At 74.6% G+C, this 87,258-nt stretch carries 45 protein-coding genes (1 of these 45 running past the window's edge); 22 read left to right on the plus strand and 23 right to left on the minus strand.

Annotation, left to right across the window (positions count from 1 at the left end):
- From ACFYNO_RS28705 to ACFYNO_RS28715, 3 genes are all read left to right on the plus strand, one after another.
- On the plus strand, positions 1–1,836 hold the 3' portion of the coding sequence (locus tag ACFYNO_RS28705; RefSeq protein ID WP_388018706.1) for a type 2 lanthipeptide synthetase LanM family protein. The gene continues 861 nt to the left of window position 1, outside the view; the window shows 1,836 of its 2,697 coding nt (coding positions 862–2,697); its start codon lies beyond the left edge, outside the window; it ends in the stop codon at positions 1,834–1,836.
- A gap of 64 nt (positions 1,837–1,900) precedes the next feature.
- Positions 1,901–2,107 (plus strand): hypothetical protein, encoded by a 207-nt coding sequence (locus ACFYNO_RS28710; RefSeq protein ID WP_388018709.1) that lies wholly within the window; start codon positions 1,901–1,903, stop codon positions 2,105–2,107.
- Between the two features lie 85 nt (positions 2,108–2,192).
- Positions 2,193–5,099: an AAA family ATPase gene (locus ACFYNO_RS28715; protein ID WP_388018712.1), complete on the plus strand. Its 2,907-nt coding sequence runs from the start codon at positions 2,193–2,195 to the stop codon at positions 5,097–5,099.
- 61 nt (positions 5,100–5,160) lie between these two features.
- On the opposite strand, the gene sbnB is transcribed toward ACFYNO_RS28715, so the two are convergent.
- Genes sbnB through ACFYNO_RS28730 form a run of 3 tightly spaced genes read right to left on the minus strand, consistent with a single transcriptional unit; the run spans position 5,161 to position 7,392 of the window.
- Entirely contained in the window at positions 5,161–6,156 is a 996-nt protein-coding gene (gene sbnB, locus ACFYNO_RS28720; protein ID WP_388018715.1) for a 2,3-diaminopropionate biosynthesis protein SbnB, read from the minus strand.
- Positions 6,150–7,169, minus strand: a complete 1,020-nt coding sequence (gene sbnA, locus ACFYNO_RS28725) for a 2,3-diaminopropionate biosynthesis protein SbnA (protein ID WP_388018718.1) — start codon at positions 7,167–7,169, stop codon at positions 6,150–6,152. Before sbnA ends, sbnB begins: the two co-directional genes overlap by 7 nt.
- On the minus strand, positions 7,156–7,392 hold the full coding sequence (locus ACFYNO_RS28730) for an MbtH family protein (RefSeq protein WP_388018721.1): 237 nt from the start codon (positions 7,390–7,392) through the stop codon (positions 7,156–7,158). Before ACFYNO_RS28730 ends, sbnA begins: the two co-directional genes overlap by 14 nt.
- A 198-nt stretch (positions 7,393–7,590) precedes the next feature.
- Between ACFYNO_RS28730 and ACFYNO_RS28735 the strand changes: the two genes are divergently transcribed.
- The gene (locus ACFYNO_RS28735; RefSeq protein ID WP_388018724.1) at positions 7,591–17,133 is read left to right on the plus strand and encodes an amino acid adenylation domain-containing protein; all 9,543 of its coding nucleotides are present in this window, start codon (positions 7,591–7,593) and stop codon (positions 17,131–17,133) included.
- 72 nt (positions 17,134–17,205) lie between these two features.
- Here ACFYNO_RS28735 and ACFYNO_RS28740 read toward each other — a convergent pair whose 3' ends face one another.
- Positions 17,206–18,489, minus strand: a complete 1,284-nt coding sequence (locus ACFYNO_RS28740) for an MFS transporter (RefSeq protein WP_388018727.1) — start codon at positions 18,487–18,489, stop codon at positions 17,206–17,208.
- Positions 18,490–18,671: 182 nt separating this feature from the next.
- On the opposite strand from ACFYNO_RS28740, the gene ACFYNO_RS28745 reads away from it, so the two are divergent.
- From ACFYNO_RS28745 to ACFYNO_RS28755, 3 genes are all read left to right on the plus strand, one after another.
- A complete protein-coding gene (locus ACFYNO_RS28745; protein WP_388018730.1) occupies positions 18,672–25,955 on the plus strand; it encodes an amino acid adenylation domain-containing protein in 7,284 nt (2,427 codons plus the stop codon).
- 76 nt (positions 25,956–26,031) lie between these two features.
- Complete coding sequence (locus ACFYNO_RS28750) at positions 26,032–27,018, plus strand: TauD/TfdA family dioxygenase (RefSeq protein WP_388018733.1); 987 nt, start codon at positions 26,032–26,034, stop codon at positions 27,016–27,018.
- Between the two features lie 4 nt (positions 27,019–27,022).
- Positions 27,023–27,517, plus strand: coding sequence for an ACT domain-containing protein (locus tag ACFYNO_RS28755; protein WP_388018736.1), 495 nt, complete (start codon positions 27,023–27,025; stop codon positions 27,515–27,517).
- 107 nt (positions 27,518–27,624) lie between these two features.
- On the opposite strand, the gene ACFYNO_RS28760 is transcribed toward ACFYNO_RS28755, so the two are convergent.
- From ACFYNO_RS28760 to ACFYNO_RS28800, 9 genes are all read right to left on the minus strand, one after another.
- The gene (locus ACFYNO_RS28760) at positions 27,625–29,913 is read right to left on the minus strand and encodes a lantibiotic dehydratase (RefSeq protein WP_388018739.1); all 2,289 of its coding nucleotides are present in this window, start codon (positions 29,911–29,913) and stop codon (positions 27,625–27,627) included.
- A gap of 10 nt (positions 29,914–29,923) precedes the next feature.
- Positions 29,924–30,187 carry an acyl carrier protein gene (locus tag ACFYNO_RS28765; protein ID WP_388018742.1) on the minus strand — a complete coding sequence of 88 codons (264 nt, stop codon included), beginning with the start codon at positions 30,185–30,187 and terminating at the stop codon, positions 29,924–29,926.
- 38 nt (positions 30,188–30,225) lie between these two features.
- The gene (locus ACFYNO_RS28770) at positions 30,226–31,161 is read right to left on the minus strand and encodes a threonine/serine dehydratase (RefSeq protein WP_388018745.1); all 936 of its coding nucleotides are present in this window, start codon (positions 31,159–31,161) and stop codon (positions 30,226–30,228) included.
- A complete protein-coding gene (locus ACFYNO_RS28775; RefSeq protein WP_388018748.1) occupies positions 31,158–32,678 on the minus strand; it encodes an amino acid adenylation domain-containing protein in 1,521 nt (506 codons plus the stop codon). The genes ACFYNO_RS28770 and ACFYNO_RS28775 overlap by 4 nt, the downstream gene beginning before the upstream one ends.
- On the minus strand, positions 32,675–35,011 hold the full coding sequence (locus ACFYNO_RS28780) for a lantibiotic dehydratase (RefSeq protein ID WP_388018751.1): 2,337 nt from the start codon (positions 35,009–35,011) through the stop codon (positions 32,675–32,677). Before ACFYNO_RS28780 ends, ACFYNO_RS28775 begins: the two co-directional genes overlap by 4 nt.
- The gene (locus ACFYNO_RS28785) at positions 35,004–35,957 is read right to left on the minus strand and encodes an ornithine carbamoyltransferase (RefSeq protein WP_388018754.1); all 954 of its coding nucleotides are present in this window, start codon (positions 35,955–35,957) and stop codon (positions 35,004–35,006) included. Before ACFYNO_RS28785 ends, ACFYNO_RS28780 begins: the two co-directional genes overlap by 8 nt.
- 46 nt (positions 35,958–36,003) lie before the next feature.
- Positions 36,004–37,305: an aspartate aminotransferase family protein gene (locus ACFYNO_RS28790; RefSeq protein ID WP_388018757.1), complete on the minus strand. Its 1,302-nt coding sequence runs from the start codon at positions 37,303–37,305 to the stop codon at positions 36,004–36,006.
- A gap of 169 nt (positions 37,306–37,474) precedes the next feature.
- A complete protein-coding gene (locus ACFYNO_RS28795) occupies positions 37,475–38,140 on the minus strand; it encodes a LuxR C-terminal-related transcriptional regulator (RefSeq protein ID WP_388018760.1) in 666 nt (221 codons plus the stop codon).
- Positions 38,137–38,754: a LuxR C-terminal-related transcriptional regulator gene (locus ACFYNO_RS28800; protein ID WP_388018763.1), complete on the minus strand. Its 618-nt coding sequence runs from the start codon at positions 38,752–38,754 to the stop codon at positions 38,137–38,139. The genes ACFYNO_RS28795 and ACFYNO_RS28800 overlap by 4 nt, the downstream gene beginning before the upstream one ends.
- A 777-nt stretch (positions 38,755–39,531) precedes the next feature.
- On the opposite strand from ACFYNO_RS28800, the gene ACFYNO_RS28805 reads away from it, so the two are divergent.
- From ACFYNO_RS28805 to ACFYNO_RS28830, 6 genes are all read left to right on the plus strand, one after another.
- Complete coding sequence (locus tag ACFYNO_RS28805; RefSeq protein WP_388018766.1) at positions 39,532–42,060, plus strand: collagenase; 2,529 nt, start codon at positions 39,532–39,534, stop codon at positions 42,058–42,060.
- A 226-nt stretch (positions 42,061–42,286) separates the two neighbouring features.
- Positions 42,287–43,252: a metal ABC transporter solute-binding protein, Zn/Mn family gene (locus tag ACFYNO_RS28810; protein ID WP_388018769.1), complete on the plus strand. Its 966-nt coding sequence runs from the start codon at positions 42,287–42,289 to the stop codon at positions 43,250–43,252.
- 8 nt (positions 43,253–43,260) lie between these two features.
- The gene (locus ACFYNO_RS28815; RefSeq protein WP_388018772.1) at positions 43,261–44,088 is read left to right on the plus strand and encodes a metal ABC transporter ATP-binding protein; all 828 of its coding nucleotides are present in this window, start codon (positions 43,261–43,263) and stop codon (positions 44,086–44,088) included.
- Entirely contained in the window at positions 44,081–44,977 is an 897-nt protein-coding gene (locus ACFYNO_RS28820) for a metal ABC transporter permease (RefSeq protein WP_388018775.1), read from the plus strand. Before ACFYNO_RS28815 ends, ACFYNO_RS28820 begins: the two co-directional genes overlap by 8 nt.
- Positions 44,974–45,804, plus strand: coding sequence for a metal ABC transporter permease (locus tag ACFYNO_RS28825; protein WP_388018778.1), 831 nt, complete (start codon positions 44,974–44,976; stop codon positions 45,802–45,804). Before ACFYNO_RS28820 ends, ACFYNO_RS28825 begins: the two co-directional genes overlap by 4 nt.
- 155 nt (positions 45,805–45,959) lie before the next feature.
- The gene (locus ACFYNO_RS28830; RefSeq protein WP_388018781.1) at positions 45,960–46,805 is read left to right on the plus strand and encodes an NmrA family NAD(P)-binding protein; all 846 of its coding nucleotides are present in this window, start codon (positions 45,960–45,962) and stop codon (positions 46,803–46,805) included.
- Between the two features lie 136 nt (positions 46,806–46,941).
- Here ACFYNO_RS28830 and ACFYNO_RS28835 read toward each other — a convergent pair whose 3' ends face one another.
- The gene (locus ACFYNO_RS28835) at positions 46,942–48,231 is read right to left on the minus strand and encodes a M20 family metallopeptidase (protein ID WP_388018784.1); all 1,290 of its coding nucleotides are present in this window, start codon (positions 48,229–48,231) and stop codon (positions 46,942–46,944) included.
- 219 nt (positions 48,232–48,450) lie between these two features.
- On the opposite strand from ACFYNO_RS28835, the gene ACFYNO_RS28840 reads away from it, so the two are divergent.
- Positions 48,451–50,076 (plus strand): alkaline phosphatase family protein, encoded by a 1,626-nt coding sequence (locus ACFYNO_RS28840; protein WP_388018787.1) that lies wholly within the window; start codon positions 48,451–48,453, stop codon positions 50,074–50,076.
- Between the two features lie 49 nt (positions 50,077–50,125).
- Here the strand turns inward: ACFYNO_RS28840 and ACFYNO_RS28845 are convergent, their stop codons facing one another.
- A complete protein-coding gene (locus ACFYNO_RS28845; RefSeq protein ID WP_388018790.1) occupies positions 50,126–53,029 on the minus strand; it encodes a BTAD domain-containing putative transcriptional regulator in 2,904 nt (967 codons plus the stop codon).
- A gap of 481 nt (positions 53,030–53,510) precedes the next feature.
- Here ACFYNO_RS28845 and ACFYNO_RS28850 point away from each other — a divergent pair, with 481 nt between their 5' ends.
- From ACFYNO_RS28850 to ACFYNO_RS28875, 6 genes are read left to right on the plus strand one after another with little or no spacing between them, the layout of a single operon-like run.
- Positions 53,511–55,451, plus strand: coding sequence for a RiPP maturation radical SAM C-methyltransferase (locus tag ACFYNO_RS28850; protein ID WP_388018793.1), 1,941 nt, complete (start codon positions 53,511–53,513; stop codon positions 55,449–55,451).
- Positions 55,448–56,434, plus strand: coding sequence for a TauD/TfdA family dioxygenase (locus tag ACFYNO_RS28855; RefSeq protein ID WP_388018796.1), 987 nt, complete (start codon positions 55,448–55,450; stop codon positions 56,432–56,434). Before ACFYNO_RS28850 ends, ACFYNO_RS28855 begins: the two co-directional genes overlap by 4 nt.
- Positions 56,435–56,454: 20 nt before the next feature.
- Positions 56,455–57,747 carry an MFS transporter gene (locus ACFYNO_RS28860; RefSeq protein ID WP_388018799.1) on the plus strand — a complete coding sequence of 431 codons (1,293 nt, stop codon included), beginning with the start codon at positions 56,455–56,457 and terminating at the stop codon, positions 57,745–57,747.
- A gap of 25 nt (positions 57,748–57,772) precedes the next feature.
- Complete coding sequence (locus tag ACFYNO_RS28865) at positions 57,773–60,952, plus strand: amino acid adenylation domain-containing protein (protein ID WP_388018802.1); 3,180 nt, start codon at positions 57,773–57,775, stop codon at positions 60,950–60,952.
- Between the two features lie 16 nt (positions 60,953–60,968).
- Entirely contained in the window at positions 60,969–67,850 is a 6,882-nt protein-coding gene (locus ACFYNO_RS28870) for an amino acid adenylation domain-containing protein (protein WP_388018805.1), read from the plus strand.
- A complete protein-coding gene (locus tag ACFYNO_RS28875; protein WP_388018808.1) occupies positions 67,847–71,596 on the plus strand; it encodes an amino acid adenylation domain-containing protein in 3,750 nt (1,249 codons plus the stop codon). The genes ACFYNO_RS28870 and ACFYNO_RS28875 overlap by 4 nt, the downstream gene beginning before the upstream one ends.
- Positions 71,597–72,174: 578 nt before the next feature.
- Here the strand turns inward: ACFYNO_RS28875 and ACFYNO_RS28880 are convergent.
- Positions 72,175–73,131 (minus strand): NADP-dependent oxidoreductase, encoded by a 957-nt coding sequence (locus ACFYNO_RS28880; RefSeq protein ID WP_388018811.1) that lies wholly within the window; start codon positions 73,129–73,131, stop codon positions 72,175–72,177.
- 94 nt (positions 73,132–73,225) lie between these two features.
- Between ACFYNO_RS28880 and ACFYNO_RS28885 the strand changes: the two genes are divergently transcribed.
- Together ACFYNO_RS28885 and ACFYNO_RS28890 are read left to right on the plus strand one after the other, a co-directional pair.
- On the plus strand, positions 73,226–73,792 hold the full coding sequence (locus ACFYNO_RS28885; RefSeq protein ID WP_388018814.1) for a TetR family transcriptional regulator: 567 nt from the start codon (positions 73,226–73,228) through the stop codon (positions 73,790–73,792).
- Between the two features lie 134 nt (positions 73,793–73,926).
- Entirely contained in the window at positions 73,927–75,099 is a 1,173-nt protein-coding gene (locus ACFYNO_RS28890) for a CopD family protein (RefSeq protein WP_388018817.1), read from the plus strand.
- 121 nt (positions 75,100–75,220) lie between these two features.
- Here the strand turns inward: ACFYNO_RS28890 and ACFYNO_RS28895 are convergent, their stop codons facing one another.
- The 7 genes from ACFYNO_RS28895 to ACFYNO_RS28925 all read right to left on the minus strand — a co-directional run bounded on the left by ACFYNO_RS28895 (position 75,221) and on the right by ACFYNO_RS28925 (position 86,912).
- A complete protein-coding gene (locus tag ACFYNO_RS28895; protein ID WP_388018820.1) occupies positions 75,221–76,177 on the minus strand; it encodes a TIGR03557 family F420-dependent LLM class oxidoreductase in 957 nt (318 codons plus the stop codon).
- A gap of 140 nt (positions 76,178–76,317) precedes the next feature.
- The gene (locus ACFYNO_RS28900; protein ID WP_388018823.1) at positions 76,318–78,072 is read right to left on the minus strand and encodes a glycoside hydrolase family 15 protein; all 1,755 of its coding nucleotides are present in this window, start codon (positions 78,070–78,072) and stop codon (positions 76,318–76,320) included.
- Positions 78,073–78,130: 58 nt separating this feature from the next.
- On the minus strand, positions 78,131–79,255 hold the full coding sequence (locus ACFYNO_RS28905; protein ID WP_388018826.1) for an enolase C-terminal domain-like protein: 1,125 nt from the start codon (positions 79,253–79,255) through the stop codon (positions 78,131–78,133).
- Positions 79,252–79,452 carry a hypothetical protein gene (locus ACFYNO_RS28910; protein WP_388018829.1) on the minus strand — a complete coding sequence of 67 codons (201 nt, stop codon included), beginning with the start codon at positions 79,450–79,452 and terminating at the stop codon, positions 79,252–79,254. Before ACFYNO_RS28910 ends, ACFYNO_RS28905 begins: the two co-directional genes overlap by 4 nt.
- A complete protein-coding gene (locus tag ACFYNO_RS28915; protein ID WP_388018847.1) occupies positions 79,449–82,526 on the minus strand; it encodes an FAD-binding and (Fe-S)-binding domain-containing protein in 3,078 nt (1,025 codons plus the stop codon). Before ACFYNO_RS28915 ends, ACFYNO_RS28910 begins: the two co-directional genes overlap by 4 nt.
- Positions 82,523–84,307, minus strand: coding sequence for a thiamine pyrophosphate-requiring protein (locus ACFYNO_RS28920; protein ID WP_388018832.1), 1,785 nt, complete (start codon positions 84,305–84,307; stop codon positions 82,523–82,525). Before ACFYNO_RS28920 ends, ACFYNO_RS28915 begins: the two co-directional genes overlap by 4 nt.
- 346 nt (positions 84,308–84,653) lie before the next feature.
- Positions 84,654–86,912 carry a catalase gene (locus ACFYNO_RS28925; RefSeq protein ID WP_388018835.1) on the minus strand — a complete coding sequence of 753 codons (2,259 nt, stop codon included), beginning with the start codon at positions 86,910–86,912 and terminating at the stop codon, positions 84,654–84,656.
- Between the last annotated feature and the right edge of the window lie 346 nt (positions 86,913–87,258).

Consider the following 87,258-nt stretch of genomic DNA (forward strand, 5'->3'; position numbering starts at 1 on the left):
GTGGACCTGGAGACGCTGTTCCACCCGCCCCGGCCCGCCGAGGCCGGCGCCGAGGACCCGGCCTGCCGGGCGCTGGGGGAGTCCGTCCAGCGGATCGGCCTGCTGCCCCAGCTGGTGCTCGGGGAGGACGGCGCGCTGGACCTCTCCGGGCTCGGCGGCGGCAGCGACCGCCGCTCGCCGATCGAGGCGGCCTGCTGGGAGGACGCCGGCACCGACACGATGCGGCTGGTCCGCCGGGCCGGCGAGCTCCAGGGCGGCGCCAACCGGCCCCGCCTCGGCAGCGCCGACGCCGAGCCCGCCGCCCACGCCGAGGCGCTGGCGACCGGATTCCGCGAGGGCTACCTCGCCCTGCTGGCCGGCCGGGCGGAGCTGGCCGGGCTGCTGCGCCGGTTCGCCGCCGACGAGGTGCGGGTGGTCACCCGGGCCACCCAGGTCTACGCCACGGTGCTCGCCGAATCGACCCACCCCGACGTGCTGCGCGAGCCGGGCGACCGCGAGGGACTGCTGCACCTGCTCGGCACCGACGCCGTGGACGACCAGGGCTGGCCCGGACTGCTCGAGCACGAGGTGGCCGAACTGCGGGACGGCGACGTGCCGGTCTTCACCACGCGGCCGGACTCCACCGACCTGTGGAGCGGCACCGGCGCCCGGATCCCCGGCGCCCTGGAGCAGCCCGGGCTGGCCCGGGCGGCACAGCGGCTGGCCGCGCTGGACGAGGCGGACCTGGCCGCGCAGCTGCGGATCATCCGCACCGCGCTGGCCTGCCGGATCGCGCGGCCGGCCCACCCGCCCACCGCGCCGGGCACCGACCCGGGCGAACCGGTCGGCGACCTGCTCGCCGCCGCCCGCGAGATCGGCGACCTGCTGACCGAGCGGGCCCACCGCGGCCGCGGCCGGGCGAACTGGCTGGGCGTCGACCTGATCGACGACCGCTACCGCCGACTGGCCGCCTGCGGTGCCGACCTCGGGCACGGCTACACCGGGATCGCGCTCTTCCTGGCCCAGCTGGCCGCGGTGACCGGCGAGCAGCGCTACGCCGAGACGGCGTGCGACGCGCTGCGGCCGCTGCCCGAGCTGCTGGAGCGGCTGGCGGCGCTGCCGGACGAAGACCTGGGCGCGGTCGGCTCCGGCGGCTTCGCCGGGCTCGGCGGCATCCTCTACGGCCTCAGCGCGGCGGCGGCCGCGCTGGACGACGCGGGGCTGCGCGCCCTGGTCGGGCCCGCGGCCGCGCTGACGGTGCGGGCCGCCGCGGCCGAGCAGCCGGCCGGAGTGCTGGACGGCACCGCGGGCGGGCTGGCCGCGCTGCTGGCCGCGCACCGGGCGCAGCCCGGCGACGGGCTCTGGCACGGCGCGCGGCAGTGCGCCGACCGGCTCGCCGCGCTGCCGGTGCCGGCCGCGCCCGGGTTCGCCACCGGCGCCGCCGGGATCGGCTGGGCGCTGCTCGGCTTCGCGGCCGAGGGCGGCGGCGAGCGGTACGCCTCGGCCGGGACGGCGGCGCTGCGCGCGGCCGTGGCCGCGCTGGGCCCGGGCGAGTCGGACCTCTCCTGGTGCTCGGGCGCGGCCGGCGTGGCGCTGGCCCTGGCGGACCGGGCGCCGGGGCTGGACGGCGGGGCGCTGGCGCGCACCGTCGCCGCCGCCGGGCCGGTCGCGGAGCAGGGCCTGTGCCACGGCGCCTGGGGACTGCGGGAGCTCACCCGGCCGGCCGTGGTGCGGCACGGCGGCCCCGAGCGGACCGAGGCGCCGGGACTGCTCACCGGGCTGGCCGGCCACGGCCACGGGCTGCTGCGGCTGGGATTCGCCGACCGGGTGCCCGCGGTGCTGCTGCTCGCCACATAGCCGCCGCACTCCACAAGACCTCTTCACCTCAGCACAGACCACCAGCAGTGAAAGGGACAGTCACATGAACACCACCGACCTCGTGCAGCTCTGGAAGCAGCCCACCACCCGCCCCGGCACCGCCGCCGCCGACCACCCGGCCGGCCAGATCCGGCTGCGCAGCGCGGGTGGGCTGGGCCGGCGCTCCCAGCTGCTCGGCGAGGCGTCCTCGTTCCGGAACACCAGCCCGTGGACCTCGGTCAGCTCCCCGATGACGATGGAGCTCGGCTGACCCGCCCGGCCGGCCGGGCAATCCGTTGATCATTTCTCAGCTGAGCTCACTATTCATGACAAGTGAGGCACAGTAGCCTGCGGAGGTGCGCACTACAGCTCCGACCACCATCGGCCGCGAGAGCGAACTCGGGCTCTTCCGACGTGTACTGACCGGGCTTCAGGCCAAGGCGGGCCACACGGTGCTGCTGGTGGGCGAGGCGGGGATCGGCAAGTCCCGGCTGGCCGCGGACTGTGCCGCGCAGGCCGAGGAGCTGGGGCTCCCGGTGCTGCGCGGACGGGGGAGTCCGACCAGCGCCGGGATGCCGTACCGCCCGCTGATCGAGGCGCTGAACTCCCGATTCCGGGTCACCGGCGTGCCCGCCGATCCGGAGCTGGAGCCGTACCGGCCCGCGCTCGGCCGGGTGATCCCGGAGTGGCGGCACACCGCCGTGCCCGGGTACCCGGAGAGCGCGGTGGAGCTGGCCGAGGCCGTGCTGCGGCTGCTCGCCGTGCTCGGCCGGGGCCGCGGCTGCCTGCTGGTGCTGGAGGACCTGCACGAGGCCGACTCGGAGACCATCGCCGTCGTCGACTACCTGGTCGACAACCTGGCCGGGCTCCCCGTGCTGCTGGTGGCCACCCTGCGCTCCGAGCCGGGCGCCGCGCTGGAGCTGGCCCGGGGCGCCGAGCGGCGCCGGGTCGCCTCGCTGGCCGCCCTGGAACCGCTCGGCGCGCCGCAGGTCGGGGCGCTCGCCGCCGGCTGCCTGGAGCTGACGGCCGACCAGGTGCCGGCCGCCGTCGTCGAACGGCTGAGCACGCTCAGCAACGGCAACCCGTACCTGGTCGAGGAGCTGCTGGCCGAGATGGTCGGCTCCGGACTGCTGCGGCAGGACGTCGACGGCTGGCGGGTCACCGGCGACCTGGCCACCGCCGTGCCGGTGAGCGTGGTCAGCGGCCTGCGGCTGCGGCTGGCCCCGCTCGACCCGCAGGTGCGCGAACTGCTGCTGCTCGCCGCCACCCTGGGCACCGTCTTCTCGCTCGGCACCCTGGAGCTGATCACCGGTCAGGGCACCCGGCTGCTGCTCGACCAGCTGGGCTCGGCGGCCGCCGCCGGCTTCGTGGTGCCCGACCCGACGGCCGTGGACCAGTACGCGTTCCGGCACGCGCTCACCGCCGAGGCGCTGCTCGCCGGGCTGCCGCCGGCCGAGCGGGCGGTGATCGCCCGCCGGGCCTCCGAGGAGATCCTGGCCGCCGACCCGGCCGTCCCCGACGACCGCTGCCAGCTGGTGGCGCGCCTGCGGGTGCTCGGCGGGGACGAGGCGGGCGCCGCGCTGCTCTATGCCGAGGCGGGCCGCCGGGCGCTGGCCGGGGGCGCCTCGGCCACCTCGGTGCGGCTGCTGGAGCAGGCGCTGGAGCTGGCCGCGCCGGGCGACCGCACCGCCGTCACCGAGGCGCTGGTGCACGCCGCGGCCGAGACCGGGCAGCTGGACCGGGCGTTCGCCCTGGCCGAGTCGCTGCCGGAGGCCGGCGCCGACGCGCTGGACATCGAACGCCGGGTCGCCCTGCACACCCGGCTCGCCTGGGCCGCCGTGATCTCCGAGCGGGCCGCCGACACGATCCGCCAGGTCACCGCGGCCCGGGCCGCGCTGGGGTGCCCGGCGGACCCCCGGCACAGTGCCGCGCTGGCCGTGGTCGAGGGCCACCTGGCGCTGCTGCCGGGCCACGGCGCGGACACCGCCGAGACCGAGCGGCTGGCCCGGGAGGCGGCCGAGGTCGCCGAGCGGGAGAAGCTGCCCGTGGTGGCCTGCCAGGCCTGGCAACTGCTCGCCCTGCTGGCCCGCGAACGCGGCTTCGACGACGCGGACGCCTGCCTGGAGCGGATGCTCGCCGTCGCGGAGGAGCACACCCTGCCGGTCTGGCGGGTCGAGGCGCTGCTGCGCCTGGGCAGCAACGCCTTCCTGCGCAGCGGTGACGCGCGTCGAATCCGGGAGGCCAGGGACAGCGCCCGCGACCTGGGCGCGCTGGCCCTGGCCCAGCACGCGGAGGGCCTGCTGGCGATGGACGCCGTGCAGCGGGCCGACTTCACGGCCGCCCGGGAGATCATCGACCGCTGCCTGGAGCCCAGCGCCCGGATGCGCAACGTGGGCAACCACCGCTACCTGCTGCTGGTGGCCGCCACCATGGCCGCCCACCAGGGCCGGCGGCGGCAGATGGAGCGGGAGCTGGTGCACTTCCAGCAGGCGGACGCCTCCGACTCCTTCCTGACGCCGGTGCTGCTGGGCCTGTGCCGGGCGTTCTGCGCGCTGCTGGAGGAGAACCGGGCGCAGGCGCTGGAGGAGCTGGCCGCCGCGGCCGCCTGGGAGGACCGGCACCCCAACATGTTCTACCTCAGCGGGCGGTACGGCCTGGGCCCGCTGCTCGCCGTGCTCGCGGGCACCGCCGACCGGGCGGAGTACGCCCGGGTGCTGGCCTCGCCGGCGGCGGCGCTGGCCTGGAACCGGCAGTTCCTGGTGCTGGCCGACGCCGTGCTGCTCGGCCGGGAGGGGCGCGGGCGCGAGGCGGCCGGGCTGGTGGCGCAGGTGCAGCGGGAGTTCCTGGTCTTCCCGACGGCCCGTCACCTCGGGCTGCGGCTGGCCGCGGAGGCCGCGCTGGCGGACGGCTGGGGCGAGCCGGTCGCCTGGCTGCGGACGGCCGAGGAGTACTTCCACGAGGCGCAGGTGCGCTCGGTGGCCGGTGCCTGTCGCTCGCTGATCCGGCAGGCCGGCGTGCCGGTCGCGCAGCGCCGCTCCGGGCGCGAGCTGATCCCCGAGGGGCTGCGGGCGGTCGGGGTGACGCCGCGCGAGTTCGACGTCTTCGCCCTGCTGGTGGACCGGCCGGGGAACCAGGACATCGCGCAGCGGCTCTCGATCTCGCCGCGCACGGTGGAGAAGCACATCGCCAGCCTGCTGCACAAGACCGGCAGCGCGGACCGCGCGGAGCTCTGCGCGCTGGCCCGGGCGCTCTGCGGGGGCTGACCGCCGCGTCGGTGATGGCTGGGGGCGCTGCCGCTGCTCCGCCGCGCCCCCAGCCGGTCCGCTACTCCCCGCCGCCGAGGAAGTCCGGCACGTCGGTGCCCAGGCCCTGCTCGCGGGCCCGGCGGTGCACCAGGTCGGCGACCGCCAGGTCCAGCACGCCCAGGCCGAAGGGGGAGAAGACCGTCAGGCGCTCGGGGTCGCGGTGCCGGCGCCCGCTGGTGAGGATCGCGCCGATCGAGTCGCTGATGAACTCGCGGTGGCCCACCTGCTGCTCGGCCAGGTGCAGCGAGGTGGCCTCGCGGCAGACGTGGTCGCCGTCGTCGACGATGTTGACACTGGACAGGATGGTCTCCGGGGCGAGGTCGCGCAGGGACAGGTGCAGCAGCAGCGTCCCGGGGCGGCAGGGGGACGGGTCCAGGTGCGGGGTCGCGGCCGTGGTGGCGATCGAGACCAGGCGGTGGGCCGCCAGGGCGTCCTCGATCCGGTCGGCGGTGCCGGCCTTGAGCCCCGGCAGCCGGTCCGCGCAGCGCTCGGCGAAGGCGGCCGCGCGGGCCGGGTCGAGGTCGAAGACGGTCACCTCGGCCAGCTCGGGCAGCAGCGCGTGCAGGAAGCGCAGCACCTCGAAGTTGATCACCCCGCAGCCGACCAGGGTGACGCCGGTCTGCGGCTCGGCCGGGGCGAGCGTCGCGGCGGCGAGCGCCGCACTGGCCGCGGTGCGCCGGGCGGAGATCACCGAGCCCTCCAGCAGCACCTCCGGGTGGCCGGTGCGCATCGAGTTGAGGATCACCGCCGCCGAGGCGCGCTCCAGGCCGGCGGCCAGGTTGCCGGGGAAGGAGGAGATCCACTTGATCCCCGCCACCGGCTCGTCGGCCCCCAGGTAGCCCGGCAGCGCGATGATCCGGTCGCGCGGCCGGTCGGGGAAGCGCAGGAAGAGCGAGTGCGGCAGCTCGGTGCGGCCCGCCGAGTGCAGCTGGTAGGCCCGGCCCACCGCCTCGACCACCTGCCGCTCGGCACCGTCCAGCACCTGCCGGACCTCACGGGCTGTCAGAATCAGCATGGTGCCACCTCGGCCACCGGACTGTTCTCCTTCCAGAGGTGGGCGACGTCGCCGAAGTGCGACGCGACCCAGTCGTCGTTGTAGATCGTGTCGAGGTAGCGCTCGCCGCGGTCGGCCAGCACCACCGCGCAGGTGGCGCCGTCCGGGATCCGGTCGGCCATCCGCCGGACCGCGGCGATCACCGCGCCCGCCGAACCGCCCGCCAGGATCGCCTCGCGGGCCGCCAGTCGGCGGCAGTTGACCACGCAGTCCAGGTCGCTGACGTGCACCACCGTGTCCGCCAGGCCGTCCTGGTGGAGCGCCGGGCGGACCGCCGCGCCGTGGCCGGGGATCAGCCGGGGCGCGGGCTCGCGCCCGAAGATCACGCTGCCCTCGGCGTCGACCGCCACGATGCTGACCGGGAGCTGCTGCTCCCGGGCGTACTCGGCGCAGCCGCGCAGCGTGCCGCAGGAACTGGTCGCGGCGAACAGGTAGTCCGGCCCGCCGGGGACCGCCTCGCAGATCTCCCGCATGGTGGCGTGGTGCGAGCGCGGGTTGAGCGGGTTGGAGTACTGGTCCGGGCAGTAGGCGTGCTCGGTCCGGGCCAGGATCTCGCGGACCCGCCGGATCCGCACCGGCAGGTACTCGCCGGTGGCCGGGTCGGTCCTGGTGACCACCTCCACCTCGGCGCCCAGGGCCCGCATGATGGCGATGTTCTGGCGGTTGGCGCGCGGGTCCACCACGCAGATGAAGCGGATGCCCAGGTACCCGCAGGCCTGGGCGAGCCCGATCCCCAGATTGCCGGAGCTGGACTCCACCACCACCGAGCGGCCCGGGATCACCAGGCCGTCCCGGATGGCTCCGCGGAGCAGCTCCAGGGCCGAGCGGTCCTTGATCGAGCCGCCCGGGTTGTGCCCCTCCAGCTTGGCGAACAGCCGGAACCTGGCGGCGGGTTCGAGCCTGGTGAGCTCGACCAGCGGGGTGCGGCCCACGGTCCGGAGCACCCCGCCGCAGACCGGGTCAGACGTGTGCATGGGCCCCGCCGGTGGCGGCGCTGTCCATCCGGCGGCGCAGGCTCAGCGGGCGCATGTCGGTCCACACCGATCCGATGTGCGCCAGGCATTCCTCCCGGGACCCCTCGGTGCCCTCGGACCGCCAGCCCAGCGGCAGTTCGCGGTCCGCGAGCCAGATCGAATACTGCTCCTCGTCGTTCAGCACGACCAGGTAGCTACGGGTATCGGCGGCTTCCTCGGCCATCACGGCCCTCCTACCGTAGGGGTTCGACAGTGCGACGGGCCGAGCCTGCCGGGCGGCGGGGAACACCGGCAAGAGACAAACGGGCAGCAGGAGCCGCACGGCGGCCTGCCGCTGTGTCCCTGGTGGCGGGCCCGCGACCGCCCGCAGGCTTCACTGGGGCGCAGTGCGCGTCCTTCGAGGACCCCGTGGAGGTGGCCGGTGGAGATTGACGACAGCCGTGGCAGCGCGGACAGCCCGGTCGGGGCGCCCCGAGGCGCCTCATTCGGACAGCAACGGCTCTGGTTCCTGGACCAGTTGAGGCCGGGCACGCCGGACTACCTGCTGCCGATGGCGCTGCGCATCCGGGGTGCGCTGGACACCGGTGCGCTGCGCGGCGCGCTCACCGCCGTCGTCGAGCGGCACGAGGTGCTGCGCACCCGCTACCGGCAGGACGGCGGCCGGCTGCTGCAGCAGATCGCACCCGAAGCCGAACTCCCATTCGAACAGCTGGACTTCACCGACCTCGCGGCGGACGAGCGGGAGCCGCGGCTGACCCGGCTGATCGAGGAGGAGCTGCGCCGGCCGCTGGACATCGCCGAACAGCCGCCGCTGCGCGCCGTACTGGCCAAGGTCGCGGAGCAGGACCGGCTGCTGCTGGTGGTCGTGCACCACATCGCCTTCGACGGCCTGTCCTGGAACCTGCTCGGCGCGGAGCTGGCCGCCGGCTACCGCGAGCGCACCGGCGGGGAGCCGGCCGGCCTGGCCCCGCTCGCCCTGCAGTACGCCGACTACGCCGACTGGCAGACCGGGCGGCTGACCGAGCGCAAGCTGACCACCGGACTGGACCACTGGCGCACCAGGCTGGCCGAGCTGAGCCCGCTGGAGCTGCCCACCGACCGGCCCCGTCCGGCGCTCTGGGACGGCGCCGGCGACGCCGTCCGGTTCGAACTCCCTGCCGAGCAGGTGGCCGCCGTCGACCGGCTCGCCCGCGGCAACCGGGCCACCCGGTTCATGGTGCTGCTCGCCGCCTTCCAGACCGTGCTGGCCCGGTTCGCCGGGACCACCGACATCGCCGTCGGCACCCCGGTCGCCGGCCGCGGCCGGCCCGAGGCGGAGCGGCTGATCGGCCTCTTCGTCAACACCGTGGTGCTGCGCGGCGACCTGAGCGGCGAGCCGAGCTTCCGCGAGCTGCTGCGCCGGACCGCCGCCGACACGCTGGCCGCGCTCAGCCACGCCGACGTGCCGTTCGAGCTGGTGGTGGACGAGCTGGCGCCGGAGCGCGACCTCGCCCGCAACCCGCTCTTCCAGACCTCCTTCTCGCTGCGCAACGCCCCGCCGCAGCCGATCGCGCTGCCCGGACTGGACTGCGAACTGGTCCGCACCCCGCTGGCCGGCTCGCCGTTCGACCTGGTGCTGGACGCCGACGTGCTGGCCGACGGGCGGCTCAACGCCCGCCTGCAGTACGCCACCGCGCTCTTCGACCGGGCCACCGCGGAGCGGCTGGCCGACGCCTTCCGGCTGCTGCTGGACGCCGTGCTGGCCGACCCGGACCGCCCGGTGCACCGGATCGGGCTGCTGACCGAGCAGGACCGGCACGCCGTGGTCGAGAAGTTCAACGAGACCGCCGTGCCGCTGCCCGAGCGCTGCCTGCACGAGCTCTTCGCCGAGCAGGCCGAGCGCACCCCCGGGGCCGTCGCACTGCGCTGGCCGGGCGGCAAGCTGACGTACCGTCAGCTGGACCGGCGGGCCAACCTGCTGGCGCGCCGGCTGCGCGCGCACGGCGCCGGACCCGAGAGCCTGGTCGGCGTCTGCCTGCGCCGCGGCCCGGAGCTGGTGGTGGCGCTGCTCGGCGTGCTCAAGGCCGGCGCCGGCTACCTGCCGCTGGCGCCCGACCACCCGCCGGTGCGGCGCGGCCGGCTGCTCGCCCAGGCCGGCGCCGAACTGCTGGTCTCCGACGAGGAACTGGGCGAGGGCTGGACTGGCACGGTGCTGGCCGTGGAGGAGGGCGAGGAGGCCGCCGCGCCCGAGACCGGCGCAAGCCCGGACAACCTGGCCTACCTGATCTACACCTCGGGCTCCACCGGCACGCCCAAGGGCGTCATGGTGACTCACCGCAACGTGGTCAACTACGTGCGCTGGGCCGCCCGCACCTACCTGCCCGAGGGCACCGGCACCCCGCTCTACTCCTCGGTCGCCTTCGACCTGCCGGTCACCTCGCTCTTCCCCGCCCTGCTCAGCGGCTCGCCGGTCACCCTCACCCCCGACGACGGCACGCCCGGACTCGACGGCCTGGTCCGGCTGCTCGCCACCGAGCCGTTCGGGCTGCTGAAGCTCACCCCGACCCACCTCGGCCCGCTCGGGCGGGAGTTGAGCCCCGAGGCGCTGCGCACCGGCACCGGCCACCTGGTGGTCGGCGGCGAGCAGCTGACCGGCGCGATGCTGGAGCCGTGGCGGCGGCACGCCCCGGACACCGTCGCCTTCAACGAGTACGGGCCCACCGAGACCACCGTCGGCTGCGCCACCTACGCGCTGCCGGTGAGCGAGCTGGGCCCCGGCCCGATGAGCATCGGCGTGCCGATCGACAACACCACCCTCTACGTGCTGGACGCCGGGATGGAACCGGTTCTGCCGGGCGCCGTCGGCGAGTTGTACATCGGCGGGGTGCAGGTGGCGCGCGGCTACCGGGGGCGCGGCGACCTCACCGCCGAGCGCTTCGTCCCCGACCCGTACGCCGGTGTGCCGGGTGCCCGGCTCTACCGCAGCGGCGACCTGGTGCGCCACCGCTCGGACGGCCTGCTGGAGTTCCTGAGCCGGGTGGACACCCAGATCAAGGTGGCCGGGTTCCGGGTCGAGCCCGCCGAGGTGGAGGCCGCCCTCGCCGAGCACCCCGAGGTGCTGGAGGCCGCCGTCGGCGCGCACGGCACCGGCGACGCGGCCCGGCTGGTCGCCTACCTGGTGCCGGCCGGCCGGCGCGAACCGCAGGTGGCCGAGCTCCGCGCCCACCTCGAACGGCTGCTCCCCGCCTACCTGGTGCCCGCGCTCTACGTGGCGCTGCCCGAACTGCCCTACACCCCCAGCGGCAAGGTGGACCGCAAGGCGCTGCCCGAGCCGGACGGCACCCGGCTGGTCCGGACCGCCGACCGGACCGCCCCGCGCACCCCGCTGGAGCAGGCGGTCGCCGCCGTCTGGTGCGAGCTGCTGCAGTTGGACGGGGTCGGCGTGCACGAGGACTTCTTCGCACTCGGCGGCAACTCGCTGCTGGCCACCCGGCTGGCGTTCCGGCTGCGCCAGGTCGTCTCCGCCGAGGTGCCGCTGGCGGAGGTGTTCGCCGCCCGCACCGTCGCCCGGCTCGCCGAGGTGCTGGCCGAGGCCACCACCGCCCGCCAGCAGCCGATCACCCCGGCCGCCGCCGACGGCCCGCTGCCGCTCTCCTTCGCCCAGCAGCGGCTCTGGTTCCTGGACCGGCTGGCCCCCGGCGCCACCGACTACCTGGTGCCGATCGCGCTGCGGCTGCGCGGCCCGCTGGACCGGCCCGCGCTGGCCGGCGCGCTGGACGCCCTGACCGAGCGGCACGCCGTGCTGCGCACCCGCTACCAGGAGGTCGACGGCGAGCCGGTGCAACTGGTCGACCCCGCCGGGCGGATCGAGCTGACCGAGCGGACCGCCACCGAGGAGGAGGCACAGGCGCTGATCCGCGCCGAGCTGGAGCGGCCCTTCGACCTGGCGGCCGGCGCCCCGGTACGCGCGATGCTGCTCCGACTCGGCGACGAGGACCACGTGCTCTCGCTGACGCTGCACCACATCGTCTCCGACGGCTGGTCGGTGGAGGTGCTGGCCGGTGAACTGGCCCGGCACTACGCGGGCGAGACCGTCGAGCCGCTGCCCGTGCAGTACGCCGACTTCGCCCGCTGGCAGCGCGAGCAGGCCGCCACCGAGGAGTTCGCCGCCCGGCTCGGACACTGGCGGGAGCGGCTGGCCGGCCTCACCCCGCTGGAGCTGCCCACCGACCGCCGCCGCCCGCGGCTGCGCGACCCGCACGGCGACCGGCTCGCCGTCGAGCTGCCCGCCGAACTCGGCGCGGCGGTCGACGCCCTGGCCCGCCAGCACGGCGCCACCCCGTTCATGGTGCTGCTGGCCGGCTTCTACGCCCTGCTCGGCCGGTGGAGCGGGCAGCGGGACCTCGCCGTCGGCACCGCCGTCTCCGGCCGCACCCGCTCCGAGACCGAGCCGCTGATCGGCTTCTTCGCCAACACCCTGGTGCTGCGCGGCAACCTGGACGGCCGCCCGAGCTTCACCGAACTGCTCGGCCGGGTCCGCGCACTGGCGCTGGACGCCTACGGGCACGCCGATGTGCCGTTCGAGCGGATCGTCGAGGAGCTGGCGCCCGAGCGCGACCTCTCCCGCAACCCGCTCTTCCAGGTGATGTTCGAGCTGCGCCCGCCCAGGGGCGGGACGTTCGGCCTGGCCGGGCTGGCGGTCGAGCAGCTGGCCGTCTCCTGGCCGGCCGCCAAGTTCGACCTGATGCTCTCGGTGCAGCCGCAGGAGGACGGCACGCTGCGCTGCGGATTCGAGTACGCCACCGCGCTGTTCGACCGCGGCACCGTGCAGCGGATGGCCGAGCACTACGGGCGGCTGCTGGCCGCACTGGTCCGCGAGCCGGGCCGGCCGATGGACCGGATCGAGGCGCTGGCCTACGCCGAGCGGGAGCTGCTGGTCCGCGGCTGGCAGGAGACCGCCGCCGAGCGCCCGGCCGGCTGCCTGCCCGAGCTGTTCGCCGAGCAGGCCGCCCGCACCCCCGGGGCGCCCGCCGTGGAGTTCGCCGGGCAGACCGTGAGCTACGCCGAACTCGACCAGCGGGTCGGCAGGCTGGCCCAGCACCTGCGCTCCCTCGGGGTGCGCGCCGAGACCCCGGTGGCGGTCTGCCTGCGCCGCGACGCCGACCTGGTCACCGCCCTGCTGGCCGTGCAGCGGGCCGGCGGCACCTATGTGCCGGTGGACCCCGCGCACCCCGCCCAGCGCCGGGCCTACGTGCTGGCCGACAGCGGCGCGCGGGTGCTGATCAGCCAGTCCTGGATCCGCGAGGAACCGCCCGCGGGCGGAGCCCAGTTGGTGCTGCTGGACGAGGATCGCGAGCTGATCGACCGTCAGCCGGTCGGCGAACTGCCGGCGCTGGACGCCGACGCGGCCGCCTACCTGGTCTACACCTCGGGCTCCACCGGCCGCCCCAAGGGCGTGCTGGTCAGCCACCGGGCGATCCGCAACCGCGTGCTCTGGACGGTGCGCGAGCACGGACTCGGCCCGGCCGACCGGGTGCTGCAGAAGACCACGGTCGGATTCGACGCCTCCGTCTGGGAGTTCCTGGCCCCGCTGGTCAGCGGCGGCACCGTGGTGGTCGCCGCGGACGGCGTGCCGCGCGACCCGGCCGCCATGGTGCGGGCGGTGGCCGAGCACCGGATCACCGTGCTGCAGCTGGTGCCCTCGGTGCTGCGGGTGCTGGTGCAGCAGCCCGGACTGCGCGACTGCGGCAGCCTGCGGCTGGTGTTCTGCGCCGGCGAGCCGCTGCCGGTGGAGCTCTGCGACCGGCTGCTCGCCCTGCAGCCCGTCACCCTGGTCAACACCTACGGCCCCACCGAGTGCGCCATCGACGTCACCTCCTGGCGCTACGACGGCCGCGAGGCCGGCGAGATCGTCGCCATCGGGCAGCCGATCGACAACACCAGGATCCTGGTGCTGGACCCGGACGGCGCCCTGGTGCCGGTCGGCGTCGCCGGCGAGCTCTGCGTGGCCGGCGAGGGCCTGGCCCGCGGCTACCTGGGCCGCGGCGACCTGACCGCCGACCGCTTCGTGCCCAACCCGCACCCGGCGCTGCCCGGCGAGCGGCTGTACCGCACCGGCGACCGGGTCAGGCGCCGCGCCGACGGCAGCCTGGAGTACCTGGGCCGGCTCGACCGGCAGGTCAAGCTGCGCGGCATCCGGATCGAGCCCAGCGAGATCGAGGCCGCGCTCTGCGAGCACCCCGCGGTGGCCGCCGCGGCCGTCGGCGTCTACGGCGAGGCGCGGCTGGTCGGCCACCTGGTCCCCGTCGCGGGCGCCACCCCCGACCCGGCCGAGCTGCGCGCCCACCTGGCGGCCCGGCTGCCGGACGCCATGGTGCCCGCCGTGCTGCGGGTGCTCGACGCGCTGCCGCTCACCGCGAGCGGCAAGGTGGACCGCGACGCGCTGCCGGGCCTGGACGGCCTGGACGAGCCGGGGGAGTACCTGGCCCCGCGCGACGCGACCGAGCAGGCCGTCGCCGGTGTCTTCGCCGAACTGCTCGGCCGCACCGGCGTCGGCGCGCTCGACGACTTCTTCGCCCTCGGCGGCCACTCGCTGCTCGCCACCCGGCTGGTCTTCCGGCTGCGGACGGCGCTGGGCGTGGAGATCCCGGTCGCCGAGGTGTTCGCCCGCCGCACCGTCGCCGCCCTGGCCGAGCTGGCCGCCGACCCGGCCGCCCGGCTCGCCGACCCGGCCGGCGCGGTGCTGCCCGTGCCGCGCGAGGGCGCGCTGCCGCTCTCCTCCGCCCAGCGCCGGATGTGGTTCCTCGACCAGCTGGAGCCCGGCAGCTCCGAGTACCTGGTGCCGCTGGTGCTGCGGCTGCACGGCCCGCTCGACACCGCCGCGCTGACCGGCGCGCTGGACGACCTGGCGCAGCGCCACGAGTCGCTGCGCACCCGCTACCTGGCGCCCGGCGGCGAACCCGTGCAGGTGATCGACCCGGTGGCCGCGCTCGGCGGCGCCCCCGTGGACCTCTCCGGCCTGTCGGCCGCCGAGGCCGCCGCGCGGGCCGCGGAGCTGGTGCGGGCCGAGACCGCCCGGCCGTTCCGCCTGGACCAGGAGCCGCCGCTGCGCGCCCTGCTGGTCAGGACCGGCCCGGCGGAGCACCTGCTCGCCCTGACGGCCCATCACATCGCCGTCGACGGCTGGTCCGTCGACCTGCTCACCCGGGACCTCGGCCTGCTCTACCGGGCCCGGACCACCGGCGCTACCCCGCCGCCCGCGCCGCCCGTGCAGTACGCCGACTTCGCGGCCTGGCAGGACCGCTGGTCGCAGGGCGAGCTGCCCGCTCGGCACCTGGCGCACTGGCGCGAGCGGCTGGCCGGCCTCACCCCGCTGGAGCTGCCCGCCGACCGGCCCCGCCCCGCCGTCCGCGATCCGCGCGGCGACCTGCTGCCGCTCACCGTCCCCGGCGAACTGGCCGAAGCCGTCTCCGCGTTGGCCCGCAGCCGGGAGGTCACCCCGTTCGTGGTGCTGCTGGCCGCCTTCGACGTGCTGCTGGCGCACTACACCCGGCAGAGCGACATCTCGGTCGGCACCCCGACGGCCGGCCGGACCAGGCCCGAAGTCGAGGAGGTGGTCGGCTCGTTCATCAACACCGTGGTGCTGCGCGCCGACCTCGCCGGCGACCCGAGCTTCGCCGAGCTGCTGCGCCGGGTGCACGAGGACGTGGTCGCCGCCTACAGCCACCAGGACCTGCCGTTCGAGCGGGTGGTGGACGAGCTGCAGCCCGAGCGCGACCTCGCCCGCAACCCGCTCTTCCAGGTGATGTTCGAGCTGCAGCACGCGCAGAGCAGCCCGCTGCGGCTGGACGGCCTGACCGTGGAGCGGGTCCCCTCGCCCTGGCGGACCGCCAAGTTCGACCTCACCCTGGCCCTCGGCCGCAGCGCCGACGGCGGGCTGCACGGGCTCTTCGAGTACGCCACCGCGCTCTTCGACCGTGCCACCGTCGAGCGGATGGCCGGGCACTATCTGACCCTGCTGCGCTCGGCCACCGCGCAGCCCGAGGCGCCGCTCAGCCGGCTGGTGCTGCTCACCGGGGCCGAGCGGGAGCAGCTGGTGCACGGCTGGAACCCGGCCGGCCAGGCCGGGGTGCCAAAGGACTGCGTGCCCGCGCTCTTCGAGCAGCGGGCGGCCCGGACGCCCGACGCGCCCGCCGTGGCCTTCGGGGAGACCAGCCTGAGCTTCGCCGAGCTCAACCGGCGGGCCAACCGGCTGGCCCGGCACCTGCTGGAGCTGGGGATCGGCGCGGAACGGCCGGTGGCGGTCTGCATGGAACGCGGCGTCGAGGTGGTGGTGGCGCTGCTGGCCGTGCTCAAGGCCGGCGGGGTCTACGTGCCGATCGACCCCGAACACCCGGCCGAGCGGCTGGCGTTCATGCTCGGCGAGCTGGACGCCGGGGCGGTGCTGAGCACCGCGCGGTTCGCCGAGCGGCTGGCCGCCGTCAGCACCGGCCCGCTGGTGCTGGTCGACGCCGAGGCCGAGCGGATCGCCGGACACCCGGACACGGACCTCGCGCCGCAGGCCGGACCGGACCAACTCGCCTACATGATCTACACCTCGGGCTCCACCGGGCAGCCCAAGGGCGTGCTGATCCAGCACGGCTCCTACGCCCACCACTGCCTGGTGATCGCCCGGGAGTACGACATCGAGCCGGGCGACCGGGTGGTGCTGCTCTCCGCGCTCACCTTCGACGTGGCGATGGACCAGATCGCCGCCACCCTGATCGCGGGCGCCACCGTGGTGGTCGCCGACCCGCTCTTCTGGAGCCCCGCCGAACTGCCCGAGCGGGTCGCCGAACACGGCATCACCACCATGGAGATCACCCCTGCCTACTACCGCGAGGTGATCCAGCAGGTCCGGCCCGGGGACGAGCGGCTGCGCGGACTGAAGCTGATGAACGTCGGCAGCGACGTGGTCACCGTGGACGACGCCCTCGCCTGGGCCGCCACCGGCCTGCCCGGCCGGTTCCTGTGCAACTACGGCCCCACCGAGGCGACCGTCACCTGTGTGCTGCACCCCGTGCCGGCCGCCCCGGCGGGCCGCGGCGAGGCGGCGCTGCCGATCGGTCGGCCCGTCCCCGGGACCCGGGCCTACGTGCTGGACGGCAGCGGCGACCCGGTGCCGGTCGGCGTGCCCGGCGAACTCCACCTGGCCGGCGTCCGGTTGGCCCGCGGCTACCACCGCAGGCCGGAGCTGACGGCGGAGAAGTTCATCCCCGACCCGTTCGGCGAGGTGCCCGGCGGCCGGCTCTACCGGACCGGCGACCTGGTGCGCTTCCTGGCCGACGGCACCATCGAGTTCCTGGGCCGGATCGACCAGCAGGTCAAGCTGCGCGGCTTCCGGATCGAACTCGGCGAGATCGAGGCGGTGCTGGCCCAGCACCCCGGCCTGCGCGCGGTCGCCGTGGTGGCCCGCGACGTGCGGCCCGGCGACCGCCGGCTGGTCGCCTACCTGGTGCCGCACGGCACCGGCGGCCCGGACATCGCCGAGCTGCGCGACTGGGCGGGCGAGCGGCTGCCCTCGTACATGGTGCCCTCGCTCTGGACGGTGCTGGACGAACTGCCGCTCACCTCCAGCAAGAAGGTCGACCGCAAGGCGCTGCCCGCGCCGGTCGCCGACCGGGAGCTGCTGGAACGGCCGTACACGGCGCCGCGCAACCCGACCGAGGAGATCGTCGCCGAGATCTGGGCGGAGGTGCTGGGCGTGGAGCGGATCGGCGTCGACGACGACGTCTTCGTGCTCGGTGCGCACTCGCTGCTCGCCACCCGGGTGCTGGCCCGGCTGGTCGCCGTCTTCGACGTGCCGCTGCCGCTGCGCTGCCTCTTCGAGGCGACCACGGTGGCCGGCCTGAGCCAGCTGCTGGTGGAGGCGCTGGAGGCGCAGATCGCCGAGCTGAGCGACGAGGAGGTGGCCGCGCTGCTGGCGGAGGAGGACGAGACCCGCTGAGCCCCGGACACGCCGCCGCCCGCCACCCCCGAGCAGGGGTGGCGGGCGGCGGCGTGTGGCTGGGGGAGCGGGTCAGGCGGCCGGCGCGGGCTCCGGCTCGGCGGCGGCCGGGGCGGCGCCGGAGAGTGCCGGAGCCGAGCGCACCGAGGGGCTGAGCGCGGCGGTCGCGGCCAGCAGCACCATCCAGGCCGTGAGCACCCAGACGGTGGCGGTCGGGCCGAAGGCGGCCAGCAGCTGGCCGCCGATCAGCGAGCCGAGCGGGATCGCGCCGAAGGCGACCAGGCCGACCGCGCCCAGCACCCGGCCCTGGATGGCGTCCGGGGTGACGGCCAGCTGGTAGGCGGAGGTCACCACGTTCCAGACCGGCCCGACGAAGCACATCAGCGCGTACACCGCGCCGATCAGGTACGGGTCGCGGACCAGCAGCAGCACCGGAACCAGCAGCGCCCAGGCCCAGTTGGCGCCGACCACCACCGCACGCATGGAGAACCGGCGCTCCACCGCCGGCGCGATCAGCGAGCCCAGCACCCCGCCGACCGCCGCCAGCCCGAACATCACGCCGATCGCCGCCGAGGAGCCGTGCTTGCCGCGGGCCATCACGATCACGGTCAGGAAGAGCGCCTGGAAGAGCAGGTTGCTGCCGGCGATCAGCGCGGTGGTCGTGCGCAGGAACGGCTGGTGCCACAACCAGCGCACACCTTCGGTGAGTTCGCGGTGCAGCGGGCCGCCGCGCGGGCGCCGCTCGGCCTGGAACCGACGGCGGATCAGCAGCAGGCTGACCAGCGACCAGAGGTAGCTGGCGGCGTCGAAGAGGAACGGCACCGCCCGGCCCAGGCCGAACAGCACCCCGCCCAGCGGCTGGCCCAGCATCGCGGCGCCGCGGGCCCGCGCCTCGTTGCGGGAGAGCGCGGCGGCCAGCTGCGAGGAGTGCACCACATTGGGCACGGCCGCCGAGGCGGCGATCCGGAAGGCCACCGTCAGGGTGCCCTCGGCGAAGCCGACGGCGAGCACGTGCGCCAGCGTCAGGTGGTGCAGCAGCAGGGCCGCCGCCACGCTGCCGATCGCCAGGCCGCGCAGCACGTCGCACCAGATCATCGTCCGCCGCCGGTTCCAGCGGTCCACCAGCACGCCGGCCGGGAGTTGGAAGAGCAGCTGCGGCAGCAGGGCGACGAACCCGGTGAGCCCGGCGTCGGCGGGCGAACCGGTCAGCGCCAGGATCAGCAGCGGGTAGGCCACGCTGGAGGCGTTGGAGCCCAGCCCGGAGACGGCCGCCGCCTGCCAGAGCAGCACGAAGTCCCGGTTGCGCAGCAGCGGCGTGGTATTCGCGCGGGCATCCGCGCGCACGGTGTCGGTCATGGCTCGATGCTGGGAGGCCGCGGGCGGCGGGCCCAGAGAAGGACCGGCAGTCACACGCGCAGACCCCGCCCGCAACTTCGCCGCGCTGACCCTGCCGAGCAGCCGATGGCCGTCGGCAGGCTGGTGCCCGGCCGGTGGACTCACCGGACCGCACCCCCGTCGCACGCAGAGGAAGGCGAAGGATGAGCACGAGCCCGAGCTCCCGCACGGAGCTGCTGCAGCGGCGCCTGCGCGGCTTGACGAAGAAGCGGCAGGACGGGATCGCCCCCGTGCCCCGGGACGGCGCTCTCCCGCTGTCGTTCGCGCAGCACCGGATGTGGGTGCTCGACCGGCTCCAGCCCGGCGGCACCGAGTACCTGATGCCGCTGCTGCTGCGCCTGCCCGGCCCGGTCGACCAGGCGGCGCTGCGGCGGGCGCTGGACGCGCTGGTGGCCCGGCACGAGGTGCTGCGCACCCGCTTCCCGGCGGTGGACGACGAGCCGGTGCTGGTGATCGACGAGCCCGGGCCGATCGCGCTGACCACGGCCGACCTGCGCGGCGCCGACGCCGAGGAGGCCGAGCGGCGGCTCGCCGAGCTGGTGGCCCGGGACGGCCGCCGCGCCTTCGACCTGGAGACCGAGCACCCGGTCCGGGCGCTGCTCGCCCGGCTCGGCGAGGACGCCCACGCCCTGCTGCTGACGGTCCACCACATCGCCTCCGACGGCTGGACCGAGGGTGTGTTGCTCGGCGAACTCGACCGGCTCTACCAGGCGTTCGCTGCCGGCCAGGAGTCCCCGCTGGAGCCGCTGGAGCTGCAGTACGCGGACTTCGCCGCCTGGCAGCGCGAGCAGCTCTCCGGCGAGCGCCTGGCCACCCAGCTCGACTACTGGCGCACCGCACTGGCCGGCCTGACCCCGCTGGCGCTGCCCACCGACCGCCCGCGCGGCCCGGTCCGGGACGCCTCCGGGGCCACCGCGAGCTTCCGCATCCCCGCCGAACTGGCCGATGTGCTGGTCGAGCTGGGCCGCACCCAGGGCGCCACCCCGTTCATGGTCTTCCTGGCCGCCTTCCAACTGCTGCTCGGCCGCAGCGGCGGACAGCAGGACGTGGTGGTCGGCACCCCGGTGGCCGGCCGCGACCGCAGCGAGACGCTGGGCATGGCGGGCCTGTTCGCCAACACCGTGGCGCTGCGCACCGACCTCTCCGGCAGCCCGACCTTCACCGAACTGCTGGCCCGGGTCCGGGAGACGGCGCTCGGCGCCTTCACCCACCAGGAGACGCCGTTCGAGCGGCTGGTGGACGAGCTGGCGCCCGAGCGCGACCCCTCCCGCAACCCGATCTTCCAGGTGGTCTTCCAACTCGCCGCGCACACCCCGGCCGCCCTCGGCGCGCTGCGCGCCGAGCAGCGCCCGGTGGACTGGCGCACCGCCAAGTTCGACCTCGGCCTCGCCCTCGCGACCACCGCCGACGGCTCGGTCAGCGGCCAACTGGAGTACGCCACTGCGCTGTTCGACGAGGCGACGATCCACCGGACGATCGAGCACTACCTGCGCCTGCTCGCCGGCATCGCCGCCGACCCGGACAAGCCGGTGAACCGGCTGGAGCTGCTGCCCGAGGCCGAACGCGCGCTGCTCGCCTCCTGGAGCGGCGCCGGCCGCAGCTACCCCGCCGAGGAGACGCTGCCCGAGGCCTTCCAGCGCTGGGCCGAGCGCACCCCCGAGGCGATCGCCGTGAGCTGCGAGGGCGCCTCGCTCAGCTACCGCGAGCTGAACACCCGGGCCAACCGCCTGGCCCACCGGCTGCGGGCGCTCGGCGCCGGCCCGGAGCGCCTGGTCGGGGTCCGGTTCGAGCGCGGACTCGACCTGGTGGTGGCGCTGCTCGGCGTGCTCAAGTCCGGCGCCGGCTACCTCCCGCTGGACCCCGGCCAGCCCGCCGACCGGCTCGCCTACATCCTCGCCGACGCCGGGGTGACCGCCCTGGTCGCCGACCGCCGCACCGGTGCGGAGACCGTCACCACCCTGCTGCTGGACGAGGACGGCGAGGGCGGGCAGGACGGCGACCCCGCCGTGCAGGCGGGCCCCGGCAACACCGCCTACGTCATCTACACCTCCGGCTCCACCGGCGCCCCCAAGGGCGTCCCGGTCACCCACGCCAACGTGCTGCGCCTGCTGGCCTCCTGCCAGGAGGACTTCGGCTTCGGTCCGCAGGACGTCTGGACGCTCTTCCACTCCTACGCCTTCGACTTCTCGGTCTGGGAGCTCTGGGGCGCGCTGCTCAACGGCGGCCGGGCCGTGGTGGTCCCGTACGCCGTCTCCCGCTCCCCGCAGGACTTCCTCGAACTGCTGGTGCGCGAGCGGGTCACCGTGCTCAACCAGACCCCCTCCGCCTTCCGCGGCCTCCAGGAGGCGGTGGCGCTGGCCGACCTGCGGCCGGAGGAACTCGCGCTGCGCACCGTGGTGTTCGGCGGCGAGGCGCTGGACGTGGCGGAACTCGCGCCCTGGTTCGCCCGGTTCGGCGACCAGCGGCCGGAGCTGGTCAACATGTACGGCATCACCGAGACCACCGTGCACGTCACCCGCCGCGTGGTGCGCGCCGAGGAGGCCGCCGGCGCCCGGCGCAGCCCGATCGGCCGCCCGCTCGGCGACCTGCGGCTGCACCTGCTGGACGCCGATCTCAACCCGGTGCCGATCGGCGTCCCCGGCCAGCTCTTCGTCTCCGGCCCCGGCCTGGCCCGCGGCTACCTGGGCCGCCCCGGCCTGACCGCCGACCGCTTCCAGCCCGACCCGTTCGCCGCGGTGCCGGGCGCCAGGATGTACCGCACCGGCGACCTGGCCCGCTACGGCGCCGACGGCGAACTGGAGTTCCTGGGCCGGGCCGACGAGCAGGTGAAGATCCGCGGCCACCGGATCGAGCCCGGCGAGATCGAGGCCGCCCTCGGCGGCCACCCCGCCGTGGAGAACAGCCTGGTGCTGGCGCACCGCCGCCCCGGCGAGACCGAGGCCCGGCTGGTCGCCTACGCCGCCCCCAGGGCCGGGCACACCCTGGACACCGCCGACCTGCGCGCCTGGCTCGGTCGCACGCTGCCCGCCTACATGGTCCCGGCGATCTTCGTCCCGCTGGACGCCTTCCCGATGACCGCCAACGGCAAGATCGACCGCCGCGCGCTGCCCGACCCCGAGGCCCACCGCGACCTCGGCACCCGCGCGCACGTCGCCCCCCGGACCGTCACCGAACGGGTGGTCGCCGAGACCTGGGCCGAGGTGCTGACGCTCCCCCAGGTCGGCGCGACGGACAACTTCTTCGAGCTCGGCGGCGACTCGATCCGGGCGATCAAGGTGGTCGGCGCGCTGCGCCGGCGCGGCATCGACCTGACGGTGCAGAACCTGTTGGTGCACCAGAGCGTGGAGGGCCTGGCCGGCTACGCCGAGACCGTCGCCCCCGGCCGCCCCGCCAGCGTGGAGGAGCAGCGGGTGGCGCCGTTCGCCCAGCTCACCGACGCCGACCGGTCCGCGCTGCCGGCCGGCCTGGTGGACGCCTACCCGCTGGCCATGGTGCAGGCCGCCATGGTCTACCAGATGCTCGCCGACCGGGACGAGAGCCCGTACCACAACATCACGCTCTTCCCGTTCATCGACGACGCCCCGTTCTCGCTCACCGCGATGCGCCAGGCCGCCGCCCAGCTCACCAGCCGGCACGAGATCCTGCGCACCTCCTTCGACCTCACCGGCTTCTCCGAGCCGATGCAGCTGGTGCACGCCGAGGCCACCGCCGAGGTCGGCTACGACGACCTGCGCGGGCTCGACGAGCAGCAGGTGCGGGCGGAGCTGGAGCGGTTCACCGCCGAGACCCGCCGCACGCCGTTCGACATCACCGAGGCGCCGATGCTGCGCTTCCACATCCACCAGACCGCCGAGGACCGCTGGACCTTCTCCTTCATCGAGTGCCACGCCATCCTGGACGGCTGGAGCCACCACTCGCTGATCGACGAGGTGATGCGCGACTACCGGGCGATCCGCGCCGGACAGGCCCCGGCCGCCCCCGGCACCCACACCGTCCGGTTCGCCGACCTGGTCGCGCTGGAGCGCCGCTCGCTCGCCTCCGCCGAGGAACGGGAGTTCTGGCAGCGGCAGGTCACCGACTACGAGCGGGTCGGCCTGCCCGCCGCCTGGGCCGCCGACCCGGCCGACGCGGAGCAGCCGTACCAGATCACCGTGCCGTTCCGCGACCTGGAGCCGGGCCTGCGCCGGCTGGCCGCCACCGCCGGCGTGCCGCTGAAGAGCGTGCTCTTCGCCGCCCACCTCAAGGCCGTCGCCACCATCGGCGGCAGCCACCGCTTCCACAGCGGCCTGGTCTGCAACGGCCGGCTGGAGACCGAGGGCGGCGACCTGGTCCGCGGCATGCACCTCAACACCCTGCCGCTCGGCGTCGAACTCACCGGCGCCACCTGGAGCGAGCTGGCCCGCGAGGTCTTCACCGCCGAGGTGGCCGCCTGGCCGCACCGCCGGTTCCCGCTGCCGGAGATGCAGCGCGCCTGGGGCGAGGGCACCCCGCTGGTCGACGTCGCCTTCACCTACCTGGACTTCCACGTCCTGGACAACCGCACCATCGACTCCGGCAACGTGGTCGACGTCAGCCCCAACGAGTTCGCGCTGGACGTCTGGACCTTCCCCGGCGTGGTCTACCTCTCCGGCCGCCCCGAGCGGATCAGCCGCGCCAACGGCCGCCGGCTGGCCGCGCTCTACCGGCGGATCCTGGAGGCGATGGCCGCCGACCCGGCCGGCGACGCCCGCGGCGCGGCCCTGGACGCCGAGGAGCGGGCCCGGATCGACGGATTCGCCACCGGTCCGCGGACCGCCTACCCCGACGCCTGCCTGCACCAGCTCTTCGAGGCCCAGGCCGCCCGCACCCCGCAGGCCGTCGCGCTGCGCTGCGCCGACGGCAGCACCCTGGACTACGCCGAACTCAACGCCCGCGCCAACCGGTTGGCGCGGCGGCTCGGCGAACTCGGGGTCGGGCAGGAGTCCCTGGTCGGGGTGCTGCTGCGCCGCGGCCCGGAACTGGTGGTCGCCCTGCTGGCGGTGCTCAAGGCCGGCGCCGGCTACCTGCCACTCGACCCGGCCCACCCGGCCGCCCGGCTGGCCGGGCTGCTCGCCGAGACCGGCGCCCAGGTGGCCGTCACCCAGAGCGAGTTGGCCCACCTGCTGGCCGACAGTCCGGCCCGGCCGCTGGCGGTCGACACCGACCCCGGCATCGCCGGGCAGGACCCGGGCAACCCCGGCCGCCCGGTGACCCCCGACTCGCTGGCCTACGTGATCTACACCTCCGGCTCGACCGGCACGCCCAAGGGCGTGATGATCGAGCACCGCAACCTGGTCAACTACGTCTGCTGGTGCCTGGACGGCTACCGGCCGCTGGGCGGCACCGGCGCGCCGCTCTACTCCTCGATGGCCTTCGACCTGCCCGTCACCTCGCTCTTCCCCGCGCTGCTCTCCGGCCAGCCCGTCACCCTCACCGCGGACGACGGCACCCCCGGGATCGACGCCCTGATCGCCGAGTTGGAGCGCGGCGGCTTCGGCCTGCTGAAGCTGACGCCCTCGCACCTGGCGCTGCTCAACCAGTCGCTCTCCCCGCAGGCCCTGCGTGGCGCGGCCGGGCGGCTGATCGCCGGCGGCGAGGAGCTGACCCGGGAGATGGTCTCCCGCTGGGCCGAGCACGCCCCGGACACCCTGGTGGACAACGAGTACGGCCCGACCGAGACCACCGTCGGCTGCTCCCACCTGGAGGGCCGGCCGGGCGACCTGCCGGCCGGCGTGCTGCCGATCGGCCGCCCGTTCGCCAACACCACGATGCGGGTGCTGGACCGCGACCTGCAGCAGGTGCCGGTCGGCGTGGTCGGCGAACTCTACATCGGCGGAGCCCAGTTGGCCCGCGGCTACGTGGAGCGCCCGGAGCTGACCGCCGAGCGCTTCGTGCCGGACCCGTACGCGGCGCGCCCCGGCGAGCGGCTCTACCGCTCGGGCGACCTGGCCCGCTACCGCGCCGACGGCGTCCTGGAGTTCGCCGGCCGGGTGGACCACCAGGTGAAGATCCGCGGCTACCGGATCGAGCCCGGCGAGGTGGAGGCCGCGCTGCGCCGCGAGGCCGACCTGCGCGAGGTCGCCGTGCACGTGGTCGCCGCCCCCGGCGGCGAGAAGGAGCTGGCCGCCTACCTGGTCCCGGCCGGCGAGCCCGCGCCCGACCCGGTGGCGCTGCGCGACCGCCTCGCCCAGGTGCTGCCCGCCCACCTGGTGCCCTCCCGCTACCTGGTGCTCGACGAACTGCCGATGACCGCAAGCGGAAAGATCGACCTGGCCCGGCTGCCCAAGGCCACCGGCCCGGTCTCCGCCCGTCCCTACCGGGCCCCGCGCACCGCCGTGGAGAACATCCTGGCCCGGGCCTGGGCGGCGGCGCTGGGCCTGGCGCAGGTCGGCATCGACGACAGCTTCGCCGAACTCGGCGGCCACTCGCTGACCGTGATGAAGGTCATCACCAAGCTCCGCGCCGAACACGGCTACAAGCTCACCTTCCAGGACTTCTACCGGCACCGCACGATCGCCGAACTGGCCGCCGTGGTCACCGACGCCGACGCCGCGCACACCCCCGAGGCCGGGGCCGCGGACACCATCGTCTGGCTGCGCCGCACCGGCACCCGCCCGCCGCTGTTCTGCGTGCACCCCGGCAGCGCCCACTGGTTCGCCGCACTGGCCGACCACCTGGACCCCGACCAGCCGGTGGCCGCCTTCGAGTGGCCGGGCCTGACCCGGCCCTGCCCCGCGCCGGAGAGCGTCGAGCAGGTCGCCGAGCTGAACCTGGCCGAGCTGCGCCGGATCGCCCCCAGCGGCCCCTACCACCTGCTCGGCTGGTGCGGCGGCAGCCAGATCACCACCGAGATGGTGCGCCGGCTGCACGCCGCGGGGGAGGAGGTCACCTTCCTGCTGCTGGACCCCGCGCTGGACACCTACGAGCGGGAGAACATGCACGAGTTCGTGCGCCGCTTCCAGGGCGCCGAGGCGGCCTTCGCCGCGCTCAACGAGGCCGCCGCGGCCGGCGCCGACCCGGCCAGGGTGGCCGAACTGCAGCAGGCGGCCGGCGAGCTGCTCAACAAGCTGCTGGACGACGGCGAGGTGGCCCCGCCGGAGCCCGGCGACGACTTCTGGCCCGCCCGGATCCGGGTCTGGCGGGAGCTGCTGCAGACCCGGCTGGACTACCGCCACACCCCCTACGACGGCCGGCTGCACCTGATCGCGGGCGACGAGGTCGCGGCGGGCGAGCACGAGGTCGCGGTCGGCGTCAGCTTCGAGGACTTCACCGCGCGCTGGCGGGAGCTGGCGCACGGCGGGCTGACGGTCCACCGGGTCCCCGGCAACCACCTCGGGGTGCTGAAGGCCCCCCACGTCGCCGAGGTGGCGAAGCTGCTGACCGGCCTGCTGGCCGGCGAGCAGCAGTAAGCGAGCACGGCCGGGGCGGACGGCGGCACCAGGCCGTCCGCCCCGGCCCGTTCCCATCCGACGAAGGAAGTGACCCATGACCCCCGTCCTCACAGCCGACTCGCATGACAGCGTGGTGACCGTGGACCCCCGGGTTGCCATGGCCGTCGAGAGCCTGGCCGCCGACCTGCTGCCCTGCGCGGACGGCCGGATCGACGACCCCGCCTGGATCCGCCGGGCCGACCGGCTCTCCCACGAGCTGCCCGCCGAACTGCGCAGATCACTCGCCGACTTCGCCCGTGACCCCGGACCGGCCGGCGCCCTGCTGGTCCGCGGCCTGCCGGTGGACGAGGAGCTGATCGGCCCCACCCCGATGGTCGGCGGCTCCGTCCAGCGCGAGGCCACCATCCCCGCCGCCGTGCTGATGCTGCTCACCCAGGCGCTCGGCCAGCCGATCTCGTTCCGGCCGGAGAAGTCCGGCGCGATGGTCCACGACGTGGTCCCGGTGCCCGGCAGCGAGGAGTTCCAGGGCAACGAGGGCTCCGCCCTGCTGACCTTCCACAACGAGAACGCCTTCCACCCCCACCGCCCCGACTACGTGCTGCTGCTCTGCGTGCGCGCCGACCACGAGCGGGTGGCCGGGCTGCGCACCGCCTCCATCCGGCAGGTCAACCACCTGCTCGACCCGGCCCACCGGGACATCCTGCTGCAGCCCGAGTTCGCCACCGCCCCGCCGCCCTCCTTCGCGCTGCCCGCCGAGCAGTCCCGGCCGCACGCGGTGCTCAGCGGCGCCCCCGAGGACCCGGACCTGCTGGTCGACTTCGCCGCCACCCGGCCGCTGACCGAGCGGGCCGCGCAGGCCATGGGCGCCCTGCAGCAGCTTTTCGCCGCGCACGCGCTGACCCACCGGCTGCTCCCCGGCGACCTGGCGATCGTCGACAACCGGGTCACCGTGCACGGCCGCACCGGCTTCACCCCGCGCTATGACGGGCGGGACCGCTGGCTGCACCGCACCTTCGCCGTCCAGAACCTGCGCCGCTCGCGCGTCCACCGGGTGGGCGACGGGCACGTGCTGACGGGCTGACCCCATGGAGCAGCCGATCGTGCGGGGCGTCGCCGCCTCGCTCAGCGAGGTCCTGATCACGGTCGCGGTCCCGGCCGGCGTTTCGCCGGCCGGGACCGCGCGGGTGCTGCGGGCGGCCGCCGGACTCGGCGTGCCGGTCGGCACCGTGAGCTCCCGCGGCGGCCCGGGCACCCTGGCGTTCACCGTGCCCGCGGCCCACGGGCCGGCGGTGGCCGCCGAGTTGGCGGTGGCGGACGTGGGGTCGGTCGAACTGGACGAGCAGGTCGGCGAGGTGGCGCTGCTCGGCGCCGGGCTGCGTTCGGCCCCCGCCGTGGTGGCCACCTTCTGCGAGGCGCTGGCCCGCGCCGGGGTCCCGCTGGCGGCCACCTCCTTCGAGTCCCGCCGGCTCGCCGCGCTCTGCCCGCGGGCGCAACTCGACCGCGCCGTCCGGGCGCTCTGCGAGGCCTTCGAGGTCGGCGCACCGACCGGGGCGGCCGAGCCGCTGCCGGTGGCCGGCTGACTCCGGCGCCGAAGGGCCGTCAGCTCCTCGCTGACGGCCCTTCGGCCATCGCCAAGCCAGATGGCCGCCTCCCCTTTCGAGGGGAGGCGGCCATCAGGGCGTCCGGGTCAGTCGCCGAGGGCGACGAACCGCAGCTCGCTGGTGTAGCGGTTGCCCTGGTCGTCGGTCAGCCAGGTCTGCTCCGGGGTGGGCAGCATCTCGGAGACGGTCAGCTTGGCCTGCGGATCCCGGGCGGCCAGCCGGCGGATCGCCTTGGCCAGGATGTTCACGTACACCGGGCTCTCGAAGTCCACGAAGAACGGCCGCGGCTCGGTCGGCGTGGTGACGAAGACGAACCTCGGCAGCCCGCTCGCCAGCTGCCAGCGGCGGATCCGGACGAAGCGGCGCGCCTCGTTCTTCTCCTGCGCGCAGTCCAGCCCGGCGCCGGTGAACCGCCAGGTCTCCCGGGCCAGCACCAGCCGGTCCACGGTGATCCGCGGCGTGTGGTCGGCCTCCGGCAGCAGCCGGCACAGGTCGATCACCAGCGTGGTCAGCACGTGCGCGAAGACCTCCAGCACGCCGAAGACCGCGCCGTCGGGCAGCCGCACCACCAGCCGGCCGTCCTGCCGCTCCACCACCGCCTCCGCACTCGGCACGGTCCGCTCGCGCAGCGGGTCGGCGCCGTGGTCCAGCAGGGCCAGCTGGTAGTCCTCGGGCCGGACCAGGGCGTGCCGGACCCGGGCGGAGAGCCGGGCGCGGTGCTCCTTGGGCAGCAGCGGCATCAGCCGGGGCCGCGGGTGGTCCCGGTCGGTCTGGGCGAACAGCGCGGCCGGGTCCGGGTGCTGGTGGACGAAGAGCGAGGCGCCCAGGGTGTTGATCGCCACGTGCAGTTCGCCGATCACCAGCTGGAACTCGCCGCGCTCCACCGCCTGCGGCCCCTCGGCCGCGAGCATCACGTCCGGGCTCAGGTAGCGGGCCGCGCTCCAGCCCGCCGAGCGCTCGTCGAAGGCCGAGCGGACCGCCTCGGCGATGTCCGCCGAGGCGAGCGCGATGTTGCCCCGCTGCTCCGGCAGCCGCAGCACCGCCGACCAGCGGTGCCAGAACTCCTTCTGCAGGGCGGCCGCTTCGGCCACCGCGTCGCCGTGCAGGATCGGCATGCAGGCGAACCAGAAGGAGGCCAGGTCCACCGGCTCGCCGTCCGGCGCCTGCCGGTCGTAGGTCTGCTCGGCCAGCTCCAGCACCCGGGCGGCCAGCCGGGAGGTGAGCCAGCCGGCGCTGGTCATCAGCAGGTCCAGCGGCTCCAGCGCCCGCAGCACCTCGGCCCCGACCGTGGCCGTGGCGGCCCGGATGCTGTCGGAGTAGACCACGGTGCGGCAGGGCGCCGTGGTGCTGCCCTTCTCCCGGGCCGCCGCCGTGTCGGTCAGGTCCTGGAAGTCGGCCTCCAGGGCGGCCAGTGCCCCGGCCAGCTCCGGCCCGCGCGCCGCCGCCACCCTGGCCCGGCCGCGCTCCAGCACCGCCAGCAGGCCGAGCCCGTGCTCGCGCGCCTCCTGGTCGCCGACCCGCTCCAGCCAGTCGCGCAGGTGGCGCTCGGGGTGGGTGCCGGCCGGCACCTCCAGCTTGCGCACGATCCAGCGCCGCCGGACCAACTGGTCCAGCAGCCGGTTTGCCTCCTCGGCGCCGGCCAGCCGGGCCAGCTCCGCCCGGACCTCGCGGACCGGGCGCCGGCCGTCGCACAGCCGGAGCGCCGTCAGCTCCAGGCCGGTGGCCGGCTGCGCCGGGCGGCCCGGCAGCAGCACCTGCCCGTCGCCGAGCCGCAGGTACGGCATCCGGCGCGGCGCCACCCACTCGCGCAGCCGCGGGTCGGCCTCCAGCAGCTTCGCCAGCTCGTCGATCGACCAGCTGGAGAAGTACACCTCGGTGCGCGACACCAGGCCGGTGCCGGGCCGGACCGCCACGCCCGGACCGTCCGGGTCGATCGAACCCCAGCCGACCGGGCCGAAGAAGCCGATGGTGTCGTTCTTCACGCAGAAGCGCTGCCAGTAGTGCGCCACCAGCTCCTCGCGCTGGCGCGGCATGCTGGTGCGGCCGGCCGCGCTCGGGGTCCAGTTGAGGAAGGAGGCGATGCCGGTGCGCAGCACCGCCCGGTTCTGCCAGGCCACCGCGGCCTGGAAGTCGGGACGGGCGGCGATCCGCTGCAACTCCCGCGCGCCGTCCACCACCGCCTCGGTGAAGGCCGCCTCGAAGGCCGCCCAGGCGGGCCCGGTGAGCGCGGCCTCCGGCCCCAGGGCGTCGGCCGCCCCGGCCAGCTCCGGCGCGGCCAGCCGGAGCACCCCGTCGGCCGGGAAGCCCGGCCCGCGCAGGGCGAACTGCCGCCACAGCTGCCACTTGTCCCCCAGCGGAACGGTGGTCCCGGCCATGGTCCGCCTCCTATTCGCTCAGGCCGGCGTCGGCGACGACGACCATGGCCAGGTCCTCGGGCGACGGGTAGGTGAAGACCAGGGCGACCGGGATCTCCACCCCGACCGCCTGCTGCAGCCGGGCGGTGATCTGGAAGGCGCTGAGCGAGTCGCCGCCCGCCTCGAAGAAGTCGCTCGTGGTGTCGAGGGTGTCGTCGCCCAGGGTCTCCCGGTAGAAGGAGGCGATCAGCTCGGGCAGTTCAGCCGCCGTCACCTGCTGGCTCTGCGTGGTCATCGGTACCTCCGAATGAGTAGTCGGGAATTGACGGAGCATCAGTGGGCGGCGGCGAGCGCCGCGGGCGTGTTGCCGCCGGAGACGACGACCGCGACCCGGCCGCCGGTCAGCGGGCGGTCCCGCCAGGCCAGCGCACCGGCCAGCGCCACGCTGCCGCTCGGCTCGGCGGGCACGCCCGCCTGGTGCAGCAGCCGCATGGCCGCGAGGATCGCCCGGTCGGAGACGGCGACCAGCGCGTGCGCCCGCTCCCGGACGATCGGGAACGGGACGGCGCCGGGCCGCTGTCCGCGCAGCCCGTCCGCCACGGTGGCCGAGGGCGGCACGGCGACCGGCCGGCCGGCGGCCAGCGAGCGGGCGTAGCGGTCGGCGCCGGCCGGCTCCACGCCGATCACCCGCACCGGCCGGCCGGCGGCCTGCGCGGCCAGACAGATGCCCGCCAGCAGACCGCCGCCGCCGGTCGGGACGAAGACGGTGTCCACCTCGGGCCCCTGCTCCAGGAGTTCCAGGCCGACGGTGCCCTGGCCCGCCACCACCAGCTCGTGGTCGGAGGAGGGCACCAGCAGCGCGCCGGTCCGCTTGGCGTGCGCCAGCGCCTGCCGTTCGCGTTCGGCCACGCCGCCGTCCACCCGGACCACCTCGGCGCCCAGCGAGCGGATCACCCGCTCCTTGTCCGGGCTGGCGCCGGCCGCCATCAGCACGGTGACCGGCACCCCCAGCGTCCGCCCGCCCAGGGCGACGGCGATGCCGTGGTTGCCCGAGGAGCCGGTGACGATCTCGCAGGCGGCCGCGCCGGCCATCGCGTTGGCGGCACCGCGGACCTTGAACGAGCCGCTGTGCTGCAGGTGTTCGGCCTTCAGCAGCAGACCGGGCAGCTCCTCGACGGCCAGCAGCGGGGTGCGGCGCACCTGGCCGGCGATCCGCTCCGCCGCCGCCCGGACATCCGCCAGGCCGAGCCGGGTGCGCAGGTCGGTCATGGCGTCGGCTCCAGGGGCGGATCGGTCAGCGCCCGGCGGTCGGCCTTGCCGGTGCTGGTGGTGGGCAGCCGGTCCAGCCGGACGAACCGGCGCGGCATCAGGTGGAACGGCAGGGTCCGGGCCAGGTGGGAGCGGAGGGCCTGGTCGGAGACCTCCGCCAGCGCACCGGTGAGGTGGGCGACCAGGAAGGTGCGGCCCTGGTCGTCGCGCTCCGCGGTGACCACCGCGCCGGTCACCGCCGGGTGGCCCAGCAGCTCGCCCTCGACCTCGGCGGGATCCACCCGGTAGCCGCGGATCTTGATCTGCCGGTCGCTGCGGCCCAGGTACTCCAGGGTGCCGTCGGGCCGGCGGCGGGCCAGGTCGCCGGTGCGGTACATCCGGCTGCCGGGCGGGCCGGCCGGGTCGGGCAGGAAGCGCTCGGCGGTCAGCCCGGGGCGGCCGCAGTAGCCGCGCGCCACGCCGGAGCCCGCCAGGTACAGGTCGCCGACCCCGCCGTCCGGCACCGGCGCGAGCGCCGCGTCCAGCAGGCGGACCGCGACCCCGTCGATCGGCCTGCCGATCAGGTCGGCGGTGGTCTCCGGCTCGGCCGGCACCCGCAGCCGGGTGGAGGTCATGGTGCACTCGGTCGGGCCGTACTGGTTGACCAGGGTGCCGCCGAGCGCCCGGTGGCCGCCCGCGGCGAGGAAGGGCCGCAGCGACTCGCCGCTGGAGACGGTCAGCCGCAGCGCCCGCAGCTCCTCGGCGATCGCCGGGTCGCGGGTCAGGAAGGTCAGCAGCGACGGGGTCGCGCTGAGCACCGTGTCCACACCGAACTCCCGCACCGTGGCGGCGAACCCGTCCGCGCGCAGCAGCACCGAGCGGTCCGCCAGGACCAGCTTGGCGCCGGCGATCAGCGGGGCGAAGGTGTCCCGGATCGAGGCGTCGTAGCCGAGCGGGGCCAGCTGCAGCGCGGTGGTGCGCGGGCCCAGCCCGTAGTCGCGGGCCACGAACCGCAGATAGCTGCTGAGGCCGCGGTGCTCGATCAGCACCGCGTTGGGCGTGCCGGTCGAGCCGGAGGTGTGCGAGACGTAGGCCAGCGAACGCGGCGCGATCCGCGGCAGCGGGGCGTCCGCGCTCTCCCCGTCGATCCCGTCGATCAGCACGGTGGGCCCCGGGACGGCCAGGTCCAGCTTGACGGCGACCGAGACCGTGCTGACCAGCATGACGGCCCGGGCGCTGTCCGCCATCGCCTGCAGCCGCGGCCCGGGCGCGTCCACGTCCAGGGTGAGGAAGGCGCCGCCGGCCCGGGAGACCGCCGCCATGGCCACCACGGCCTGCGGGCCGCGCTCCACCGCCAGCGCGCAGACCCGCTCCGGGCCGACCCCGCGCGCGACCAGCACCCGGGCCAACCGGTCGATCTGGTTCGCGAGCTGACGGTAGGTCAGCACCTCGTCCGCGGTCACCAGCGCGGGTGCCGCGGGAGTGCGGTCGGCCTGCGCGGCGATCGCCTCGGCGTAGCTGCCCGGCCCGCCGGTCACGCGAGACCCCCTTCGACCTTGGAGCGGTCCACCGCGACGAAGCGCAACTCGGAGGTGTAGAGCTGCCCCTGGTCGTCGGTCAGCCAGGCCTGCTCCGGGGTGGGCAGCATCTCGGAGACGGTCAGCTTGGCCTGCGGATCCCGGGCGGCCAGCCGGCGGATCGCCTTGGCCAGGATGTTCACGTACACCGGGCTCTCGAAGTCCACGTAGAACGGCCGCGGTTCGGCCGGCGAGACGACGAAGACGTGCCGGGGGAAGCCGTTCGCGGCCTGCCAGTGCCGGGCGCGGACGAACCGCCGCGCCTCGTTGCGCTCGGTGGCGAACGGCAGTTGGCCCGCGGCCAGCCGCCAGGTCTCGCGGGAGAGCACCATCTTGTCCACCGTCACCCGGGGCGTGTGGTCGGCCTCCGGGCGGATCCGGAAGCGGTCCATCACCCGGTTGGTCATCGCGTGGCAGAACACGTCCAGCAGGTCGAAGACGGCGCCGTCCGGCAGTTCCGCGACCAGCCGGCCCTCGCGCAGCTCCACCGCCACGTCCGCGCAGCGGACGGTGCCCGGCCGGTGCGGATCGGCCGTGTGGTCCACCAGGGCCACCGAGTAGTCCTGCGGGCGCTCCAGCGAGGGCCTGCTCCGAGCCGACCAGCGGATCAGCGGCAGCTCCTTGGGCAGCATCGGGACCAGCCGGGGATCGGGGAAGTCCGCCGAGGTCTCCTCGATCAGCTCCGCCCGGTCCGGGTGCTGGGAGACGAAGAGCGAGGCGCCCAGGGTGTTCATCGCCACGTGCAGCTCGCCCAGCACCAGGCTGAACTCACCGCGCTCCACGGCCTCGAGGTCCTCGGCGATGAGCATCACGTCCGGGCTGGTGTAGCGGGAGAGCGACCAGCCGGCGCCCGGCTCGCCGAAGGCCTTGTGGACCTGCTCGGCGATGTCGGCCGAGGACCGCTCCACCCGGCGCGCACCCTCGGGCGCGGCGATGATCTCCGACCAGCGCTCGCGCAACTCCGCCTGGATGGCGTCGATGTCGTCCGTCGACCGGCTGTGCGGGGCGGGCAGGCACTCGAACCAGAGCGAGCCCAGGTCGACCGTCTGCTGCCGGGCGCGCAGCCGGCGGTACGCCTCGGTGATCCGGGCGCCGACCACCTCGGCGAACCGGTCGGTCATCCAGCGCGAGGCGGTCAGGCAGAGCTCCAGCGGGCCCAGCTCGTCCAGCACGGCGCTGCCGACCCGGGCGGTCGCCGAGCGGCGGCAGTCCGCGTACACCAGCGCGCGGTTCGGCGCCGTCCGGGCGCCCTTCTCGCGCTGCGCCGGGGCGTGGGTGAGGGCGGCGAAGTCGGCCTCCAGCGCGGCCAGCGCCGCGACCAGCTCATCGGCGTCCGTGGCCGCGGCCTGCACCCGGTCCCGGCCGCGCTCCAGCAGCGCCAGGCCGGCCAGCGCCGGCTCGCGGACCGCCTCGTCGCCCACCCGCTCCAGCACCTCGCGCAGGTGGCGCTCGGGGTAGGCGGTGGCCGGGATCTCCAGCCGCCAGCAGACCCAGCGGCGGCGGACCAGCAGCTCCAGCACCTGCTCGACCTGCTCGGCGGTGGCCAGGCCGGCCAGCTCGCGCTGGATCTCCCGAGCCGGCACGGTGCCGTCGCAGCGCAGCAGTACCTCGCGCTCCAGCTCCGAGACCGGCTGCGCCGGACGCCCGGGCAGCAGCACCTCGGCCCCGCCGATCCGCAGGTAGGGCAGCCGGCGCGGCGGCAGCCAGGGGCGCAGCGCCGGATCGCGGTCCAGCGCCTTGGCCAGCTCGTCGATCGACCAGCTGGAGAAGAAGACCTCGGACCGGGTGATCAGGCCCTCGCCCGGGTCCACCTCGACGCCGCGCAGCTCCGGGTCCAGGGTGGCCCAGCCGACCGGGCCGAAGAAGCCGATGGTGTCGTTCTTGACGCAGAAGCGCTGCCAGTAATGTGCGACCAGCTCCTCGCGCTGGCGCGGCATGCTGGTGCGGCCGGCCGCGCTCGGGGTCCAGTTGAGGAACGGCGCGATGCCGGTGCGCAGCACCGCCCGGTTCTGCCAGGCCACCGCGGCCCGGAAGTCGGGGCGGGCGGCGATCGCCTGCAGCTCGCGGGCGGTGTCCACGGCGGCCTCGGCGAACGCCGTCTCGAAGGACTGCCAGTCGGGGCCGGAGAGTTCGGCGTCCGCGCCGAAGGCGTCGGCCGCCCCGGCCAGGCCTTCGGGGGCCAGCCGGAGCACGCCGGAGACCGGGAAGCCGGGGCCGCGCAGCGCGAAGTGCCGCCACAGGCGCCAGCCGCCGTCGGGCAGCAGCACGGGGGGCTTGGCGGCGCCGTCACTCATCGCCGTCTCCCGCCGGGCCGGTGCCGACGCACCACTCCAGCACCGCGCGGGCGCTGTGGTACTTGTTCTCGGCCTGCTCGAAGGCGATCGAGGCCGGTCCGTCCAGCACCTCGGCGGTCACCTCGTCGCCGCGGTGGGCCGGCAGGTCGTGCATGAAGAGCGCGTCCGGCGCCGCGTCCATCACCGCCTTGTCCACCCGGAACGGCTCGAAGTCGCGCCGCCAGTCGGGGTCGGCCTTGCTGGTGCCGGTGGTCTGCCAGCGGGTGGTATAGACCACGTCGACCTCGGGGAGGTCGGCCAGGTCGTGCCGCTGCACCACCCGGGCGCCGCTCGCCGCCGCGTGGGCGGCGGCCCGGTCCAGGTAGCGCTGCTCGACCCCGTAGCCGGCCGGGGTGCGCAGGTGCAGCTCGGTGCCCGGGTAGCGGGAGAGCGCCAGCGCCAGGGCGGAGGCGGTGTTGTTGCCCTCGCCCGCGTAGAGCACCCGCAGGCCCTCGATCCGCCCGAACCGGCCCAGCAGCGTGGTCAGGTCGGTGAGCGCCTGGGTGGGGTGCTCGCCCGCGCTCATCGCATTGACCACCGCCATCCGCCGCTGGGCGGCGAAGGCCCGCAGCTCCTCCTCGCTGCCGGCCGTCCGGGCCACCAGCACGTCGAGCATCCGGGAGAGCACGGCGGTGGTGTCCTCGACCGTCTCGCCGGTGTTCTCCTGGAGGTCGCCGGGGCCGTAGGTGATCAGCCGGCCGCCCAGGCGCAGGGCGCCGGCCGAGAAGGCGGTGCGGGTGCGGGTGGAGGTCTTGCGGAACAGGATGCCCACCACCGCGTCCTGCAGCGGGCGGGCGTCCTCGCAGCGGCCGGCGGCGAAGTCGGCGCCGCGCTGCACGATGCGGTGCATCTCCTCGAAGCCGAGGTCGTCGATCGAGATCAGGTGGCGGCGTAGCGGACGGGACATGGGGCTCTCCTCTCTTCCTTGGCGGGGCGACAGATGTGATGCGGACTCAGACCGCGAGCAGGCCCTGGCGGAGCAGTTCGAGGCCGCGGTCCAGCACCCCGGGGTCGACGGTCAGCGGCGGCAGCAGCTTGACCACCTCGTCGTGCCGGCCGCATAGTTCGACGATCAGCCCGCGCTCGAACAGGTGCCGCTGCAGCCGCTCGGCGCGCTCCGGTCCGCCGGCCGCGCCGAGGTCGATGCCCAGCGCCATGCCGCTGCCGCGCAGCACCAGGCCCTGCGCCAGGGCGTCCAGTTCGCCGCGGAACCGGTCCAGGCGGCCGATCGCGGCGGCCAGCTGCGCGTGGAAGGCCTCCTGCCGCCACAGCTCGCAGGAGGCGGTGGCGGCGACGAAGGCCAGCTGGTTGCCGCGGAAGGTCCCGGTGTGCTCGCCCGGCTCCCAGGCGTCCAGCTCGCGCTTGAAGAGCACCATGGAGAGCGGCAGGCCGTAGCCGCTCAGCGACTTGGAGAGGGTCACGATGTCCGGCACGATCCCGGCGTGCTCGAAGCAGAAGAACTGCCCGGACCGGCCGCAGCCCGCCTGGATCTCGTCCAGGATCAGCAGGATGCCGTGCCGCTCGGTCAGTTCGCGCAGCGCCCGCAGCCACTGCGGGCTCGCCGGGTAGACGCCGCCCTCCATCTGCATCGGCTCCAGGATCACCGCCGCGGGCAGCTCGGTGCCCGAGGACGGGTCGGCGAGCAGCCGCTCCAGATAGCCGATCGAGTCGAACGGACCCTGCGGGCCGTCCTCGAACGGCACGAAGGTGACGTCCTGCCCGCTCACCCCGCCCGCCCGGCGGGCCCGGCGGCTGCCGGTCACCGCGAGCGAGCCGCGCGACATGCCGTGGTACGCGCCGGTGAACGCGACCAGGCCGGAGCGGCCGGTCTGCTTGCGGGCCAGCTTGAGCGCGGCCTCCACCGCGTCGGTGCCGGTCGGACCGGTGAACTGCGCCTTGTAGTCCAGCCCGCGCGGGCGCAGCACGGTGTCCGCGAAGGCGCTCAGGAACTCCCGCTTGGCCACGGTGTACATGTCCAGGCCGTGCGAAATCCCGTCGGCGGCCAGGTACTCGGCCACCCGGGCCTTGATGAAGTCGTTGTTGTGGCCGTAGTTGAGGGTGCCCGCACCGCAGAAGAAATCGATGAACGTCCGGCCGTCCTCGGCGAACAGCTCGGCGCCCTTGGCCCGCTCGAAGACGGCCGGGAACTTGCGGCAGTAGAGCCGGACCTCCGACTCCAGCTCCTCGAAGGTCTTGAACTCGGGCTCCGGCAGCTGGGGCAGGCCGGTGGTCGGGATCTCCTCGGCGATGTCCATCAGGTCCTCTCGGCAGGTTCGAACCCGCGGCGGCCGCTCGTGGCAGCCGCCCGCGGGAGGGTGAGGGTAGGGGGTCAGGAGCAGCGTGCCGCCGCAGCGCCGCGCGGCACCAGGGAACGAACGGCAGCCAACACGGCCGCGCCGCTGCGTGTTTGTCCCCGGGACCGGGTCAGATCAGGCCGGTGCGGACCGCGAGCGCCACCGCGTGGGCGCGGTTGCGGACCTGCAGCTGGCCCATCAGCTCGTAGATCACGTTCTTGACGGTGTGCCGGGAGCAGCGCAGGGTGCGGGCGATCGCCTCGTTGCCGTGGCCGTCCGCCATCAGGTGCAGCACCTCCAGCTGACGGTTCGTCAGGGCAGGCGCGCCCGGCCGGCGCTCGGGGGCGGCGGGCTCCGGCGGGCCGTCGACCAGCCGGGCCAGCACCAGGTGGGAGAGCCGGCCCTCGCCGCGGTGCGCCGAGTGGACGGCCGCGGCCAGCCGCTCCGGCGTCGCCTCCGCGGCCAGCAGCATCGCCCGGGCGCCGGCCCGCAGCGCCTGCAGGGCGCCGTGCCGGGAGAGCACGTCGGCCACCACCAGCAGGCGCTCGCCGCTGCCGGGGAGGGTGGGGCGGCAGGCGTCGATCGCGCTCTCCACGGTCTCGCCGACGGCCACCAGCACGTCCTGAGAGGAGGGCGCGGCGGAGCCCGCCAGGCGTAGGCCGGCGATGATCAGCTTGGCCTCCACCAGCTCGCGGGCCGCGGCGTCACGGGCGCGGACCCGCACCTGGGGGGCGGCGGCGGTGCGGGCGGTGGCGGTGGCGAAGGACGGCGCGGGGGCCGTCAGGGTGGCGGTCACAGCAGGCCCGCCCGCAGCGCGAAGGCCACCGCGTGGGCGCGGTTGCGCAGTTGGAAGCGGCGGGTGACGTCGTGCACCACCGTGGTCACGGTGCGCGGCGAGTAGCAGAGCTCGTGCGCGATCTCGTCGGTCTCCCGCCCGTCGGCCACCAGCCGCAGCACGGCCCGCTCCCGGTCCGACAGCGACGACCCGGAGGGAGCGGCGACCGGGCGCTGGACGGCCTGCTGGCCCTGCTCCAGCAGGCCGTCCAGCAGGTCCGGCGGCAGCGTGCAGTCGCCCGCCGCGGCCGCCACCACCGTGGAGGCCAGGCGCTCGGCGGTCGCCTCGGACCGCCGCAGCAGCCCGCGGATACCCGCCGCGAACGCCTGCACGGCGTCCCCGGCGGCCAGTTCGGTGGCGACCAGCACGATCTCCTGCCGCTGGTCCGCCTCCCGCGCGGCCCGCACCGCGCCCATCACCCGGGGGGTCACCCGGTCCACCATCATCACCGCGACCTGCGCCGGCTCCCCGGGCAGTGCCACCGCGATGTCACCGTGGCACTGCAGGCTGATCCGCGCCCCGGCCTCCAGCACCGGGTCCTGCGCGACGATGCTGACTTTCACCCGCTCGCCCATCGGTTCCTCCTGCTGTCCCTGGAGTACGGCTCGCACCCGACTTGAGAGGAGCATCGTGCGAGGGGAGGGGTGGGGGCATCGGGTTGCGGCCCCCAGGTTTCCGCAGCGGGGCGGGGCGGGGGGCGACCGCCGCGGGCAGGGTGAAGCAGGCCGGACGACACCGCGGGAATCCACGGCCGACAGGACGGCCCCACCAGGCATGGGGCACCCCTCCGCACCGGGCGCCTCACCAGCCCACCCCGGCTGAGCCACCCCACCACACGGGCTCGAACCGCCCCACCAGCCCCAGGCCGGCGCACACCTCACAGCCCGTTCCGGCGGCCGGCCTGCGCGTGCGCGGTCGCCTCGGCCGTGCTTCCAGCAGGCGCGACGGGCACGTCCCGGCCGGCGGGCAGGGGCGGCCGGCGCGTGCTGAGACGGAGGCAGACCGCTGGAGTGGGCCTCGCGGGCGGGCGCTTCGGGGGCGGGGGTGGGGGCCGCGCAGAAATATGGGGGCGATGCCCCCATGCCCGCTCAGGGGCACCCAGATGACCGGCCCTCGGACGGGGGGCGGCGGGGCGGCTGGACGCCTATCCGGCCGCGCTGATGGCCGGCTGCGGAAGGCCCGACCGGGCCCTCGGGGGCGGGTGGGCCGCCACCGATCGAATGACATAGGCGTGTCAGGTGCTATGGCATCACCTGTTGAACACGTGACATGTCACATGAGACGGTGCCTGACACGCCTCCACAACGCGCACCGAGGCGCACCCCCACCAGCATCCCCCCACGCAAGGAGTGATGATGCGTCAGGCATTCCGCCTGCCCAAGGCCCTGGCCCTGCTGGCCGCCGCCAGCACGGCCGTGGTCGGTCTCACGGCCTCGCCCGCCTTCGCCACCCACACGGTGAAGGCCGGTCAGACCGCCCAGACGGCCCGTCCCAGCGGCCCCGCCCCCACCGGCGCCGCGTTCGGGTCCGACAGCACCGCCGCGACCCAGGTCGGCAAGCTGGCCCCGGGTCAACTCCCGCCCCGCTCACCGCAGTCGGCCGCCCCCAAGGCCCCTGCGCCCGCGCTCGCCCGGGCCGCCACCACGGCCACCGCCTCCTGCACTCCGGCCGACTTCAGCGGGCGGAGCGGCGCCGGCCTGGTCAGCTTCATCCAGGGCTCGGCCCCCGACTGCATCAGCTCGCTCTTCCACCTCACCGGCGCCACCGCCGACGGGGTGTTCAAGGAGAGCCAGATGACCGCGGTCGCCAACGGGCTGCGGAGCGCCGCGAGTTCCTACGACGGCACCAACTCGACCGGCGTCTTCCAGCTGGCCTACTTCCTCCAGGCCGGCTACTACGTGCAGTACTACGACTCCGCCGACGTGCCCGCCTACTCCGCCGCGCTGAGCAGCGCCGTGCAGGCCGCCATCGACGCGTACGTGGCCAGCCCGCACTTCCTGGACGTGAACGACGGGAACGGCCAGATCGGTGGGGAGTTCATGATCCTCAGCGACAGCGCCAACCTCCAGGCGCGCTACCTGAACGCCTACAAGCGGGTGCTGAACGCGTACAACAGCTCCTGGGACGCGTCCTGGTACATGGTGAACTTCGCCAACAGCGTCTTCACCCCGCTGTTCCGCGGCCACCAGAACGCCGACTACGTCGCCGCGGCGACCGCCGACCCGAGCATCATCACCACGCTCGGCAGCTTCGCGCAGAACCACACCGCGCTGCTCGGCGGGACCAACTCCTTCCTGGACTCCAACGCGGGCCTGGAGATGTCCCGGTTCATCGAGCACCCGGCGCTGGTGAACACCGTCAAGCCGCTGGCCAAGGGCCTGCTGGACGCCTCGAAGATCACCGGCCCGACCGCCCCGCTCTGGGTGGGCGTGGCGGGCATGGTCACCTTCTACGACAAGGCGGACTGTTCGTACTTCGGCACCTGCGACCTGGCGGCCCAGCTCAAGGCGGCCGCGCTGCCGATCAACCACACCTGCGACGCCACCCACAGCATCCTGGCGCAGAGCATGACCGATGCCGACCTGGCGGCGGTCTGCACCAGCCTGGAGAACCAGGACGGCTTCGTCCACAACCTGGTCAAGGACAACGGCCCGATCGCCGGCCAGTACGAGAACACCCTGCAGATGGTCACCTTCGCCTCGCCGCAGGACTACCAGACCTACGCGGGCGGCATCTACGGGATCGACACCAACAACGGCGGCATGACGCTGATCGGCACGCCGACCGACCCCGGCAACCAGCCGATCTCCATCACCTACCAGAACGGCAACGACGGCTTCACGGCCGGCGTGTGGAACCTCAACCACGAGTACACCCACGCGCTGGACGGCCGCCTGGACATGAAGGGCGACTTCACCGCGCAGACCTCGGTGCCGGACGTCTGGTGGATCGAGGGCGTCGCGGAGTACGTCTCCTACAGCTACCGCAACGTCACCGACACCGGCGCCATGACCGAGGCGCCCAAGCACACCTACGCGCTCAGCACGCTCTTCCAGAACACCTACGACAACAGCGACACCACCCGCACCTACCCGTGGGGCTACCTCGCCGTCCGGTACATGGTCGAGAAGCACCCGGATGTGATCGCCAGCATGCTGGGCCACTTCCGGACCGGTGACTACACCGGCGGCTACGCGGTCTACCACTCCATCGGCACCGCCTACGACGCCGACTTCACCACCTGGCTGGACGCCTGCGCGGCCGGCGCCTGCACCGCGGGCGGCGGCAGCTCGACCGGCACCCCGACCGCGGCCTTCACCGCCGCGCCGACCCAGCTGGCCGTGCAGTTCGGCGACCGGTCCACCGAGGCCGGCAGCGGCCACGTCACCGGCTGGTCCTGGAACTTCGGCGACGGCGCCACCGCCACCACCCAGAACCCCTCGCACACCTACGCCACCGCCGGCAGCTACAACGTCAGCCTCACCGTGACCGACAGCAACGGCAAGACGGCGAGCACCACCCAGTCCGTCACGGTCAGCGGCGGCACCACGCCGTGCACCGACCCCAACCCGCAGGTGATGGGCCAGAACTGCTCGCGGACCAACCTGTCCGCCAGCGCCGGCAACCTGGACTACTTCTACGTCTACCTGCCGGCCGGCACCACGACTCTGAAGATCAACAGCTCCGGCGGCAAGGGCACCGCCTACCTGCTCTACAACCCGTACAACTGGGCCACCCTGAACGCGTACTACAACGGGTCCACCACCTACGGCACCACCAGCCAGAGCCTGACCGTCACCAACAGCACGGCCGGCTACCGCTACATCAGCCTGTACGCGCAGACCGACTTCAGCGGCGTCACCCTCACCACGCAGTACTGAGTCCCCGTCATCCGCCGGAGCGGCCCGGAGCCCGACGGCTCCGGGCCGCTCCGGCGTGCGGCCGGCTGGTCCGCCGGCCTGCGTCAAGTTTTGGTAATGATTCCCATTACGCTCTTCGGGGGGCTGCATACGACAATCATTTCCACCTAGGCTGGTGGTCGTCCAACGGAGCCGGACCCCGCCCGCGCGGGGTGGCCGGCCGGCATGCCCCAAGGAGCGACCCGCCATGCGTACCGTCCCGTCCCGCACGCCCCGCCGCACCGCCAGAGCGCTGCTGGCGGCCACCGCCGTCGCGGCCCTGGCCACGACCGGCGCCTGCGCCACCACCCCGGCGAAGGCCGGCTCGGCGGACGCCGCCGGTGCCACGGGGCCGAAGACCCTGCACGTGGCGGCGGCCGAGAACTTCTGGGGCTCGATAGCCGCCCAGCTCGGCGGCCCGCACGTGCAGGTCACCAGCATCATCACCAACCCCGACACCGACCCGCACTCCTACGAGCCGACCGCCGCCGACGGCCGGACCATCGCCGGCGCGGACTACGTGATCAGCAACGGCATCGGCTACGACGCCTGGACCGACAAGCTGCTGGCCGCCAACCCCTCCACCGCCCGCACCGCGCTCAAGGTCGGCGACCTGCTGGGCAAGAAGGAGGGCGACAACCCGCACCAGTGGTACTCGCACGACGGCGTCCAGCAGGTGATCGAGCGGATCACCGCCGACTACCGGAAGGCCGACCCGGCCGACGCCGCCTACTTCGACAGCCAGAAGACCGACTTCGAGACCCGAACGCTGGCGCAGTACGACCAGCTGGAGTCCGGGATCAAGGCGAAGTACGCCGGCACCCCGATCGGCGCCTCGGAGTCGATCGTCACCCCGCTGGCCGAGAGCCTCGGCCTGAAGCTGCTCACCCCGGAGAGCTTCCTGGACGCGGAGAGCGAGGGCAGCGACCCGACCGCCGCCGACAAGGCCGCCATCGACCAGCAGATCGCCGGCAAGCAGATCAAGGTCTACGTCTACAACACCCAGAACTCCAACCCGGACGTGGTCGCCCAGGTGGACGCCGCCAAGGCGCAGGGCATCCCGGTCGCCGAGGTGACCGAGACCCTGGCACCGGCCGGGCTGAGCTTCCAGGACTGGCAGGTCAAGGAGTTGCAGGGGCTGGCGGACGCGCTGAAGCAGGCGACGGGTCAGTGAGTGCGCTGTTGACCCCCGTTTCCGCACCACCGGTGCTGTCGCTGCGCGGGGCCGCCGTGCGGGTGGGCGGCCGGACCCTCTGGTCGGGCGTCGATCTGACCGTCGGCGAAGGGGAGTTCACCGCCGTGCTCGGCCCGAACGGGGTGGGCAAGTCCACCCTGGTGAAGGTGCTGCTGGGCCTGCTGCCCGCCGCGGCCGGGGAGGTCGCCGTGCTCGGCGGCCGCCCCGGCGGGCGGAGCCGCGCCATCGGCTACCTGCCGCAGCGGCGCAGCTTCGACCCGAGCGTGCGGATCCGCGGCCTGGACGTGGTACGGCTCGGGCTGGACGGGGATCTGTGGGGGATCCCCGTCCCGGGGCTGGGCCGCGCCAAGCGCCGGGCCGCGCGCGAACAGGTCGACGAGGTGGTGGAGTTGGTCGGTGCGACGGCCTACGCCCGGCGCCCGATCGGCGAGTGCTCGGGCGGCGAGCAGCAACGGCTGCTGATCGCCCAGGCGTTGGTCCGGCGGCCGCGACTGCTGCTGCTGGACGAGCCGTTGGACAGCCTGGACCTGCCCCACCAGAGCGCGGTGGCCGCGCTGCTGGGGCGGATCTGCCGGCAGGAGCGGGTGGCGGTGGTGATGGTCGCCCATGACGTCAACCCGATCCTCCACCACCTGGACCGGGTGGTCTACCTGGCCGAGGGCGGCGCCGTCGCCGGGACCCCGGCCGAGGTGATCACCTCCGAGACGCTGACCCGGCTCTACCGCACACCGGTGGAGGTGCTGCGCACCGGCGACGGGCGGCTGGTGGTGGTCGGCCAGCCGGACCGCACGGGGGAGGGCGGACACCATGTCTGATGCGAGGTCACCCGCTGTCTCCTGGAACCTGGTTGCCGACCTCCAGGAGATCTGGTCCTACCCGTCCATGGTGAACGCCTTCCGGGCCGGGCTGGTGGTCGCCGTGGTCTGCGCGGCCGTCGGCTGGTTCATGGTGCTGCGACGCCAGTCCTTCGCCGGGCACACCCTGTCGGTGGCCGCCTTCCCCGGCGCCTCGCTGGCCGTGCTGGCCGGATTCTCCAGCACGCTCGGCTACTTCGGGTTCTGCGTGGCGGCTGCGCTGGTGATCGCGGCAGTGCGCGGAGGCGGCGGGGCGCAGGAGTCAGCGCTCACCGGCACCGTGCAGGCCTTCGCGCTGGCCTGCGGCTATCTCTTCATCAGCCTCTACAAGGGGCTGCTGGAGGGGCCGACCGCGCTGCTCTTCGGCGACTTCCTGGGCATCACCGGCACGCAGGTGGCCGTCCTCGCGGCCGTCGGCGCGCTGGTGCTGGCGGTGCTCGCGGTGATCGGCCGGCCGCTGCTCCTTGCCTCGCTGGACCCGCAGGTCGCGGCCGCGCGGGGCGTGCCGGTGCGGCTGCTCGGCACCGCCTTCCTGGTGCTGCTCGGCACGGCGACCGCCGAGGCCAGCCAGATCACCGGCACGCTGCTGGTGTTCGCGCTGCTGGTGATCCCGGCCGCCACCGCCGGGCGGCTCACCGCCCGCCCCGGCCCGAGCCTGCTGCTGGCGGCCCTGCTCGGCCTCGGCGCCTGCTGGGGCGGCCTGATCGCCGCCTACTACCTGCCCTACCCGCTCGGGTTCTTCGTCACCGGCTTCGCCTTCGCCGGACTCGTCCTGGCCCAGCTGTACCGGCAGGCCGTCGAGGCGCTGGGCCGCCGGCGCGCGCCGCTGGCGATCGGAGCCGCGGCATGAGCACCGTGCTGACCCAGCCTTTCTTCCAACACGCCCTGCTGGCAGGCACGTTCATCGCGCTGGCGTGCGGACTGGTGGGCTACTTCCTGGTGCTGCGCGCCCAGCTGTTCACCGGCGACGCGCTCGGCCACGTCGCCTTCACCGGCGCGATGGCCGCCCTGGCCGGCGGCTACGACCTGCGGCTCGGGCTGTTCGCGGCGACCATCGGCGTCGGCCTGCTGATCGGCGGACTCGGCCGGCGCGGCCGGGCGGACGACGTGGTGATCGGCAGTGTCTTCGCCTGGCTGCTCGGCCTCGGCGCCTTCTTCCTCACCCTCTACACCACCTCGCGCAGCGGCGCCCGGGGCGGGGCGGGCACCAGCGTGCTGTTCGGCTCGATCTTCGGGCTGCACGGCGACCAGACCGCCGTGGCGGTGGCCATCGGCACGGCGATCTGCCTGCTGGTGCTGCTGATCGGCCGCCCGCTGCTCTTCGCCACGCTGGACGAGTCGGTGGCCGCCGCACGCGGCGTGCCGGTGCGGCTGCTCGGCTACGGCTTCCTCGCCCTGGCCGGCGCGACGGCCGGCGAGGCCACCCAGGCCGTCGGCTCGCTGCTGCTGCTCGGCCTGCTCGCCGCCCCGGCCGGCGCGGCGATCCGGCTGACCGACCGGCCGCTGCCCGCCCTGGCGCTCTCGGCGGGCCTGGCGGTGGGCGAGCTGTGGGGCGGGCTGCTGCTCAGCGCGGCGGCGCCGCAACTGCCGCCGAGCTTCGCCATCATGGCCACCGCCACCGCCGTGTACGCGGCCACCTTCGCCATCCGGCGGCCGCGGCCTCCGGTGGAGTGCTGACGGTCCGACACCCCGCTACCGGTTGCTCCCCACGGGCGTATCCGCACCCGGACGGACGTACCCCTCGCCCCACCTCGGGCAGGACCGCCCCCGCCGTGCGTAGCTCGTCCCATGGACGACATCGACGCCCGGCACTCGCAGCAGGGGAGGACGGAATGACCACCGCCGTACTGGGGGCGACCGGCGGCCAGGGGAGTGCCGTCGTCGACGCGCTGCTCCGCCGCGGGGAGGCCGTGCGCGCCGTGGTGCGCGACGCCGGCGCGCCGCGGGCGCGGGCACTCGCGGCGCGCGGGGTGGAGGTGGTGACGGGCGACCTGCTGGACCGGGAGTCGCTGGCGGCCGCCTTCCGCGGGGTGCGGGCGGCCTTCGCCGTGACCACGCCGTTCGAGCGGGGTCCGGCGCAGGAGGTGGCACAGGGCGAGGCGATCGTGGCGGCGGCCCGCGCGGCCGGGCTGCCGTTCCTGGTGCTCGCCTCGGTGGCCAGCGCCGACCGGCACACCGGCATCCCGCACTTCGAGAGCAAGGCCAGGATCGAGGCCGTGCTCGCCGACTCCGGGCTCCCGTCCGCCGTGGTCGCGCCGACCTACTTCTACGACAACGTGCTCGGCTCCGCCGTGGACATCGCCGACGGTGTCATGCCGCTCGCCGTCCCCGCCGACAAGCCGCTGCAGCAGGTGGCCCGCGCGGACCTGGGCGAGGTGGCCGCCACCGTGCTGACCGCGCCCGGGCACTGGACGGGACGGCGGATCGAGGTGGCCGGCGACGAGCCGACCCCCGCCCAGATGGCCGAGGCGATCGCCCGGGCGGCGCGCCGCCCGGTGCGCCACCTGCCCGTCCCGGTGGAGCAGGTGCTCGCCCACAACCCGGACCTCGGCGCGATGTTCGGCTACCTCTCGGACACCGGCTACGCCGTCGACCTCCCCGCGCTGCGCGCCGAGTTCCCCGGGCTCTCGTGGACCTCGTACCAGCAGTGGGCGGACGGGGTGGCGTGGCCGGGCTAGCCCCCGAGGGGACGCCCGGTACCGCCGACGCCGGGCGGCTCCCGGCCCCGACCGCCCACCCCGGAAGGCCCAGGACCCGCCGTGCAGCTCAAGTCCGGCGTGGTGAAGAAGGCCTGACGCCGCCTCGGCCCGGCGGTCACCCCGCCGGGTCGATCGCACCGGCCAGGTGGTCGTGGGCCACGGCGCAGTGCAGCCGCACGCCCTGCAGCAGCGCGCCGTCGTCGAGGTAGAAGCGCGGGTTGTGGTTGGGAACCAGCCCGCGCCCGCCCGGGGCGGGCCGCACCGCGCCGTCGGCGGTCAGCTCGCCGTCCTGCGCGCCGAGCATCACGTACGCGCCGCCGTACCTGTTGACGAACTCGGAGACGTCGTCGTAGCCCAGGGTCGGCGGGCCCTCGAAGACCCGGTCCGCGCCGACCGTGCGCCGCAGGGTCGGCAGCAGCGCCTCCATCCAGGCCCGGGTGTTGTGCACGGCGGGGACGTCCTGGAGGTACTCGACGGCGGCGGTGCAGTGGTAGGCCGCGGCGGACTGCTCGGCCAGCGTGGTCAGCCGCTCCTGCAGCTGGGCCATGCCCTCCTCGACGGTGCAGCGGATGGTGCCCCAGAGGGTGACGGTCTGTCCGATGATGTTGAACCGGCCGACGTCCTCGATGTGCCCGATCGAGACGGTGACCGGGTCGAAGGCCGACAGCTGCCGGTAGAGCTGGCCGATCCCGAGCTGGATCGCGCCCGCGGCGGGCATCGGGTCGACGCCCATCCATGGGGTGGAGCCGTGCACCTGCTGCCCGGTGATCACGATCCTGACCATGCAGGAGGCGGCGAACTGGTTGCCGATCCGGTAGGCGACGTACCGGTTCGGCAGCGGGCCGAGGTGCATGCCGAAGGCCATGGTCGGCACCGGGTCGTCCAGCGCGCCCTCGGCGATCATCCGCGCGGCGCCCGCGCTCTCACCGGCCGGCGCGCCCTCCTCGGCGGGCTGGAAGACGAAGAGCACCGTCCCGGGCAGCCGGTCGCGCACCCCGGCCAGCACGGTGGCCGCGCCCATCAGCATCGCGGTGTGCCCGTCGTGGCCGCAGGCGTGCGCGACCGGGAACGGGCCGCCGGGGTAGTCCTCGTCGACGACGGTGGAGGCGAACGGTACGCCGGACTCCTCCTTGACCGGCAGCGCGTCGATGTCCGCGCGCAGCGCGATCACCTTCGTGCCGGGCCGACCGCCGCGCAGCACGGCGACGATGCCGTGGCCGGAGATGCCGGTGCGCACCTCGTCCAGGCCGAGCGAGCCGAGGTGCTGCTCCACGAACGCGGCCGTCCGCAGCTCCCGGTTGGGCAGTTCGGGGTGCTGGTGGAGGTGGTGACGCCAGGCGATGACCTGCTGTTCGACGGCCGCGGCCCGGGCGTCGAGCTCGGCGTGGATCGGATCGTCGGTCATGGGGCGGGGCTCCTGGCGGCTTTCGGGACTCCGGACCGGAGCGGCCCGTCGTCGCCACGCTAGGGGCCCGGGCCCGTCGCGGGCGTGTGCTGCTGCTGCAACCGGTGGACGGCTGGGCGCATGCCGTGAGTTCGCTGGATGTTTGCTGGGAGAGTCTTGTGTGGACACCGTCAATTGCGCTGGACTGCAATCCTCATCCGCCTCCCCGAGGAGTCCGCGTTGCGACTGCCACGTTCGGCCGGCCGACTGGCCGCCACCCTGGGTGTGCTCTGCGGCCTGGTGACCGGTGCCACCGGCCTCACCACCGCCACGGCCACCGCCGCCACGCCCGCCGCCGCCACCGCCACCAGCGGCGTGCCGCGCCCCGACCACGTCGTCGTGGTGATGTTCGAGAACACCTCCGAGAGCTCGATCATCGGCAACTCGCAGGCGCCGTACTTCAACCAGCTGGCGACCACGGGCGCCGACTTCACCAACTCCTACGCGATCGAGCACCCGAGCGAGCCGAACTACCTGGACCTCTTCTCCGGCTCCAACCAGGGCGTGACCAACGACTCCTGCCCGCACACCTTCGCCGCCGACAACGAGGGCGCCGAGCTGATCGCCAAGGGCCTCAGCTTCACGGGCTACGCGGAGGACCTGCCGTCGGCCGGCTCCACCGTCTGCACCAGCGGCGACTACGCCCGCAAGCACAACCCCTGGGTGAACTTCAGCAACGTGCCGGCCGCCGACAACCAGCCGTTCTCGGCCTTCCCGACCGACTACACCCAGCTGCCCACCGTCTCCTGGGTGGTGCCGAACCTCTGCAACGACATGCACGACTGCTCGATCGCCACCGGTGACAGCTGGCTGAAGAGCAACCTGGACGCCTACGTCCAGTGGGCCAAGACCCACAACAGCCTCCTCATCACCACCTTCGACGAGGACGACAGCACCACCAGCGCCAACCAGATCGCCACCATCTTCGACGGCCAGCCCGTGAAGGCCGGCTCCTACGGCGAGCGGATCGACCACTTCAGCGTGCTGCGCACCATCGAGGACATGTACGGCCTGCCGCACGCCGGCGCCGCCGCCTCGGCCACCCCGATCACCGACGCCTGGAGCACCGGCACCCCCGCCGGCGTCACCGTCACCAACCCGGGCGCGCAGACCGCCACCACCGGCACGGCCGCCTCGCTGCAGCTGGCCGCCACCGACACCGCCGCCGGCACGCTCTCCTGGTCGGCGACCGGCCTGCCGGCCGGCCTGTCGATCAACGCCGCCACCGGACTGGTCTCCGGCACCCCGACCGGCGCGGGCAGCTCCACCGTGACGGTCACCGCGACCGACTCCACCGGCCCGTCCGGCAGCGCCACCTTCAGCTGGACCGTCAACCGGCCCGGCGGCTGCCAGGCCGCCCAGCTGCTCGGCGACCCCGGCTTCGAGAGCGGCGGCACCGGCAGCCCCTGGAACACCAGCAGCGGCGTCTTCAACAGCGACACCACCAGCGAGCCCGCCCACGCCGGCAGCTGGGACGCCTGGCTGGACGGCTACGGCAGCAGCCACACCGACACCGTGGCGCAGACCGTCACCGTGCCCAGCGGCTGCAAGGCGAGCCTGAGCTTCTGGCTGCACGTCGACACCGCGAACACCGCCCGCACCGCCCAGGACACCCTGAAGCTGCAGGCCAACGGCACGACCGTCGGCAGCTGGAGCAACCTGAGCGCCGGCAACGGCTACAGCCGGCAGACCGTGGACCTGTCGGCCTACGCCGGCCAGAGCGTGACCGTGCAGTTCACCGGCACCGAGACCGGGCACGGCCAGACCAGCTTCGTGCTGGACGACACCGCGCTCAACGCCTCCTGAGCCGCTTGAACGGCTGAGCCGGCGGGCCCCGCTGCCGGGGTCCGCCGGCTCAGCGTTCGTCGAGCCGTTCCCGGACCGCGGCCAGCTGGGAGGCCGCGTCCAGCTCGGTGAAGAGCGCCGCGCTCTGCTCCCAGTGCTCCCGGGCCAGGCCGTTGTCGCCCAGCGCCCGGTGGTCGTCGCCGATCCGCAGGAGGCAGCCCGCGAGCGCGAAGCGGTCGCCGATCGCGGTGGCGAGCTCGCGGGCCTGCCGGTGCAGGGCGAGCGCCCCGGCCGGGTCCGTCGCGCGCTCGATGTCGCCCAGGCCGTCCAGGGCGATCAGCTGCCTGGTCCGGTCGCCGGCCTCGGTGGCCATCGCCAGCGCCCGGCGCAGCAGCTCCGCGGCCTCCTCGGGCCGGCCGAGCTGGTGCAGCGTCATGCCGAGATTGGCCAGCGCCCGCCCCTCGGTGACCCGGTCGCCGACCTCCAGGGCCAGTTCGAGCGCCTGGCGGTGGTAGCGGGCCGCCTGCTCGAAGTCCTTGGTGCGCTCGCAGGTGGCGCCCAGGTTGTTCAGCACCACCACCTGGCCGGCGCGGTCGCCCGCCGCCTCGTAGGAGGCCATCGCCCGGGTGAAGTGGTCGATCGCCTCCTGATGGCGGCCCAGCTGGGCGTACGTCACCCCCAGATTGGTCAGCACCCGGCGCACCCCGGCCTCGTCCCCGATCGCCCGGAAGCCGTCCAGCGCCGAGCGGAAGCTGTCGATCGCCTCCGGGTAGCGGCCCAGCAGCCAGCAGGACCCGGCCAGGTTGGTCCGGGCGGTGGCCTGCCCCGCCGCGTCGCCTTCGGCCGCGGCGGCCTCGGCCGCCGCGGTGTGCAGGACCAGCGAGGTGCCGTAGTGGCCGTACTGGTCCAGGTAGCGGGCGAGGATCGCCGACAGGTCCCCGGTGTGGCGCCCGGCGGCCGCGACCGGGTGGGTGCCGGCGGTCACCAGGTTGGTCAGCTCGGTGTCCAGCCAGGCCCGGGCGTCCTCCTCGCCGCGCAGCGGGTCGACCGGCGTGGCGGGCCGCGGCGGGTGCGGGCGGCGGTGCGACTCGTGCGGGTAGAGCAGGTCCGCCGCCGTCGAGGCGGTGTGGCTGTAGTAGGCGAAGAGCCGGTCCAGCGCCGCCCGCCGCTCCGCCTCGGACTCCTCGGCGTCGGCCAGGCCGCGGGCGTGCCGGCGCAGCAGGTCGTGGAAGGTGTAGCGGCCGGCCGAGCGCTCGATCAGCAGGTGGTGCTCGTGCAGCTCCTCCACCAGGTCCTCGGCCTCGGCCAGCGACAGCTCGGCCAGGGCGGCGAGGGCGTAGGCGGAGAAGGTGTCGCCCGGGTGCAGCCCGGCCAGCCGGAAGAGCCGCCGCAGCTCGGGGGCGAGCGCCTCGTAGGAGACGGCGAAGGCGGCGGCGACGCTCTGGTCCTGGCTCCTCAGTTCGGTGGGCAGACCGATGCGGTCCCGTAGCCGGACCAACAGGTGCGACGGCGTCCACGCGGCCCGGTGCGCCAGCCGCGCGGCCGTGATCCGGATGGCCAGCGGGAGGTACCCGCAGAGCCGGACGATCTCGGCGACCGCCGCGGGCTCCTCCGCCACCCGGTCCGCCCCGCAGATCCGGGCGAACAGCGCCGCCGCCGGGCCCGGCTCCAGCACGTCCAGCGAGAGCGCCCCCGCCCCCGCCAGGGCCGGCATCCGGCGCCGCGAGGTGACCAGCACCAGGCAGCCGGGGGAGCCGGGGAGCAGCGGCCGCACCTGGGCCGCGTCCACGGCGTTGTCCAGCACGATCAACAGCCGGCGCTCCGCCGCCGTGCCGCGCCAGAGCACGGCGCGCTCCTCCGGATCGGCGGGCAGCGCCTCCTCGCCCACCCCGACCGAGCGCAGCAGCCGGGCCAGCGCCGTGCCCGGGTCCAGCGGGGCCCGGCCGGGCGTGAAGCCGTGCAGGTCGAGGAAGACCTGCCCGTCCGGGTAGCGGTCGGCCAGCGCATGGGCCACGTGCACCGCCAGCGCGGTCTTGCCGACCCCGGCCATCCCGTCGATCGCCGAGATCACCACGGCACTGGTCGCCGGCGCGGAGGCGGCCGCCAGCAGCCGGTCCGTCTCCGGCCCGCGGCCGGTGAAGTCGGCCACGTCCCGCGGCAGGCTGTTGCGGGCCGGCGGCTGCTCCGCCTTCGGCGTCCGGCCCCCCGCCAGCGAGGGGTCCGCGGCCAGTATCCGCCGCTGCAACTCCGCGATCTGCGCCGAGGGCTCGACCCCGAGCTCGGCGATCAGCCGCTTGCGCAGCTCCTGGTAGACCGCCAGCGCCTCGGCCTGGCGGTCCGCACCGTACAGCGCCAGCATCAGCTGTCCGTGCAGCGCCTCCCGCAGCGGATGCGCCCGGGTCAGCCCGCGCAGCTCGGCCACCAGCTCCCGGTGCCGCCCCAGCCGCAGGCCCGCGTCGACCAGGTCCTGCTGGGCCTTCACCCGGGTCTCGTCCAGCTGCTGCACCCGCGCGGCCCCGTCCGCCCAGGCCGGCAGCTCGCCGAAGGGCTCACCGCGCCACAGCGCCAGCGCCCCGCCCAGGGTCTGCCGCGCCGTCACCACCTCACCCGCGCGCAACTGCTCCGCGCCGAGCCGGCAGCCCTCCAGGAACGCCTCCACGTCCAGCTCCCCGGGCTCCACCTCCAGCAGGTACCCCGGCGCCACCGTCCGCAGCCGCACCCCCGCCTCGTCCCCGAGCATCTTCCGCAGCCGCAGCACATGGTTGCGCAACCCCGCCGCCGCGGTCGACGGCCGCTGCTCGCCCCAGACCGCCGCCGCCAGCTGCTCCGCCGACACCACCCGGTTGGCATGCGCCAGCAGCATCACCAGCACGGCCCGCGGACCACCCGAGGGCAGCACCACACCGCCGTCGGCGAGCACCACGTTCACCGGCCCCAGCAGATTGAACCGCACAGGGCCGGGACGGTCGCTCATGGTTGTCTGCTCCAGGGTTCGGAGGTCCGGATGGTGCGGGCGATCCTACCCAGGCGGGGCGGGATCCCGTACTCCAGCGCGACCGCCCGGGCTGCGGAAATGCGAGCGGGCGGGTGGCTGACGGGGGTGGGGTCCCCCGGAGCACCCGGGGCCCGCCATCGCCCGTGCGATACCCACCCCGCCCGCGGCGCCGGCCGAGGCCTTCGCCGAGTTCGTGCTCGACGACTGAGCACCGCCCGACGGCCCCCGCGGTTGGCTCAAAACCGTTCACCCCCCGAGCCGGTTCGCTTCCCCATCGGGCACCCGGCGGCACCCGCCCGGACCAGGGGTGACCTCTCCGAGGGCGCCGCCATGCCCTGCCCGGTGACGCAGGCAGGGGCATCCTGACCGCCCACGATCAAATGTCTGATTGTGCTGTTGCTACGAACCACCCAGACCCATGAAGCTTGAGGCGCCTCACGTTTCACGTGAAAGGGTCACCATGCTGAGCGTCGCGTTCGTCAACATGCCCTTTGCCGACTGGAACCGACCGTCATTCGCACTGGCACAACTGTCCACCATGGTCCGCCAGACCTTCGACGGCGAAGTCGAGCCACGAGTCTGCTACCTCAACCAGGATTTCGCCGAGTTCTTCGGCGCTGCGCTCTACGAGTCCCTCTCGGTCAGCCATGACCACGTTGACACCGGCATCGGCGACTGGCTGTTCCGGGAGCTCGCCTTCCCGGGGGCGCCGGACACCACCGCCGAGTACTTCCGGCGCTACTACCGGGGTGAGCGCTGGGAGTCGTTCCGGGGCCAGATCATCGAACGGCGCCAGGAACTGCGGCAGTTCTGCCTGGAGCTGATCGACCGCTACGGGCTCGCCGAGGCCGATGTGGTGGGCTTCAGCTCGATGTTCGCGCAGCACGTGCCGAGTCTCGCGCTGGCGCAGCTGATCAAGGAGCGGCGGGCGGAGACCATCACCGTGCTCGGCGGTGCCAACTGCGAGGCGCCGATGGGGGCCGTGATCGCCGAGCGGGTGCCGGCCGTCGACTACGTGTTCTCCGGGCCGGCGCTGGGCACCTTCCGGGAGTTCCTGCGGTGCCTGCTGGACGGGGACCCGGGCCGGGCGGACGCCGTGCCCGGGATCATCACCCGGCGCAACTGCGGTCAGCCGCGCTACCGGCAGGCGATCGGGGCCGATCGCGAGCTCGACGACATCTGCCGGCCGGACTACCAGAGCTTCTTCCAGGCGCTGTCGGAGCACGGGGAGCTGCGGGCCACCGGCAGCAGCGAGCCGATGCTCTTCTTCGAGACCTCGCGCGGCTGTTGGTGGGGCCAGCGGTCGCACTGCACCTTCTGCGGGCTCAACGGCGAGAGCATGGCCTACCGCGCGATGTCGCCGGAGCACGCCGTCGACCAGTTCAACTGGCTGTTCGGCTACGCCCCCGAGTACACCAAGCTGTTCTGCACCGACAATGTGATGCCCCGCAACTACGCCCGCGAGGTCTTCCCCCGGTTGAGCCCGCCGCCCGGGGTGTCGATCTTCTACGAGGTGAAACTGCCGCTCAGCCAGCGGGACATGAAGGCGATGGTCGCCGCGGGGGTGACCATCGTGCAGCCCGGCGTGGAGGCGCTGGCCAGCTCCACCCTCAAGCTGATGGGCAAGGGGACCACGGCCTTCCAGAACCTCCAGTTCCTCAAGAGCTGCGACGAGTTCGGGATCCAACCGGAGTGGAATCTGCTGATCGGCTTCCCCGGCGAGGACCCGGAGGTGTACCGCAAGTACGCCCGGGAGCTCGCCGACCTGCGCCACCTGATCCCGCCGCACGGTGTCTACATGGTGCGGTTCGACCGGTTCAGCCCGTACTTCAAGCAGCGCGAGGAGTACGGCCTGGATCTGCACCCGGTGGACTACTACGCGCTGACCTACCCCTTCGAGCAGGCCGACCTCGCGGAGCTCGCCTACTTCTTCGCCGACCACAACATCGCGCCGTACATGCTCGACGCGATCGAATGGCATGACCAGCTGAGCTCGCTGGTGGCCGGTTGGCGCGAGGCCTGGTACGAGCAGGGCGCCAGCCGCCCGCAGTTGCGGCTGGCCGAGGACGGGCCGGACGGCCCGCGGGTGCTGGACTCGCGGGCCGGCGGTGAGCCCGTCGTCGTCCCAGTCGACCGCGAGAGCGTGCAGTTGCTGCGCCGGCTCAGCTCGCCCGCGAAGGTCGAGCAGCTGGCCGCGCAGTGGCCCGGCGGCGCCGACGACCTGCGGCAGCGGCTGGCCCGACTGACCGAGCTGCGCTTCCTGTTCGAGGAGGACGGCCGGGTGATGAGCCTGGTGCTGACCGGGGCGGAGCCGGACGAGGAGCCGGAGGAGGCCGCCGGGCAGAGCGAACCGGCCGCCGGCGGAAGGCGGTTGCTGCCGCTGTTGGGAGGCGGCCGATGAGCGCCGACCTGCTGCTGCCGCTGCTGGTGACCGGCGACGGCGGTCCGGCGGCCGACCACGTCCGCGCCCACCGCACCGCACTGCGCGAGGCGTTGCGCTCGCGCGGGGCGCTGCTGCTGCGCGGGTTCGCGGTGGGCGGCGCCGAAGGCTTCGAGGGGATCGTCCGGGAACTGTCGGGCGAGCCGCTGGCCTACACCGAGCGGTCGTCACCGCGCAGCGTGATCCGGGGGAACGTCTACACCTCCACCGACTACCCGGCCGGAGAGGAGATCTTCCTGCACAACGAGAACTCCTACCAGGCCCGTTGGCCGCTGACCCTGTACTTCCACTGCGTCAGCCCGCCGACCGCCCAGGGCGCCACCCCGCTGGCCGACACCCGCGAGGTGCTGGCCGCGATCGACCCCGCGGTCCGCGCGGAGTTCGAGCGGCGCGGCTGGCTGGTCGTCCGCAACTACCTGGCGGAGCTGGGCCTCTCCTGGCGGGAGGCGTTCAACACCGACGACCCGGCCGAGGTCGAGCGGCAGTGCGGACGCGGCGGCATCGAGACCGAGTGGCTGCCGGGCGACCGGCTGCGCACCCGGGCCCGGCGCCGGGCCGTGCACCGCCATCCGGTGACCGGGGAGCCGGTGTGGTTCAACCACGCCACCGTCTTCCACGTCAGCACGCTGCCGCAGAGCGCCAGGCTGGGGCTTCTGGAGATGTTCGGCGAGGAGAACCTGCCCAGCCAGACCTACTACGGCGACGGCGGCGCGATCCCCGAGGACGTCCTGGAGCACCTGCGCGGCTGCTACCGCAAGGCCGCCACCCGCTTCGACTACCGGGCCGACGACGTGCTGGTGATCGACAACATGCTGGTCTCGCACGGCCGGGAGCCGTTCACCGGCCCCCGGCGGATCGCCGTCGCCATGGCGGAGCCCACGGACCTGGCCGAATCCACGGGCCTGGCCGAATCCACGGACCCTACCGAGCCCACCGACCTCTGACCCGGAGAGCCGTCCATCCCATGGCCGCCCGCGCACTGCGTTCCAACCGTGAGTTCAACGTGTTCTGGGCGGTCCAGGCGCTCTCCGAACTCGGCAACGCCTTCTCCCTGGTGGCGCTCCCGCTGCTGGTGCTGCACGTCACCGGGTCGGCTGCGCAGATGGGCCTGCTCACCGGCGTCGCCGGGGTCGGCACGATCCTGACCGGGCTGGTCGGCGGCACCTTCGCCGACCGGTTCGACCGCCGCCGGCTGCTGATGGTCTGCGACCTGGCCCGGCTGGTGCTGTACGGCGCGATCCCGGCCTGCTGGGTGTTCGGCCCGCAGGTCTGGCTGCTCTACGTGGTGATGGCGCTGGCCTCGGTGTTCGAGATGCTGTTCAAGATCACCTACGTCACGGTGGTGGCCAACCTGGTCGACGCCGATCAGATCACCGAGGCCAACAGCAGGCTGGAGGGCACCAACGCACTGGCCTACATCGCCGGCCCGGCGCTCGCCGGGGTGGTGGCCGGACTGCTCGGCCCCACCGCCGCGATCGCCATCAACGCCGGCAGCTTCGGCGTCTCGCTGCTCGGACTCGCCGCGATCCGCCTGCGCCCCGCCACCGGGCCCGTCGCCACCGGCCCGGCCGCCGGCGGGGCGATCGGCCGGCGCGCACTGGCGGCCGACTTCCGGGCCGGCTTCGGCTTCCTCTGGCGCAGCCCGGTGCTGCGCTCGCTCACCGTGCTGCTGACGGTGGCGACCTTCTGCACCCTCGGCATGACCGACGTCCTCATCTACCAGGTCCGCCACGGCCTGGCCGCCGGCGAGCGCACCGTCGGCTACGTGCTGGCCCTGTCCGGCCTGGGCACCTGCGTGGCGGCGGTGGCCACCGCCAGGCTGCGCCGGCGCTGGGGCTTCGGACCGTGCTGGCTCGCCTCCTACGGACTGTGCTCGGGAGCGGTCCTGCTGCTGGCCCTCACCGGGCGGGTGGCGCTGGCGGCCACGGCGGGCTTCCTCTACTCCTTCGGCATGGCGCTGGCCGGCATCTGCTCGATGTCGCTGCGCCAGGAGGTCACCCCGGACGCGCTGCTCGGCCGGGTCACCTCCGCCTTCTGGACGGTCCACAGCAGCCTCGCCCCGATCGGCGCCTTCGTCCTCACCGCCCTGGTGGGCCGCTTCGGCGCCCGCCGCCCGCTGCTCGGGGTGGCCGCGGTCTTCCTGGTGCTGGTCTGCGCCGCGCTGTTCACGCCGATCCGGCAGCGCACCCCGGAACGCACCTTCGCCCCGTCCGCCCCGATCCCGGAAGCCGATCCCGCGGCGGGGCCGCGGGGCTGATTCCTCCCACGAACAGGAGAGGTCCGTGCTGCCGCTGTCCCCGAGCCAGGAACGGCTCTGGTACCTGGAACACCTGACCCCCGGCGACCCGGCCCACCTCGTCGCGCTGGCCACCGCCGTCGACGGGCCGCTGGACGCGGACCGCCTGGCCCGCGCGCTGGACGCCGCCGCGGACCGCCACGACCTGCTCGGCACCGCATTCACCGAGGACGCCGGAGCCGCTGGAGCCGACGGAGCCGCCGGGGCCGCCGGAGCCGCCACGGCTTCCGGGCCGCGATCCCGGGCGGTGACCCGGAGCTGCCGGCTGCTGCGGCGCGAGGCCGCCGCGGCGGCGGTCGAAGAGGTGCTGGCGAAGGAGCTGGCGCAGCCGTTCGCTCTCACCGGGGCACCGCTGCTGCGGGCACTGCTGATCGGTGAGGGCAGCGGCGACGGCCAGCAGGTGCTGCTGCTCCTCGCCCACCGCCTGATCGCGGATCAGGCCTCGCTCGCCGTACTGCGGGACGAACTCCTCGACCACTACGCGGGCCGCCCGCTGCCTGCCGCAGCCCCCGCCTACCACGAGGCCGAACCCTCCCCGGCCGCGCTCGACCACTGGCGCGCGCGGCTGGCCGAGCCGCCGCAGCTCGACCTGCCGACCGACCGCCGCCGCCCGGCCAAGCCCTCCCGGCGCAGCGCCGAGCACGCCGTCCGGATCGGCCCCGGGGCGGCGGAACGGCTGCGCGAGCTGGCCGACGGCGAAGAGTGCCCGCTCGCCACCGTGCTGGCCGCCGGCTTCGCCGCCGTGCTCGCCCGGTACACGCGGCAGCAGGAGGTGCTGCTCGGCACCCCGGTCGACCGCCGCCCGCAGCCGTCGGCCTTCGGCCCGTACCAGGACCTGGCGGTGCTGCGGACGGACCTCTCCAAGCGGCCCTCGCTGCGCGAGGCGGTCCGGCGGCTCCGCGCCGCCGAACTCGAGCTCGAGCGCCACCCGGGCGTCCCGTTCGCCCGGCTGGTCGACTCCGACGGCACCCTGGACCAGGGCCGCCACCCGCTCTGCCAGGCGGTGTTCACCACCGCCGCCGCGCCCTGGGCGGGCCGCACCATCGGCTCCGTGACGTTCCGTCCGCTGGAGCTCGCCCCACCGGGCCTGCCCTACGACCTGTTCGGCACCGCCACCGACGAGGGCCCGGCAGGCCTGCTGCTCCGGCTGCGCCACGCCGCCGACCTGTGGCAGCCGGAGACCGCCGAATGCCTCCTGACAGCATGGCAGTTGCTGCTGGAAGGGCTCGCCGGGCAGCCGGACCGCCCGATCACCGAGCCGCTGCTGCTCTCCGCCGGCGACCTCGCCCGGCTGGAGCAGTGGAGCGCCACCGCCCGCCCGCTGCCCCCACCGGCCACCATCGACGGGCTGTTCGCCGCCCAGGCGGCCCGCGACCCGGGGGCGGTGGCGCTGGTCGACCGCCGCGGCAGCTGGACCTACGGCGAACTCGACCGGCGCGCCAACCGGATCGCCGCCGCGCTGCGCGCCACCGGCCTCGCCCCGGACACCCCGGTGGGCCTCCACCTGGAGCGCTCGGTGGACCTGGTCTGCGCCATGCTCGGCGTCCTCAAGGCCGGCGGGGCCCACCTGGTGCTCGACCCGGGCTACCCGCGGGAGCGGCTGGCCTTCATGGCGGGCGACGTGCGGATCGGCGCGCTGCTCGCCAGGGAGGAGCCGCCGACCTGGCTGGTCGGCGACGGCGTGCCGGTGATCCGGCTGGCCGACACCGAGCGGCTGCCCGCCGATCCCGGACCGGCCCGCAGCCACCCCGACTCGCTCGCCTGCGTGGTGTACACCTCGGGTTCCACCGGCCGCCCCAAGGGAGTCGGGGTGCCGCACCGGGCGGTGGTCCGGCTGATCACCGAGACCGACTACGTGGCGATCCGCCCCGGGGACGTGATGCTGCACCTGGGCGACCCGGCCTTCGACATCACCGCCTTCGAGGTCTGGGGAGCGCTCTGCAACGGCGCCCGGGCCGCGGTGCTGCCCGGTGACGAACCGCTCGGCCCCGAGGAGGTGATCGCCGCACTGGAGGCGTTCCGGCCCACCGTGCTGTCGCTCACCGGCACGCTCTTCAACCGGGTGGCCGACATCGACCCGCGCGCCTTCCGCCACCTCGGTGAACTCCTGGTGGTCGGCGAGGTGATGGACCCCGGACGGACCAGGCGGGTGCTGGCCGGCGGCGCCCCGCCGCGGCGGCTGCGGAACGGCTACGGGCCCAGTGAGAACACCACCTTCTCCACCACCCACCTGGTCGAAGGGCTGGCGCCGGACGCCCCGTCGGTGCCGATCGGCCTCGCCATCGGGAATACCGCGCTGCGGGTGCTCGACCCCGAGCTGCGGCCGGTGCCGATCGGCGCGGTCGGTGAACTCCACGTCGGCGGCGCCGGGTTGGCCCGCGGCTACCTCGGGCGGCCGGGCCTGACCGCCGAGCGCTTCGGCCCGGACCCGTACGCCGAGCGGCCCGGGGCCCGGATGTACCGCACCGGCGACCTGGTCCGTTACCGGTCGGACGGCGCAATGGAGTTCATCGGCCGGGCGGACCAGCAGGTGAAGATCCGGGGCTACCGGATCGAGCCCGGCGAGATCGAGGCGGCGCTGACCGCGCTGCCGCAGGTGCGCGAGTGCGTGGTCCGTGCGGTCGAGGTAGGCGGCGACCGCCGGCTCGCCGCCTACCTGGTGCCGCAGCCCGGCCCGCTGCCCGACAAGGCCGAGCTGATCGACGCGCTGTGCCGCCGGCTGCCGGGCCACCTGATCCCCAACCACCTGGTCTTCCTGGCCGCGCTGCCCACCACGGCGAGCGGCAAGACCGACGTCAAGGCGCTGCCGGCGATCGGCGCCGATCCCGGGACGGACGCCGACCGCGCGGAGCCGCCGCGCACCGAGCCGGAACGCCGGCTCTGGGAGATCTGGCACGAACTCCTCGAGGTCGAGGACTTCGGAGTGCACGACAACTTCTATCTGATCGGCGGCCACTCACTGCTGGCCTCCTCGGTGCGCACCGCCGTCCGCGAGCGGATGGGGGTCGAACTGCCGCTGCGCACGCTCTTCGAGCGGCCCACCATCGCCGCGCTGGCCGCCGAGCTGGCCCGGGCCGCACCGGCCGCCGACACCGCCGAGAACGGTGAACTGGACGACCTGATAGCCGAGCTGGAGCGGCTGGCCGAGCCGGGCCGGGCCGAGTGACGAGGGGGACCGACCGATGACCGCGATCGAACCGACCGAAGCCACCGCCGACGAGCTGTTCCGCCGGATCGACCGGCTCCCGGCAGCCCAACGCGCCTCGCTGCGCGAGCGGTTCTGGGCCCGCGGGGCCGCCACCGGACTGCCCGCCCTGGACGGCCAGGGCCGCGCCCCGGCCTCCTTCACCCAGCGCCGGATGGCCTTCCTGCACCAGCTCGACCCCGACGCCAGCGCCTACAACAGCCCGGCCGCCTGGCGGCTGACCGGCGAGCTGGACCGGGCCGCGCTGGAGGGCGCGCTCAACGACCTCCTGCTGCGCCACCCGGCGCTGCGCTCGGTGCTGCCCACGGTGGCCGGCGCCACCGTGCAGCACGTCCTGCCGCACCGCCATCTCGCCCTGCGGACCGAGGACCTGAGGGGCCGGGCGGACCCGCTCGCGGCCGCGGAACGGCTGGTCCGGGCCGACGCCGAGCTGCCGTTCGACCTGGCCCGCGGACCGCTGCTGCGGTTCCGGCTGCTCGAACTCGGCGACCGGGACGCGATCCTGCTGCTCACCTTCCACCACGCGGTGATCGACGGCTGGTCGCTGACCCTGTTCCGCCGCGAACTCGCCGAGTGCTACCGGGCCCGGCTCACCGGTGCCGCGCCCGAACTGCCGGAACTCACCGTGCAGTACGCCGAGTACGCCCGCTGGCAGCAGGACTGGGCCGAAGGCCCCGAGGCCGCCCGGCAGCTCGACTACTGGGAACGCGCGTTGGCGGGCGCCCCGGACCCGATGCCGCTGCCCGCGGACCGCCCCCGCCCGGAGCGGCCGGGCAGCCGGGCCGGCTCCACCGAGTTCACCGTCCCGTCCCCGGTGCGCGAGCAGCTGGTCCGGCTCGCCGGCGGCAGCGGAGCCACCCTCTTCATGGTGCTGCTGGCCGGCTTCCAGACCGTGCTCGCCCGGTTCGGCGGCCAGCCGGACGTGGTGGTCGGCACCCCGGTCGCCAACCGGCGCTACAGCGGCTTCCAGCAGGTGGTGGGCTTCTTCGCCAACTCGGTCCCGCTGCGCTCCCAGGTCCGCCCCGAACTGCCGTTCGCCGCCTTCCTGGCCGAGGTGCGCGACACCTGCCTGGCCGCCTACGAGCACCAGGACGTGCCGCTGGACCTGATCGCCCAACGGATCAACCCGGACCGCCGCACCGGCCGCAACCCGATCTACCAGGTCAACCTGACCCTCCACAACACCCCCGAACCGCCGCGCGCGATGCCCGGCCTGACCCTCACCGCACTGGACGAACTCGACCACGACAGCGCCCGCTTCGACCTCGACCTCAACATCTGGGAGACCGCCGAGGGGCTGCGGTGCCGGCTGATCCACGCCGAGGACCTGTTCGACGCGGCCACCGCCCGGCGGCTCACCGCCGCGCTCCAGGTGCTGCTCGCCGCCGCGGCCGCCGACCCGGCCACCCCGCTGGGCAGCCTGCCGCTGCTGGGCGAGGCCGAGGCCGCCGCCGAACTGCACGACCGCAACCGGACCCGGGCCGAGCGGCCCGCCGACCCGCGGGTGGAGCGGCTGATCGCCGCCCGGGCCGCCGCCGCCCCCGAGGCGATCGCCGTCACCGGGCCCGGCGGCGAGGAGATCGGCTACGGCCGGCTCGACCGCCTGGCCAACGGCCTGGCCCACCGCCTCACCGAACGCGGCGTCCACCGCGGCTCCGTGGTGGCCGTGCTGCTGCCCCGCGCGCCGCAGGCGGTCGTCGCCCTGCTCGGCATCCTCAAGGCCGGCGCGACCTACCTCGCCCTGGACCCCGACTACCCGCGCGCCCGACTCGCGTACATGCTGCGCGACAGCGGGGCCGTCCTGCTGGTCAGCACGCCCGAGCTGGCCGGCTCGGTGGACACCGGACTGCCTCTGCTGCAAACCGACGTGCGGACCGAGGCCGAGGCCGAGCAGCCGCCGGGCGCGACCGGCGGCGCCGACGACCTGATGTACCTGATGTACACCTCGGGCTCCACCGGCCGGCCCAAGGGCGCCATGCTGTCGCACCGTCAGGTCGCCAACTACCTGCTCTGGGCCGCCGACAGCTACTTCGAGGGCCCCGCCCCGGACGGCGGCGTGCCGGTGTACTCCTCGCTCTCCTTCGACCTCACCGTCACCAGCCTGTTCGCCCCGCTGCTGGCCGGCCGGCGGCTGGTCTTCCTCGCCGAGACCGGCACGGCCGGCGAGGCACTGGACGCCGGCGCCCGAACCGCCGCCGACCACGGCTTCGTCAAGCTCACCCCGTCCCACCTGCGGCTGCTCGCGGACGGCGCCCCGGACCCCGGGTGGGCCCGCACCCTGGTGGTGGGCGGCGAGGACCTGCGAGAGGAACTGCTCACGCCCTGGCGCGGCACCCCGGTGCGGATCTTCAACGAGTACGGGCCCACCGAGACCGCCGTCGCCTGCGCGGCCCACCTCAGCGAGCACCCGGCCGGCGGCTTCGGCCGGGTGCCGATCGGCCTGCCGATCGACAACGTCCGGCTGTACGTCCTGGACGGGCGGCTGCGGCCGGTGCCGCCCGGCGCACCCGGCGAGCTCTACGTCGGCGGCGCCGGCGTCTGCCACGGCTACTGGCGGCAGCCGTCGCTGACGGCACAGCGGTTCGTCCCCGACCCGTTCGGCCCGGAGCCCGGCGGCCGGCTCTACCGCACCGGCGACCGGGCGCGCCGCCTCGCCGACGGCAGCCTGGAGTACCTGGGCCGGCTCGACGACCAGGTGAAGATCCGCGGCCACCGGGTGGAGCCCGCCGAGCTCGCGGCCGTCCTCACCGAGGACCCGGAGGTCGAGCAGGCCGCCGTCCTGGTGGACACCCGCACCCCGGGGGACGAGCGCCTGGCCGCCTTCGTCACCCCGCGGGTGGCGCCCGGCACCGACCAGGACTGGGTGAACCGCTGGCAGGACCTCTACGACGACACCTACGGGAACGCGGCGCGGGCCGAGGACGCGGCCTTCGACCTGGTGGGCTGGGGCAGCAGCTTCACCGGCGAGCCGATCCCCGCCGCCGAGATGCGCGAATGGCTGGACGGCACCGTCGCGCGGATCCGCGCGCTGCGCCCGAGCCGGGTGCTGGAGATCGGCAGCGGCAGCGGCATGATCCTGGCCGGCGTCGCCCCGCACTGCGAGTGCTACCACGGCGTCGACCTCTCGCCGCGGGCCGTCGAACGGCTCGGCGCCCGGCTGGCGGCCGGTGAACTGGCCGGGGTCGCGGCCGAGTCCGTCGAGCTGCGCGCCGCCCCCGCCCACCGGGCGGTCCGGCCGGGGGAGCGCTACGACACCGTGGTGCTGAACTCGGTGGCCCAGTACTTCCCCTCCCTGGACTACCTGCTGACGGTGCTTCGGCAGGCGGTGGCGGCGCTGGAGCCGGGCGGCCGGATCTTCCTCGGCGACCTGCGCAGCCTGGCGCTGCTGGAGGCCTTCCACGCCGCCGTGGCCGCCGCGCGGGCCGCCGCGGGCGGCTCCGACGCCGAGCTGCGGGCCGAGATCCGGCGGCGGATCGAGGCGGAGGAGGAACTCTGCCTGGAGCCAAGGCTGTTCGCCGACCTCGGCGAGCTGCTGCCGCGGATCGGCTCGGTCCGGGTGCTGCCCAAGCGCGGCACCGCCGACAACGAGCTGATCCGCTACCGCTACGACGTGGTGATCACGCTCGACGAGCCGGAGCCGGCCGCCGACTGGCCGGAGGCGGGCCACGACCTCCCGGCCCTGGAGGACCTGCTGCGCGCCGAACGCCCGGACCGGCTGCTGGTCCGCCGGGTGCCCAACTCCCGCCTCGGCGAGGACAGCGCGCTGCTCGCCCGGCTGCGCGGCAGCACCCCGGCCCCGACCGCCGCCCCCGCCCCCGAGGCCTGGTGGCAGCTGGCCGACCGGCACCCCTACGAGGTCGAACTCAGCTGGTCCCAGGGCCACCCCGACGGCGCCTTCGACGTGCTGCTGCGCCGCACCGGCAGCGCCCCGGCCGCCGCGCCGCGACCCACCGCCCCGGCCCTGCCGCTCACGGCCCGCGCCAACCGGCCGCTCTGGCGCCCGGCCGCGCTCGCCGCACTGCCCGGCATCGAGGAGCGGCTGCGCGAACGGCTGCCCGCCCCGCTGCGCCCGGCCCACTGGGAGGTGCTGCAGCGGATCCCCGTCAACACCAACGGCAAGGTGGACCGGGCCGCGCTGGCCGAACTGCTGGCGGTGGCCGGCGAACCGGCCAAGGCCGACGACACACCGGCCGAACTGACCGCCACCGAGCAGCGGATCGCCGCGATCTGGACCCAACTGCTCGGCCGCGACGGCATCCGGCCCGAGGACGACTTCTTCGACCTCGGCGGCCACTCGCTGCTCACCTTCCGGCTGGTCTTCCGGCTGCGCGAGGAGTTCGGCGTCGAGGTGCCGGTGCGCGCGCCGTTCGACTTCGCCACCCTGCGGGCGCTCTCCGCGCTGGTCGACGGACTGCTCGGCGAGCAGGCGGCCCCGGCCCTCCCCGTGCTGGCCCCGGTGGCGCGGACCGGCCCGGTGCGGGCCTCCTTCGCCCAGGAACGGCTCTGGTTCCTCCACCAACTCGACCCGGACACGGCCCAGTACAACTTCCCGGTCTTCCTGCGGATGAGCGGCGCACTGGACTCCGCCGCACTGGCCACCGCACTCTCCGCACTGGTGGCCAGGCACGAGGGCCTGCGCACCGTCCTCACCGCCGAGGACGGGCAGGCCTTCCAGACCGTGCTGCCGGCCGCCCCCGTCGACCTGCCGCTGCACGACCTCACCGCGCTGCCGGCCGAGCAGCGCGAAGCCGCCGCCGAACGGCTGGCCCGGGTGCAGTACGGCGCGCCGTTCGACCTCGGCACCGGGCCCGTGCTGCGCTGCGCACTGGTCCGGCTGGACGCGGCCGAGCACATCCTGCTGCTCACCACCCACCACGTCCTCATCGACGGCTGGTCGGCCGGGGTGCTGCGGCGGGAACTCGCCGAACTGTACGCGGCGGCCCGGGCCGGCCGGCCCCACACGCTGCCCGAACTCCCCGTGCAGTACCCGGACTACGCGATCTGGGAGCGGGCCCTGGCCGAGGCCGGCCGGCACCAGGAGCAGGTCGACCACTGGCGCGAACGGCTGCGCGGCGTGGCGGACCTGCCCGGCCTGCCCCTGGACCACCCGCGCCCGGCCACCCCGGCGCACCGCGGCCGCAGCCTGGAGTTCCGGATCCCGGCCGCCACCACCGAGGCCCTGCAGGCCCTCTGCCGGTCCGAGGAGAGCACCCTCTTCATGGCCCTGCTGAGCGCGCTCTACGGGCTGGTCAACCGCCGCACCGGGGAGACCGACCTGGCGGTCGGCACCGACAGCGCCAACCGCAGCGATCCCCGGACCGAGCCGCTGATCGGCTTCTTCGTCAACCAGGTGGTGCTCCGGACCGACCTGCGCGGCGAACCGACCTGGCGCGAACTGCTGCGCCGCGCCAAGCAGACCGCGCTGGACGCCTACGCCCACCAGGAGCTCCCGTTCGAGGAGGTGGTGAAGGCCGTCGCCCCCGCCCGCAGCCGCAACCAGAGCCCGCTGTTCCAGATCAAGTTCGTGCTCAACAACGCCGGCCGGGAGGAGGCCGGGTTCCCCGGTCTGACGGTCCGTCCGTACGAGGTGGACCTCATCGACTCCAGCCGGTTCGACCTCACCGTGGTGCTGACGCAGGACCAGGACGGTATCGCCGGCCACCTCAACTACGACTCCGAGCTGTTCGAGCACGCCACCATGGCGGAGATCGCCGAGCAGTACCCGGCCCTGGTGGCCGCGATGGCCGACGGCCCGGACCAGCCGATCGGCGCAGCCGTGCTGCCCGTCCCCGCGCGCTCCGAAGGCCGTTCCGAGCGCCGTTCCGCCGGGCGCGGCGCCAAGCGCACCGGGCCGGGGGCGCTGCGCTCCATCACCCCCACCAGGATCACCCTCACCACCGAGGACGCCGTGGCCCGGGAGACCCTGCCCGACGGCTCCGCGCTGCCCGTGGTCCTGCGCGCCCGGCAGGCCGACGCCGACCCGGTCGCCTGGGCGGCCGCCCACCGGGCGGAGCTGGAGGCGGACCTGGACCGGGCCGGCGCCCTGCTGTTCCGGGGCTTCGACATCACCGGACCCGAGGCCCTGGAGCGGCTGGCCAAGGTCTTCGTCGGCGAACTCTACGGCGACAACGGCGAACACCCGCGCGCCGCCGTGGGCAACCACGTCTACACCCCGGTCTTCTTCCCGCCGGAGGAGAAGCTGCTCTGGCACAACGAGAACTCCTTCAACGCCGACGGACCGCTGCGCATCCTGTTCTGCTGCGCCCGCCCGGCCGACCAGGGCGGCCAGACGCCGGTGGTCGACAGCCGGGCCGTCCACCGGCGTCTGGACCCGGCGCTGCGCGAGGAGTTCACGGCAAAGGGGGTGCGCTACGAGCGGACCTACGGCGGTGGCCTGGGGCTCGACTGGCGGGCGGTGTTCCGGACCGACAGCCGCGCCGAGGTGGAGGCCCGCTGCCGGGCGGAAGGGCTGGAGGCCAGCTGGCAGGGCGAGCTGCTGCGCACCACCGCGGTGCGCCCGGCCGTGCTGCGGCACCCCCGCACCGGCGAGACCGTCTGGTTCAACCAGGCCCAGCACTGGCACCCCGCCTGTCTGAGCCCCGCCGTGCGGGCCTCGCTGCTCGCCGCCGTCGGCCCGGACGGACTGCCGCGCGGCTGCAGCTTCGGCGACGGCACGGCGATCCCCGACGAGGCGATGGCCGCGATCTGCGCGGTCTACCAGGAGCTGGAGGTCGCGTTCGACTGGCAGCGCGGCGATGTGCTGCTGCTGGACAACATCCTGGTCGCGCACGCCCGCAACCCGTTCCAGGGAGAGCGCGAACTGCTGGTGGCGATGGGCGGGATGGTGAGGTTCCAGTGACCGGGCAGGTGGCCGGCTTCCGGCTCTCGCGGCAGCAGCAGCGGCTCTGGCGGCTGGCGGAAGCCGGCCTGCCGGGCAGGGCGCAGCTGCTGCTGGAGATCGACGGCGGCCTGGACGAACCCCGGCTGCGCGGGGCGCTGCTGCGGGTGGCGGGCCGGCACGAGACCCTGCGCACCCGCTACCGGCAGGCGCCGGGGGTGCGCACCGTGCTGCAGGTGGTCGACGAGGTCGACCCCGCCTGGGAGTTCCTCGACCTCACCGGGCGCGAGCCGGAGGTCGACGCGGCGGCCGAGGAGCAGCGCGGCCGGCCCGTCGGTACGGGGGACGGGCCGGTGCTGCGCGCGATGCTGTGCCGAATTGCCTCCACCCGTTGGCAGTTGCTGCTCACCCTGCCCGCCTTGGCAGCCGACACCCGCGCGCTGCGGCTGCTGGCGGCCGAGCTGGTCGCCGCCTACCAGGGCCGTCCGCTGACCGAAGGGGTGCTGCAGTACAGCCAGTTCGCCGAGTGGCAGCACCAGATGCTCGACCAGCCCGCGGCGGTCGCCGAGCCGGCGCCGGCCGCCGAGCTGCCGTTCGCGCTGCGCCGACGCCATCGCGCCGCCGTCCGCAGCCAGGCGGAGGCCGTGCTGCCCCTCGAACTCGTGGAATCGGTCGCCGAGTTCGCCGACCGCCGGGAGGTGAGCCGGGAGGCCGTGCTGCTGGCCGGCTGGCAGGCGCTGCTGGCACGGGTCACCGGGCAGTCCGAGGTGGTGGTCGGAACGGCACTGAGCGGACGGGAGTTCGAGGAGACCGCCGACAGCATCGGCCACTTCGCGCACTGGGCCGCCGTGGCCGCCCGGACCACGCCGGAGCTGCCCTTCGAGACCCTGGTCTCCCGGGCGGAGCGGGCCCTCGGCGAGGCCGAGGCCGGGGACCCGTCGGACGGCCCCGCCCAGGACAGCTGGGACGTCTGCTTCGAGTACCAGGAGGTCGCTCAACTGCTCTCTAGTGATCCAGAGTTCACTGTGCGGTGGGCTGCCGCGGACTCCGCCCGGCACGCCCTTAAGCTCGACTGCGAGGCCGGCGACCGGTGGATCCTGACCCGCTGGCAGGCCCAGGACGGCCAGTTCGACCAGGCCTACCTGCACTGCCTCGCCGAGCAGTACGCCGCCCTGCTGACGGAGCTGCTGCGCCGGCCGGCTGCCGGACTGGCAACGATCGTGCTCCCCGGGGCCGTTGCCGAGGCCGCCGCCTCGCCCGGGACGGCGGCCGGGCACTGCCTGCACGAACTGGTGGCGCGACAGGCGCGCTCCACCCCCCAGGCGGTCGCGGTGGCGGCCGGGGACATCCACCTGACGTACCAGCGGCTCGATGAACTCACGGACCGGTGGGCCCGGTTGCTGCGCTCCCTAGGCGTGGGACCGGAGAGCCGGGTGGCCGTGGCCATCGAGCACCGGGCCGAACTCCCGGTGGCACTGCTGGCGGTGCTCAAGGCCGGAGGCGCCTACCTCCCACTGGACCCGGACCTGCCGGCCCGCCGCGCCGGCGAACTGCTCACCCGGGCCGACTGCCGGCTGCTGCTGACCGCGACCGAGGGCGGCCCGTGGGGCGAAGGGCTCGCGCCGGCGGAGGTTCAGTCGCTGCGCATCGATCTCGACGGCCCCACCCCGGCCGAGCCGGCCACGCCCCCGGTGCGGGTGCGGCCCGACCAACTCGCCTACCTGATGTACACCTCCGGCTCCACCGGCGCGCCCAAGGGCGTGCTGCTGCCGCACCGGGCGGTGAGCCACTACCTGCTCCAGGCCCGCGACCGCTACCCGGCCGGCGATTCGCTGGTGCACTCCTCGATCGCCTTCGACCTCACCGTGACCAGCCTCTTCCTCCCGCTGATCAGCGGCCGCACCGTCCGGCTGGACCCGGACTGGCGCAAGCCGATGGCCCTGGCCGACCGGCTGGAGAGCGGCCCGAGCGGCGGCGTGCTGAAGCTGACGCCGTCCCATCTCCAACTGCTCAACGCCCGCACCGGAGCATCCGCCGCCCACGCGGTGGACTGCCTGGTGGTCGGCGGCGAAGCGCTCACCGGCGAGGCCGTGCGGGCGTGGCTGCCGGCCACCCGGGTCTTCAACGAGTACGGCCCGACCGAGACGGCCGTGGGCTGCTGCGTCCACGAGGTCGGCCCCGAGGACGGCCAGGGCCCGGTACCGATCGGCCGCCCGCTCGACGGCATCGCCCTGCACGTCCTCGACGAACGGCTCCGTCCGGCCGCGGTGGGCGTGCCCGGCGAGCTCTACGTCGGCGGCCCCGCCCTCGCCCGCGGCTACCTCGACCAGCCCGGCCCGACCTCCGCCCGGTTCATCGCCGACCCGTCGCCCGGCCGGCCGGGGGAGCGGCTCTACCGCACCGGCGACCTGGTCTGCCTCGCCCCCGACGGCCTGCTGCACTACCTGGGGCGCACCGACCAGCAGGTGAAGATCCGCGGCACCAGGATCGAGCCCGAGGAGATCAGGGCCGCCCTGCTGGAGCACCCCGAGATCCGGGACGCGGCGGTGCGCCCGACCCCGCAGGGCGACCGGCTGGCCGCCTACCTGGTGGCGGAGCCCGGACCGCTGACCACCCCCGACGCCCTGCGCGGCTTCCTCGGCTCGCGGCTCCCGGCCCTGCTGGTGCCCTCCCACTACCGCCTGCTGGACGCCCTGCCGCTGACCCCGAACGGCAAGCTCGACACCGCCGCACTGCCCCCCGCCGACGGGGCGACCGGACCCGGACGGGAGAGCGTGGCGCCGCGCGACGAGACGGAACGCCTGGTCGCCGACACCTTCCGCGACCTCCTCGGCGGCGAACCGGTCGGCGCCTTCGACGACTTCTTCGCCCTCGGCGGCCACTCCCTGCTCGCGGTGCAACTGGTCGCACGGCTCAACACCGCCTTCGACACCGGACTGTCGGTCTCCGTGCTCTTCGCCGAACCGTCCGCCGGCGCCGAGTCCGGACCGGCCACCGTCGCCCACCTCGCCCGCCTGCTCCGCGCCAACGCGGCGGCGCCGACGGGCTCGTTGGTGCCCCTGCGCACCGAGGGCACCCGGGCACCGGTCTTCTGCGTCCACCCGGCGGGCGGCGAGGTGGCGGGCTTCCGCGACCTCGCCGCCCTGCCCGGCCTGGACCGGCCGGTCTACGCCCTCCAGTCACCGCTGTCGCAGGAGCAGTCGGTCGAGTCCCTGGCGGAGCACTACCTGTCGGCGATCCGCCCCGCGCGCCCCGCCGGCCCGTACGTGCTGCTCGGCTGGTCGATGGGCGGGCTGGTGGCCTTCGAGATGGCCCGCCGCCTGGAGCAGCAGGGCGAACCGCCGGCCCTGCTGGTCCTGCTGGAGAGCTACCTGGCGGAGCAACTACCGGCCGAAGACGACGAGTCGGCCGACGCCGCCGTCCTCGACCAACTCGCCGGCCCCGGCCGCCCCCGTCCCGTCCTCGCCGCCCTCCCCGAGCCGGAACGCAGGGACCTCACCGACCGCCTCCGCCTGAACCGCACCCACCTCCACGCCGCCCGCACCTACCGCCCGCCCACCGGCCCGCCGCGGTCACCGATCCTGCTGCTCCAGGCCACCGAACAGCCCGCCGCCCTGCGCACCGCCGCACTGGCCACCTGGCGCCGGGTCGCCGAGCCGGCCGAGCACCACCTCGTCCCCGGCGCCCACTTGACGGTCCTGCGACCGGCCGGGGCGGCGGAGGTGGCGCGGATCATCGAGACCGCCCTGGGGGACGGGCCGGCCTGACCGGCAGCCGGGGCCGGCGGCGCCCCCAGGGGACGCCGCCGGCCCGACCCGGGGCCCTGCCGGGCACCGCAACCGCGCCTGCGGCGCGGGGTTGACGCCAGGCGGTGATTCGGGCTGCTCGGCCTGTGGACCACAATCGTCGGACCGGAGCGGCGCTACCTCGGATTCGCCCCGGTCCGGTACCGCGAGCCGCAGGAGGAGGCGACCGCCAGGCTGGCGCCCGACATCAGGCTCAGCGGCGACCGTGACTACCTCGCCTGCGTCTTCGGCTCCCGCCACGAGCTACTGGCCTGCTCCGACGAGGAGTTGTTCGCCATGGGCGGTGCCGGGCTGCGCGACCTGGCACTGTCCCACCTGCCGGGCTGGTATCCCCGGTTGGCCGAGATCGTCTCCCGTCAGGACCCGGCCTCGATTCACCGAGGCCGTCGCCGTGTACGAGGAGGAGCTGCGCGGCTACGGCTTCGACGCCGTCCGGGAGTCGGCCGAAGCGGGCCGCCGCCTGGTCGGGCAGAACTCGCTTCCCGAAGCCGGGTCGTAACCGACCCGAGCAAGGGGGCCGGCCCGGCCTACGGCGACGCTCACCCGGTCGTGATGACCAGCTTGCCGCCCTTGGGGGTGCGGTGGCGTTCGAGCTCGGTGAGCGCCGCGATCGCCCCGTCGAGCGGCACGGTGCGGGCGATCGGCAGTCGCAGGACCCCCGCGCCGGCCGCCTGGGCGACCGCGTCGAGGTCGGCCGTGACGGCCTTCCCGATCAGCAGCCGGAACGGTCCCGGCAGGGTGGCCCGGACGAACTTCGCGGGCGTGGGGTTGATGTCGATGATGCGACCACCCGGCCTGAGCATCGCCTTCGCGGTGCCGATCGGCAGCGTGCCGGCCGTGTCGAACACGACGTCGAAGCGCCGCGCGAGGCTCGTCGCGTCGAAGTCGAAGCCCACGACCGGGTCGATTCCGAGCTCGCGCGCCGCGTGTGCGGCGGTGTCGCGGCAACTGCCGGACACCGCCGCGCCGTTCGCCCGTGCGAGCTGGGCGGCGGCGCGGCCGACGCCGCCGAGGCAGCCGTGGATGAACACGGCTTGCCCGCTGCGCACCTTGCTCATGCCGACCATGGCCTGGAAGGCGGTGATCCCGACGATGGGGACCGCGGCGGCCTCCGCCCAGGAGAGGCCCGGCGGCTTCGGCACCACCGCGGCCTCCTCGGCGACGACCATCTCGGCGAACGCCCCCGCCGCCTTCATGCTTGCCCCGCCGAGCACTTCGTCGCCGACGCCGAGTCGGCTGACGCCCTCGCCGACCGCTGCGACGACGCCCGCGAAGTCGTGCCCCAGACCGCGCGGGAACCGCCGACCGGTCATGATCTTCAGCTCGCCGCTGCGGATCTTCCAGTCCATCGGGTTCGCGGCCGCAGCCTGGACCCGGACGAGGACCTCGCCTGGGCCGGGCCGCCTGGGCTGGAAGTCCTCGAGCCGCAGCACCTCGGGACCGCCGTACCGGTGGTACTGGATGCGCTTCATCGTGGTCATGGCGAACACCTCCACGCAGTGATGTCATCAGGTGACATCACCGTACCACGCTGATGTCACCTGATGACATCACCTCGGCGCCGGCGCCCGGCGGCACTAAACTCGCCGCATGGGACGATGGGAGCCTGGGGCCGGTGGCCGACTGCGTGAAGCCGCGCTGGACCTGTATCTGGAACGCGGCTTCGAGCAGACCATGGTGGCCGACATCGCCGAACGGGCCGGAGTGACCGCCCGCACCTTCTTCCGCCACTTCGCCGACAAGCGCGAGGTCCTTTTCGAGGCCTCGGCCGAGTTGGAGCAGCGGTCGGTGGCCGCGCTGGAGGCGGCGCCCGCCACGGCGTCGACGCTGGACCTCGTCGCCGCCGCGCTCGACGCGGTGGTCGACGTCATCGGACACGACCGCGAGTTCGCGCGGAAGCGGCATGCGGTGATCATGGCGAACCCCGGCCTCCGGGAGCGTGAGCTGATCAAACTCGCGGACCTGTCGGCCGTCGTCGCCGACGGGCTCCGCCGGCGTGGCATCGAGGAGGTCGAAGCGGGCCTGGCCGCCGAGGCCGGCTCCGCGGTGTACCGGGTCGCCTTCCAGCGATGGGCCGATGCCGCCGACGGGCTCGACCTGCACGAGGCCATCCGCCAGTCGTTCGCCCAGTTGCGGAGCCTGACGGCCGCCGGCTGACTTCCTCGGCGGCGCAGGGCCGCGAGTCGTGGGCGCTCGCTGCCTTAATCGTCCGTGTACTGATGACCCATCGGGTGATGCCGACCCGGCCGTCGGGGAATGGCCAAGGACGTTTCTTAGGTTAGCCTTACCTTATGAACAGCGCTCTGCTGGCCGCGTCCACGGCCGGATACACCACGCCTCCGCTCTGGCGGATCCTCACCAAGTCCGGGTACTTCATCGGCCTGAGCGCAGCCATCGGCGCAACCGTCACCTACGCGACCACCGTCCGGCCGGCCCTCCGCGCCCCGGCGGGCGCGGACGGGGATGCCGCGGTGCTGCACCGGCGGATGGCGCGCTACCTCGCCTGGTCCGGCGTGGTGCTGCTGGTCACCGGATACCTCCAGCTCGCCGGCCGGGTCGCCCGGGCCGGCAAGGGCATGCCGTTCTCGGACGCACTCGCACCGGACCGGATCTGGCACTTCCTGCGCGCACCCGCCGCCAAGGGCGCCTGGATCGCGCAGGGCACCATCTACGCCGTTCAGAACGTCCTCCTGATACTGACCGCCGTCATCCTGGCGGCCCTCTTCGCACCCGCCGCCCGGCGGCGACTGGACGCGCTCGCGCTGACCGCACTGCCGCTCGCCCTCGCCACCACGCTGATCGCCGCGGTCCCGGCCGCCAAGCCGAAGAACACGGACAGCGTGCTGGACCTGGCGTTCGATCAGGTCCACATCGTCAGCGGCACGGTCTGGCTCGGCGGCCTGGCCGTCCTGCTCGCCCTGGCCGGCACCCGGGGCCGACTGGGCGCCACCACCGCCGGACTGCTCTGGGCCGACCTGTGGCGCCGCTTCAGCCTCGTCGCGATGGTCTGCGTCGGCGCCGTGGTCCTGTCGGGGATCTGGCTGGGCTGGCGCCACGTCGGCGCGATAGACCAGCTCTGGACCACCGGCTACGGCCTCGCCCTGCTGCTGAAGCTGCTGCTGGTCCTCGGCCTGGTCGCGGCGGGCGCCGTCAACCAGTTCTGGCTGATGCCCCGGATCGCGCAGGCCCGCCGGGCCGACGACACCTCCTCCCTCCTGCACCTGACACTGCGCCACTTCCCGAAGGTCGTCTGGGCCGAGGTCGCCCTCGGCCTCGGCGTCCTGGGGGTCGTGCCCTTCCTCACCGGTTCCGCCCGCAGCGAGGCGCACAGCGCGCAGGCCGCATCCTCGGCCAGCGTCTTCGCGGCCGGCGCCGCCCTCGCCCTCGCACTGGCCGTCTCGCTCATCGCCACGGCCAAGGCGTCCGACGCCCTGGCCCGACGGCAGCCCGTCGTCGTGTCCTGAACCGGCGGTGGGGTAGTAGGCGTCTTCGGTCGACCATCAGTTCATCGAGGGCTACAGGCTGTCGTGCTCAGCTGCCACCACGCCGACCAGGACCCGTTGGATACCCCGCCCGCCGTCGCGGTCAACCGCGCAGGGCAGGCAGGACGTGCTGCCGGTAGGCGTCGAAGAACGCCTCCTGGTCCGGCCCGATCTGGCCGACGTAGACCTCGTCGAAGCCGGCCTCGGCGTAGGCGCGTACGGTCTGCGCGTGCTCGTCCGCGTCGGCGCCGCAGGTGACGGCGTCGGAGACCATCTGGCGGGTGACGAGCTGGCTGGCCTGCTCGAAGTGGGCCGGGGTGGGCAGGATCTGGGCGAGCTCGCCGGGCAGCAGTTCGGTCGGCCACAGCCGGTGAACGGTGTCGACGGCCTTGTCCCGGTCCGGGTTCCAGCACACCTTGACCCCGCCGATCACCGGCTTGCCGGCGCCGCCGCCCTCGCGGAAGGCCGAGACGAGGTCGGTGTCGGGGGTCATGGTGACGAAGCCGTCCCCGATCCGTCCGGCGAGCTCGGCCGCGTTCGGGCCGAACCCGGACACGTAGATGGGCAGCGCGTCAGTCGGGGCGGTGTAGAGGCGGGCGTTGTCGACGGTGTAGTGCCGGCCGCGGTGGCTGACCAGGCGGCCGGTGAACAGTTCGCGCATGACCTCGATCGCCTCTTCGAGCATGGCGGCGCGGTCCGCGAAAGAGGGCCAGGGGTCCCCGTGGATGTGCTCGTTCAGCGCCTCGCCGGTCCCGACTCCGAGGGTGAACCGGCCGTCGAGCAGCACGGAGGAGGTGGCGGCGGCCTGTGCCGTGACGGCCGGGTGCAGGCGCACGGTGGGGCAGGTGACCAGGGTGGTGACGGGCAGGTCGACGGTTCGGGAGAGGGCGCCGATCATCGACCAGACGAACGGGCTGTTGCCCTGGGCGTCGTTCCACGGGTGGAAGTGATCGGAGATCGCCAGGCGGGTGAAGCCCGCCTGCTCGGCGCGCCTCGCCTGGTCCAGCAGCTCGGCGGGGGTGAACTCCTCGCAGGAGAGGAAGTAGCCGTACTCGGTCATCGTCTCGCGCTCCTTTGCTCGTCCTCGGTGCGGGCTCCTCGGGTGCGGCTACCCGGCCGCCGCCTCGGGACACCACGCCGCTGCCCGCATTCGCCAAGCCCGACGCCGCCGAGGCCGACGCCCGCCAAGGCCGCCGCGGGTCAGCAGCCGTCCGCGAGGCGATGGGCCGTCTCCAGCATCAGGGCGTGGACGAAGGCCTGGGGCAGGTTGCCGCGCAGCTGGCGCTGGGCGACGTCGAACTCCTCCGCGTACAGCCCCGGCGGCCCGCAGGCGGCCCGGTTGCGTTCGAACCAGCGCAGCGCCTCCCGCTCGTCGCCCTGCTGGTGGTGGGCAAGGGCGACCAGGAACCCGCAGAGCAGGAACGCGCCCTCCGCGTCCTGAAGGGGCCGCTGGTCGTGGCGGAAGCGGTAGCAGTAGTGGTCCTCGCCGAGGTCGGCCAGCACGGCGTCCAGGGTGGCGCGGGTGCGCGGGTCGCCTGCCGGGATGGCGCCGCGCAGGGCGGGCAGGAGCAGGGCGGCGTCCACGCCCGGATCGGACGGGGAACGCTGCCACCGTCCGCTGGGGTGCAGGCAGTCCTGGTCGGCCTCGGCGACGATCCGGTCGGCGAGCGCCTCCCAGCCGGCGGCGAGTCCGCGGCCGGACGCGGGGTGGGCGCCGGCGAGGGCGCGCAGCCCGGCAGCGCAGGTCAGCCGGCTGTGCGTCCAGCGGTCGGGGTGGAGTTCCCAGATCCCGGCGTCCTTCTCACCGTGACGCGCGGCGATCGCCTCGGCGGCGGCCTTCGCGGCGCGCCAGCCGTCGGCATCGAGTCGGCCCCGCCGGGCCGCCGCGGCGAGCAGCAGGAGGCCCTCGCCGAAGCCGTCGAGCTGGAACTGGCGGTTGACCCGGTTGCCGACGACGTCGAACCCTCCCGGGTAGCCGGGCAGATCCAGGGTGCGCGGATCGGGGAGCGGGCAGCCGTCGGCCGTGTAGGCCGGGGCGAGGTGCGGGCCGTCCTCGAGGAGGCGGGCGGTGACGAAGCCCACCGAGCCGTCCAGCAGGGCATCGGCTCCGGCGGCGGCCGCGGCCTGGCCGATGTAGGCCTGGTCGCGGATCCACACGTACCGGTAGTCGTAGTTGCGGCCCTGCTCCGCTCGCTCGGGCAGGCTCGTGGTGGCCGCGGCCACCGTTCCGCCGCCGGGGCCGGTCATGCCGCGCAGCACCGCGTAGGCGTGTCGGGCATCGCGCCGGCCCAGCACCGCACCCATGTCGGGTACGTCCGCCTTCCAGGCCGCCTCGGTGGCCCGCCACAGCAGTCCCGGCTCCTGCGGCCCGTCCAGCGGCTGGTCGGAGATCTCCAGGACGAGGTCGTGCCGCTGGCCGGCCTCCAGTCGCAGCCGGGCGGTCAGGGCGCCGGAGCCGTCCGGGTCCGAGTCCGCCAGCCCGGTCAGCCGCAGGTGCAGGTCCGCCGCGCGCGCCGTCCAGTGCCCGTCGTCGGTGCGTCGGACCCTCCGCAGCCGGTGCTCGCCGAATCCTGCGGCCACCTGGAGGGTCACCCTGACCTCGGCGGGGCCGTCCACGGCGACGAGCCGGCGCAGCAGGACGGCCCGGTGGGGGTCACCGGGGTGGGCGAGGGCTTCGCGGCACTCCACGATCCCGCCGGTGGTGACCCAGCGGCTACGCCAGATCAGGGTGCCGTCCTCGTAGTAGCCACCCCACACGGAGGTGCCGGTGGGGGTGACGGTGTACCAGCCGGGTCCGCCGATGAGGGCGGCGAAGACGGCGTCGCTGTCCCATCGGGGTGCGCACATCCAGACGATGTCGCCGCGCGGGCCCACCAGGGCGCCGCGGTGGCCGTCGGCGAGCAGGGCGTAGTCGCGCAGCGCGTGCGGGGCCGGCGCGGTGGCGCTCTTCGGCACTCGGGTTCTCCTCCGGCGGGTGGGGGCGTGGGCGGTGTCCGGCCGGCAGGCACGGTGGCTACGGGGCGGTGCCGGTGGTGCGGGTGTGGCGTTCGAGGACGTCCTGGCGTGGGGTCAGTCCCAGGCCCGGGGCGCCGTCGTGGCCGGGGTGCAGCTCGCCGCCGGCCGGGTCGAGGGTGGCGTCGAAGAGGAGGGTCTCGATGCGGACGTGGTCGTGGAACCACTCCAGGTGCCGCAGGTTCGGAACCGCAGCGGCGGCGTGGGCGTGGGCGTGCGGGGCGCAGTGCCCGGACACCTCCAGGCCGTGGGCCTGGGCGAGGGCGGCCGCGCGCAGCCAGACGGTGATGCCGCCGCAGCGGGTGGCATCGGCTTGCAGGCAGTCCACGTGCGGGGCCATGGCGGCGAAGTAGGGCAGGGTGAAGCCGTACTCGCCGGCCGCGACCTCCACCGTGACGGCGTCCCGGACCCGGGCGAGGCCGCCGAGGTCGTCGGAGGAGACCGGTTCCTCGAACCAGCGCACGTCCAGCTCCTCGAACCGACGGGCGAGGCGGACGGCCTGCTTGGCGGTGTAGGCGCCGTTCGCGTCCACGTACAGCTCCGCGTCCGGCCCGATGACCTGCCGTGCCTTCCGGACCCGGGCCAGGTCCCGCGCTTCGCGGGTGCCCCACCCCTCACCGATCTTGATCTTGACGCGGGGAATCGCCTGCTGCTCCACCCAGCTCCGCAGCTGCGCTTCGAGCGGATGGTCGTCGTAGGTGGTGAAGCCGCCGCTTCCGTAGACCGGCACGCTGTCCCGGGCGCGGCCGAGGAGGTCGGTGAGCGGCAGGTCGAGCAGGCGGGCCTTCAGGTCCCACAGGGCGATGTCGACGGCGGACAGCGCGTAGCCGCCGGCACCGGGACGCCCGGCGTTGCGCAGCGCCCGGTGCATCGCCTCGTTCGCGGCGGGCACGTCGAAGGCGCTGCCGCCGACGGCGTGCTCGGCGAGCAGGTCGGTGATCACGTCCGCGCAGGCCGCGGCGCCGTAGGTCCAGCCGTACCCGGCGGTGCTGCCGGAGCCGGCCCGGACGAGGACCATGGTGGTGCTCGTCCAGGTGGCGGTGCCGTCGGCCTCCGGCGTGTCGGTGGGAAAGTCGAGGACCCACACCCGAAGGCCGTCGACGGTCGGCGTCGCCCGGGCGGTCATGAGGCCTCGCCGGCCGCGCGCTGGAGGGCCGCTCGGGCGAACTGCAGGAAGTCGGCGGCGGCCGGCGCGGACAGTGTCGCGGTGGCCAGGCGCGTGGCGTGGCCGGCGAGCGGGCGGTCGGCGTCGCCGGCGTAGGCGCGGGCCTCGCGGTGCAGGCGTTCGTGCAGCGAGTGCCGAAGGGCGGCGGGTGATCTCACGGCGTCCTCCTCAGGCGGCGGCGGGCGATCAGCGCGGCCCCGGCGGCCAGGCCCGTCAAGGCGCCCGCGGCTGCCGCGGCCAGGAGTCGTCCGGCTGCGGGGTGGGGTCCCGGGCGGGCGACGGCCTTCTCGGGGTGGTCGGCGGGCGCCGGGCCGTCGAGCGCCATCGCGAGGGCTTCCGCCAGGTGCACGGCCCGGCGGCCGGTGTCGGACTGCTCGATCTGGGTGCGGCAGCTGAACCCGTCCGCCAGCACGAAGGCGCTCGGTGCGGTCTCGCGCACGGCGCCCAGCACGCCCTGCTCGGCGATCGCCTGGGACAGCTCGTAGTGGCCCTGTTCGAAGCCGAAGTTGCCGGCCAGGCCGCAGCAGCCCTCGTCCAGCACGTCCGCATCCAGGCCGGCGCGGTCCATCAGCGCGCGGTCCGGATCGGCCCCGAGAACGGCGTGCTGGTGGCAGTGCGTCTGCACCGTCGCCGCCCGGCCCACCTTGGGGGGCTGCCAGTCGGCGGCGTGGTTGACCAGCTGCTCGGCGAAGGTGCGCACCTGGGCGGCGAGGCGGACGATGTCCTGGTCGCCGGCGAGCAGGTCCGGGGCGTCCGTGCGGAACACCGCCGCGCAGGAGGGCTCCAGAACGATGATCGGGGTGCCGGCCTCCAGCCACGGCCGCAGCACCCGGGTGGTGCGCTGCAGGACGCGCTTGGCGGTGGCGAGCTGGCCGGTGGAGATCCAGGTCAGGCCGCAGCACACGGGGCCCCGGGGGACGGCAACGCGAAAGCCGGCGTCCTGAAGGACCTTCACCGCGGCCTGCGCGATGTGGGGGTGGAAGTGGTTGGTGAAGCTGTCCGGCCACAGCACCACGGTCAGCGGGTCGTGCGGGTCGGGCTCCTCGCGTCCGCTCCGGTGCCAGCCGTCCTGGAAGGTGGCGGCGGCGAACAGCGGCGCGTCACGGCGCGGGTCGATCCCCGCCAACTGCTTGCCGAGCCGGCCGAGGCCGGGGGCGTGCAGGACGGCGTTGGCCAGCCCGGGAGCCAGGCGGGCGAGCTGGGCCCAGAGCGGGAGCCAGCCCATCGCGTAGTGGGCGGCCGGGCGCAGCCGCCCCTGGTAGTGGTGGGCGAGGAACTCGGCCTTGTAGGTGGCCATGTCCACCCCGACCGGGCAGTCGGACTTGCAGCCTTTGCAGGCCAGGCACAGGTCGAGGGCATCACGCACCTCGGTGGAGCGCCACCCGTCGGTGACCGGGCTGTCCTGGTGGCCGCCGAGCATCTCGAACAGCAGCCGGGCCCGGCCCCGGGTCGAGTGCTCCTCCTCCAACGTGGCCCGGTAGGAGGGGCACATGACCCCGCCCTGGTGGGTGCGGCAGTTGCCGACGCCCACGCACCGCATGACGGCCTGCCCGAAGTCGTGGTCATCGTCGGCGTAGGCGAAGTGCGTGTCACGGTGGGGTCCGGGGCGCCAGCCGGCGCCCAGGCGCAGGTTCTCGTCGACCCGGTGCGGGTGGACGACCTTGCCGGGGTTCATCCGGTTCCCCGGGTCGAACAGCGCCTTCACCTCGCCCATGGCGTCGACCAGTGGCCGGCCGAACATGCGCGGCAGGAGCTCGCCGCGGGCCTGCCCGTCGCCGTGCTCGCCGGACAGGGAGCCGCCGTAGGAGGCGACCAGGTCGGCCGCGTCCAGCAGGAACGCCCGGAAGGCTTCGACGCCCTTGCCCTCGCGCAGCTCGAACGGGATCCGCGTGTGCACGCAGCCTTGCCCGAAGTGCCCGTACAGCGAGGCTTGCTGATAGCCGTACCGGTCGAGGAGCCGCTCCAGATCGCGCAGGTACGCCCCGAGGCTCTCCGGTGCGACGGCCGAGTCCTCCCAGCCCTCCCAGGTCTCCGAGCCGTCCGGCGGCCGGGCGGTCACCCCGAGCCCAGCCTCGCGGGCCTTGAGCATCTCCTGCTCGCGCGGCGGATCGTCGGAGAGCGCCACCGACGCGTCGCCCTCCTCGCGGCCGATGGAACGCAGCAGCTCGTACGCCTGCGCGTCGGCCTGCGCCTTGGTGTCCGCGGTGAACTGCAACAGGAGCCAGCTGTCGCCCTCGGGCAGTTGCTCCAGGGAGTCGAGATAGGCGTGCTCCTCGCGCATCAGGCGTGCCATGCGGCCGTCGATGGCCTCCAGTTGGGCGGGCCGGCTGTGCTTGAGCAGGTCGGGGACGGCGTCGGCCGCCTGGTAGATGTCGTCGAAGCCGAGCACCAGCAGTGCCTCCGCGGCGGGGACCTCGACCAGCCGCAGCTCGGCGTGCAGGACGGTGACGAGGGTGCCTTCGCTGCCGACCAGGGCTTTGGCGAGGTCGAAGCCGTTCTCCGGGAGCAGGGAGTCCAGGTTGTAGCCGGAGACCCGGCGCGGGATCTTCGGGTAGCCGCGCCGGATCTCGGCCAGGTGCCGGCCGGTGATGTCCCTCAGCCCCTGGTACAGGCGCGCCCGCGGCCCGCCGTCCGCCACGATCCGTGCGTACTCGTCGTCGCCGGTGGGGCCGGCCCAGAAGCGGGCGCCCTCGTAGGTGAGGACCTCCAGGCGCACCGTGTTGTCGACGGTCTTGCCGTAGGCCTGGGCGGAGGCGCCGCAGCTGTTGTTCCCGATCATCCCGCCCAGCGCGCAGTGCGTGTGGGTGGACGGCTTCGGCCCGAACATCAGTTTGTGCTCGGCGAGCTGACGGTTCAGCTCGTCCAGCACGATACCCGGCTCCACCACGCACGTCCGCTTCTGCGGATCGACCGAGACGAGGCGGTTGCAGTACTTCGTCCAGTCGATGACCACCGCGGTGTTGGTGCACTGCCCGCCCAGGCTGGTGCCCCCGCCCCTGGAGAGCACCGGCGCGGCGAACCGCGAGCACACCGCGACCGCCGCCGCCCCCGCCTCCACGGTCCGCGGCACCACCACGGCGAGAGGGACCTGCCGGTAGTTGGATCCGTCGGTCGCGTACGCCCCGCGGCTGCCCGCGTCGAAGCGCACCTCCCCGTCGACCTCGTCCCGCAGCGCGCGCTCCAGCGCCGCCAGGTCGAGGCCCTCGCCCGTGTCCTTGCCGGCCACGGTCAGCTCCCGCCGCCGGGCAGGAACTCCTGGATCTTCGCCTTGACGCCCTGCCTGACCACCGAACCGCGGTCGCTGTCGCCGTGCAGCACCGCCGCGGCGGCGGCCTTGATCTGGTCCCAGGTGGCGTGCGGCGGGATCGGCGGCACCGCCGGGTCGGTACGGAAGTCGATGACGAACGGCCGGTCCGCGGCCAGCGCCCGGTTCCACGCCGGCCCCACGTCCTCCGAGCGCTCGACCCGCACTCCGTCCAGGCCGAACGAGCGGGCGATGTCGGAGTACGGGACGTCCGGGAGGCTCTGCGAGGGCTCGAACTGCGGCGCGCCCTGCATCGCGCGCATTTCCCAGGTCACCTGGTTGAGGTCCTGGTTGTTCAGCACCGCGACCACCAGGCGGGGGTCGGTCCACTCGCGGTAGTACTTGGCTGCGGTGATCAGCTCGGCGAGGCCGTTCATCTGCATCGCGCCGTCGCCGACGATCGCGATCGCGGGGCGGTCGGGGTGGGCGAACTTCGCGCCGATCATGTACGGCACCCCCGGCCCCATGGTCGCCAGCGTGCCCGAGAGGGAGCCGCGCATGGTGCCGCGCATCCGCAGGTGGCGGGCGTACCAGTTCGCCGAGGACCCGGAGTCGGCGGCGATCATGGCGTCCTCGGGCAGCAGCGCGTCCAGGGCGTGCACGACGTACTCGGGGTTGATCGGGTCGGCCGCGACCTCGGCGCGTCGCTGCATCACCTCCCACCAGCGGGCGGCGTTGTCCTCGACGGTCTTGCGCCACGCGCCGTCACTCCTCGGCCGGAGCAGCGGGATCAGGCGTCGCAGGGTCTCGGCGGCGTCGCCGACGATGTTCGCCTCGAAGGGGTAGCGCAGCCCGACCATGGACGGATCGAGGTCGATCTGCACCGCACGGGCCTGACCGAAGTCGGGCAGGAAGTTGCTGTAGGGGAAGCTGGAGCCGACCACGAGCAGGGTGTCGCAGTCGCGCATCATCTCGTAGGACGGGCGGGTGCCGAGCAAGCCGATCGAGCCGGTCACGTACGGGAGCGTGTCCGGGAGGGCGTCCTTGCCGAGCAGGGCCTTGGCGACGCCGGCGCCGAGCAGGTCGGCGACCTGCTCGACCTCGGCGCGGGCGCCGCGGGCGCCCTGGCCGATCAGCATGGCGACCTTCTCGCCCGCGTTGAGGATCTCCGCCGCCCGGGCGAGGTCCTCATCCGCCGGGACCGGGGCGTAACGGGGAAGGCCGATGCTGGAGGGGACCTGCTTGAAGGCGTGCGCCGGTGGCTCGTAGTCGAGCTCCTGCACGTCGGCGGGGATGATCAGCGCGGTCACCGTGCGCCGGGTGGCGGCGATGCGCATCGCCCGGTCCAGGACGTTCGGGAGCTGTTCGGGGACGGTGACCATCTCGCAGAACTCGGACGCGACGTCCTTGTAGAGCGACGCGAGGTCGACCTCCTGCTGGTAGGAGCCGCCCATGGCGGTGCGGTCGGTCTGCCCGACGATCGCCACGACCGGGACGTGGTCGAGCTTGGCGTCGTACAGGCCGTTCAGCAGGTGGATCGCGCCGGGGCCGGAGGTGGCGGCGCACACGGCGGTGCGGCCGGAGAACTTGGCGTACCCGACGGCCTCGAAGGCGGCCATCTCCTCGTGCCGGGCCTGGATGAACCGCGGCTGGTCCTCGGCCCGTCCCCAGGCGGCGAGCAAGCCGTTGATCCCGTCGCCGGGGTAGGCGAAGACGTACTCGACCTCCCACTCCTGCAGCCGCTGCAACAGGTAGTCGGCTACCTTCATCGTCTGCTCCTCCTGGTCCGGTGCCCGCCGTCGTCCGCGCGGTGCGCTCGTCGGGTGCTCGGCTAACCGCCGTCGGCTCGCTCGAAACCCCGTCAGCGGCGGTTTCCGGACAGAACGGGTGGCTTCATGGATCGTGGCGGCAGTATCGCGAAGCCCCGCCCGAAGGGCGGCCAGGCATGCCCGGGGGAGGTCGGGCAGTCGCCCGCCCGGGGTAGAGGGCACCCCGGGCCGCCGCCGGGCAGAGGGCGGCGGCGGCCCGGGGCAGCGAGCCCGCTCCTTGCATCCTGGGAGAGACCCGAACGGAGAGAACGTGCTGGCCCTGACCGGTGGCTCGTTCGGCCCGGGGTCAGCTGACGTCGGCCGGGAAGCGGTCCCAGACCCGGTGGGCACCGAGCAGGCCGACCAGGCCCGCCACCAGCTCGTCCACGTCCTCGCCGGTCAGGACGCCGGGGGCCTGCGGGTCGACCCCCGCGGCGGTCCACACGGCCCGGGCGGACGGGTGCCCGGCGATCGGCTTGGCATGCCGGTAGGCCTCGTTGACGAGCAGTGCGACCCGGGAGTCGACCTGCGGGGAGCCGTTGGACTTGGCGTCGCGTGCACCGCGGTCGTCGGCGGCCGGAGCGGGGGAGCCGAGCACGAGCAGCGCGTCGAACTCGGTGGAGCGCGTCGTCGCGAAGGTGCGCTGCACGGTGAGGCCGTCCGCCAGGGGCGCCCCGGTCGGCCCGACGAGCAGGGCCGTCGTGCCGGCGGCGCGCAGTGCGTCCCGGGCCGCCCGGACCAGGTCCGCCCCGCTCACCTGGTCCGCGACGATGCCGACCAGCCGCCCTTCGGCCGGCCAGGTTCCGGTCGTCTGCGACAGGGCGGGACTGGGCGTGACCTCCGCCGGCGTGGCCGTGGCGTCCGGGGCGGGCAGACCGAGGCCGGTGGCGACCTCGGCGCACAGCACCGGGTCGATCTCGGCCAGCACACCCAGGGTCCGCTCCTTGATCGCGCTCTCGTGGACCTTGGAGAGTTCGAAGGTGTACGCGGCGATGACGTGCTCGCGCTCCACCGGGCTCAGGCTCGCCCAGAACATCCGGGGTTGGCTGAAGTGGTCGGCGAAGGAGGCGGGCGCCTCGCGCACCTTGGCGGCGGCCGCGATCGGCACGGGGTGCTCGATGAAGGCGTGCTCACCGGCGCCCGCGAAGAACGGGCAGCCGCCGTCGAGGGAGTTCGGTTTGTAGGGGGCGACGCCGCTGTGCACGGCGTCCTGGTGGAAGCCGTCGCGGAGCATGTCGTTGACCGGGGCGTGGGTGCGGTTGACGGGGATCTGGGCGAAGTTCGGGCCGCCCAGGCGGGTGATCTGGGTGTCGAGGTAGGAGAAGAGACGGCCCGACAGCAGCGGGTCGTCGGTGATGTCGATGCCCGGTACGAGGTGGCCGGGGTGGAAGGCGACCTGCTCGGTCTCGGCGAAGTAGTCGGTCGGGTTGGCGGTCAGCGTCATCAGGCCGATCGGCCGCACCGGGGCGAGCTCCTCGGGGACGAACTTCGTGGGGTCGAGCAGGTCGATCCCCTCGAACGTCTGCTCCGGGGTGTCGGGGAAGGTCTGGATCCCCAGCTCCCACTGCGGGAACGCACCCGCCTCGATCGCGTCCGCGAGGTCGCGCCGGTGGAAGTCGGGATCCGTGCCGCCGATCAGCTGCGCCTCCTCCCACACCAGGGAGTGCACGCCGAGCCTCGGCTTCCAGTGGAACTTCACCAGCGTGCTCGCCCCGTCGGCGTCGACGAGGCGGAAGGTGTGGACGCCGAAGCCCTCCATCATCCGGTAGGAGCGCGGGATGCCCCGGTCGGACATGTTCCACAGGGTGTGGTGAGTGGCCTCGGTGTGCAGCGACACGAAGTCCCAGAACGTGTCGTGGGCGCTCTGCGCCTGGGGGATCTCCCGGTCCGGGTGCGGCTTGGCGGCGTGCACGACGTCCGGGAACTTGATCGCATCCTGGATGAAGAAGACAGGGATGTTGTTGCCGACCAGGTCGAAGACGCCCTCGGTGGTGTAGAACTTCGTCGCGAAGCCCCGCGTGTCGCGGACCGTGTCGGCCGAACCACGTGAGCCGAGCACGGTGGAGAACCGCACGAACACCGGTGTCTCGACCCCATCGGCGAGGAACGCCGCCTTGCTGACCCCCGCCGCGGTGCCGTAGCCGCGGAAGACGCCGTGGGCCGCCGCGCCGCGGGCGTGCACCACCCGCTCCGGGATCCGCTCGTGGTCGAAGTGGGTGATCTTCTCGCGCAGGTGGTGGTCCTGCAACAGCACCGGGCCGCGCGGCCCGGCCTTCAGCGAATGGTCCGAATCGGGCAGTCGGGCGCCCTGGGCCGAGGTGAGGTACCCGCCGTTCTGCGCGCGCACGTCCCGGCCGCCGCCACCACGGCCGGTCGCCGAGACGACGGCCGGCCCGGCCTGGTCCGGCTTGGGCGGCAGCGGCGCACGGGGCTCGGTCGGCTCGGCGACCGTCGGAGGCTCGACACCGGGCGCGCCCGGCACCTCCGGACGGTGGCGATCCTTCGCACCGGTCACGGTCTCGGCCACGGCGTCCGCGACCTTCCGTACGGGGTTGGACTTGCTCATCGATCCTCCGGATCGGTCGGCCGCCTCCTCCGCTGTGGGGTGGACGGCTCGCTGGATGATGACGGCCACGCGTCCGGCTCCCGGTGCCTGCGCGGCCGACCCGGCCTCCGGTCGTCTGCCCGGCCGACGATGCCGTACGCCCCGTGGCCGGGCACGGTTCCATTCAGCCCCGGTGCATCGGGTACCGCGCGCCCGGCTGCGTCGTTCGGCTCAGCAGACCGGATCGCCGCGGGGGGGGGGGGGGGGGGGGGGCGGCCCCCCCCCCCCCCCCCCCGGGGGGCGCCGGGGGGCCGGGGGCCGCCCCCCCCCCCCCCCCCCCCCCCCCCCCGCCGCCCCCCCCCCCGCC

This window comes from Kitasatospora sp. NPDC006697 (assembly GCF_042869935.1).
In the GTDB taxonomy this organism is placed as follows: Bacteria; Actinomycetota; Actinomycetes; order Streptomycetales; family Streptomycetaceae; genus Kitasatospora.

Bases quoted from the DNA above. Each gene is read 5' to 3' on its own strand.
- ACFYNO_RS28920 (WP_388018832.1), bottom strand. From the start codon at position 84,307: ATGAAGGTAGCCGACTACCTGTTGCAGCGGCTGCAGGAGTGGGAGGTC.
- ACFYNO_RS28860 (WP_388018799.1), top strand. From the start codon at position 56,455: ATGGCCGCCCGCGCACTGCGTTCCAACCGTGAGTTCAACGTGTTCTGG.
- ACFYNO_RS28800 (WP_388018763.1), bottom strand. From the start codon at position 38,754: ATGGGCGAGCGGGTGAAAGTCAGCATCGTCGCGCAGGACCCGGTGCTG.
- ACFYNO_RS28845 (WP_388018790.1), bottom strand. From the start codon at position 53,029: ATGAGCGACCGTCCCGGCCCTGTGCGGTTCAATCTGCTGGGGCCGGTG.
- ACFYNO_RS28925 (WP_388018835.1), bottom strand. From the start codon at position 86,912: ATGAGCAAGTCCAACCCCGTACGGAAGGTCGCGGACGCCGTGGCCGAG.
- ACFYNO_RS28765 (WP_388018742.1), bottom strand. From the start codon at position 30,187: ATGACCACGCAGAGCCAGCAGGTGACGGCGGCTGAACTGCCCGAGCTG.
- ACFYNO_RS28740 (WP_388018727.1), bottom strand. From the start codon at position 18,489: ATGACCGACACCGTGCGCGCGGATGCCCGCGCGAATACCACGCCGCTG.
- ACFYNO_RS28790 (WP_388018757.1), bottom strand. From the start codon at position 37,305: ATGGACATCGCCGAGGAGATCCCGACCACCGGCCTGCCCCAGCTGCCG.
- ACFYNO_RS28850 (WP_388018793.1), top strand. From the start codon at position 53,511: ATGCTGAGCGTCGCGTTCGTCAACATGCCCTTTGCCGACTGGAACCGA.
- ACFYNO_RS28855 (WP_388018796.1), top strand. From the start codon at position 55,448: ATGAGCGCCGACCTGCTGCTGCCGCTGCTGGTGACCGGCGACGGCGGT.
- ACFYNO_RS28825 (WP_388018778.1), top strand. From the start codon at position 44,974: ATGAGCACCGTGCTGACCCAGCCTTTCTTCCAACACGCCCTGCTGGCA.
- ACFYNO_RS28770 (WP_388018745.1), bottom strand. From the start codon at position 31,161: ATGACCGACCTGCGCACCCGGCTCGGCCTGGCGGATGTCCGGGCGGCG.
- ACFYNO_RS28710 (WP_388018709.1), top strand. From the start codon at position 1,901: ATGAACACCACCGACCTCGTGCAGCTCTGGAAGCAGCCCACCACCCGC.
- ACFYNO_RS28750 (WP_388018733.1), top strand. From the start codon at position 26,032: ATGACCCCCGTCCTCACAGCCGACTCGCATGACAGCGTGGTGACCGTG.
- ACFYNO_RS28745 (WP_388018730.1), top strand. From the start codon at position 18,672: ATGAGCACGAGCCCGAGCTCCCGCACGGAGCTGCTGCAGCGGCGCCTG.
- ACFYNO_RS28870 (WP_388018805.1), top strand. From the start codon at position 60,969: ATGACCGCGATCGAACCGACCGAAGCCACCGCCGACGAGCTGTTCCGC.
- ACFYNO_RS28905 (WP_388018826.1), bottom strand. From the start codon at position 79,255: ATGACCGCCCGGGCGACGCCGACCGTCGACGGCCTTCGGGTGTGGGTC.
- ACFYNO_RS28810 (WP_388018769.1), top strand. From the start codon at position 42,287: ATGCGTACCGTCCCGTCCCGCACGCCCCGCCGCACCGCCAGAGCGCTG.
- ACFYNO_RS28805 (WP_388018766.1), top strand. From the start codon at position 39,532: ATGATGCGTCAGGCATTCCGCCTGCCCAAGGCCCTGGCCCTGCTGGCC.
- ACFYNO_RS28730 (WP_388018721.1), bottom strand. From the start codon at position 7,392: ATGGCCGAGGAAGCCGCCGATACCCGTAGCTACCTGGTCGTGCTGAAC.
- ACFYNO_RS28755 (WP_388018736.1), top strand. From the start codon at position 27,023: ATGGAGCAGCCGATCGTGCGGGGCGTCGCCGCCTCGCTCAGCGAGGTC.
- sbnA (WP_388018718.1), bottom strand. From the start codon at position 7,169: ATGCACACGTCTGACCCGGTCTGCGGCGGGGTGCTCCGGACCGTGGGC.
- ACFYNO_RS28760 (WP_388018739.1), bottom strand. From the start codon at position 29,913: ATGGCCGGGACCACCGTTCCGCTGGGGGACAAGTGGCAGCTGTGGCGG.
- ACFYNO_RS28895 (WP_388018820.1), bottom strand. From the start codon at position 76,177: ATGACCGAGTACGGCTACTTCCTCTCCTGCGAGGAGTTCACCCCCGCC.
- ACFYNO_RS28830 (WP_388018781.1), top strand. From the start codon at position 45,960: ATGACCACCGCCGTACTGGGGGCGACCGGCGGCCAGGGGAGTGCCGTC.
- ACFYNO_RS28885 (WP_388018814.1), top strand. From the start codon at position 73,226: ATGGGACGATGGGAGCCTGGGGCCGGTGGCCGACTGCGTGAAGCCGCG.
- ACFYNO_RS28890 (WP_388018817.1), top strand. From the start codon at position 73,927: ATGAACAGCGCTCTGCTGGCCGCGTCCACGGCCGGATACACCACGCCT.
- ACFYNO_RS28820 (WP_388018775.1), top strand. From the start codon at position 44,081: ATGTCTGATGCGAGGTCACCCGCTGTCTCCTGGAACCTGGTTGCCGAC.
- sbnB (WP_388018715.1), bottom strand. From the start codon at position 6,156: ATGCTGATTCTGACAGCCCGTGAGGTCCGGCAGGTGCTGGACGGTGCC.
- ACFYNO_RS28780 (WP_388018751.1), bottom strand. From the start codon at position 35,011: ATGAGTGACGGCGCCGCCAAGCCCCCCGTGCTGCTGCCCGACGGCGGC.
- ACFYNO_RS28835 (WP_388018784.1), bottom strand. From the start codon at position 48,231: ATGACCGACGATCCGATCCACGCCGAGCTCGACGCCCGGGCCGCGGCC.
- ACFYNO_RS28785 (WP_388018754.1), bottom strand. From the start codon at position 35,957: ATGTCCCGTCCGCTACGCCGCCACCTGATCTCGATCGACGACCTCGGC.